This window comes from Streptomyces sp. NPDC006140 (assembly GCF_040628815.1).
Lineage (GTDB): Bacteria > Actinomycetota > Actinomycetes > Streptomycetales > Streptomycetaceae > Streptomyces.
Genome location: NZ_JBEXTS010000025.1, coordinates 1 through 94,919 on the forward strand (window position 1 = coordinate 1; position 94,919 = coordinate 94,919).

At 70.4% G+C, this 94,919-nt stretch carries 102 protein-coding genes and 7 pseudogenes; 41 read left to right on the forward strand and 68 right to left on the reverse strand.

The window, feature by feature from the left end; genetic code table 11:
* Together ABZ386_RS39165 and ABZ386_RS39170 are read left to right on the forward strand one after the other, a co-directional pair.
* Positions 1-84, forward strand: a pseudogene (locus tag ABZ386_RS39165) (IS5/IS1182 family transposase); the annotation flags it as partial.
* Positions 85-913: 829 nt separating this feature from the next.
* Entirely contained in the window at positions 914-1,801 is an 888-nt protein-coding gene (locus tag ABZ386_RS39170) for a DUF5655 domain-containing protein (protein ID WP_356505924.1), read from the forward strand.
* Positions 1,802-1,848: 47 nt separating this feature from the next.
* Here the strand turns inward: ABZ386_RS39170 and ABZ386_RS39175 are convergent, their stop codons facing one another.
* Positions 1,849-2,961, reverse strand: coding sequence for a DUF317 domain-containing protein (locus tag ABZ386_RS39175; protein WP_355727009.1), 1,113 nt, complete (start codon positions 2,959-2,961; stop codon positions 1,849-1,851).
* 288 nt (positions 2,962-3,249) lie between these two features.
* Between ABZ386_RS39175 and ABZ386_RS39180 the strand changes: the two genes are divergently transcribed.
* The 3 genes from ABZ386_RS39180 to ABZ386_RS39190 all read left to right on the forward strand — a co-directional run bounded on the left by ABZ386_RS39180 (position 3,250) and on the right by ABZ386_RS39190 (position 5,545).
* Entirely contained in the window at positions 3,250-4,452 is a 1,203-nt protein-coding gene (locus ABZ386_RS39180) for an IS110 family transposase (RefSeq protein WP_355727011.1), read from the forward strand.
* A 137-nt stretch (positions 4,453-4,589) separates the two neighbouring features.
* Positions 4,590-5,255, forward strand: coding sequence for a class I SAM-dependent methyltransferase (locus tag ABZ386_RS39185; RefSeq protein WP_355727013.1), 666 nt, complete (start codon positions 4,590-4,592; stop codon positions 5,253-5,255).
* Positions 5,252-5,545, forward strand: coding sequence for a sulfurtransferase TusA family protein (locus ABZ386_RS39190; protein WP_355727015.1), 294 nt, complete (start codon positions 5,252-5,254; stop codon positions 5,543-5,545). The genes ABZ386_RS39185 and ABZ386_RS39190 overlap by 4 nt, the downstream gene beginning before the upstream one ends.
* A gap of 86 nt (positions 5,546-5,631) precedes the next feature.
* Here ABZ386_RS39190 and ABZ386_RS39195 read toward each other — a convergent pair whose 3' ends face one another.
* The 25 genes and pseudogenes from ABZ386_RS39195 to ABZ386_RS39315 all read right to left on the reverse strand — a co-directional run bounded on the left by ABZ386_RS39195 (position 5,632) and on the right by ABZ386_RS39315 (position 25,457).
* Positions 5,632-5,817: a hypothetical protein gene (locus ABZ386_RS39195; protein WP_355727017.1), complete on the reverse strand. Its 186-nt coding sequence runs from the start codon at positions 5,815-5,817 to the stop codon at positions 5,632-5,634.
* Positions 5,818-5,883: 66 nt separating this feature from the next.
* Positions 5,884-7,002: a DnaB-like helicase N-terminal domain-containing protein gene (locus ABZ386_RS39200; protein WP_356505921.1), complete on the reverse strand. Its 1,119-nt coding sequence runs from the start codon at positions 7,000-7,002 to the stop codon at positions 5,884-5,886.
* Positions 7,002-8,273: a DNA cytosine methyltransferase gene (locus ABZ386_RS39205; RefSeq protein WP_355725417.1), complete on the reverse strand. Its 1,272-nt coding sequence runs from the start codon at positions 8,271-8,273 to the stop codon at positions 7,002-7,004. Before ABZ386_RS39205 ends, ABZ386_RS39200 begins: the two co-directional genes overlap by 1 nt.
* Positions 8,270-10,060 carry a TraM recognition domain-containing protein gene (locus tag ABZ386_RS39210; RefSeq protein WP_355725414.1) on the reverse strand — a complete coding sequence of 597 codons (1,791 nt, stop codon included), beginning with the start codon at positions 10,058-10,060 and terminating at the stop codon, positions 8,270-8,272. The genes ABZ386_RS39205 and ABZ386_RS39210 overlap by 4 nt, the downstream gene beginning before the upstream one ends.
* Positions 10,061-10,398: 338 nt before the next feature.
* Positions 10,399-10,653: pseudogene (locus tag ABZ386_RS39215) on the reverse strand (DUF317 domain-containing protein); the annotation flags it as partial.
* A gap of 1 nt (position 10,654) precedes the next feature.
* A complete protein-coding gene (locus tag ABZ386_RS39220) occupies positions 10,655-10,870 on the reverse strand; it encodes a hypothetical protein (RefSeq protein ID WP_355725411.1) in 216 nt (71 codons plus the stop codon).
* The gene (locus tag ABZ386_RS39225; RefSeq protein WP_355725408.1) at positions 10,867-11,379 is read right to left on the reverse strand and encodes a hypothetical protein; all 513 of its coding nucleotides are present in this window, start codon (positions 11,377-11,379) and stop codon (positions 10,867-10,869) included. The genes ABZ386_RS39220 and ABZ386_RS39225 overlap by 4 nt, the downstream gene beginning before the upstream one ends.
* 73 nt (positions 11,380-11,452) lie before the next feature.
* Positions 11,453-12,271 (reverse strand): DUF317 domain-containing protein, encoded by an 819-nt coding sequence (locus ABZ386_RS39230; protein ID WP_355725405.1) that lies wholly within the window; start codon positions 12,269-12,271, stop codon positions 11,453-11,455.
* A complete protein-coding gene (locus tag ABZ386_RS39235) occupies positions 12,262-12,618 on the reverse strand; it encodes a hypothetical protein (protein ID WP_355725402.1) in 357 nt (118 codons plus the stop codon). Before ABZ386_RS39235 ends, ABZ386_RS39230 begins: the two co-directional genes overlap by 10 nt.
* A gap of 28 nt (positions 12,619-12,646) precedes the next feature.
* Positions 12,647-13,450, reverse strand: coding sequence for a DUF317 domain-containing protein (locus ABZ386_RS39240; protein WP_356505918.1), 804 nt, complete (start codon positions 13,448-13,450; stop codon positions 12,647-12,649).
* Entirely contained in the window at positions 13,447-13,830 is a 384-nt protein-coding gene (locus ABZ386_RS39245; RefSeq protein WP_355725139.1) for a hypothetical protein, read from the reverse strand. The genes ABZ386_RS39240 and ABZ386_RS39245 overlap by 4 nt, the downstream gene beginning before the upstream one ends.
* A 275-nt stretch (positions 13,831-14,105) precedes the next feature.
* Positions 14,106-14,513: a hypothetical protein gene (locus ABZ386_RS39250; RefSeq protein ID WP_355725142.1), complete on the reverse strand. Its 408-nt coding sequence runs from the start codon at positions 14,511-14,513 to the stop codon at positions 14,106-14,108.
* A 14-nt stretch (positions 14,514-14,527) separates the two neighbouring features.
* Positions 14,528-15,178: a hypothetical protein gene (locus ABZ386_RS39255; protein ID WP_356505915.1), complete on the reverse strand. Its 651-nt coding sequence runs from the start codon at positions 15,176-15,178 to the stop codon at positions 14,528-14,530.
* Positions 15,175-15,933, reverse strand: coding sequence for a hypothetical protein (locus ABZ386_RS39260; protein ID WP_355725148.1), 759 nt, complete (start codon positions 15,931-15,933; stop codon positions 15,175-15,177). Before ABZ386_RS39260 ends, ABZ386_RS39255 begins: the two co-directional genes overlap by 4 nt.
* Before the next feature lie 23 nt (positions 15,934-15,956).
* Positions 15,957-16,652: a hypothetical protein gene (locus ABZ386_RS39265; RefSeq protein ID WP_355725151.1), complete on the reverse strand. Its 696-nt coding sequence runs from the start codon at positions 16,650-16,652 to the stop codon at positions 15,957-15,959.
* Positions 16,653-16,665: 13 nt separating this feature from the next.
* Positions 16,666-17,511, reverse strand: coding sequence for a relaxase/mobilization nuclease (locus tag ABZ386_RS39270; RefSeq protein ID WP_355725154.1), 846 nt, complete (start codon positions 17,509-17,511; stop codon positions 16,666-16,668).
* Positions 17,508-17,933, reverse strand: coding sequence for a hypothetical protein (locus ABZ386_RS39275; RefSeq protein WP_355725157.1), 426 nt, complete (start codon positions 17,931-17,933; stop codon positions 17,508-17,510). The genes ABZ386_RS39270 and ABZ386_RS39275 overlap by 4 nt, the downstream gene beginning before the upstream one ends.
* Before the next feature lie 99 nt (positions 17,934-18,032).
* Positions 18,033-18,530 carry a hypothetical protein gene (locus ABZ386_RS39280; protein ID WP_355725160.1) on the reverse strand — a complete coding sequence of 166 codons (498 nt, stop codon included), beginning with the start codon at positions 18,528-18,530 and terminating at the stop codon, positions 18,033-18,035.
* 45 nt (positions 18,531-18,575) lie between these two features.
* Complete coding sequence (locus ABZ386_RS39285) at positions 18,576-19,844, reverse strand: MFS transporter (protein WP_355725163.1); 1,269 nt, start codon at positions 19,842-19,844, stop codon at positions 18,576-18,578.
* An 18-nt stretch (positions 19,845-19,862) separates the two neighbouring features.
* Positions 19,863-21,042 (reverse strand): annotated as a pseudogene (locus ABZ386_RS39290) (hypothetical protein).
* Entirely contained in the window at positions 21,039-21,497 is a 459-nt protein-coding gene (locus ABZ386_RS39295) for a hypothetical protein (RefSeq protein ID WP_356505912.1), read from the reverse strand. The pseudogene ABZ386_RS39290 and the gene ABZ386_RS39295 overlap by 4 nt, the downstream one beginning before the upstream one ends.
* 304 nt (positions 21,498-21,801) lie before the next feature.
* Positions 21,802-22,545, reverse strand: a complete 744-nt coding sequence (locus tag ABZ386_RS39300) for a glycosyltransferase (RefSeq protein WP_355720479.1) — start codon at positions 22,543-22,545, stop codon at positions 21,802-21,804.
* A 48-nt stretch (positions 22,546-22,593) separates the two neighbouring features.
* The gene (locus ABZ386_RS39305) at positions 22,594-23,088 is read right to left on the reverse strand and encodes a hypothetical protein (protein ID WP_355720473.1); all 495 of its coding nucleotides are present in this window, start codon (positions 23,086-23,088) and stop codon (positions 22,594-22,596) included.
* 163 nt (positions 23,089-23,251) lie between these two features.
* A complete protein-coding gene (locus ABZ386_RS39310) occupies positions 23,252-24,319 on the reverse strand; it encodes a hypothetical protein (protein ID WP_355720470.1) in 1,068 nt (355 codons plus the stop codon).
* A 214-nt stretch (positions 24,320-24,533) separates the two neighbouring features.
* Positions 24,534-25,457: a hypothetical protein gene (locus ABZ386_RS39315; protein WP_355720467.1), complete on the reverse strand. Its 924-nt coding sequence runs from the start codon at positions 25,455-25,457 to the stop codon at positions 24,534-24,536.
* A gap of 118 nt (positions 25,458-25,575) precedes the next feature.
* On the opposite strand from ABZ386_RS39315, the gene ABZ386_RS39320 reads away from it, so the two are divergent.
* Positions 25,576-25,797 carry a hypothetical protein gene (locus ABZ386_RS39320; protein WP_355720464.1) on the forward strand — a complete coding sequence of 74 codons (222 nt, stop codon included), beginning with the start codon at positions 25,576-25,578 and terminating at the stop codon, positions 25,795-25,797.
* A gap of 442 nt (positions 25,798-26,239) precedes the next feature.
* On the opposite strand, the gene ABZ386_RS39325 is transcribed toward ABZ386_RS39320, so the two are convergent.
* The 8 genes from ABZ386_RS39325 to ABZ386_RS39360 form a co-directional block, all read right to left on the reverse strand.
* On the reverse strand, positions 26,240-27,754 hold the full coding sequence (locus tag ABZ386_RS39325) for an ATP-binding protein (protein ID WP_355720461.1): 1,515 nt from the start codon (positions 27,752-27,754) through the stop codon (positions 26,240-26,242).
* A gap of 28 nt (positions 27,755-27,782) precedes the next feature.
* Entirely contained in the window at positions 27,783-28,244 is a 462-nt protein-coding gene (locus ABZ386_RS39330) for a DUF6238 family protein (RefSeq protein ID WP_355720458.1), read from the reverse strand.
* Between the two features lie 100 nt (positions 28,245-28,344).
* Entirely contained in the window at positions 28,345-29,817 is a 1,473-nt protein-coding gene (locus ABZ386_RS39335; RefSeq protein ID WP_355720455.1) for an SCO6880 family protein, read from the reverse strand.
* An 81-nt stretch (positions 29,818-29,898) separates the two neighbouring features.
* Positions 29,899-31,278 (reverse strand): ATP-binding protein, encoded by a 1,380-nt coding sequence (locus ABZ386_RS39340; RefSeq protein ID WP_355720452.1) that lies wholly within the window; start codon positions 31,276-31,278, stop codon positions 29,899-29,901.
* Positions 31,279-31,314: 36 nt separating this feature from the next.
* Positions 31,315-32,007 (reverse strand): hypothetical protein, encoded by a 693-nt coding sequence (locus tag ABZ386_RS39345; protein WP_355720449.1) that lies wholly within the window; start codon positions 32,005-32,007, stop codon positions 31,315-31,317.
* The gene (locus tag ABZ386_RS39350; protein WP_011031268.1) at positions 32,007-32,321 is read right to left on the reverse strand and encodes a DUF6112 family protein; all 315 of its coding nucleotides are present in this window, start codon (positions 32,319-32,321) and stop codon (positions 32,007-32,009) included. Before ABZ386_RS39350 ends, ABZ386_RS39345 begins: the two co-directional genes overlap by 1 nt.
* A gap of 217 nt (positions 32,322-32,538) precedes the next feature.
* Positions 32,539-32,904 carry a hypothetical protein gene (locus ABZ386_RS39355; RefSeq protein WP_355720444.1) on the reverse strand — a complete coding sequence of 122 codons (366 nt, stop codon included), beginning with the start codon at positions 32,902-32,904 and terminating at the stop codon, positions 32,539-32,541.
* Between the two features lie 176 nt (positions 32,905-33,080).
* Entirely contained in the window at positions 33,081-34,196 is a 1,116-nt protein-coding gene (locus ABZ386_RS39360) for a C40 family peptidase (protein ID WP_355720441.1), read from the reverse strand.
* 514 nt (positions 34,197-34,710) lie between these two features.
* Between ABZ386_RS39360 and ABZ386_RS39365 the strand changes: the two genes are divergently transcribed.
* The 21 genes and pseudogenes from ABZ386_RS39365 (at position 34,711) to ABZ386_RS39465 (ending at position 52,641) form a co-directional block, all read left to right on the forward strand.
* Positions 34,711-35,466, forward strand: coding sequence for a site-specific DNA-methyltransferase (locus ABZ386_RS39365; RefSeq protein ID WP_355720438.1), 756 nt, complete (start codon positions 34,711-34,713; stop codon positions 35,464-35,466).
* 230 nt (positions 35,467-35,696) lie between these two features.
* Positions 35,697-36,239, forward strand: a complete 543-nt coding sequence (locus ABZ386_RS39370) for a DUF4913 domain-containing protein (RefSeq protein WP_355720476.1) — start codon at positions 35,697-35,699, stop codon at positions 36,237-36,239.
* A complete protein-coding gene (locus ABZ386_RS39375) occupies positions 36,236-36,721 on the forward strand; it encodes a hypothetical protein (RefSeq protein WP_356505907.1) in 486 nt (161 codons plus the stop codon). Before ABZ386_RS39370 ends, ABZ386_RS39375 begins: the two co-directional genes overlap by 4 nt.
* 739 nt (positions 36,722-37,460) lie before the next feature.
* Positions 37,461-38,204, forward strand: a complete 744-nt coding sequence (locus ABZ386_RS39380) for a hypothetical protein (RefSeq protein WP_356505905.1) — start codon at positions 37,461-37,463, stop codon at positions 38,202-38,204.
* Positions 38,205-38,352: 148 nt separating this feature from the next.
* Positions 38,353-38,697: an SH3 domain-containing protein gene (locus ABZ386_RS39385; protein ID WP_355728696.1), complete on the forward strand. Its 345-nt coding sequence runs from the start codon at positions 38,353-38,355 to the stop codon at positions 38,695-38,697.
* Positions 38,698-38,792: 95 nt separating this feature from the next.
* On the forward strand, positions 38,793-39,275 hold the full coding sequence (locus ABZ386_RS39390) for a hypothetical protein (RefSeq protein WP_355728699.1): 483 nt from the start codon (positions 38,793-38,795) through the stop codon (positions 39,273-39,275).
* On the forward strand, positions 39,272-39,715 hold the full coding sequence (locus tag ABZ386_RS39395; protein ID WP_356505926.1) for a hypothetical protein: 444 nt from the start codon (positions 39,272-39,274) through the stop codon (positions 39,713-39,715). The genes ABZ386_RS39390 and ABZ386_RS39395 overlap by 4 nt, the downstream gene beginning before the upstream one ends.
* Before the next feature lie 10 nt (positions 39,716-39,725).
* Positions 39,726-40,139 carry a hypothetical protein gene (locus ABZ386_RS39400; RefSeq protein WP_355727832.1) on the forward strand — a complete coding sequence of 138 codons (414 nt, stop codon included), beginning with the start codon at positions 39,726-39,728 and terminating at the stop codon, positions 40,137-40,139.
* 43 nt (positions 40,140-40,182) lie between these two features.
* Positions 40,183-41,025, forward strand: a complete 843-nt coding sequence (locus ABZ386_RS39405) for a helix-turn-helix domain-containing protein (protein ID WP_355727830.1) — start codon at positions 40,183-40,185, stop codon at positions 41,023-41,025.
* The gene (locus tag ABZ386_RS39410) at positions 41,022-41,501 is read left to right on the forward strand and encodes a regulator (RefSeq protein WP_355727828.1); all 480 of its coding nucleotides are present in this window, start codon (positions 41,022-41,024) and stop codon (positions 41,499-41,501) included. The genes ABZ386_RS39405 and ABZ386_RS39410 overlap by 4 nt, the downstream gene beginning before the upstream one ends.
* Positions 41,498-42,731: pseudogene (locus ABZ386_RS39415) on the forward strand (MFS transporter). Before ABZ386_RS39410 ends, ABZ386_RS39415 begins: the two are co-directional and overlap by 4 nt.
* A 32-nt stretch (positions 42,732-42,763) precedes the next feature.
* Complete coding sequence (locus ABZ386_RS39420) at positions 42,764-43,063, forward strand: hypothetical protein (protein ID WP_355721364.1); 300 nt, start codon at positions 42,764-42,766, stop codon at positions 43,061-43,063.
* 52 nt (positions 43,064-43,115) lie between these two features.
* The gene (locus ABZ386_RS39425) at positions 43,116-44,345 is read left to right on the forward strand and encodes an ATP-grasp domain-containing protein (protein ID WP_355721358.1); all 1,230 of its coding nucleotides are present in this window, start codon (positions 43,116-43,118) and stop codon (positions 44,343-44,345) included.
* Positions 44,342-45,211: a DUF317 domain-containing protein gene (locus ABZ386_RS39430; protein ID WP_355721355.1), complete on the forward strand. Its 870-nt coding sequence runs from the start codon at positions 44,342-44,344 to the stop codon at positions 45,209-45,211. Before ABZ386_RS39425 ends, ABZ386_RS39430 begins: the two co-directional genes overlap by 4 nt.
* A gap of 93 nt (positions 45,212-45,304) precedes the next feature.
* On the forward strand, positions 45,305-45,730 hold the full coding sequence (locus ABZ386_RS39435) for a hypothetical protein (protein ID WP_355721352.1): 426 nt from the start codon (positions 45,305-45,307) through the stop codon (positions 45,728-45,730).
* A 52-nt stretch (positions 45,731-45,782) separates the two neighbouring features.
* Positions 45,783-46,571, forward strand: a complete 789-nt coding sequence (locus ABZ386_RS39440; RefSeq protein ID WP_355721349.1) for a DUF317 domain-containing protein — start codon at positions 45,783-45,785, stop codon at positions 46,569-46,571.
* Positions 46,572-46,608: 37 nt separating this feature from the next.
* Positions 46,609-47,630 (forward strand): annotated as a pseudogene (locus ABZ386_RS39445) (SpaA isopeptide-forming pilin-related protein).
* A 222-nt stretch (positions 47,631-47,852) separates the two neighbouring features.
* Positions 47,853-48,533, forward strand: coding sequence for an isochorismatase family cysteine hydrolase (locus tag ABZ386_RS39450; protein ID WP_355721346.1), 681 nt, complete (start codon positions 47,853-47,855; stop codon positions 48,531-48,533).
* 541 nt (positions 48,534-49,074) lie between these two features.
* Positions 49,075-49,377 carry a hypothetical protein gene (locus ABZ386_RS39455; RefSeq protein WP_356528108.1) on the forward strand — a complete coding sequence of 101 codons (303 nt, stop codon included), beginning with the start codon at positions 49,075-49,077 and terminating at the stop codon, positions 49,375-49,377.
* Positions 49,343-50,167: a site-specific integrase gene (locus tag ABZ386_RS39460; protein WP_355721343.1), complete on the forward strand. Its 825-nt coding sequence runs from the start codon at positions 49,343-49,345 to the stop codon at positions 50,165-50,167. Before ABZ386_RS39455 ends, ABZ386_RS39460 begins: the two co-directional genes overlap by 35 nt.
* Positions 50,164-52,641, forward strand: coding sequence for a site-specific integrase (locus tag ABZ386_RS39465; RefSeq protein WP_358968317.1), 2,478 nt, complete (start codon positions 50,164-50,166; stop codon positions 52,639-52,641). The genes ABZ386_RS39460 and ABZ386_RS39465 overlap by 4 nt, the downstream gene beginning before the upstream one ends.
* A gap of 116 nt (positions 52,642-52,757) precedes the next feature.
* Here the strand turns inward: ABZ386_RS39465 and ABZ386_RS39470 are convergent, their stop codons facing one another.
* From ABZ386_RS39470 to ABZ386_RS39505, 8 genes and pseudogenes are all read right to left on the reverse strand, one after another.
* A complete protein-coding gene (locus ABZ386_RS39470) occupies positions 52,758-53,387 on the reverse strand; it encodes a class I SAM-dependent methyltransferase (RefSeq protein ID WP_355721337.1) in 630 nt (209 codons plus the stop codon).
* 436 nt (positions 53,388-53,823) lie between these two features.
* Positions 53,824-54,609, reverse strand: coding sequence for a sulfite exporter TauE/SafE family protein (locus ABZ386_RS39475; protein WP_355721334.1), 786 nt, complete (start codon positions 54,607-54,609; stop codon positions 53,824-53,826).
* A gap of 273 nt (positions 54,610-54,882) precedes the next feature.
* Entirely contained in the window at positions 54,883-55,092 is a 210-nt protein-coding gene (locus ABZ386_RS39480) for a hypothetical protein (RefSeq protein WP_355721331.1), read from the reverse strand.
* Positions 55,092-55,394: a hypothetical protein gene (locus tag ABZ386_RS39485; protein ID WP_355721328.1), complete on the reverse strand. Its 303-nt coding sequence runs from the start codon at positions 55,392-55,394 to the stop codon at positions 55,092-55,094. Before ABZ386_RS39485 ends, ABZ386_RS39480 begins: the two co-directional genes overlap by 1 nt.
* Positions 55,395-55,605: 211 nt before the next feature.
* Positions 55,606-55,788: pseudogene (locus ABZ386_RS39490) on the reverse strand (CrcB family protein); the annotation flags it as partial.
* A gap of 23 nt (positions 55,789-55,811) precedes the next feature.
* Complete coding sequence (locus ABZ386_RS39495) at positions 55,812-56,564, reverse strand: HAD-IC family P-type ATPase (RefSeq protein ID WP_356505896.1); 753 nt, start codon at positions 56,562-56,564, stop codon at positions 55,812-55,814.
* Positions 56,554-56,733, reverse strand: a pseudogene (locus tag ABZ386_RS39500) (HAD family hydrolase); the annotation flags it as partial. The gene ABZ386_RS39495 and the pseudogene ABZ386_RS39500, both read right to left, overlap by 11 nt.
* Positions 56,734-56,774: 41 nt before the next feature.
* A complete protein-coding gene (locus tag ABZ386_RS39505; protein ID WP_355718108.1) occupies positions 56,775-57,806 on the reverse strand; it encodes an HAD-IC family P-type ATPase in 1,032 nt (343 codons plus the stop codon).
* A gap of 116 nt (positions 57,807-57,922) precedes the next feature.
* Between ABZ386_RS39505 and ABZ386_RS39510 the strand changes: the two genes are divergently transcribed.
* Positions 57,923-58,396, forward strand: coding sequence for a heavy metal-responsive transcriptional regulator (locus ABZ386_RS39510; RefSeq protein WP_355718105.1), 474 nt, complete (start codon positions 57,923-57,925; stop codon positions 58,394-58,396).
* Positions 58,397-58,419: 23 nt separating this feature from the next.
* On the opposite strand, the gene ABZ386_RS39515 is transcribed toward ABZ386_RS39510, so the two are convergent.
* Positions 58,420-58,638 (reverse strand): hypothetical protein, encoded by a 219-nt coding sequence (locus ABZ386_RS39515; RefSeq protein ID WP_355718102.1) that lies wholly within the window; start codon positions 58,636-58,638, stop codon positions 58,420-58,422.
* 756 nt (positions 58,639-59,394) lie between these two features.
* Entirely contained in the window at positions 59,395-59,784 is a 390-nt protein-coding gene (locus ABZ386_RS39520; protein ID WP_355718099.1) for a hypothetical protein, read from the reverse strand.
* A 92-nt stretch (positions 59,785-59,876) separates the two neighbouring features.
* Between ABZ386_RS39520 and ABZ386_RS39525 the strand changes: the two genes are divergently transcribed.
* From ABZ386_RS39525 to ABZ386_RS39540, 4 genes are all read left to right on the forward strand, one after another.
* Positions 59,877-60,242, forward strand: coding sequence for a hypothetical protein (locus tag ABZ386_RS39525; RefSeq protein ID WP_355718096.1), 366 nt, complete (start codon positions 59,877-59,879; stop codon positions 60,240-60,242).
* A 214-nt stretch (positions 60,243-60,456) separates the two neighbouring features.
* Entirely contained in the window at positions 60,457-61,215 is a 759-nt protein-coding gene (locus tag ABZ386_RS39530; RefSeq protein ID WP_355718093.1) for a TnsA-like heteromeric transposase endonuclease subunit, read from the forward strand.
* Positions 61,212-63,104, forward strand: coding sequence for a Mu transposase C-terminal domain-containing protein (locus ABZ386_RS39535; protein WP_355718090.1), 1,893 nt, complete (start codon positions 61,212-61,214; stop codon positions 63,102-63,104). Before ABZ386_RS39530 ends, ABZ386_RS39535 begins: the two co-directional genes overlap by 4 nt.
* Positions 63,101-64,153, forward strand: coding sequence for a TniB family NTP-binding protein (locus ABZ386_RS39540; protein WP_355718087.1), 1,053 nt, complete (start codon positions 63,101-63,103; stop codon positions 64,151-64,153). The genes ABZ386_RS39535 and ABZ386_RS39540 overlap by 4 nt, the downstream gene beginning before the upstream one ends.
* Positions 64,154-65,018: 865 nt before the next feature.
* Here ABZ386_RS39540 and ABZ386_RS39545 read toward each other — a convergent pair.
* Positions 65,019-65,141: a hypothetical protein gene (locus ABZ386_RS39545; protein ID WP_355718084.1), complete on the reverse strand. Its 123-nt coding sequence runs from the start codon at positions 65,139-65,141 to the stop codon at positions 65,019-65,021.
* Between the two features lie 168 nt (positions 65,142-65,309).
* Between ABZ386_RS39545 and ABZ386_RS39550 the strand changes: the two genes are divergently transcribed.
* From ABZ386_RS39550 to ABZ386_RS39570, 5 genes are all read left to right on the forward strand, one after another.
* The gene (locus ABZ386_RS39550) at positions 65,310-67,871 is read left to right on the forward strand and encodes an AAA family ATPase (protein WP_355718081.1); all 2,562 of its coding nucleotides are present in this window, start codon (positions 65,310-65,312) and stop codon (positions 67,869-67,871) included.
* Positions 67,872-68,118: 247 nt separating this feature from the next.
* Positions 68,119-68,472, forward strand: a complete 354-nt coding sequence (locus tag ABZ386_RS39555) for a DUF317 domain-containing protein (protein ID WP_355718078.1) — start codon at positions 68,119-68,121, stop codon at positions 68,470-68,472.
* 104 nt (positions 68,473-68,576) lie between these two features.
* Complete coding sequence (locus ABZ386_RS39560) at positions 68,577-68,867, forward strand: hypothetical protein (RefSeq protein ID WP_355718076.1); 291 nt, start codon at positions 68,577-68,579, stop codon at positions 68,865-68,867.
* Positions 68,868-68,882: 15 nt separating this feature from the next.
* Positions 68,883-69,704, forward strand: a complete 822-nt coding sequence (locus tag ABZ386_RS39565) for a DUF317 domain-containing protein (protein ID WP_355718073.1) — start codon at positions 68,883-68,885, stop codon at positions 69,702-69,704.
* A gap of 146 nt (positions 69,705-69,850) precedes the next feature.
* A complete protein-coding gene (locus ABZ386_RS39570; RefSeq protein WP_355718070.1) occupies positions 69,851-69,982 on the forward strand; it encodes a hypothetical protein in 132 nt (43 codons plus the stop codon).
* Positions 69,983-70,312: 330 nt separating this feature from the next.
* Here the strand turns inward: ABZ386_RS39570 and ABZ386_RS39575 are convergent, their stop codons facing one another.
* The 10 genes from ABZ386_RS39575 to ABZ386_RS39620 all read right to left on the reverse strand — a co-directional run bounded on the left by ABZ386_RS39575 (position 70,313) and on the right by ABZ386_RS39620 (position 78,854).
* Positions 70,313-71,005 (reverse strand): hypothetical protein, encoded by a 693-nt coding sequence (locus ABZ386_RS39575; protein ID WP_355718067.1) that lies wholly within the window; start codon positions 71,003-71,005, stop codon positions 70,313-70,315.
* Positions 71,006-71,084: 79 nt separating this feature from the next.
* Positions 71,085-71,528: a hypothetical protein gene (locus ABZ386_RS39580; protein WP_355718064.1), complete on the reverse strand. Its 444-nt coding sequence runs from the start codon at positions 71,526-71,528 to the stop codon at positions 71,085-71,087.
* A gap of 441 nt (positions 71,529-71,969) precedes the next feature.
* On the reverse strand, positions 71,970-73,712 hold the full coding sequence (locus ABZ386_RS39585; RefSeq protein ID WP_355718061.1) for a relaxase/mobilization nuclease domain-containing protein: 1,743 nt from the start codon (positions 73,710-73,712) through the stop codon (positions 71,970-71,972).
* Positions 73,709-74,017, reverse strand: a complete 309-nt coding sequence (locus tag ABZ386_RS39590) for a mobilization protein (RefSeq protein ID WP_355718058.1) — start codon at positions 74,015-74,017, stop codon at positions 73,709-73,711. Before ABZ386_RS39590 ends, ABZ386_RS39585 begins: the two co-directional genes overlap by 4 nt.
* A gap of 314 nt (positions 74,018-74,331) precedes the next feature.
* A complete protein-coding gene (locus tag ABZ386_RS39595) occupies positions 74,332-74,568 on the reverse strand; it encodes a hypothetical protein (RefSeq protein WP_355718055.1) in 237 nt (78 codons plus the stop codon).
* An 85-nt stretch (positions 74,569-74,653) separates the two neighbouring features.
* Positions 74,654-74,845, reverse strand: a complete 192-nt coding sequence (locus ABZ386_RS39600; RefSeq protein WP_030422103.1) for a hypothetical protein — start codon at positions 74,843-74,845, stop codon at positions 74,654-74,656.
* Positions 74,842-76,437, reverse strand: coding sequence for a hypothetical protein (locus ABZ386_RS39605; protein ID WP_356505889.1), 1,596 nt, complete (start codon positions 76,435-76,437; stop codon positions 74,842-74,844). Before ABZ386_RS39605 ends, ABZ386_RS39600 begins: the two co-directional genes overlap by 4 nt.
* Positions 76,434-77,075, reverse strand: coding sequence for a WhiB family transcriptional regulator (locus tag ABZ386_RS39610; protein WP_355720387.1), 642 nt, complete (start codon positions 77,073-77,075; stop codon positions 76,434-76,436). Before ABZ386_RS39610 ends, ABZ386_RS39605 begins: the two co-directional genes overlap by 4 nt.
* Positions 77,076-77,280: 205 nt before the next feature.
* Complete coding sequence (locus ABZ386_RS39615; RefSeq protein WP_356505887.1) at positions 77,281-77,952, reverse strand: hypothetical protein; 672 nt, start codon at positions 77,950-77,952, stop codon at positions 77,281-77,283.
* 2 nt (positions 77,953-77,954) lie between these two features.
* On the reverse strand, positions 77,955-78,854 hold the full coding sequence (locus ABZ386_RS39620) for a helix-turn-helix domain-containing protein (protein ID WP_355720381.1): 900 nt from the start codon (positions 78,852-78,854) through the stop codon (positions 77,955-77,957).
* An 888-nt stretch (positions 78,855-79,742) separates the two neighbouring features.
* Between ABZ386_RS39620 and ABZ386_RS39625 the strand changes: the two genes are divergently transcribed.
* The 4 genes from ABZ386_RS39625 (at position 79,743) to ABZ386_RS39640 (ending at position 83,371) form a co-directional block, all read left to right on the forward strand.
* Complete coding sequence (locus tag ABZ386_RS39625) at positions 79,743-80,174, forward strand: helix-turn-helix domain-containing protein (protein WP_355720378.1); 432 nt, start codon at positions 79,743-79,745, stop codon at positions 80,172-80,174.
* Positions 80,175-80,244: 70 nt separating this feature from the next.
* Positions 80,245-80,721 carry a hypothetical protein gene (locus tag ABZ386_RS39630; RefSeq protein ID WP_355720375.1) on the forward strand — a complete coding sequence of 159 codons (477 nt, stop codon included), beginning with the start codon at positions 80,245-80,247 and terminating at the stop codon, positions 80,719-80,721.
* On the forward strand, positions 80,718-81,926 hold the full coding sequence (locus ABZ386_RS39635) for an MAB_1171c family putative transporter (RefSeq protein ID WP_355720372.1): 1,209 nt from the start codon (positions 80,718-80,720) through the stop codon (positions 81,924-81,926). The genes ABZ386_RS39630 and ABZ386_RS39635 overlap by 4 nt, the downstream gene beginning before the upstream one ends.
* A complete protein-coding gene (locus ABZ386_RS39640; RefSeq protein ID WP_355720369.1) occupies positions 81,923-83,371 on the forward strand; it encodes an amidase family protein in 1,449 nt (482 codons plus the stop codon). The genes ABZ386_RS39635 and ABZ386_RS39640 overlap by 4 nt, the downstream gene beginning before the upstream one ends.
* Here the strand turns inward: ABZ386_RS39640 and ABZ386_RS39645 are convergent.
* The 13 genes from ABZ386_RS39645 to ABZ386_RS39705 form a co-directional block, all read right to left on the reverse strand.
* Complete coding sequence (locus ABZ386_RS39645; RefSeq protein WP_355720366.1) at positions 83,349-83,864, reverse strand: ATP-binding protein; 516 nt, start codon at positions 83,862-83,864, stop codon at positions 83,349-83,351. The genes ABZ386_RS39640 and ABZ386_RS39645 overlap by 23 nt on opposite strands.
* Before the next feature lie 60 nt (positions 83,865-83,924).
* Complete coding sequence (locus ABZ386_RS39650; RefSeq protein WP_355720363.1) at positions 83,925-84,776, reverse strand: phytanoyl-CoA dioxygenase family protein; 852 nt, start codon at positions 84,774-84,776, stop codon at positions 83,925-83,927.
* Complete coding sequence (locus ABZ386_RS39655) at positions 84,773-86,890, reverse strand: phosphoketolase (protein WP_355720360.1); 2,118 nt, start codon at positions 86,888-86,890, stop codon at positions 84,773-84,775. The genes ABZ386_RS39650 and ABZ386_RS39655 overlap by 4 nt, the downstream gene beginning before the upstream one ends.
* Entirely contained in the window at positions 86,880-87,533 is a 654-nt protein-coding gene (locus ABZ386_RS39660; RefSeq protein WP_355720357.1) for a Sua5/YciO/YrdC/YwlC family protein, read from the reverse strand. Before ABZ386_RS39660 ends, ABZ386_RS39655 begins: the two co-directional genes overlap by 11 nt.
* Before the next feature lie 14 nt (positions 87,534-87,547).
* The gene (locus ABZ386_RS39665; protein ID WP_355720354.1) at positions 87,548-88,318 is read right to left on the reverse strand and encodes a phytanoyl-CoA dioxygenase family protein; all 771 of its coding nucleotides are present in this window, start codon (positions 88,316-88,318) and stop codon (positions 87,548-87,550) included.
* 76 nt (positions 88,319-88,394) lie between these two features.
* Entirely contained in the window at positions 88,395-88,757 is a 363-nt protein-coding gene (locus ABZ386_RS39670) for a hypothetical protein (RefSeq protein ID WP_355720351.1), read from the reverse strand.
* Positions 88,715-89,176, reverse strand: a complete 462-nt coding sequence (locus tag ABZ386_RS39675) for a class I SAM-dependent methyltransferase (protein WP_355720348.1) — start codon at positions 89,174-89,176, stop codon at positions 88,715-88,717. The genes ABZ386_RS39670 and ABZ386_RS39675 overlap by 43 nt, the downstream gene beginning before the upstream one ends.
* A gap of 16 nt (positions 89,177-89,192) precedes the next feature.
* Complete coding sequence (locus ABZ386_RS39680; RefSeq protein ID WP_355720345.1) at positions 89,193-89,882, reverse strand: HAD family hydrolase; 690 nt, start codon at positions 89,880-89,882, stop codon at positions 89,193-89,195.
* Positions 89,879-90,328, reverse strand: a complete 450-nt coding sequence (locus ABZ386_RS39685; protein WP_355720343.1) for a hypothetical protein — start codon at positions 90,326-90,328, stop codon at positions 89,879-89,881. Before ABZ386_RS39685 ends, ABZ386_RS39680 begins: the two co-directional genes overlap by 4 nt.
* Entirely contained in the window at positions 90,328-91,377 is a 1,050-nt protein-coding gene (locus ABZ386_RS39690; RefSeq protein ID WP_356505881.1) for an enolase C-terminal domain-like protein, read from the reverse strand. The genes ABZ386_RS39685 and ABZ386_RS39690 overlap by 1 nt, the downstream gene beginning before the upstream one ends.
* Positions 91,364-92,482: a hypothetical protein gene (locus tag ABZ386_RS39695; RefSeq protein ID WP_355727381.1), complete on the reverse strand. Its 1,119-nt coding sequence runs from the start codon at positions 92,480-92,482 to the stop codon at positions 91,364-91,366. The genes ABZ386_RS39690 and ABZ386_RS39695 overlap by 14 nt, the downstream gene beginning before the upstream one ends.
* Before the next feature lie 107 nt (positions 92,483-92,589).
* The gene (locus tag ABZ386_RS39700) at positions 92,590-93,762 is read right to left on the reverse strand and encodes a bifunctional class I SAM-dependent methyltransferase/NUDIX hydrolase (RefSeq protein ID WP_355727379.1); all 1,173 of its coding nucleotides are present in this window, start codon (positions 93,760-93,762) and stop codon (positions 92,590-92,592) included.
* A gap of 29 nt (positions 93,763-93,791) precedes the next feature.
* Entirely contained in the window at positions 93,792-94,694 is a 903-nt protein-coding gene (locus tag ABZ386_RS39705) for an NUDIX domain-containing protein (protein WP_355727377.1), read from the reverse strand.
* Positions 94,695-94,919: the final 225 nt, after the last annotated feature.

Below are 94,919 nucleotides of genomic sequence, written 5' to 3' on the forward strand. Positions count from 1 at the left end.
CGCGTCTTCCGCAGAGCCCGCTGCAGCCCCAACCGCATGACGGCCATGGCCGCCGCCGTCCTCACCCTGGAGCGTCAACGCTGAAAACGCTCACTGAGCGACTGCCAATGCACGAGCCGGAAGGGAAAGGCTGTTTCGCTTTCCTGCAGCTCTCATTAGCTCCAGTAGGTCACGAGGGGCGCCTGCCTGAGAAATCAGCCCAGGGACCCTAGCTGCGACACCAGGACCACGTGTGTCCCACAGAAAGCAATTCCGCGGGATCGGACAATTGGGATTTCTTCCGCCTGGCTCCGTAAAACCCCAGGTCAGGTCAGGGGTGCGGACAGCTGGGCTCTCACGGTCAGGCCAAAAGAGTAACCACCTGCCAGACGTTTGGCGTTTCTGCGGGCTGTCGACCACATTTGGGCAGGTCAAGTGTCGTTCTCGGGCAAGAAATGAGGCTTGCCTACAGGTCTGGGCCGGAGTCGGAATTTCGTCGCGAGTCTGGCCATCGGGCGCTGCGCGCGAAGCGTCCTTGACCTGCGGAAATGCTTCAACAGGTGGACTGGTCGCGTCGTTCGGGTTGCCACGGGGGCGAAAAAGAGTAACGGTCAAAAGGCCGTGTGGGTTTGGGCGGGTACGCAAAACTGCATACGTGTATTTCTCCAGGTCAGGAGTCTTTTCCGGAGTGCTCCCGGCAGGATTCGAAACTGCGTACACGGCTCCGGAACTTTTCGCAGGTCAGCGGGATGCGTGACGAAGCGTTAGCCGTGCTATCCCGCGCATGTCCCGCGATCTAGAAATGTCCTATTCTAGCCTGTATGCCTCGATTCTAGTGGCCCGGAGATCTCCGGGACCAGGCTGCGGAGTACCGGAAATAAATTCGGCAGCCCCTGCTGTTGAGTGTCGGCACACTGGCTGCACGGGAGGGGCGGTGCCGGACCTGAAGCTCTATAACACGAATGGCGGCGTGACTGAGGTCGCGCCGCGTCTTGCTGATGCTGAGGCCGATGTGCAGAGCATCGTCGAGGGCAGCATGGAGAAGTTGCTCGGGGTCCGGTTGCTGGCAAGCGAGTACAGCACCGGCCCGGTCCACGGTGGCCGGATCGACTCGCTGGGCCTTGACGAGAACGGGGCTCCAGTGGTCGTCGAGTACAAGCGGGGTGTGGACTCCGGCGTCATCAACCAGGGGCTGTTCTACCTCGGCTGGTTGATGGATCACCGGGCCGAGTTCCAGCACCTGGTCCGCGACCGGCTCTGGGGCACGACCGCGGCCCAGGTGCTGTGGAGTGCGCCCAGGCTGATCTGCGTCGCCGGCGACTTCACCCGATACGACGTGCACGCCGTACGCGAGCACCGGCGCAGCATTGACCTGGTCCGCTACCGATTCTTCGGCAATGACCTCCTTGGTCTTGAGACCGTGGCTTCCGTCACCGGGCGCCCGCCGGCCGCCAAGCGGGTTCGCCGGCGGGCGGCCGGGCTGCCGCCGGTGCGCGGGCACAGTCGTGCGCTGGCGGAGCTGGCGGAGGCGGTCGATGAGGTGTTGCTCGGCCTCGGGGACGGCGTCAGCCGGGTGCAGCGCAAGCAGTACCGCGCGTATCAGCGCCTGCGGAACTTCGCCTGTGTCTGCCCGCCGCAGAAGACCAAGCTCCTCGTCTACCTCAAGGCCGATCCGACGGATGTGGACCTCGTGCCCGGCTTCACCCGGGACGTGACGGGGCTCGGCCACCACGGTACGGGCGACGTGGAGGTGCAGTTGCGGTCCGAGCGGGACGTGGAGCGGGCTGTGGACCTCTTCCGCGCGAGCTACGCGGCGGGGTAGCCGCCTTGTGTAGCTGTGACGCGGCCAAGTGTTCGGGCAATGCCCCGTCAGCGGGATCGGCTGAGCTGTGCCGTGGCTGCTGTCGGAGGTGGCGCCGTGGGGGTGGTGGTGAGGTGCACGGTGGGCTTCACCTTCACGGGGGTGTGCGTCCGGATTCCGGTGCCATGGGCGAGGTTCTCGGCGAGGTCGGCCAGCAGCGCGGCGGGTGTGTAGGGGGAGGCCGTGATGGTCCAGGTGCGATGGTCGATGCTGGGGCCGGCCCAGAGGGTCCAGGTGGCGAGGGTGCTGTGGGGGTTCTGGGCGGCGAAGGCGTCGAATTGGACGCCGATGTCGCCTTGGAGGGTTTCCCAGCGGATCCAGCGTCCGTCCACGGTGTGCTTCCAGCCGGCGTCGGTGAGGGGGCGGGTGGCTGCGGTGACGGTTTTCTCGGTGGTGGAGCTGCCGATGGCGGTCTCCCAGGCGTCTTCGTCGGCGAGCCCGTTCAGAAGGGTCTTGAGGACGGGAGCTGGGGTGGCGCCGGTCATGGTGAGGTGCCACATCCGGTCGGAGACGGGTGTTTCGTAGGCGGCGACGGTCCAGGCGGTCTCGTGGGGATCGGCCTCGTGGACGCGTTCGATCCGCAGGGTTTGTGATTCGTGGATGGCGTGGGTGGTGTCGTCGGTCCAGGTCTGCCACTTCTCCCATTCGCTGTGGGAGTCGATGAACGCGTCGAGGAGCGCGTCGTGGTCACCGGCATCGGCCAGGTAGGCCGGGACGGTCTCCGGCTCCGGACGGGCCGGTTCGGCCTTGGCTGCGGTGAGGGAGAGAGGGGCGCGGGCCTCGGCAGCGGCGCGTTCGGTGTCGGTCAGGGGTGCCGGGCCGGGGCGCATCTCGGCGCCGTGGGCCTTCTCGAAGGCGAGCAGGGCCCCAGCGGGTGAGTCGAAGGTGTCGGTGACCTGGCGCAGGTGATCCTCGCCGTGGAGGTAGACGGACTTGCCGTTGCGGTGGAGGTAGGTGCCGACCGCGACGGTGGTGTGGCCGTCGGGGGCGTGGGCGTGGATGAGGAGCTGGCCGTGGCGGATGTCGTCGTGGATCTTCTGCGCCTGATTGGAGACCTCGCGGATTTCGCTGCGGGTGCACCACGGCATCGGATAGTTCGCCCAGGTCCATTCCTCGTCCATGGCCTCCTGGAGCCGAGGGGTGGTCTCAACGGTGATGCCGTCGGCGGACAGGTGCTTGGCTGCGTCCTTGGCCCAGTAGGGCTCCGTAAGTTATTGGGCGGCCCGGGAGGGCCGGATGTGGCTGAGTAGGGCCTGCCAGTAGTGGCTAGCGAGGAGTGGCCGTCCGGCTCTTCGGGGCGCCCTGGCTGCTGATTGAGATGTGCGCGCTGTGTGCGGTCGCTGATTACGGAGCGGACAGCGGGGTGTTCCTCGGGCCGGCGGAATGTCGTGCGGAACGAGGAGGGGCGAGTGAGCGAGCGGAAGGCTCAGGTCTGGGCCGGTGTCGATGCCGGTAAAGGCCATCACTGGGCGGCAGTGGTCGACGAGACCGGCGCCACGCTTTTGTCGAGGAAGATCGAGAACGACGAGTCGGCGATCCTGACCGCGCTCGGCGAGATCCTCGACCTGGCGGACCAGGTCCACTGGGCGGTGGACATCTCCGGGACATTCTCCGCGCTGCTGCTGGCCCTGCTCGCGGCGCACGGCCAGCGGGCCGTCTACGTGCCCGGTCGAACGGTCAACCGCATGTCGGGCGCCTATCGGGGTGAGGGGAAGACCGACGCCCGCGACGCCTACGTGATCGCCGAGACCGCCCGCCACCGAAGCGACTTTGCCGCGATCGACGTGCCCGCCCAGCTGGCCGCCGACCTTGCGCTGTTGACCGCCCACCGCTCCGACCTCGTGGCCGACCGAGTGCGGATGATCAACCGCATGCGTGACGTGCTGACCGGCGTCTTCCCCGCCCTGGAGCGGGCTTTTGACTACTCGTCCCAGAAGGGTGCGCTGGTCCTGCTGACCGGCTATCAGACTCCGGCCGCGATCCGCCTCCGCGGCCGGGCGAGGCTGACGGCCTGGCTGGCCAACCGCAGTGTCCGGGGTGCCGACACTGTCGCCGCGACCGCGCTGGAAGCCGCTCAGGCCCAGCAGACCGCGCTGCCCGGCGAGGACGTCGCCGCGCAGATCGTCGCCGACCTGGCCGAGCAGATCCTGGCCCTGGACGACCGGCTCAAGCGGATAGACAAGCAGATCCGCGAGACGTTCCGCGGGCACCCGCAGGCCGAGATCATCGAGTCCCTGCCCGGCATGGGCCCGATACTCGGGGCCGAGTTCGTCGTCGCGGCGGGCGACCTGTCGGCCTACGCCGACGCCGGCCACCTGGCCTCGGCAGCCGGGCTGGTGCCCGTCCCACGGGACTCCGGTCGCCGGACCGGCAACATGCACCGGCCCAAGCGTTACAGCCGCCGCCTGCGCAGGGTTTTCTACATGTCCGCGCAAACCAGCATCATCCGTGAGGGGCCAAACCGGGACTTCTACCTCAAGAAGCGCGGCGAGGGCTGCAAGCACGTCCGAGCCGTCATCGCCCTGGCTCGCCGACGAGCGAGTGTGTTGTGGGCTCTGCTGCGTGACGGACGGGTCTTCACCTCCACCCCACCGGTTAGGCAAGCGGCTTGACTGTCCTTTAACAGCGAACCTGGACTGTTTGCCAGTGAAGTCGGACCACGGTTCCACCGCGCCCGGGTGCTCCGAGACCGGGGATCTAAGCTGGTCACGGCATTGACCGGGGGATGGAAGCAGGAAGGCGCTGCGGCGTGGCGAACACTGAAGACGATCTGGCGGGCGCGCAGCGCGAGCATTGGCAGGGCACCTACGCCGCCCACCCGGGCATGTACGGCGAGCAGCCCTCCACGCCGGCGGTCCACGCCGCTGAGATGTTCAGGGCCGCTGGCGCGCGTGAAGTGCTGGAGCTCGGTGCCGGGCATGGCCGGGATGCCCTGTACTTCGCTCGCGAGGGCTTCACCGTGCAGGCGACCGACTTCAGCCCCGTCGGCCTGGAACAGCTGCGGCATGCCGCCCGCACCCAGGACGTCGCGGGGCAGGTCACCACTGCCGTCCATGACGTCCGTGAGGCGCTGCCGCTGCCGGACGACTCCGTGGACGCCGTGTTCGCGCACATGCTGCTCTGCATGGCGCTGTCCACCCAGGAGATCCGCGCCCTGGTCGGCGAGATCCGCCGCGTCCTGCGGCCCGGCGGCGTACTCGTCTACACCGTCCGGCACACGGGCGACGCCCACTACCGCGCCGGCACCGAACACGGCGACGACATCTACGAGCACGGCGGCTTCGCCGTCCACTTCTTCGACCGCGACCTGGTCGACGCCCTCGCCGACGGCTGGACCCTCGAGGAGGTCCACGCCTTCGAAGAAGGCGACCTGCCCCGCCGCCTGTGGCGTGTCACCCAGACCCTGCCCCGATGACCCCCGAGCCGATCCCGGCCCCGGACATCACCGTCGATGGCACTGGCCTGCTCTGCGTGACGCTCCTGCTCCGCCTCCGCGCCCGCATCGCCACCGCCGGACCCGGCGCGATCGTCCACGTCCTCGCCACCGATCCAGCAGCGCCCCTTGATCTCCCCTCCTGGTGCCACCTGACCGGGCACGAATACCTCGGCCGCGTCCCCGGCGCCCAGCCGGTGTACGCGCTGCGGCTCACCCCTGACGCCGCGCCCACCCGGCCTGACGCACCTTGGCATCGGGCTGACTCCTGACCGCCGCACGAGTCACCCGAACCGATGAGCTGGTCCCACTCCGCTGACAAACGGTCCAGATTCGCTGTCACCGGACATTGACTTGGTCATTGAGACTCCTCGTGGTCGATGCGGACCAGGACCAGGAGGTTGTCGGCGACGACGGTCCAGTCGGCTGCCTCCAGACTCAGGTGGGCAACGTGGGCCTGGGTGCCGGTCAGGACGGCAGTCACGGCGCTCGGATGGGTGGGGTGGGTGTCGAGGCGAACGTGGGCGTCGATGGTGGGAGTCACGTTGGGGTGTCGTCTCTTCTGCCGGTGGCCGGGCCTTCAGGTCCGGCCACCGGCTTGTGCGGGGTGCTATCGGGTTGCTTGCGCGGCGCGGCCGGTGTACGCGGCCGTCGTTGTTGGCGGGCCGGCACGGGTGGTGGGAGCCGGTCGCGGTTGCGGCCTCGGGACCGTTCCGGTGGCGTGCTGCCAGCGGGTGTGGACGGCGCCGATGTCGGCGAGGGAGCGGCGGGCGCCGACGACGAGCTGGAACGGGGTGTTCGCCGTGTCGCCGGCGTACGCCTCGATGCGCCGGCCGGTGCGATCGGCGGTGGCCAGGAGGGAGCGCTGCAGTGCGCGCTCGCTCCAGTGCTCCACGGAACCGGCCGGTTCGGCCAGCAGGTGGAGCACCTCGCCCGGTTCGCTTCCGTCGTCGAGCAGGCCGCGTTGTTGGGCCTCCCACAGGACGGTGACGGGGTCGACGGGCTCGCGGTGGCGCGCCAGGGCGGTCAGGCACTGCCACAGGCCGGCGTGCAAGGGCAGGGTGAGGTCGTCGGGTAGTAGCCACCGGACGGACTCGATGTCGGCGGGGTTGGCGGTGGCGGTCGCGAGCAGCATCTGCTCCTCCTCGACCGCCTCCGTGTAGTCGGGCGCGACGGGCGGCGATGGTGCCGCGGTGCGGGGCAGCACGCCTGCGCGCGGCGGGAAGCGGGCTGCGATGTCGTCCACGACCGCGGCGAGCGCGTCGGCCTCGGCGAGCACCGCCTGGACGGGGTGCGGGAGGGAGACATCGTGGACGGTCTGGACGAGGCGTTCGGCGGCCGTCTGTAGACGGCGGCGGGCATGTTCGGCCTCGACCATCCGCGCGTAGGCAGGCGCGTGGCGGGGCCAGGGGCAGACCTGGACGAGGGTGTGCAGGTACGAGGCGGTCAGTCCGCGCGCCTGCTCGCGTCCCGTGGCGAGTACGCGGTCGAGCCACTTGGTGTTCTTTGCGTGCTCGGCAGGGTCGGGCAGTGGCAGGGTGGTGATCGCGGCGTACAGGGCGGCGTGCGCGGCGGTGGAGAACGAGTCGGCGGTGATGCCGCTCACGTCGTCCAGGCGGTACGGGTCGAGGAGGAGGGCCCCGAGCAGGGCCTGTTCGACGTGGAACACCGGCTGGGGCGGTGCGATGGCGTCGAGGTCGTCTTCGTCGGGGTTGGGGGCGTGGGGCATCAGGCGGCGAGGGTGAAGTCGTCGGGGTCGAGGGTGACGCCGAGGTGTGGGGCGAGGAGGTGGCCGGCGAGCAACGGGGGCACGGCGTTGCCGATCTGGGAGAACTGCTGGCCCTTGTTTCCGGCCCAGGGATAGTCGGCGGGAAAGGTCTGCAGGAGGCCGGCCTCGCGGGCGGTGATCCGGATCGGCTCGGGAACCGCTGGCGCGTCGACATCCGTGGTCGGCGGTGAGGCGGGCTCGGCGATCCAAGTGCACTCGTTCGCGCGGTGCCCGAAGAACAGCGTGCCAGCCGGCTCGGACAGTGGACGGACGGTGGCGTTGGCCTGATTGTTGCTGCGCAGGGACCAGGACCAGCGGTGGGCCTCGGCGGTGAACGTCGGCGCCGGAGCGTCGGCGGCTCGGTTCTCGCGTGTGCCGTGCCGGGCCGCCCATCGGGCGCCTTCGCGGCGGGACTGCAGGACCACTCCGTCCGGCCGGGACATCCAGGTGCCGCGCTCACGGGCGTCGGACAGCGTCTTGCGGGAGCCCGATGGGAACGGTTCGGGTCCGCCGCCGGGTCCACCGCCCGCGCAGACGGTGGGGACGGGCCGGTCGGTCGCGCCCCATCCCAGGGCCTCGGCCATGCTGACCCAGCGGGCGCGGCCTGGACCGAACAGCGACTCCGGTTCGGCCAGTTGGGAGTGCGTGGGGGTAGGAGGCTGCGCCGTACGGACGCGGGAGGCCAGGAGTATCGCCCGCTTCCTGGTCTGTGGGACGCCGAAGTCGGCCGCGTAGAGGATCCCGTACCAGACGGAGAACCCCCACCCGCGCAGGACGGCCGCGTACTGCTTCCACAAGGGCAGGACGTGCGGCACTTCCTCCATGGCGACCCAGTAGGGCTCGCCGACCGTGTTCAGGGCGTACAGATAGCGCATCGGCTCGGCTGCGAGCAGGGAGCGCTCGTCACGGCATGCGGCGAGGAGGCGTTCGCGGGAGTCGCGTCCGGCGGCCAGGTCCTCGACCGCCGCGTGCACCAGCGGCTGGTCGAGCAAACCGAGGCGCTTGCCGGCCATGCTCCACGCCTGGCACGGAGGGGAAGCGATCATTCCGCGGGTGCGGCCGATGAAGGGCCAGGTCGGATACATTGCCACGTCGGTGCGGATCGTCAACTGCCCAGCCGCAGCCCGGGTCTTGCACGCCCACTCGTCCCATTCCAGCCCGATGTCGCGCACGCCGAGGACGTGCAGTGCCCTGCTCCAGCCGCCCGGCCCCGCGAAGAGGTCGAGTATCACGTGGCCAGCCCGAAGTCGGACTGTGTCGGAGCGTGCTTCGCCACGGCCCGGGCGGTGATTGCCTGCGACGCGCGGGCGGACGCCGCGGACAGCTCCTCCGCGCCGGGCTCCCGGTACCACGGCCGAAGGTCGAGCATGGCGGCGCGCATGCCGGTGGCGAAGCAGAGCGCAGTGCCCTTGGTCAGGGCGCGGATCGCGTCGGCGGGCAAGATACGCTCCTGCCGCATCGACACCGACGTGCTCTTTCCGGACTCTGAGTGCGAGGTGGACGTGGTCTCCACGTCGTGGTCACCGATCAGGCGGCTGAGCTTGTCCGCGAAGTCCGGGTCGTCAATACCGCTGCCGATCACCTTGACAGTCGAGGCGGACCACATGGCGTCCATGCCCGCGTCTCCCCAGACCTTCTGGCCCTGGCGGTAGGACTGCAGGATCGTGATCGGGATGATCCCGCGGCTGCCGAGATGGGAGTACAGGTCCGGCAAGTCGCTGATCTTGCACACGTTGGCAGCCTCGTCGAGGATCGCCAGCATGGGCGGATCCAGGCGCCCGCCAGCACGTTCAGCCTGCGCGGTCGCGGCCCGCATCACCGAGTCCGCGCACGCGGCGATCAGCGCCGAGGCTCCGCCGCCACCGTCCTTGCTGAGCAGGAACAGCGTGTCGGTCGACGTGACGAACTGCTCCGGGCGGAATTCCGGGACCTCCTTCTGCGGGGTCACCCACGCGGCGATTTCCGCGTTCAGGAGCGCGGAGGCGTACTGCCGGGCGGTCTCGTAGATGCCGTCCCTCGTTTCCGGGGGGCCCTCGACGGTGCCCTTGAGCTGAGCGGCGACGGCGGCGAAGTCGTGGTCGCGCAAGATGTCCAGCGGAGTGCGGTCGGCGGGGAAGGCGAGCCACTGCATGATGTCGGTGATGGGCCGCTCGTCGAGCGCCGCGGCCAAGAGCAGCTGGGACAAGATGTTGCTGCCGGCCTTCGACCAGAAGTCGCCCTGCTGGGAGGCGTCCACCGAGGCCGCGAGGAAGTGTCCGGCCAGCCGGTTCGCCCCGTCCAAGGTGGTCGCGCTGGCGAGAGGGTTCCACCACATCTCGCGGGCGGCATGCGCGATCTGCTGTGGATCCATGGTCCATACCGCCCCCACCCGGGCCCTTGCCTCGTAGGCGGTGGTGAAGGCGTCGCCGGCAGCCTTGTTCGACGTCAGCAGGACCGGGCCGGGTGCGCCGAGCATGGACGGGATGGCGAGCGAGGTGGTCTTGCCGGACCGGGGCGCCATGATCGCGACGGCGACGTCCTCGAAACCCATCCGTACCTCGTGGCGGCTGCCCTGCAGGTTGCCGAGAAGGATGCCGGTGTCCTTCGCATCGATGTGCTTGCTGTCCTTCAGGCTGGGACGCAGGGAACGGGCTTTGTCGGTGATCGCCTTGGCCATCATCGGCTCGATGTCCCGGGCCTTGGCCATGGCGGTGATCTTCTTCCGGCCGCCGCTTCGGTTCTTGTGCCGGGCCCACAGGACGCCAGCCCCTGCCCCGAGAGCGAGGAGCAGGAGAACCGGGACGATGCGGGCACCGAGCAGCAGGGACGTTTCTCCTGCGTCGGGCCAGACCTGCTCGGGGCTGAGCAGGGCGTTGGTCGGCTGGTAGGGGGCCCAGCTGGTGCCGGTGAGGTAGGCGGTGATGTTGCCGGACAGCCAGGCCAGGTGGGACAAGGGGACGACGACGGCGAGCACGCCGAGGAGGAGGCGCAGGACGAGGTCGTATCCGTCGGTGTTGCTGCTGGAGGAGGAAGGGGGCAAGGGCAATGTGCTTCCGGGCGGGGAGGGAGGGGGAACGGCTGCGGCCGTGCCTGGGCGGCGCTGGCCGTGAGGGGATCGAGGCCGTCGGCGCGGTGGAGTGCCGGGCAGCAAGTGAGTGAACGCGGTCTTCCAGCGCGCCGGCGACGTACACGACGAGCACGTCGGTCGTCCGGCGGATGACGACGTTCGGGTCGAGGGTCGGCAGACTGCGCCCGCTGTCGGTGCGGTGCACGGGCTTCGGATCGCCGAGCGCGGCGGCGAACGCGGCGACAAATTGGCGGAGTGTGCGCACCGAAGCGGGCCTGCCAGACCTTCTGGTGCATGCCGAGGGTGACCGTGACGAACCAGGTTTCCGGATCAGCCGGTGTTCCCAGCCGCTCGACGTACGCCGTCTTGTCGGGGGAAGCAAGGCCGTTGTCGCCGGACGGTGACCAGCCGGCCTGGTGGAGCGCTCCGTACGGGTCGCAAGGCGCGTCAGCGGCTGGGGCCGGGTCGGTGAGGGCGTCGGTGAAGGCGGCGATCAGTTCGACGGGCGTGCGCGCGCCGAAGCTGGCGTACCAGGCGGGCCGGTCCGGCTCGGCGACGTGGTGCAGGTCACCACTGGTCGTCGGGGTCGGGCTCCGCGCGCAGGAGGACCTTCTGGTCCGGGCTGGAGAGCAGGACGCGTGGCATCAGGGGGTCGTTGCCGTGGCTCCATCCGTAGGCACGGTGGAGGGGAGCGGTGATCCAGGCGGGGTCACCGCTGCCGGCGAGGTGGCGCGGGGTGATGAAGTCGACCTCGACGGTCTCGGGAGTCGGGGCCCTAGTCACTTCCGTGCCGCGGTTCGTCGCACGGGTGCGAGGGCAGGCATGGGAACCAGGGATGAGGGGGCCTTGCGGGCTGCGGTGTTGATCTCCCGGAGCGCTTTGCCGTGGGTGGCCCAGTCGTCGAGGTAGCTCCAGGATTCGGCGTGATGTTCGGCGAGGGCGTCGTCGAATTCGGCGGTGCCGGGCTTGGCGGTGGCGGGCAGGGCGTCGCGGGTGAGCAGCCATTGCTCGTGCAGTTCGTCGAGACGGTCGAGGGCCGTGTGCAGGACGCCCAGTTGGTATACCCAGCGGCTCTGCACCGTGTTCTCCGGCAGCTGGGCCAGCTGTGTCTCGGCGGTCGCCAGCAGGTGCCGGGCGCCGTAGCGGAGCGGCTCGAACGCCTCGGCGGTGTCGGCATCGCGCTGGCTCTTGCGCATGCCGTAGGCGTGGTCGTCGTAGGGCCAGCCGTCGAGGCCGGTGTGCTCGTCGGAGTAGGCGTCCCAGGCGTCGAGGATCTTCTGGCTGTCCCGCACGTAGTGGTCGAGGTGGCGCAGGAAGTCGCGGTGTGCGTGGTGGTCTCGGGAGATGGGGAGGGGTCCTGTCAGGTCAGCGGCGAGCTGCCGGGTGCGCGGTACTGGCGTGCGCCGGGATCGTCGCGGGTTTCGTCTGCTGGCGGCGGGTTGAACGTGCCTGGGCGCGCAGATGCTTGATGCGCGTGGCGTGGGCGTCGACCACCTGCTGCGGGCGCAGCGGGCTGGGCTCCTGTACGGCGCTGTAGTGGCCGGTGCGTTCGAACATGCCGCGCTGGAGCGGGCTGCGGTCGGTCAGCGCGGTGAGGAACGTGCTGACCAGGTGAGCGGGGGTGTGCTCGTCGAGGTAGGCGTGCCAGATGCACGGGCCGGAAAACTCCCCGTGGCCGGGCTCGCGGGTCTCGATGTGCCAGGACGACCGGTCGTGGAATTCGCTCGACGGCCGCAGTTCGATGTGACACATGGAGTCCGGCGAGCGCGCGCCGTCTGGCTCGTGGTGCCATCCTGCCGAGGTCACCTGCTGCCACGGGTCCGGCTGCTGTGGCGGCGGGGCGATGAGGGCGTCGGTGAAGGCGGCGAGGACCTCGGCGGGCACGAGCTCGCCGAACTCGGCGTACCAGCCGGGCTCGGTGCCGACAGGCTCCGCCCGTAGCCGCCACCACGCCGAGGTGCGGGACTGCGGGTCGAACTGGAGCCGGTGGCGAAGGTCAGGGCTTGCCAGGATGATCTCGGCGCTCAGGGGGTCGGAGACGGCGTTCCATCCGGCGGCGGCCAGGCCGTGGGTGACGTGGCGGGCGTCTCCGGGGCCGGCGAGGTGGCGGGGGCTGGTGTCGTATGGGATCTGCACGGCGTGCTTGTCGGCGAAGGCGGCGAGCTGCCGTTCACTCAGCGGCACCAGCAGCACCCCTGCTCGCTCGTCGGCGAACTGCCGTACAGGCCACGGAGATCGTCCAGCACGTAGTGGAGGGTGTGCTGGTCGGCCAGTTCCCACGCGGCCGTGCGCAGCTCGGTGATCAGCAGGTCACCCTGCGCCCTGCGCGGCGCGTCAGGGTTCTCCTGAACGGCGCGGGCGAGGGCGCGCAGCGTGTCGGCGAACTGGACGGGCAGGCCCGTGTACTCGTCGAGGAGCGGCTCGACCAGGGCGAGGGCTTCTGCGGGGTCGGGGTTCTCGCGCAGGAAGTCGGTGAGGTCCGCCAGCGTTTCGGTCAGCGTGCGGATGGTGTCCGGGGTGAGTGCGGGCATCGGGCTCCTCGGGGCGGGTCTATTTCGGTCAGCGGCGGGTGCGTGCGCCGCCGGCCGGGGTGTAGGGACGGGCGCTGGTGCGCGGCCTGGTGCTACGGGCGCCGTTGCGGGCCCAGGCGGCGGCGCGGGCGGCCGTGATGCGGGCCTGCTGCCACGCACGGAGCTGGGAGGGCTTCACGGACACCGACCAGGTACGAATCTGCGCGCTGTGCGGCACGCGTCCGCGCGGGCGCATCACGGGGACCGGGCTGGCGAGTTCGGTGGAGAAGGCTTGCACCAGGTGCATCGGGGTGTTCGGCGTGAAGTTGGCCGTCCAGCCGTTGCCCTGCTTGTCCTGCGCTCCGGTCCACCACATCACCGCCCCGTCGGGGCTTTGCCGATACTGCATCCACGCGCTGCCGTCGGGGCTCGTCGCCATGTAGTCCTGGCCCTCGAAGCGCGTGTGCCAGTTCTGCTCCTGCAGAGGGGCCCAGACGTTGGGGGCGTGGGCGGAGCGGTGGCGGGTGAGGGCGTCGGTCAGGCCGGCGACGATCTCCACCGGCGTTTGCCGGCCAAGGTGGGCAGACCACTCGCCGTTCGCTCCGTCTGCGTGGCCGTGGATGGTCCATCCGCCGGGGAGGACGTAGGGGTCGTAGGCGATGCGGACGGTGCGGTCCGGGCTCTCCATGCGCAGGGGGCCGCCCGTCTTGGACTTGTCCCTCCAGCCGGAGGCGCGCAGGAACTCCGAGACGTGCCGGACGTCGCCGCCGCCGGCCAGGGCGCGGGGCTGGACGAGGTAGTGCTGCTCGGCCTGCTCGTCGGGTCCCCAGCCCTGCCACTGCTTCTTCTTCACCGGCGGCGCCGGACGACGAGCGGTGCGGGTGCCAGGGGCTTCGCCGCCGTAGTGGCGGGCGGGGCGCCGACGCGCTGAAGAGCGTCTTTGTGTTCGTCCAGGTCGAGGGTGATGTCGCCGAGTTCGTTCGAGGCACGGCCCAGGGCGAGCCACACCTCCGCGGGGAGCGCGCCTCGCTCTGCCTGGTCCTTGGCGAACACGCTGCCGGTGGCGACGAGGTGGGTGACGCCGCCGAGGACTCCGGTGTCCGGGTCGAGCACGCGGGCGATGACCTGAGCGGCCTGGGGCGGGGGAAGCTGAGATAGGTGGTCGGCGAGCTGGCCGAGCTGGCGGGTGATCTCGTCGGCCAGTCTCACCGGGTAGGGGGCGGGGTGGGACATGCTCCTCCGGGGCGATGGACGGTCAGTGGTGGTGGCGGTGCCCGACGCGCTGTGTCTCGGCGAGGGCGGCCTCCGGGCGGGCGCCGGCCAGCGGGGAGGTGCGGTCGGGGCCGGTCGGAATACAGGCGCGCAGATAGCGGCGGAAGAGGGCCGTGGCGAGTCGGGGCTTGAGCCGGTTGCTGATCGGTGGGGGTGTGCGGGTTGCTACGGGTTTCTCCGGGTCTCGGGTGGTGAGGCGGGCGGTCCCGGCGCGGTGCCGGGACCGCCCAGGCGCCTTACGGGGTGCGGCGGGCCGGGGTTGCAGGCGAGGGGGAGCCGATCGGTGCCTGTTGCCGCACGGCAGGGCGGCCCGCTCGGGTGCGCAGGTCCTGCACGGCCTGCCGGTAGGCGGATTCATCGAAGACGTCGGGCGTGCAGTTGACCTCGTACCCGGCCAGGAGCAGGACGGGGATGGCGCGGGTTGCCAGCCGCTTCTGCTCGCTGGCGTCGAGGTGTTCGGGCACGGTGTGCCAGATGTAGAGCGGCGCGTCCGTGGGGTATGCGTGGCGTTCCAGGCCGAGGTGTTCCAGCAGGTCGTGGAGCTGGGCGGGGGCGCCCGTTGGGGTGTCGGCGTGGATGGTGGTCGTCAGAGCCTTCATGTAGATCTCGACGTCCGTGCCGTATTCGTCGGCCAGGTTGGCCATGTGGTTCTCCGGGGTCAGCGGCGGCGGGATTCCGCGGGCTGGGCGCGGCTCGGCGGTGGTGAGGTAGTGGCCGGCCGCGGCGCGGGGCGCGCGGCGTGGTTGCGGGCGTGGAGGATGACGCGTGCTGCCTCGCTCATGGAGGTGGCGGTGCTCCCGAGCCGTGCGATGGGATCGGGTTCCCCGGCGGGCGCGGCCCCTTGGAAGTCGCTGGCGGCGATCCAGGCGCGGACGACGACCTCTCTGGCGAGGGGCAGCAGCCCGTGGACGGGGGCAGCGATCTCGGTCAGGACCTCGGCCACCTCGCTGCTGGTTGTGGCGGCTGCGGCTCGCTCAGCGAGGCCCGCCAGGTAGCGCAGGGCGGCCTCACGTTCACCGTCCGGTGCGACCAGCATGTTCAGCGTGGGGTCGAGGTGGACGCTGTGACCGGCGGCGAGCAGGGCGTGCGAGGCTGCGGTCGCCTTCCGGCGCTGCTGCTCGACGGGCAGGCCGTGTGGAAGCCGGTGATAGTCCCCGCGCGGTCCGGGAGCGGAGAGGAAGCCGCCGGTTCGCTGGAGGATGTCCGCGGCCTTTTCGGTACCGCCGATGGCCACGACCAGGTCGGTTCGGGGGTCCTTGGTGATGGTGACGTACTCCAGCACCCAGAGGTCGGGCTCCGTCTGCTTCACCGAGACCGGGTGGCCGGCGTACGGGGACCGGCCGGGACGGGCGGCACGGAAGCGGCGGCGGTGGGCGCGGTCCGGCCTGCGGGATGCTGCAGAGCGGTGCCGATGCCGAGCGCGTCGAGGCGCGGGCCGATCTCGCGCAGGGCGCGGGCCTGGGCCTGGGTGTCGTCACCACTCAGGCGGTAGATGCCACTCTGCGGGTCCTGGACGAAGCCGTGGGCCATGAGGACAGCGGTGGCGCGGTCGTCGGCGGGGGCGGTGGCGATGCTGCCGTCCGGCTGCCAGGTCAGGACGACCCGGTCCGGCTGGGAGGGCTGGATGCCGCCGCCCAGGGAGTTGTGACGGACCTGGGTGAGGGCGCTGTCGTATCGGGCGAGCAGGTCGCCGGTGACCTGCTCGGCGCTCAGGAACGGGTCATCGGCCAGGGCGATGCCGTTGGGCTCGGGAACGCCGCGGAACGCTTCGTCGGGCAGGGCGTGCGGGGCGACGGCGGCGATGAGGAAGCCGTCGCGCTCGTCGTGCCGGTCCAGAAGGACGAGCTGCGCACCGTCCTGTCGGCTCAGGACGGCGGCCTGCTGCAGGGGGTGCTCGGCGAGAGAGGCGGCGACCAGGTCCAGGTCCCAGATGCGGTCGGCGAGTTCGGCGAGGTCGTCCTTGGCGTCGGCCGGCAGGTGGGAGCTGGTCCAACTGTCGGGGAGTTCGCCGGCGAGAACGTCGGCGTACGAGGCGAGGCGCTCGGAGGTGTCGGGGTCGTGCATGGTGTCCTTCGGCGAGGTGGGAGTCAGCGGCGCAGTCCGGCGGCCATCGGGGGCGGCGGGACAGGGAGGGTGCGCGGCGGTGGCGGGCAGGCGCACACGGCAGAGCGCTCTTGCTCGGTTGACGGGACTTCCCCGGTGCAGATGCTGCGGCCGGGGTGCGGGGCATGCCGGTCGGCGAGCTGGTTGCGGGTCTCGGAGAGGTCGGTACGGATGACGCGAAGGTGCTCGTCCGCGAGGTAGCGCAGCCGCCGCGCGATGTAGGGGTCGGCCGCCTGGCCGAGCCCGTCGTGGAAGTCGGCGGTGGCGGTGAGGACTTCCTCCAGCGCGGCGAGGACGCCGTCGTGGGCGGCGGTCAGATCGGTCAGCGCATCGGCCGCCTCGTCCGTAGTGGCGGCCTCGCGAAGGCGCTCGGTGACGTGGGCAATGGAGGATCCCAGCGGCAGGTAGCTGGCCGGACGCGAGTCGGCGTCGAAGTCCGCGTCGCAGTCGACGTGGTATCCGGCTGCCCGCAGGCGGGCCACGGCGTCGGTGGCCAGACGGGACTCGTCGTCCTCCGCTAGGCCGGTCGGGGCGCGGTGGTACGTCTCATGGACGCGGACGACGGCGACGAAGCCCGCGCGCTGGAGGATGCTGTGTGCCTCGGAGTCGCCGCCGCGGGCAAGGAGTTCGTCGGAGTGCGGGTCGCGGCGGATGTCCAGGAAGCGTTCGGTGCGGGGCAAGGAGACGTTTCTCCTACGGTGATCGGTGGGCGTTGTGCCGGACGGCGTCCGGGGCCGGGACGGCACGGGGCTGGACCAGGCGGGTTGCGGTGGTGTCCAGGTCCTGCTGGATGGCGTGGAGGCGGCGGGCGATCAGCTCCAGGCGGTGTGCCGTATCGGTGCCGGCTGCTCCCGGCTGGCGGGCGATCCGGTGCGAGGCGTGCTCGACGAGTCCGCGTACCGCTGCCAGAGGGCCGGCCTGTTCGTCGGCGAGCTGCGTGAGGATGGTCGCGAGCTGGGCCGACGCCGTGAGCGCCGCGCGGACGGCAGGCCGTGAAGGGGGGTCGGATCGGACAGGGATCAGGTGGAGGTCCTGTTCGATGCGACGCGCCTCCTGTGCCAGGCGCCGCAGTTTGTCTGCGGGAGGAGCGTGCCACGCGCCGTCGAGATGGATCAGGTTGGCGATCAGGTCGAGGCGCCCTGGCTGGGCTTGGACGGCGATCCACCGGCAGCCATGTTCCTTGCCGGGGATCTCGATGCCGACGGCTCGTGCGAGCCGTTGAGCGACCTCGGCCCACTCCGGTCCGGTCAGTTCCCGGTCGTCGGGGTGAAGGCGGATGTCGAGGTGGAGGATCGCCCGCCGGTCGTCGTCGGGGCTGGCGGCGAACGGGTGCTCCAGGTAGGGGTCTTCGAGGTGCTCGGCCCACTGGACGGACGTCCAGGTCTTCTGCTCGTCGTCCAGGGTGAAGTAATCCAGGCCGGGCCAGTGGGCGACGATCGTGTGTTCCGTCAGGCCCTCGTTCGGTGAGACCGGCCGCCCCAGTGCCTCTTCCAGCGGGTCGTGGGGCCGGTGGGTCCGCTCGTGCAGGCGGGGGATCAACGGCCGCTCCGGATGTCGGCGATGTGCACGAGTTGGCCCAGGGCGGTGGTGGTGTACCAGCCGCAGTCGATCAGATCGTCGCGGTCGGCGAACCGTGCGAGGAGGGTGTCCTCCATGGCCCGCAGGTAGATCAGGCAGTCAGGGCAGCGGCGTGAGAGGTGCACGAGGTAGCGGGGGTGGGCGGTGACGTAGGACTGGGCGCCGCCGGTCGCATCCCGCAGCCGCCACCCGTCCTCGTCGGTCGGGGTGTGCCAGGAAGGGGCCACGACGCGCATCGCGTTGCCCCACAGTTCTCCGCCGGCCACTCCCTTCAGGACGACGACGGTGTCACCGGCCTGGAAGTGGGCGTGGGTGATGTCCCGGTCGGGGGTGAGCGGGTCGGGCGTGGGTGCGAACGCTGAGGTGGGCGGGGGTTGGGACATGAGTTCCTTCCGCGCGATTGCTGGCGGGGTGGGAGCATCAATAGTCCGGAGGAACGCCGGTTTGGCTAACCGGCGTTTCCCGGCTATGTTGCCCCGCCCTCAGCGGAACGGGTTCTCCGTCCCGCGGTCCGCCTCACTGGCCGCGTCGAGGAGTTCGAGCAGGTCAGTGCCTTCGGCGTCGCGCTGGTCGATCCACCATCCGGCACGGGTGATGGAGCGGGCCTTCTCTTCCAGCTCCGCCCAGTCCGCCTCGTCCCACGTGCCCTCGATGACAAGCGCGGTGTGCGCGGCCGTCATCAGCTGGTGGCGGGAGCGCTCGCCCCAGGCCAGGGCCTTCTCCGGACCCTCCAGCTGCGGCATGTCGAACTGCTTGGCCCACGCGACGGCTGCCTCCTGCTCCTCGGCACGCTTGGTCGCGAGCCACTCCTCCTTGGACTCGTAGTCGGCGTCGCGCGCCGCCTTCCAGCAGTCGGTGCAGTCCTTCGACGCGAGCCAACGGGCAAAGCCCGCCCGCTTGTCGGCAGGGCGATTGGAAAGGTCATGATCCACGCTGTGGGAGCAGGCGTGCTCCACGGTCCAGTGCGTACGCACGGCCATGATTCGATCTCCTCAAAGGGGTTGCAAGGTAGGGTCGCGCCCTGATCAGGACGTCTTGTGCCGGCCTCGGAGTGGGCGGAGGTGTCGGCCGCGCGGCCGATGCTCGGCGGGGTGGAGCTGTCGGCGCGCGGCGAGAAGGACGGCGAGGGCGAAGGCCGCGCCGGCGGCGGGGAGCGCCGCGCTGGCCAGCGTCTGCTCGGCGAGGCGTCCGGCCAGGGCGGTACCGGCGGACTGTCCGACGCCGATCGAGAGGATCAGCCATGCGTACGCCTCGCTGGTCCGGCCCGCAGGGGCGAGGGCATCGGTGGTCACGTAGGCGCAGGCGACCACGACGGTCAGCAACGCACCAGGCACGGCGACCGCGGCGGTGGCCGCGAACGGCGCGGGCTGGGTTGCGAGCGGGAGCCATCCGGCGAGGAACGCGGCGCTGGCGATGATCAACCGGTCGGCGGTGGTCCGACTCCAGGTGCGGCGCCCGTAGACGAGGCCGCCCAGGAAGCTGCCGGTGGAGAACGCGGCGGGGATGATGCCCGAGAGCATGTCCTGTTCGTGGTGCTCGGCTATGGCGATCGACCACACATTCATGGCCCCGATCGCGAACCCGATGCCGGTCAGCGAGACGAACAGGAGCAGCAGGCCGGGGCTGGTCAGCTGTCCAACGTCACCGTGCAGGGTGCCGACTGACGGCGTCGATCGCCAGCGCCGCGATGGCGGAGCGAGGACGACCACGGTGGTGCCGGCCAGGCCGAGGACGGCGGTGACGGTGAGCGCGACGCTCGGGTTGTACGCGGAGGCGAGGGCGGCGACGAGCAGGGGGCCGACGATGTACAGGAGGCCCTGCGTGCCGGTGTCGAGGGCGAGCGCGGCGTGCCGAAGGCGGGCGTCGAGCAGCACGCTGGGCCACAGGGCCCGCAGCCCGGCCTCCAGGGACGGGGTGGTCAGGCCGGCGGCGACGACGAGGGCCGTGGCGAGGCCCGGTCCGCCGTACGGTCCCGTCAGCGGGAGGGTCACCAGGAGAGCCGAGTTGAGCACGGCGGCTGGAAGATGCACCGCCGTCTGGCCGTGGCGGTCCATGAGGCGTCCCTTGACGGGCTGCACCACCGAGGAGGACAGCCCGTACAGGGCGCTGAGCAGTCCGCCGAACGCGATGCTGCTGCCGCTCGTGGTGGCCCACAGGAGGATGGCGACGGGCGCCATGCCGTTGGGGAGTCGGCCGGTGAGGGTGCCGCCGAGGAGGCGGGCGACGTACGGGCTGCCCAGCACCGCGCCGTAGGTGATGCGCGGTGCCGGGGCAGGGGGTGCGGTCGGGGACAATGGGTGCTTTCTCGGGGTCTAGCGGTGGCGGGCGGTCGTGCTGGCGCGGGGTGGCGGCGTGGGCGGGGTGGTGTCCACGGCCGGGCGCGGGCGGGCGCGTACCTACGGGGGTGCGGTGCGGGGGCAGGACGGCGACGGTCGCGCCGAGGTCTTCGGCCGCCTCTTCGACTTCACGGGTGAGGAACTCGATCTGCCGGCCCAACGCTGAGAGGCGGGCGGCGATCTGGCGGCCCTGCACGGTCTCCAGGGCGCTGGCGAACTGGCTGCTCGTCTCCAGGAGTTCCTGCAGGCGGACCATCGGACCGGCGGCGTAGCCGCGCTGGACGGCTCCGAGGAGAGCGTTCGATGCGTCACCGGCGGTGTGGCCTTCGACGGTGTCGCGGATGAGTTCCTGCAGGGACACCTCCGGGGCCGGTGCCGGGCGGTTGAACCGGGAGACGTCTGCGCGCAGGATGCCGGGCGGGACCGGAGCGGGCAGGGCCTTGCCCGCCTCGTACTCGTGGGCGTAGTGCCCGATCACCTGCCAGCCCGGTACCCCCGGATCGCCGCGCAGCGCGACCACCGTCGAGTCGTTGTCCTCGACCAGGTAAGCGAGGGTGATCGGCTGCCCGTCGGCGGCATACCACGACTCGGTCAGCTCCAGCTCGCCGCGCCGCTGCGCGGCCTGGGCCCTCTCGGCCCACATCTGCTGCTCCTCGTCGGTCAGGGGAGCCTCGTGGTGCTGGTCGGCGAGGTTGCTGGCGATAGAGCTGTGGTCCGCCCAGGCGGTGAGGTGCGGCCACAAGGCCGCGTGCTGAGTGCGTTCGGCCTGGGAGCCAGGGGCGGCCGGCCGGTCGAGGGCCCGGCGGATCTCGGCGGCGGAGGCAGCCAGGCCGTCCAGGACGGCTCGCCACCCGGCCAGGTGCCGGACGGGTAGCAGCTCGTCGAGCACGAGGCGGGCGGCATCGAGGAGAGCCTCGGCGTGCGGGGCGAGGTGGGTGGCGTACGCCTCCACCGCCGCCTTGTCACGGTGGGCTCGTGCGGCTGCGGCGGCGCCCGCGTGGACGGTACGGCCGTAGCGGTCGCGTGTCATGTCGAGCGCGGCCTCGGTCTCGCTGTCGATGACCGCCATCCGCAAGCGGAAGTCGCGTGCCCCGTTGGCCAGTTCGGGAGCTGTCGGCAAGGGGCCGTCGGGGGCCGGGCTGCTCGCAAGTGTCATCGGGGCCGCCCGCCGGTCGCGGCCGTCAAATGGACGGTCGGAGCGTACGTGGGCTTCGGCGGGATCGGCCGGGCCGACGGAGGGGAGGTGGTGGGCGGTGCGGAGCGCTGCGTCGTCCGGCCGGCGGCGGCCTGGGCAAGCCGGCTGCGGCGCTCCTGGAGTCCGTTGGGCCGGACGGGGCGCGGCGGGCTGGCCGAGAGGGACGGCTCGAGGCGGATGTCGGCCTGCACGGTGTAGCCGTGGCGGCGCAGGTCGTGGACGGCTTGGCGGGTGCGGCGGACTCCGTCGCGCTCGGGTTCGCTGAGCCGGTAAAGGCCGGGTTCTCCGGGAACGGGCTCGAACTGCTCGCGCTCCAGGTACCAGTGGGCGAGGTGCGCGGGCAGGGCGGCGGTGAAGGAGGCCACGAAGCCGTGTTCCTCGTGGTCGCCGAAGGCGAAGTGGGTGCCGGGTCGCAAGGGGGCGGGGCTCTCCTCGGGGCGTGGGGCGGAAGGGTCAGGGGCCGCGGTGCGCGGGCCGGGCCGCGGTGAGGGGGCGGGCTGGCGCGGTGACGGGCAGGGCCGGGCGACGATGGGGCGCGCTGATGCGGGCCTGACGAAAGGACGTTTCGCCGCCGGTGAGCCACGTCTCGATGGCCGGCCACGCGCGTGCTCGGCGCTCCTGCTCTGGCACGGAAGGGCGGTGTGCGCCCACCAGTTCTGCTCGCCCGAGGCGATCGCGACGATCCCGGACTCCCGGCTGTGCGACAGGACGATCTGCGCCTCAGCCACGGACCAGGTTTTCGCCACCGCGCAGGACGGCGCGCAGGCTGCGGCCGTACGCCCAGGCGTGCTCCCGGGCAGCCGCCTCCAGCCGGTCGTATCCGACCTGGGCCGTCATCTGCCCGTCCCACTTGCGGTACCTGTACACGGGTACTGGCAGCAGGATCCCGGGGGCGAGAGCGGTGACGCCGAGGGCCGCGCAGTAGTCCTCGCCCTGGACGAGGCCGCCCATCGGAGCGGCGCGCACGAGGTCGGTGCGGGCGAGGATCGTGGTCGGCCCGATGGGGATGGTGTCCGCAGGCGACTTCCAGTACGTCCACACGTCACCGGCCTCATGCCGGCCGGGCGGCGTGGGGCAGCGCCACAGGGTGGTCGAGCCGTCGGGGTGCTGGTCCTCGCTCCAGCCGGCGCACCAGCCGACTCTCGTCGACTCCAGGGCGTTCAGCCGTACGGCCATCGCATCGTCGGGGAACAGGTCATCGTCGTCGGCCCAGTTGGTGTACGGGGTGCATACGTGAGCGAGGGCCAGGTTCCTGGCGCAGGCGGCGCCGACCGGACGGGGCAGCGCCAGCGTGCGAACGCGCGGGTCCCGCGCGAGCGGGGCCGGCAGACGGTCGGGCGAAGCACCGTCGAGCGCGATCACGGCCTCCCACGGCACGGACTGCCGGGTGAGGCTGGCGTGCATGGCGGCCAAGTAGTCCAGCCGGTCTTCGCGCAGGCGGCTTGCGATGACGACGGTGATCAGGGGCGTGGTGTACGGGGGCAGAGAAGGCTCCGGGAAGACGAGAGGGACCTAGCGTCGGACGGCGGGGCGCGGGGCGCCGGCCTTCGCCGGGGCTGCGGCAGGAGCGCTCTGGGGCTGCCTGCCGCGCGATGCCCGCATGGCTGACGGGGAGTCGAGGGAGGACCAGGCCGCCGGGTGGTCGTTGAAGGCGGTGCGCGGGTCGGTGGACCAGCTCACGATTGGGCCGATGTCCTCGTGCAGGAGGCTGATCACCTCGACGCCCTCCTTGTGCAGGACGTACCCCCACTGCATGTCCTGCTCGTCGGCGGTCGTGTCGGTGACCGACATGCGTTCCGGGGGTGAGCCGTCCGGGGTGATCAGGTGGTCGAGGGTTCGGCTGGGCCAGTGCTCGCTGCCGGTCAGCGCGGTCACGAGTGCGGGTGGGACGTCGTCGAGGAGATCGGTGCCGAGTTCGTCCCAGCCGACGGCGACGTCGTCGATGAGGTGCCGGGACATGGCCTCGATGTTGCGTCCGAACTTGTACTGGTAGGCGGCCAGGAGCAAGGGGAGGTGGTGGCTGGGTACGCCGTCGAGCTGGACGTGGATGCCCGTGTATCCCGTACCGCGGGTGGGGCGGGCGATGAAGGAGCGTGTGGACAGGGGATTCTCCGGAGCGAGCGGGGTGCGGGGGCGGTTCGGCGGCCGTCACGGTGGCGCGCGGGTGCGTCTACGCGCGGTCGGACCAGGACGGGACCGGAGGGCCGGAGGCGTCGGTACGCGCGCAGGTGTAGCCGATCAGGCGGGAGGGCTCGGCCCGCGCGGGGACGGTGGCGGCGTCGTTGCACACGAACGTGTAGCGGACGGAGGTGCGGGGCACGTCGTGGAGCCAGGCCCGGTCGTCCTTGCCGGGATTGATCTGCAGGCCGGAGTGCGCCACGGCGTCGGTCTGGGTGTGCGTGTGGGAGAAGAGGATCAGCGCGCCGCCGTCGGTGGTCTTGAGGGCGTAGGCGTCCCTGTAGCGGTTGGCGGCGCCGGTGAAGACGGTGGTGCCCTGGGCCCCGAAGCGGGTGCCGGTCTTGTCGTGGACTTCGATCTGCCGCTTGCTCGCCTTGGTCGGTGCGAAGACCTTCGTCCCCGTGTTCGTGCCTCCGGTGGCGAAGTTGTCGAGGATCGCGGTGCGCAGCAGCTTGGCGTCAGCAGCGAGGTGCTTGTTGCCGTCGGCGGTGACGGCCGTTGCGTATCCGTCGTGGTCGAGGGCGATGTCCGGCAGGTCCGGGCTGTCGAGGTCGACGACGGAGACCATCTCCCAGCGCTTGTGCTGGGGGCGTTCGGCGAACACGGCCAACCGCGAGGGGGCCTTGCCCTTCTGGTCCGAGAGCGCGGCGGCGAACCAGCGGTTCTGTCCGGCTCCCAGGCGCGGGATGTACAGCTTGGCGTCCGCGGAGTCGTAGGACCACGGCTTGTACGGCTTGCGGTCTGCCGCGGGGAGCCCTTCGGTCTCGGTGTAGTCCGAGACGGACATCGCGTACAGCGGGCCGTCCTCGACCGTGTCGATCAGGCGACGGTCGCGGTCGGTGTTGGCCTCGTTGTTGATCTCCGAATAGCGGGTGATGACGTCGCGGGCCTGGGCGGCGCTGAGAGCGGGCACGGGCTTCGGGGCGGTGCTGGCGTGGGGCGTCTGCCGGGCATGGGCGGGGCCGTCTTCGCCGGCGCAGCCGGTGAGGGCCAGGGCGAGGCAGGCGGCGCCGACGAACAGCGGCAGGGTACGGCGAGCGGTGCGGATAGGGGGCTCCAAGGGTCTGCTGGGCGGATGGGGATCAGCGAGCACGACTGGTCGTGGGTGCTGTCTTCGGCGATGTCGGCGGAAGGGCCGCGCTGGCGGCGGGCCGAGTGGCGGAGGTTCACACCGATGCCCTTGGCCGTGAGCTGCTGGACCACGCCGTGGACGCGAAGTGCGCGACCGCTGTCCCCGTAGGCGGCGGGAAGGGGAGGGAGGCGGCGGTGCGGCGTCAGCGCATGTGCCGCGGCGGAGCTGATGGGAGGGCTCGCGGTGGAAGGGACGGTGCACGAGCCGGGGTGGAGGGCAGCCGCGGTGCGGGCGCGAGCGGGGTGAGGGCCCGCATCCGGTCCTCGGCCACATGCAGGACCTCTCCGAGGCTGCGGATCTCGGCAGCGGCGTCGGCGAGGTCGTAGGACAGGTCGAAGCCGTCGTCCTCCTCGGCTTCCTTGGCTTTCTCGCCGGCTGCTTCGAAGAACTCGCCGAGCTGTGCCAGCAGGCCGTCGGTGGGTTCCAGGATCTGATGCAAAAGGGCAGCGGCATCCGCGTGCGACTCGGCTGCGTTGAGCCGGTCGGTCAGATCGCGCAGCGCGTCGCCGTAGACGTAGGCGGGGTCGCGGTCTGGTTTGCCGGGGATGTCCCGGGACGGGGGCGTGGGCGTCGGTTGGGCCGGGTGCACGTGGGGGCTTTCGTGGGGCAGAGCGGGGTGCGGTAGCAGTCCGAGCTGGGCGAGGCGGAGGTCTATCGCCTCGATCAGGGGTTGGGCGCTGCCGCCGTGGCGGGCTTCGGGCCGCCGGTGAGCGCCGGGGTTGTCGGAGGGGGCGGAGTCGTAGAGGACCTCGAATAGCGTCTGGTCGTCGGGGTGCTCGCGGGTCGCGATCCAGCCCTCGGGGTCTCCGGGCGGGTGGTCGGAGGACGGTTCCTGCGGCGGACTGATGATCAGGTAACTGTCGTCGGGGAGCGAGACTCGCACGATGTAGGCGCTGAGGCCGAACTCGATGTCGCATGGCAGTCCGCGCGCTCGCAGCGGCGTGGTGATGTGCGCGTGGCGACGCCACAGCTCCTGCCACCACGGCATGTTCACGTCGCGGTGGTCGGGAAGTGGCGCGATCGGAGCCGCGCGGGCGTCCGTAGCGTTCGCCTCGTCAGCGGCCACGGATTCTCCTGCGAGACGCCGGTCGGTGTGACGGAGGCGTTCGGCGAGCGAGGTCGACTTCTGGCTTCGGAACCGGACTGGAGTCGAGTTCGTACTCGTCGTCGGCGGCGATCAGGTCGTGTTCCAGCTGGGCTTCACGATCGGCGACTTGCGCCATGAGGTCGTCGTGCTCGGCCTGGCACTGCTGGTATTCGGCCCGGTCGGCGTCGCTGAAATGAGCGGGGCGGTTCAGAGCATTCCTTGGGATGTGGGTGGATCAGGCTTCGGGGCAGGCGCGGTCAGCGGTGGCGACCGCCCGGCCTGGGTGGCGGAGGCGCCGGCGTGCCTTCCTGACGGGTGAGCGTCGCGAGGAAGCGTTGGAAGTCGAGGTGGTCGTCGAGTTCCTTGGCCGCGTCACGAAGGGATTCCGAGGTGCGCCGCAGGAAGGCGCGCGCTGAGGTGCTCGGTGAAGTGCGGGGCTGCGTGGCTCGACGTGGTCGCCGCCGTGCCGAGATGCTTCAGAACGGTGCTGCCGGCGCGGGTGGTGTGGTGTGGGCTCCGGGCGAAGTCAGTCGTGAGCCGGAAGACATCGCGGGAGAGGTCCTGTGCGTCGGTGGCGTGCTGGAGCAGCGCGGTGTAGGAAGGCGTGGCCGGTACGTGTCCGTTCTCGTCCAGCAGCTCTCACTGCTGGGCAGCGTTGAGTAGTTTGTCCTTCATCGCGTTGAGCGCGCCGATTAGCTGGAGCACCTCGTCGCTCGGTATCAAGGCGCGTTGGAATTGGGGCTTCACGGGCCTCTTGGTCCTCAGTGCATACGGGCGTCGGTGTCGAAGAGCGCCAGTTCGTGGCTGTGCAGGAGGTGCTGAACAATGAAGCTCCGACCTGCGACTTTCCACAGGCCACGCCCTCGGTTGAGGTGCGCGATGGCGTCCATCTCGACGGAGGTCAGGCCGAGCAGGGAGGCCGCGGCGTGGAGCTGGTCGGTCTCCTGGCGGTAGATGATCCGGGTGCTGCAGTCGGCGAGGAGTCCCTCGGCTAGGGCCCGGCCTTGTGATCCGGCGTCGCCGGCGGTGAGCAGGTCGGACAGCCGGTGGATCACCATGAGGTTGGCGATGCCGAGGCCGCGGCTGAGCTTCCACTGGGCCTGCATCCGCTGGAGCAGGCCGACGTGCCGCATCAGGCGCCATGCCTCGTCGTACACGATCCAGCGCCGGCCGCCGTTGGGATCGGAGAGGGCGGATTCCATCCAGGCGCTCGCGCAGGTCATTGCCAGGACGAGGGCGGTGTCGTCCCCGGAGCCGCCGAGGCGGGACAGGTCGATGGTGAGCATCGGCGCGTTCGGATCGAAGGCGACGGTGGAGGGGGCGTCGAACATGCTGGCCAGGTCGCCGTGGACCAGGCGCCGCATGGCGTGGGCCAGGTCTCGCGCTGTGTCGCCGAGTTGGCCCGACATCATCCCGGCGGCCTCGTCGAGCGCGCTTGGGTTGTTGAGGGTGGCGGCGACGTCGCCGAGGAGCGGGGTGCGGTGCGTGTCGGCGGCGCGGGTGACGACGGCGTCGAGGGCGACGTCCAGGGCGGTGTGCTCCATGGGCATCAGGTCCCGACCCAGGACGGTGCGGGCAAGGGAGCCGAGCAGGAGCAGGCGTCGTTTGCGGATCTCGCCGACCCAGTCGGCCTCGGACACGCTCTCCGGGCGCGGGGCCGCGTCCAAGGGGTTCAGGCGACCCGGCAGTCCGGGCCCGAGGGCGACGGACCGGCCGCCGAGGGCTTCTGCCACCGGAGTCCACTCGCCCTTCGGGTCGCACGGTACGTAGACGCGGTATCCGAAGGCGGCCGATCGCAGCGCGAAGGACTTGGCGAGGGCGCTCTTGCCCTGGCCGATCACGCCGGCGAGCAAAAGGTTGGGGTTGGTGAATCCCTCGACTTTGCCGTACAGAGCGAACGGGTCGAAGACGAATGATGCTTCGGCGTGGACGTCGCGGCCGATGTAGATGCCCTCGGCGCCGAGTCCGCCTTCGGCGAGGAAGGGATAGGCGCCGGCCGCGACCGCTGTGGTCATGCGGTGGGCGGGCAGCTTCAGCCGGTTTCCGCGAGAGGAGGCGGGCCCCGGGCGTCCGTTCGGTGGGTAGAGCGGGGCGGGCATCTGGTGCTCGGCGGGCGTGCTTTCGCTCTGGTGGGCGCTGGCTTCGGCGCGGGCTTTGGCGGTGGCCTCGGCGAGCTGGCGGCGGGCGGCCTTGCGGCTGGCGCGGTCGGTGCCGTGGGGGGTGAACAGCGGGCTGGCGGAGGCGCGACGGGCGCGACGGGCGGGCCGGTGGCTCATCGGGGGCCCTCGATTCTGCGGGTGGTGCTCATCGCACGCAGGCCGTGGTGCGCGGGCGGAGGTCGGTGGGGGTGGTTTTGCGGCGGACTACGTGTCCGGCGGCGAGGTGGCGTTGGCAGATGGTCAGCAGGGGTGGACCCTCGGGAAGCCGCTCTGGATGACAGGAGCTCGTCCCGGCGTTGGCCTCGGTTGTGCCAGGTAGCAGGTGGAAGGCGGCGTGGACTTCGGTGGTGGCCTGCCAGAGCCTGGTGTGGGCGGTGGCCAGGTGACGTCCGGCGGCCGGGTGAGGGGGCCGGGTGCTGTCGGCGAGCCGGTCCAGAAGCTGGAGCAGAGCGGTGAGGTGGGCGTGCAGCACGTCAAGGTGCAGCCGGTCCACGGCCCTGGGTGGGTCCGCGTCCGACGGCGCTAGGGTCCGTGCGTGGTGGCGGATGCCGGCGCTCGCGGCGCGGAGGTAGGGGTGCGCGTCGTCGGGGCGCGTAGGAGAGGTCAAAGGTGGTGTTCCTTCCTGCCGGTAGGCAGGGTGGCGACGGGCGTCCCGTCGCGGGTGATCCGGAGTGCAGTGGGCCAGGGCGCGGACTGGCGAGGTTGGTTCACAAGGCGGTGCGGGCGAGCGGAAGCGCGGAGAGGGCGAAGGCGTCGGGCTGCTGGTAGTTGAGCCGTCGGAGGTCGACGCCAGAGGTGACGGCGTGGGTCTCAATCTGTGCGCAGGCGGCGTCCAGGAGGGCGTCGGTCTCGGCGGTGACGGTGACCAGGCCGGTCAGTGCTACATCCGCGTGCCCGGCGATGAGCTGGCGTTCGCGGGTCTTGACGTCGGAGTACTCGACGGAGTCCTCTTCGGAATCGACCTGTCCGCGGCGTGCGCGCTCGTTGGCGTCGGCGATGATCGCGGCCTTCTTGCGCTGGACGTCCCGCAGCGCGGACTCGAGCCCCTGCGGCACGTATATAAGGGAGAGGCTGCGGCGCACGCCGGCCGTGAACATCAGCCCGTGCAGAAACCCGGCCCCCATCTCGGTCCTCGGCCAGTTCTCCACCCAGTACGTCGCGTGCCGTGCGCTGTCGGTGGCGAGGCGGTCGTACTCCTCGAACTGCACGACGGGACCGGCGGCTGCGGGGTCGGCTTCGGCGCGGCCGGTCTCGGACCACTGCTGGAGCGCGGCGAGGGCCTTCGGGTCGTAGGCGGTGCGAATGACGGCGGCGATTTCCCGCGCGCTCAGCCAGCCGGTGACCTGGAGACCTGCGTTGCGGGCGGCCTGCGCGATGGACGCGGTGGTCTGCTCCATGACGGTGAACGCCCCGGGCAGCCCTCCGCCGGCCTGGTTGATCAGGCGCCGGGCGGCCTTGAGGTCGAGGGAGATGGCGAGGTAGGTCTCGTGCGGGGCGGCGGCAGGGCCGGCAGAGGAGACCAGCTCGGAGTAGATCTGTCCGGCGACGGGGGTCTGGGGCTGCCCGTTGTGGGTCCAGTGGCGGGTGAGGGTGTCGCCCGAGTCGGGGACGGTGCGTTCAAGCACCTGCACGGTGGCGACGTGCCCGGTGCGGGCGATGCCCGCGAGCGCGCGTCCCCAACTGCTCACGTTGTGGTTCTGGGTGGCGGGGTCGAGGAGGGCGAAGGCGCGGCTGGTGACGCGGGCGATGGCGGTCAGGGTCTGCTGGTGCGGGTCGTGGACGGCTGCGGCGCCGTTGGCGGAGTCGCCGGGGGTGACCACCTTGAGGGAAGCGGCGGTGCCGGGCAGATGGAGGACGCCGTCCTGCCGGGGACGGGTGACGGGCCGAGCGAGCCAGAGGGTCTGGCCGGTGCGGCGACGGTGCGCATACCGGGTGACAATCGGCGCCCAGTCGATCAGGGAGCGGCCGTGCCGGCGGATCGCGACGAGTGCCCCGGATGCCGCCCACAGCGGTGCCAGGGCGACGGCGCCGAGCAGCCCGGTGGAGATCACCGTCATCAGCAGCAGGGCCAGCATGCAGGAGACTAGTACGAGTTGGGGCAGGGAGAGGCCGAGGAGGATGCCGCGGCGGCTCCGGTGCGGGAACTTCACCGTGACCGGGGCGACGGAAAGATCAGTCAAGGGGCGGGTCCTGGAGGCGCGGGTGGAACCCGGGGGCGGGAGGGCGCGTGCACATCCCGCCCCCGGGAGTCGGTCAGGGAATCAGAGGCCGGTCGGAGGCGACGGGTGCCCGCTCGCCCCGCTGGACGGGGTGTTCTGCGTGCCGGAGGACGGCGGTGCCCCCTGCGGCGGAGGGGTTGTGGTCGGCGGAGTGGACTGCCATCCGCTGCTCTGCCCAGACGCGGCACTCGCACCGGATCCGCCAGGCTCCGGGCTGCCGCCCACCTGGCCGCTGGTGTCTTCGGACACGCTCGTCGGCGCGGGCTGGACGGCCTTCTCCAATCCGGACTTGACCGCGTCGCCGCCGGGCGAGGCACCCGTTCCGCCGCTCTGCGATCCCTCCTTGCCCTCGCCGCCTCCGCCGGTCGGGTTGGCGGCGATGTCGCCAGGGAAACCGCCTCCGGCAGCAGCCTCACTGCCCAGCGCTGCGGCGCCTGCTCCGGCGGCAGCGCCACCGGTTCCGGCGGTAGCCGCAGCGGCGGCGGTCTTACGGGCGGCCTTCTCGGCGTGAGCCTTGGCCATCTGGGCCCCAGCGCCACCGGCCCGGTGGATGGACTCGCCGTCGGTGCCGTCGGCTGCCCAGTGCACGAACTTGAAGACGGCGTACGGGCACAGCAACACCAGAATCATGATCACGATGCCGGACATAACGTCGGCCAGAGCGGCGATACCATCGCCGGCCTCGGTCTTGCCCATGGCGGCGATACCGAGCACGAAGATCACGGTCATCAGCAGCTTGGAGACGACGAGGGTGGCGGTGGCTTCGATCCAGCCCCTGCGCCAGCGGCGCGCGACCTCCCAGCCACCGCCGGCGGAGGCGAAGACGGCCAGGGTGACCATGACGAGGATGCCGACCTTGCGGACCATCATCACGCACCAGTAGAGGAACGCGCCGATGGCGGCGCCGAGACCGGCGACTGCCGCCACGAGCCAGCCCAGTGCGGACAGGCCCGGGATCTGGCCGACCTTCACGATGCGGCGCACAGCCGACTCGATGTTCAGGTTCGCTGTCTTGAACAGGCCGGCGGACAGGGCGTCGACCACTTCGACGGCGACCGTAGTCAGGGCGATGGCGCAGAAGGCGAACAGAACGCCCGACATGGTGCCGGTGAACGCTTGTGTCAGGGCTTGTCCGTCGCGCCTGACGGCGGCTCGGACCAGCTGCGCGCAGAACGTCGCGACCAGCAGAACCAGGCCCAGCGGCAGCAACATTTCGTAGTTGTCCCGGAACCACCCGGCGTTCAGGTCGACCTTGGTGGTGGTGTTGACTGCCTCGGCCGCCAGGTCGGCTGCGGCGGCTGCCAGTTCACCGGCGGACTTCGCCATCCAGTCGCCCATGGCCTTGGCGGGGTCCGAGGCGAAGTCGACCGCGTCACCGACGGCGCACAGCTTGTCTGCCAGGGGGAAATCACAGAAACCCACGGGGAGTTACTCCTCCATTCTTGTGTCAGGCGCGGGTCACTGCGTGACGCTCGGTGCGATGGCGGCCAGGGTGCAGTCGTGGTTCGGGCGGCACTGGACGGCGAGGGTCACGGCCCGTTCCTCGGCCCCTCCGCCGCCCTTCTTCCAGCTGAGCGTCTGTTTGCCGTTGACGGTGACGACGTAGATGTACGCCTCGGTGATCGCGGACGGGTCCTCGGCCAGGGCCGCCTTGAAGGCGGACGGGTAGTGGCCCTCGGTGACGCTGGCGGTGGCGTGCTGGTCCTGGTCGGCCATCCGCGACCACAGCACTGGATCGGGAACCTGGCCGGAGACCGAGGCCCAGTCGGCGTACTTGGTCTCCGTGGTCATCCAGGCGCGCATGCCGGCGAGCTGCTGGTCGCGGCTGGTGTCGCGGGTGTCGTACGACCACAACATCCGGGCCGCCGCCTTGGCGTAGGCGACAGGCTCGGCAATCTGCGGAGGCTTGGGCACCGAACTGGATCCGGAGGAAGGCTTCGGGGCGGCCTCGGAGGAGGACGGGCTGTCAGCCGGGGCAGGCTGGGCCTCGTCCGGGGCCTGGTGGCTGTTCCCAGCGCCGGTCAGCAGGGCGACGATCCGGGCGATGGCGAGCAGGACGGCGACTACGCAGGTGACGATCGCGATGCGCCGGTTGGCCGACCAGCCCGAGCCGTACGAGGACAGCGAAAAGGAGGGGGATCGTTTCCGCATCAATGGACCTGAGACCCCAGACCGGAGAAGAAGGCCACGATTCCGTTCGCGGCACCCAACCCGAGGGCAGCACCGGCGGCCACGACCGCGCCCTTCTTACCGTTGGCCTCGGCCTGGTGACCACCGGTGTGGTGACCCCAGGCCCATACGCCGAGCGAGACGGCGAGGGCCCCGACGACGGCGATGATCCCGAACATGTTGATCGAGTTGACGACGTTCTTCAGCACACTCAGCCCGGGCAATCCGCCGCCCTTGGGTGAGATGCCTGGGTCGTAGGCAAGCTGGATGACGCGGTCTGCGAGAGGGACGGACATAAGTGTGGCAGGGCTCCTTGCATACGCGGGCCAGGCGAGGGCCGGCGGGAAAGGGGGAAAGCGGAGGGGGAGGTGCGCTCGGAGCGCGGAAGTGGCCGCGGCGGCGCCCCGCCCGGACCGACCTCGGGCAGGGGCGGGGAGAGGCCACTCCTTGGGCCAGGGCGCGGCTTCGAAGCCGCTTTTTCGGCTCGGGGCCAGCGAGGGCTGCCGGGGCGTTCTACTTCGGGATCGACGGCTTCGGCGCCGGGTTCGACTCGTACGGGTTGGCGCAGTCGTAGATCATGTATCCGCGGATCTTCTTGCCGTCGGACTTCCGGGTCACCGTGCCGTGGGTGTACCAGGTCTTCTCTGCGCGCTTGTACGCGAACTGGTTATAGGTGACCTTGTCGTGCCGGTAGGCGATGCCCACGACGGTGGACTTCTTCGAAGGGTCCTTGCGGATATTGACTGCCTTGCACGAGATCGTCGTGTGGCCGGTGTCGTACGCCTGGGCTGTGGAGGCGCTGGCTAGGCCGCCGGCCGCAACTGCGAGGCCGATCGAGCTGGCCGCGAGGGCGCGCCGGACGCGGGAGTGGATTGTCACGTGGATGCTCCGGGGTGTTGGGGGATAGGGAGTGGGCCGTCGGCTCGTCCTGCTGGGCGGCCGTCGGCGAAGCGGTCGAGAGTGATGGGGGGAGTCGGCCACCGAGCCCAGCTATCGGGCAGACCGCCGGTGAGGTCCTGGTGACGGCGGCTCGCGGGCCTGCGGGCTGATCGGGATCAGGTGACGCGGCGGGCGGCGAGGATCGTCCAGTCCTTGATCGGGGTGATCCGGACCGGCTTGGTGGTGCGCGGCGCCTCGATCACGAGGCCCTCGCCCATGTACATGCCGACATGCTCGGGCCGTGCGGCGGTGCCCCGGCTGAAGATCAGGTCCCCGGGCTCAAGTTGGGAGGGCGAGACCGCCTTGCCCTCGTTGATCTGCGTGTACGTGGTGCGGGTGAGCGTGACGCCGGCATGCGCGTACGCCTGCTGCATCAGGCTGGAGCAGTCGCAGCGGCCCATGGGGTCGGGGCCGTGCGAGTTCGTGCAGGAGCCGCCCCACTGGTAGAGGGTGCCGAGCTGCTGCATCGCCCACGTGATGGCCTTACGGGCCCTCGGATGGGCGTCCTTGGGGATCGAGTAGCCCTTCGGGACGCTCCCTTCGGGGATGCGGCCGAACCCGGAACCGTCCTGGCCCGGCGCGCAGCCGGTCGTACTCGTCGCCGGCTCCTTGCCCTGGTCCGGGTCCTCGCCGCCGGGGAAGGTCTTGGCGATGGCGGCCTGCAGCGCGGTGGCGAGCTCTTCCCACTGCGCGTACGCGTCTGGCAGGCCGGATTTCTGTACGGCTTGGGCGGCCTGGGTGACGGTCATCTGCTGCCACCCGCTCACTTTGAGCAAGTGCTTGTAGAACTGCTCGCTCGCGTAGGTGGGGTCGCGGATCTGCTGGGCGCTGCCCCAGTCCTGGGAAGGGCGCTGCTGGAAGAGGCCGAGGGAGTCGCGGTCGCCGTAGGCGAGGTTGCGCAGTCGGCTCTCCTGCATCGCCGTGGCGAGCGCGATGATCTGTCCCTTCTTGGGGACGTCGAGGGAGAGGCCGGCGGCCACGATCGTCTGGGCGTTGGGGACCTGCTCGGCGGGCAGGTCCAGGCCCTCGACGTGCACGTCCTTGCCGGAGGCGCCGTCGAGGATCTTGGTGACCTGTTCGGCGACCTTGTCGCTGTCGATGTCGCTCAGGCAGCTGCTGAAGGAGCCGCTGCTATGCACGGCGTCGGCCGAGGAGGCCAGCATCATGCCGGTGCCGGCGATCAGGATCGGGGACAGGAAGACGACGCCGATGCCGGCGGCGAGCCCCTTCAATCCGAGCGGACCGCTCGCCGGTCAGCGGTTTCGGGCATGGGTGGGTAGCGAGACATCATGAGCGTGTCCTTGGGGGTGCGGTGTCCGGCGTACCGCGTGCGCGAGGCGTCTCGGAAGGGCGCGGCAGCCGGGGTGGGCGATCGGGACGGGCAGGTGCGGGGCGAGTTGCCGCTCGCTCCGCGTGGCCGGGCCGTGAGCTAGGTGTGCCGGGGCAAGGGGTACCTCCGTGAGGTGTGGCAGGGGAGTGGCCAGCGGCGGTGTGCGCCGGGCGGTTCAAAAACAGTAGGCGCGGATCGGCGGTTGACCAAAAAGTCGGCGTGAGGTGCCGGAAACCGATACCTCGACAGGGCACTTCTTGGTCGTCGGCGGTTTCGCCTCTACAGTTTTTGGACTCCCCCTCGCCCTCCTCGGTCTGCGGCCCTGGGCTTCTGCATGCCCACTTCCGGCCCGCGAGGATTCCTGCGCGAGGCGACTATTTCCCTCCGCCTTTCCGTACCCGAATCGGGGTTCCCCTTTGCCTTTTTCCCTTCACCAGGGCGACGCTCTGGCCGTTCTCTCCGGCCTTCCGGACGGCTGCGTCGACTCCGTCATCACCGACCCGCCGTACAACAGCGGAGGGCGGACCGCGAAGGAGCGCACCACGCGCTCCGCGAAGCAGAAGTACACCTCCGCCGACGCCAAGAACGACCTCGCCGACTTCACCGGCGAGAACATGGACCAGAGGTCCTACTCGTTCTGGCTGACGCAGATCATGACCGAGGCTCACCGCCTCACCAAGACCGGCGGGACGGCCCTGCTGTTCACCGACTGGCGCCAGCTCCCGACGACGACGGACGCGATCCAGGCGGCCGGATGGCTGTGGCGCGGTGTCCTGGCCTGGCACAAGCCGCAGGCCAGGCCCCAGAAGGGCCGGTTCACCCAGAACTGCGAGTTCATCGTCTGGGCCAGCAGGGGGCCGATCGACGGCTCCCGCAACCCCGTCTATCTGCCTGGCATGTACTCGGCTTCGCAGCCCTCTGGCGCGAAGCGCCAGCACATCACGCAGAAGCCGGTCGAGGTGATGCGCGAGCTGGTCAAGATCAGCCCCGAGGGCGGCACGGTCCTCGACTTCTGCGCCGGCTCCGGCTCCACGGGCGTGGCCGCCCTGCTGGAAGGCCGGGACTTCATCGGCGTGGAGAAGACCGAGCACTACGCGTCGATCGCGGCCGACCGGCTCACCGAGACGATCCGCGCAACCCTCACGCAGGACGACCTGGTTCTCACAGCCTGAGCCGCGTCCTCGCCAAGGCGACCAGCTCCCAGGCGTAGCCGCCGGAGGAACGTGCAATCCGCCGACGGCGCCGCGCGAGTGCGCCCCCGCACTTCCCTCATTCCGCGTCTCGTAGGAGGCCGAACTTCTCAATGCCCGAATCCGCAAAACCTGCCGACGATGGAGAGACGGAGCCGATTCGTATTCCGGATCCGCAGCTGGAGGGAATCGAGGCGAGCGTGCGGCGGCTCATGGAGCAGTCGGCGCAACAGGCTCAGCAGCTCGACCACCTCGCGTCCGCCCCGTCGCCGAGTGGATCACCGTTCGCCGCGTTCGGCATGCCGGGACTCGACGGCCCGCCGGCCGCCGCTCCACCGGAGCCCCGCCCGATCCTGGAACTGGACGGAGAGGAACGCGAGGACGAACTCGACGCCCTGTCCGACTGGGTCGACGACTTCTTCCTCCCGGTCTACGGGGCCGAGGTCACCACCGCGGCGCCCTGGTGCCTGCAGTGGCAGGAGCACGACGACGTCGTGGCCTGGCTCCATGCCTTGTGGCTCGCCTACCAGCAGCACAAGGATCCCGAAGCCGGGCTCTCCGGCCTGTTCGTGTGGCACCGAGACTTCCTCACCCACGCCGTCGCGGCGATCCGCGCACCGGGCGGCCCGCTGTCGGCCTGCATGACCTCTCCCGACCGGCCCGCACACCGTCTCCTGCCCGGTCCGCCGCCGTCCGTACGGACGGAGACGGAGGCCACGGCGGAAGCCGCTGACCAGGACGAGCCGGCGTCATGACCGCGGGACAGGGACAGCCCGCCTTCGGACTGAGCTTCGATCCGCGCGCGCTGACCGATCTCCTCCAGGCCCCCAGCGACATACGTGACCTCACCCTTGCCTACCTGCAGGAAGTCGTGAACGCGCAGCGCTTCGGGCTGCGCCTCGACGGTGACCTGGAGGGCTGTCGAAAGCTGTTCGTGGACTCCCGCAAGGACTGGCGCGTCGTCTACGCCGTCCGGCCGACGCCCGCGGAGTCCGCCCACCACAAGGAGATCCACGTCGTCGCGATCCGGCCGCGCGCGGGCAACGACGTCTACGACGAGGTCGGCCGCCGTTTGGGCATGACTCGCCGGCCGCTGAGCGCCCGCACCCACGCGGCACGCTCCCGTTCCCCGCAACTGGCCGCCCGCGCGCCCGTGCCCCGGCCCGGTCCGCCGCCCACTGCGCCACCGGGTCTGCCCCGTCCCGCACCGAACCCCGCGCACCATCCCACCCGCTGAACGCACGGAGCGTCGCCTATGCCCCCTGAACCCGCGCCGCCGGCACCCTCCCGGCGTGCGGTCTCCCCGCTCGACCATCGCCTCGAAGCCGCCACCGGGCACGACATCGACACCCTGTGGGCCTACCGCGACCGAGGCGTCCTCGACGAACAGCACGCCCAACTGGTGGACCGGCACCGGAAGCTGGCCAAGACCCAGACTGGCGTCATCTTCCACCTGCGCCTCCTCAACCGCCTGTCCAACGGCGAGTTCGAAGTCGACGGCGCTTTGTTCACGCGTATCGACCGCACCGTGGACCAGTTGGAAGAGGCTGCCGACGCGCGGGACACCGCTGCCCGGGATGTGCTCGCCGCCCTGGAACCCATCGAAGTCGCAGCAGCGTCCGTCGCGCCCGACGCGCAGCAGCTCTCGACTGACGACCAGGCGGCGCTGCTCGCCATTGCCGGCGGCACCAAGCTCTACGAACACCTTCTGACCGGTCGGATGTCCGTCCCAGCCACCTCCGGCACCCGCATCTCCCACGCCAAGCTACGGCGGCTGGAGGACGCCGGCCTGGTCGCGCGGGACACCGGTCACCCCCGTACACGCCGGCCAGCCGGTCGCGCCCGCCGACGCCGGACGAGCCGCGCTTTTCGCCGCCCGCCGGGCCCCCACGACGCAGACGCCGAAGGGCCCAGCTTGCCCCCGCACATCGCCGTCAACTCCGGCGCAGCGGCGCTGAACTCCACCGAAAGGCCCCTTGTTGTCTCCCACCGAACCGGCGCCGGTCCGGAAGTCCATCCCCCAAGTCGACTTCGATCTGGACGACCTCGACGCCGACGAGGAGAGGTACCTCGACTTCTACCGCAAGGTCGGCGTCCACGAGGACATGCTCGTCCCCCTCGCCGAACATCACGACGGTCCGCACAGCTACTACGTCCTGTTCGACCGCACCGCGACCTGGGGACACCCCGGCATGCCCCAGGTGCTCGCCGTGCATCTGCAACGGGACCACGAGAAGCGAACGTTCAACTTCGAGAAGGCCCCGCTGCCGCTGCCCGCGATGGCGCAGTCCTGGCTCATCCACCGCGGCTGCCCGCACGATGCCATCGGCCTCGACCCCGAGCTGGGCCCGCCGCCGGCTGACGAGGTCACGCGAGCACTGGAGCGACGCCTCGCCGGCGACGGCGACCACTACGCCATGGGCTACTCCTACACCAGCGACGACCCGGACGACATGGTCGTCGTCGTGGCCCTGCGCGTCCTGGACGAACGCGCCCCGTCGCCGTTCCGCGTTGTGGTCGAAGAGGTCGACACCGACACCTGGACGCACACCCTGCGCGAGGGCGGCTTCGACACGGTCGACGAGGCCCTGCAGTGGTGCGACGACCGGCTCACCAGCGAGGCCGGCCCTCTCCCGCCGGTCCGCCCGGCAGCCGCTGCCAGCCGCCCGGCCGGTGTGGCGAAGGCCCCTGCCCCGCGCCCGCCAGGCCGTTCGCGCTGAGCGCTCAGCCCGACGCGGGCGGCGCAACATAGCCGACGATCGCCGGTTAGCCAAACCGGCGATTCTCCGGACTCTTATACAGCCGCCGGGACAACCCCCGCGGCGCCCTTCCACACATTCCCCACGCCTTCACGGAGGCTTCTTCCGCATGCGCTCCACCCGAATTGCCATATCCGCGGCGATGCTCGGCGCACTCGCGCTGCCGGTGCTGTCCGCCACCACCGCCAGCGCCGCGACCGTACCCACCGCAGCAACCGCCGCCAGCTGCCACAACCTGCCGCCGCTCCCGTACACGGTGCACGCCAAGGCCGTGACCATCCGGTCCAAGGCCAGCTCGAAGTCCACGGCGCTCGGCGTGCTCTACAAGAGCCACAAGTTCACCGCTCACAAGAAGAGCGGCAACTGGGTCTACATCACGGACAAGACGACCGGCGTCAGGGGCTGGGTCTCTGGCACGTACGTCTACCGCGACGTCCACATGTGCCTGGACTAAACGCACTTCAGCACGTCCCGGCAGGCGGCTCATCGCCGAGCACGGGACCCCTCATATTCCCTACGCATCGGCCTATCCAGAACAGGAGGTCCCCATTGTCCGACGGCATGTCCGAGGATTCTGCGGATGCCGTGGGCGTGCTCACCGAACGGATCGAAGCGCGCTTCGGCATGGGCATGGACCAGTTGAAGGCCGCGGTCGCCGCCGCGCCCACCGCGAATCCCAACGCCACCGACGTCGTCAAGTGGCACAACCTTCTCGTCGAGGCTCAGTCCGTGCTGGAGCGCGCGGAGGACGACCTCCTCGCCGCACTGCAGACCCAGCCCAGCGAGGTCGACGACCCGACGATGGGCCTCGCCCACAGGGTGAACGCGGCCGTCACTGCCCGCGACGGCCGGGCCATGGTGGTGCGATGGCTCCTCGACCCGAACGCCCCGGGGAAGAAGGACCTCGCCGCAGAGCGCCTCGCCCGCCTTCGGCCCCGCACCGGGCCTGCGGTGCAGACCAGCGCCCCCAACCGGCCCGCGGGTTCAACCGCACCGGCGACGGCGTGGCGGTCGGCAAGGGCCGCCCGATAAGCCGGGACAAGGCCACCACCATGGACGCAGACCTGCAGAAGGTCTTCGGCAAGCCGGTCCTCGAGCTGTACGAGGCGGCTGCCGACCACGATGCCTCGCCCGCGCTCGCCCGGGCCCTGGAACTGCGGTCCTTCCTGGCGCTCACCGAGGAGCAGGCCGCCCGCGTCCGCGACCGCGTCCACGCCGACATGGATCCGGACCGCAACCTGGGCGAACTGTCGGCGGACAAGCTCCGCTTCGACGCGCAGTGGCTGGACGCGGCACTGGAGGCCCGCGCCGCCTACCGCGCCGCCCTCGGCGAGCTGCTGCGCACCATGCCCCCGCCCGCACAGCAGGCCCGGCCCGTACGAACGGCTCAGCTCAGGGCCACCGCAACCCTGCCCCCGTCTGCCGCCCCGGCACCCCAGCGTGCCGGGGCGGCCCGGGCCCGCCGACCGTGAAAGCCCCCGATTGCCCCACCCCACGTCCACCGACATAGCTGGACGGATCGAGGACCTGTACGGCGCACCGTTCGCCGACCTCGAAGCCCACGCCCAGGACCAGCCGCGCGGCATGCTCTGCGCCCTGCTCGGCATGCACGACGACCTTGCCCTCGCCGAGCGCAGCATCGACTTCCACCGCGACCACCTCGCCCGGCTCATCCACCCCGAACGGCAGATCGGCCCGCACGAGGTCTCCCACCTTCTCGACGGCACCCGCCGGCTCGTCGAAGCCGTCGCCGTCCGCGAGGTCCAGGCCAAATCGGTCGCCGCCGTCCTGCAGAGCCTGGCCCGCGTCCCGGCTCCGACGCCTGTCCCGCCGGCTCCCTCGCCGCCTGCTCCGGTTCCGCCTCTTGCGGCGCCGAGTCCGGCGCACGGCCGTTGACCCGCAGGCGATCCCCCCTTTCATTCACCCAGGAGTTCCTCCCTTGGCCATCACCGCTCTGCCCACTGACACCGACGCCGACATCGCCCGGGTCACCGAGGCCCTCGCCATGATCACCCCGCGCTGGAGCGTGAGGATCCTCTTGGCCCTCTCCGGCCCGCCGCTGCGCTACAGCGAGCTGGCGGCCAAGGTGTCCTGGCTGCAGAACGGCCAGCTCCACCCCAAACTCAAGGCGCTGTGCGACGCCGGACTCGTCGAACGCACCGAACACACCGCACGGCACGTGACCTACGGCCACACCGAACGTGGCGTTGCCCTGCTGCCGGTCCTGCCGATGATTGTTACCTGGGCCGAGGAACACCTGGAGAAGGCGGACCGCCCGCTGGCCGCGATCGAGCAGATCGAGGACAGCCTCACCCTGCTCACCCGGCGCCATGCTGCCGCCATCCTGTGGGTGCTGAAGTCCCGTGAGGAAGTCAGCGGCCGGGCTTTGGCCCGAATCGTGATGCCCAGCAGCGACTGGACCAATATCTATCCGCCTCTGCGGCAGCTCGTCTTCGACGGCCTGGTTGACACCGACGGCATGGGCCGGCCCTACCGGCTGTCCGCGGCCGGCGATGGCCTGGGCCCCGTGCTCAGCACCCTGTCTGCGTGGGCCGCCGGGCAGTCCCTCGACCAGGCGGCCCAGCACCCGGTTTGGGGGCACCCGCAGGCGAAGCCCGCGCCGAGGCCGTGGATCAGCAGCCAGTCTCGGCCTGCCCCCACGGCGCTCCCACCCGCTCGGACACCCCAGTTCCCTCCGGCCTGGCACAACGGGGATCTCTTCTCGCACGCTGCGACCGCCCGCCCGAAGGCAGCCGTCCCGGCGGGAGGCCCGCGCCGATGAGCACCCCCTTTACCTCTGCCGAAGCGCAGCGCGCTGTCGAACTGCTCGCCTCGCGGTCCTTGGTCCGCCTGGTCACCGAGATCGACGACAACGGCGCCATACCGCCGCGACGGCTGGCCGGCACCCTGCCCGACCTCTCAACGCACCAACGGCGCAGCGCATCCGACACGGCCCGCGCCCACGGTCTCATCCGGATCGCGCCCGGCACCGGTTTGGAACTGACCGAGGCTGGGATGGAGTTGGCCGGCCTGTACGACGCGATGGCCCGCTGGGCCCGGCGTCACGCCGTCCCGGCCCCCGTCTGCGAGTTCAGCAGCCGCATTCGGCACGTCCTTGCCCTGTTGGCACCATCGCTCATCACCGAGCGCGCCGACGGAGCGGAGGCGGGCCTGGCCCGTCTCCGCACGCTCCTGATCCAGTGGCTGGCCGACAACCTTCAGATGGCCAGGGTGTCCGAACCTGAGCCGGTCGCGTGAGCGAAGCGGTCACACCCCGGCACGCACGCCACACCGGCGGGCTGATGCGCAGCATCTACCTGCCGCGCACGGCGGACGCGTTGGCGTTCGCGATGTCCACCTACGGCATCCCGCTGCTCGTCCTGGCCACGACGCGCTCCGCCGCGCTGACGGGTGCAGCCTTCGCCCTGGAGTGGATCCCGCGGCTGGCTGCGTTCGGGTGGGCCGGATCGGTTGTCGACCGGCGCGGTGCTGCGGTGGTCTTCCACTTGGCCTCCCTGGGCCGGGCGCTGGCCCTTGCCGCCGGCGCGGTCCTGCTCCTCCTCCACCCGTCCGGCACCGTGGCGAGCGCGACCGTGATGGTGCTGGCGGCGACGACCGGCGTGCTCACCGAGTTCAGCTATATCGCGGCCGAGACCGCGGGCGCTGCCGCCGGCCGCCGAGCAGGACGGCGGGCCCACCGTGTCCAGGCCGTCCTGCTCGGCATCGACCAGACGGCGACCCTGGCCGGTCCGGCGCTCGCCGGGGTGCTCCTGCTTGCCGGTCCGCCGTTGATGCTCGCGGTGATCACCGTGCTCTCGTTGCTTGCCGCGCTGCTTGCCCTGCGCACTCCGCACTCGCCCGTGGCACCGGCCCGTGCGCCGAAGGGGAGGTCCGGGGCCGGACTGCTCACCGGGTGGCGCACCATCCGCTCGCTTCCCGCGCTCGGCTGGCTCGTGACCGGGCTGACCCTGTCCAACCTGGCCACCGGCCTTCTGCAAGCGGCAGGTCCCGTGATCGTCGTCAAGCACTTCGGGCAGTCCACCACCGCAGTCGGCCTCGTCTGGTCTGCCGCTGCCGCAGCGACGCTCCTCAGCGTCACGCTCTGCCGGTTCGCGCTCGACCGCCTTGGCCTGTGGCCGGTCGGCGCCGCCTGCGCCGCCCTCGCCTCGCTCGGCTGTCTCGCCGCTGCCCAGGCTCCCGACTACCGGTCCTACCTGGTCCTGGTCGCGGTCCTCATGGCGGGCGAAGGCGGCATGACGGTCGTCCTGCGCACCCTGCGCTCCCTTGATCCCTCCGGAGAAGTTCGGCAGCACCCTGTCGGCGACCATCCTCATCCTCCTGCTGCCCTTCCCCCTCGCCGGCGTGCTCACCGCGCTCACTCCGCCCGACGCGCTGGGCCACGTCATCACCGTCTGTGCCGCGCTGCAGGCCCTCGGTCTGTTCTGCGCCTTCGCCCGCCTGCGAACCGATCCCGCCCTGCGCACCTGACCATGCTGCACCACCAGCCTGTGGAGAACTTCATGTCCATTGCCGCCCTTGGATCGCACCGCGCGACTGGTCGCACCATCACCGAGCAGTTCCACGCCTTCGACGCCCACAACCGGCACGTCCACCGGCCCCTGGAACGCATGGCCGCTCGCCGCCTGGCCGCCGGCGCAACCCGGGTCAGCTTGAAGGACCTGTTCGAGGACCTGCGCCGCCAGCTCCCTCATGGGGTCGCCGGGCTGAACAACAACTACACCGCCCTCTGCGCCCGCCGCCTGATCAGCGAACACCCTCACTGGGCTGCGGCGTTCGAGCTCCGCCGCCGCGCCGCCTGAGACACCCCTCTCCTCCCTCGTCCCGCCGTCCACCGATACGGAGAACCCCTTCTTGTCCGCTCGTCCTCTGGTGCTCGTCGTTTCTCCCGGCGACGAGACCTACCGCGGCTACTGCCTGGAGCAGGTGGCCGCCGCGTACGACGTCGTCCTGCTCACCGGCACAGAGCCGTCGTGGGAGAAGCCGTTCATCGTCGACCACACCGTGGTCGATCTGAGCGACCCCGCAGCGCTGCTCGCCGGCGGCCGGGCGCTGGCCGAGCACCATGACCTTGCCGGCGTGGTCACCTGGGACGAGTGGCACATCGTCCCCACCGCCCGTCTCGCCCGCGCGCTCGGTCTGTCCTCGACGTCCGTCGAGGTGATGCGGGCCTGTCGCAACAAGGCCACCGCCCGGGCTCTGTTCGCCCGCCATGGCGTGCCCTCGGCCGCCTCGATAAGGGTGCGGACTCTGCTGGAGGCCAGCCTGGCGACGATGACCCTCGGCCTGCCGGCGGTCATCAAGCCCGCGGCCTTCGCGGGCAGCATCGGCGTGATCCGCGTCGATCGGCCCGAAGATCTGCCCGCCGCGTTCGCGTTCGCCTCGGCCGGTGCGAGCCGCAGTCGCGAGGACACCGGCGTCCTGGTCGAGGAGTACCTCGACGGGCCGGAATTCTCGGTCGAATGCGTCACTCACCGCGGAGCGACGACGGCGGTCGCCGTGACCCGCAAGCACCTGGGCCCCGCGCCGTACTTCGACGAGGCCGGGCACACGGTCGATGCCGCCGACCCGCTTCTGGCCCGGGTCGCCCCGGCCGCCGCTGCTGCGGTCAAGGCCCTGGGGATCACCGACGGTGTGCAGCACGTCGAGCTGCGTCTGGTGGACGGTCGGCCGCGGTTGATCGAGGTCAATGCCAGGATCGGCGGCGACATGATCGGCCACCTTGTCCGTCTGGCCACCGGCATCGACCTGCCCCGGGCCGCCGCCGACCTCGCTTGCGGCCGAGCGCCGGACCTCACCCCGACCCGCAGCGGGGCCGCGGGCATCCGCATGCTCTACCCGGATACCTCCGGCACCCTGACCGCCCGGCACATCAACCAGCCCTTCGCCGCCCACACCCCCTGGCTGCGCCAAGTGCAGTGGATCCGCGAGATCGGCGACGAGCTCGTCCTGTCGCCCGACGGCGACCTGTTCACCGCTCGGGCCGGGTTCTACATCGTCACCGGCCGCACCACCGCCGAGGTCACCGAACGCCTCGACACCGCCGCCGACGAGATCACCGTCACCACGAGGGCAGACCGATGAACCCACAGCCCGATTCGCACCACGAGATCGACGGCGACGTCTACGTCTCCCCGCGCCACCTCGCCTCCACCACCGGAACCGGCGACCCCGCCCTCGCCCCGTTGCTCGACCTCGGCTGGGACCTGCGGTACGACGAGGACTCCAACGTGTACGTGAGCGCTCCCGACCGGCGCGTGCGCCTGGGCTACCTGCCCGAAGGCGAGGACGACGGGCTCTGGCGCATCAACGCCTACAAGGACTCCTTCGGACCGCCGGCGTGGGGCGTCTGCTTCAACGACCGCGTCCCCACCGAGTTTGTCCAGGCGTTCACCACCATCCTGGCCACGGCGTACGAGCAGGGGCCGGATGCATACCTTGCCCGGCCGGTCTCCGGCATCGACGAGCACGATCCCTTCCTCGCGGTCGTGCCGCTTCTGAAGCAGGGCTGGGAGATCGACCGTCCGCGCTGGGGCGTCTTCGCGGTCCAGGCCCCGGACGGGCTCGCCGGCATGGAGTTCACCACCGGCGACCTCGATCCGGAAACCGAACTGACCACGCGCGACGCGCGCTGGCAGCTGTGGGCGGGCAAGTCCATCGACCGGCCCGTCTGGTACGCCACGGCCAGCACCGACACCCCGGTCGCCCTGCTCACCGCCGTCACCGAGTGCGTCGCCGATCCGGCTCCCCTGCCCCGGTGGCGCGAGGTGACCTCCAGCTACATCAAGGGGATGGCCCAGCTCACCCCGATCCTCCCGCCGGGCCCGCCGGCTCCTACTCCGCTCGACGTGCAGCGGGCCGTCTCCTCCCGCCGTCCGGCTGCGCTGCCCGTGGCCAGCGTCCCGCGCTGGAGCACCACCAGCCGACCGGCCCTGCCCGGCCGCCGGTAGCACGCTCCTGACCCGACCGGAGATCCTCCTTGTCCCTGCAAGCCCCTGAGTTCTTCGCCGAAACTCCGCCTCCCCTTTCACGACAGCACCGTCGTGGGTAACACCTACCTCGCCGTGCCGACTCCAGGCACGCACCTTCGGTTCCGAATCGACTTCACCCGCACCATCTACGCGGACACTTACGGCGGTCTACGCCTTGCGGTCGTCCACCCGGACCGCGGCGAGATCGATGCGGTCAGCCTCAGCTTCCTGGACCACGGCACCTTCCACCGCCGCGACGTGGCAAGCAACAGGCCCCTGAACAATTCCACTCACGGCACCTTCAACAAGTACCACCGCGCCGGTCAACCACCGTGGGAGGGAGCTGAGTTCACCGGGCTTCGCGACGCCATCGAGCAATACACCGCTGTCTGGTTCCCGGGGGCATGGGCGGCGTCCGGGCCGAACCGCGCCGCCAGCTGGAGCACGCACACGGCTCCCGCCCCGCCGACCGAGCGCGGCGGTGCTCGCACTCGCTGAGCCGCGCCCTTCCAACCCGGCAGTCCGTACTTTCTCCGCAGGAGCCCTGCCCGTGCTCACCCACCCCCTTGGGAACCTCGACCCGGCCCAGAGCGTGCAGGTCCTGCCTCGTCACCTCGCTGGCCCCGGCGCCGTTGACCCTCGCGCCGCGTGGGCCTTCCCCTTCGAGGAGGGCTGGCCGTTCGCCCAGACCGAAGCAGGCACGGCCGCCGCGTTCAGCCCGTGCCTACGCCTGCAGACCACCTTCGACCCACAGCCCGACAAGCCCGGCAAGGGCACGTGGACCATCAACGCACACCGGGCCCCGTTCACCTCGCCGGCCTGGCGGATCACCTTCGACGCCACCACCCCCGCCGAAATGCTGCACGACGTCCACAGCGAGCTGCTCGACCTCTATCTCGGAGACAGGCACAGCGACCAGGACCGGCTGTTCCAGGACGAGACGGCACCGTACGAGGCGTACGCGCCGCTACTCACCCGCGGCTGGAGCCACGCCGTCGAGACCGACGGCACCCAGACCTTCCTCACCCCGGAGGGACTCGGCGGTGTACGCCACGGCTACGCCATCGGCGGTTCCAGAGAGCTGGCCTGGCGGGCTTGGGGTGGGTACCCCAGCGAGCCGCACTGGACGGCGCGCTTCTCGTTCGGTACGCCCACCACGCTCGTCGCGGCCTTCACCGCCTCGCTCATCTCCACCGAATTGCTGCAGCGCACCGTCCAAGACGTCCCCGTCCAGACCCGCCGCGCCCTCTACGTCGCCACCCCGACAGGCAAGCAACAGCACGGCAGCACACTCGTCCCCCCGACACCTCCCGCCCCGGTCTCTGGCCGCAGCCGATGACCTTCCCCGTCCCCTGTCCCAAGGAGTCCTCTTCCTCGTGCATGCACGTTTGGTCCGATCCGCTGCTGCTGTCGCCGTCATGGCGGCCGGCGCCCTGACCTGGGCGCCGGCCGCGAGCGCCGAGCCCTCCGAACCGACCCCCTCGGCCTCGGCCGCCTCTGCCGAGACACCGGCCCCGGACGCGGGCAGCGTCGAGATGACTGCGAAGGATGCGGCCGGAGATCCGCTGCCCGGCGCCGTGCTCCTACTGCTCGACTCCACCGGCCAGGAAAACGGACGCGGGAGACCGATGCCCAAGGAAAGCTGACCTTCCCCGACCTCGCGCCGGGCGTCTATCGGCTCAAGCAGACGGCCTCCGGCAGCCCGCTACACGAGGTCGTCGCCGACCAGGACTTCATCGTCACTCCCGGCACCGCCACCCGGCTGACGATCAACGACCCGTTCAAGGCCGCCAAGGTCCTCCTGCAGGCCAAAGACGACAAGACCGGCAAGCTCCTGCCCGGCGCGACCGTGAACATCGGCACCGGCACCTCGACGCTGCTCACCCTGACCACGGGCGCCAAGGGCACGGCCTCCGGAGAACTGCCCGTGTCGAGCCGCAGGACTCAGTTCTGGGTCAAGGAAATCAAGGCCCCCGCTGGCTACGACCTCTACAAGACGACGAAGACGTTCACTGCGGGCCCCGGCGCCCCGGTGACCGTGACCGTCACCAACGCCAAGACAGCCACCGACCCGAAGCCCGGCCCCTCAGACAAGCCGACGCACAAGCCCACCGGCTCCCCGTCCAGGCCGGGCAAGCCGAGCAGCGGTACCGGAGGGGCCACGCCCTCCGCCTCGGGCAGCGACACACCGGATCGCGACTCCTCGCCTGTGGCCGCGACCCCGGTCGGGGACTCCGCGCCGAAGTCGCCGACGGGCTCCCTCGCCCACACCGGAGCCGACGCCACACCGTGGCTGATCGGCGGCGCGGCCGTGCTAATCGCAGCGGGCGGAGGCGTTCTCCTCCTGGCACGCCGCAGCCGCACGGACAGTCCCACCGACGACTCCACCGAGAGCTGACCCGCCCTCCACACCTCTCCACGACTACGAGCCCCGGATTCCACAGCCTGGAATCCGAGGGCTCTGTCGTCCACGAGCGCGCGCGGGCCTCGTTACGCTGCCTCAGTGATCGACCCATCTTCGCTCCCCGGCATGACACGTGGCGGAGAGGCGGAGTCGGCGCGCTGATCGGTCACGGAGGGCATGCTCGTCCCAGTCACGGGCCAGCCGACCGAGGGATGTATGCAGACCGACTCCAAGATCCACGCCTGGCGGATCGAACCCCGGGAGTACGCGCGGCAGGAGGAGAGGCGCGGCAGGCGGCACGCGTACGAGAGCCTCGACCCGGTGCGCACTGCGCTGATCGTGATCGACATGGTGGCCTTCTTCGTCGAGGCGAATCCGTACGTCCGCGGCGTCGTGCCCAACATCAACCGCATAGCTGATGCACTGCGCACAGTTGGCGGCCCGGTCGCCGGGGTGCTGCCAGCGAACGAGGCACCACTCGGGAGCGTTAGCAGTGAGTTCTACGGACCGACAGTCAGCCAGACGTTCGCGGCGACAGGAGGCGAAGGCTCACTGCGCTCGCGCCTGTGGCACGCCCTCGACGCCCGGCAAGGCGACCTCGTGGTGGAGAAGATCGCCTACAGCGCCTTCTTCCCCGGACGCTCGCCGCTACCAGGACTGCTGGCGGAGCGCGGTATCAACACCGTCCTCATCACGGGCACACTCACGAACGTCTGCTGCGAATCCTCGGCCCGGGACGCGGCCACCACGGGCCTGCGCGTGGTGATGGTCGCCGACGCCAATGCGGCCCGGCGCGACCAGGACCACAACGCCGCGCTGCACACGATCTACCGGTCATTCGGCGACGTACGGACTACGGACGAGGTGCTGACCTTGATCGGACCTCACCCGAACTGACTACGCTGGACCGGAGGGGTGCCGTGATTCGCGTCGCCTCCATCTCAGCCGCTGCGCGGGCCGGGAAACGGCTGGAATGCCGCTACTGGTGGAGCGGGTCGGGGGGCGAGAGTTACGGTCATCCAAGGCGCGGCTGACTCGCGGAAGCTGTGCCCGACAGGCTCCAGGCCGCTCTGCTCATTGAGGCTGAACGTTGTCACCATGATCATGACTGAATCGTCGGCGGCGGAGACGAGGTGCGTCCCGCAGCGCGGGCAAAAGCCACAGTGGAGGGTCGGGCCTGTTAACCGAACTAACTCAGCTGTCTTCGCAGGTCAGACCGGGTATCTGCTAGCTTCCCGGGGTGTTTGATGAGCAGCGGTCCGGAAGGGACCTGAGGAACTTTGTCCTGCCTGAGTTAGGCCAGTTGCTGAAGACGGGAGATCCCTGGGAGCCGTACAGGGTGCTGGATGGACGCGGGAGGCCGGTCGAGCCCGCTGCGCTCTACCTCAAGGAGCTGATGGCGAGGAACAGCTCGCCGTTGACGCCACGTTCGTACGGCATGGATCTGCTGCGCTGGTTCCGGTTCTTATGGGCGCTCGGGATCGAGTGGGACCGTGCGACCCGGGAAGAAGCCCGGGACTTCATGTTGTGGATGAAGGTGGCGGACAAGCCGAAACGTGTCCATTGGCGCCATCGCGGCAGGGCTCTCTCCAAGGTCCCGCCGCCTCGCAGTGACAGGCCGGCACCGGGGACGCCGAATCCGGTGACGGGTAAACCCACGGTCGGGACCAAGTACTCACCGGCAACCCCGGGCTCATTGCGAGACGGTGCTGCGGGAGTTCTACAACTTCCATCTGGATGAAAACACCGGTTCGTTGCTGGTGAACCCCTTCCCGTTGGTCCGTGGGCGTCGCTTGTCCCAGCTCGGGACACAGCGTGATGGTGGGAAGAAGCACCGGAACCGACGCACGGGCCTGTACCGGCCGACCGTTCCGCAGCGGGTCCCACGGCGGATTCCCGACGAGATGTACACCAAGGTCTTCGCCGGGCTCCGTTCTCATCGTGACCGTGCCTTGCTGGCCTTCTGGGTCGCCACTGGCGCCCGCGCCGAGGAGCTGCTCACGGTCAAGCAGGGCGGCGCGGTTGTTGGCGAGCAGACCGTCAGTGTGATCCGCAAGGGCACCCGCGACTATCAGGACCTGGCCGCAACCCCGGATGCGTTCGTCTGGCTGCGGCTCTACCAAGAGTCCGCCTGGAAGAAGGGCGTCCCCCGGGGCCGCCATCATCCGCTGTGGTGGACGCTGCGGCGCCCATGGCGGCCGCTGGAGTACGACGCGGCGCGCATGATGTTCAACCGTGCCAACGATCTCCTGGGCGCCAACTGGACCCTTCACGATCTGCGGCACACGGCGACGTTCCTCATGCTCGATGACCCGAACATGCCGCCGGTTTACGTGCAGAAGATCCTCGGCCACAAGTACCTGTCGACCCTGGACATCTACAACCGTCCGACCAGGGACGACGTCATCAGAGCCGGCCTTGCCCACCACGCCCGTCAGGAGAAGCGACGCGAGGAGACTCCTGTGCCTGTTGACGAGCCGTCTTACAACCCCGACTCCTTGTCCATCCTCTTCGGCCGGGACGCGTCATGACGAGTAGTGCGACGCACGTCGGCTCGAGCTTCGTTCCGCGGGTCACCAGCATGGTGGGCGCCGAAGAGCTCAAGCTGATGAACCGATTCCCGCATCGGGAAAGACCAAGCACGTGGGAAGCGACCTCGATCACTCGTGAAGAGGTCCTTGAGCGGCTGGCTCGCCCACCGCTACGAGCTGTGGAGCCCAGCGCCCAGGCGAATCGGATGTTCGGGGCACGTCTCCTGCTCGACTGGCTGATGACCTTTCCTGGAGAAACCTGGCAGCAGCGGTGGCAGAGGAGCCCTGCCCACGGCCAGCACATTGCGTCGCAGGGGTGGAGGGATGCCTTCGCAGCCTGGGCTCGCCCGGAAGGGCGAGTGTCTCGCCGTGAAACGCTCCTCGTCGGGCTGCTGGCGCTGCTCTGCGCGGATGCCGTCAGACCCGACCCGGAGTTCCTCATCGGGTCAAGATCGCGGCATCTTCGGCCGGCTCTGGAGACCACACGCGACCCCGAGGGGTTCGCCCGCTTGAGGGCTTCACTGCCGACCAACATCTCGGCTGCGAATATCTCGTCCGGGCTGAAGACCATTGCGGAGATCATGGCTTGCCATGGCGGCACTATCGAGGACATCGTCGTCGGCGACCTGCTGCTCTGGCAAAGCAAGAATCCGCGCAACAGCAATGGACGGATCCAGCTCGCCTATACCTGGCTACGCGACTTGGGTCTCTTTCCAGCAGACGCACCGCACACGCTGTTCCGGATCTCGAACCGTACCGGGCAACTCACCCCGGCGGACCTTGTCGACCGCTACGAACTGCAATGCCGTCCGATCCGCGATCTCTTGGTCGCCTACCTCTCCCATCGCTCCGTAGGGCTCGACTTCACGACGCTGCAGGCACTCACGATCTCGCTGGCGCTTCGCTTCTGGGGCGACCTGGAGCGGCATCATCCGGGCATCGACTCTCTTCGGCTGCCTGCCGAGGTGATCACTGCCTGGAAGGTCCGCCTGGCTACGAAGACCGTCCGCAAGCGTCTGCCCGACGGATCATTTCGTGAGTTCGCAGAGCCACGCCGAGGTGCGATCGGGATCAAAACCCAGGTCAGAGCCTTCTACCTGGACCTGGCGGAGTGGGCAGTGGAGGACCCCGGCCAGTGGGCTGCCTGGGTGGCGCCCTGCCCGATCAGCGAAGCCGAGTGCTCGGGAAGAAAGGCTGAGAAGCAGCTCAAGGCCCGCATGGACCAACGTACTCGCGAGCGCCTGCCGGCGCTGCCCACGCTGGTGAAGACGGCTCACCGCCTGTTGAAAGAGGCCACGATGCGTCTCGATGCACTCAACGCTGCCCCGCTCGGTTCGGATTTCAGCGTGCTTGGTGAGACGTTCAGGGTTCCGCGCTTCAGCAAGTGCGCTGACGGGCGCCCGATTCATGCTTGGGATGCGAAGGGCACCCGGCGCTCATTCGCGGGTGAGGAGCGCAGCGCATTCTGGGCGTGGGCTGCCATCGAGATCTTGCGGCACACCGGCATCCGTATCGAGGAACTCCTCGAGCTGGGGCATCACAGCATCGTCAGCTACAAGCTGCCCACCACTGGTCAGGCCGTTCCGCTCTTGCAGATCGCCCCGTCGAAGACGGACCAAGAGCGACTTGTCTTGGTCACGCCGGAGCTGGCGGACGTGTTGAATACGGTCGTCTCTCGAGTCCGAGGATCGGACGGGAGAGTTCCCGTTGTTCGTAGTTATGACCACTACGAACGGGTCTGGAACCCGCCGATGCCTCTCCTGTTCCAGGATCGCTCCAGTGGGTACCTGCGTCCGCTGTCGCCAGCGTCGATCCGTCGGGGACTCGACGTCACCTTGTTGGCCTCAGGTCTGACGGACAGCGCGGGTGACCCCCTCATCTTTCAGCCCCACGACTTCCGCCGGATCTTCATCACGGACTCCATCCTCAACGGCCTGCCACCTCACATCGCCCAGGTCATCGCTGGTCACGACCACATCGGAACGACGATGGGATACGCCGCGATCTACCCCAGTGATGCCATCGAGGCACATCGAGCGTTCATCGCCCGGCGCCGGGCTCTGCGACCTGCCGATGAGTACCGCACCGTCACTCCTGAGGAATGGGGAGAGTTTCTCGGGCACTTTGAGCGCCGCAAGCTCGCCCTGGGCGACTGCGGCCGCGCATACGGAACTGACTGTGCTCACGAACACGCTTGTGTCAGATGCCCCGTCCTGATCGTCCACGCGACAGAGCGTCCCCGGCTTGTCGAAATCCGCGACAACCTCCTCACGCGCATCTTGGAAGCCGAAAGGGAAGGCTGGCTCGGCGAGATCGAGGGGCTGCAGAGCAGCCTGACCCACGCCGAGGAGAAACTTGCCCAACTCGACGCCCAGATCTCCCGGAAGCAGGAGTCTGTCGACCTGGGAATTCCTACCTTCCGGGAGATCGTTGCTCGCACCACTGCGGCGGCCAACCCGCCGGGGCCTGCGTGACTGAACGGCTGTCACTCCGGCGTGCTCAGCGGACACCGCCACAGAACGCGGCACTTGGACGAGCTTCATCCACGTGGATGATCTACACCACCCCGACCTCGGCCACGGGCCACGTTCTACGGGCGGCGGGCCAGCAGGTGGGTGTCGAGGAAGCCCCGCTCAGACGCCGGGTCGTGGAGCAACCGAGCCACCGTGACGAGTCCGGCCCCGGCCAGCAACTCGGCAAACTGCTCCGCCGGCCAGCTATAGGCAGGCGCCACCTTGTGGTCGAAGCGGACAGGCTCCGGCCCTTCGGTTCCGAAGAAGGACGCCAGGAGCAGGCCCCCTGGTGCCAGGACACGCACCTGCTCAGCGAGTAGCGCGGGCAATTCTCCAGGTGGGGTATGGATCATCGAGTAGTGGGCCAGCACTCCGCCGAGCGCGCCGTCCTCGACCGGCAGGGCCTCCATTCGCGCTTCGTCGAACCGCAGCGCCGGATGGGCCCGCCGGGCGTGGGCGACCATAGCGGGGGAGAGGTCGAGCCCGAAGGCGTCCAGCCCCAAGTCGTGCAACATGGCCGTCAAATGGCCGGGTCCGCACCCGACGTCGGCTGCCCGCAAGTTCCCCGTCCCACGCACGAGCTCGGCGAAGGTGCCGATCATGTTCCGTGCGAACGGCTGCGTCTCCAACCGATTAGCGAACATCGACGCATAAAGGTCGACGACCCCGTCGTAGGCCGCCCTGGTCTCGTCCTGGTGTCTTAACACGGGAAGGAAGCTAACACCCGCGCCGTTCACAGCGGTTCTCCGGCCCCAGACCGGCCCCTTCCCCGCAGGACCACCTGACCACGGGACGCCCCGGTAGTTCGGAGAAGCCAGGTCGAATACCAGGTCGGTTCCCCTCTGGAGCCGGTCCAGGTCAATTTCTCCCGGCGGAATCCGACCCGCGCCACCGCCGGCCGCCGGCGATGAGCGTGCAGTGCTTGCAAGAACAGAGTTCCCTGTCAAGTCCTTGTGTTCAGCTCTGCGGGCTGGCTGAGTGTCTGCCTGGCCCTGCGGTCAGGGCGTCGGCAAGGGCGGTCTGAGTACAGCGACCTCTCGACCACCCAACGGCGGGGCAACGCGACGAAGCGGTATTTCCGCGTGGGTTCGTGGGACTGACGGGCTTCTCGCGTACACCTACCAACAGCACTTGACCCGGGGCTCAGCTCAGGGTCTGGGCGGCGTATAAGGTGCCGAGGGCTGCGGCGAGGGTGCCGAGCAGGAGCCGTAGGGCTCGTTCGGGCAGGCGGGGTTGAAGGCGGGCGCCGAGGTATCCGCCGATCAGTCCGCCGGTGCCGCAGGCGAGCCCGAGCCACCAGTCGGGGGCGACGTCTCCGGAGCTGACGAGCGACAACAGTGCGTAGGCGGCGGCGCCGACGACGGAGGTGGCGAAGGTGGCGGCGAGCGCGGCCGGGGCTACGCGTGTGACGGGCAGGCCGCGTCCGACGAGGATCGGGCCGAGGATGGAGCCGCCGCCGATGCCGTAGATGCCGCCGACCACTCCGACCGCCAGGGCGAGGCCCGTTAGCGTGAGAGGGGGCAACTCGCCTGCGGGTGGCGGCCGGTGGTGTGCCGGGGTGAGGGCGCGCAGGCACAGCCACAGGCCGAGCGGCAGCAGCAGGGTCGCGATCAGGAGCCGGAAGACGTCCGGGCCGGGGAGGGCGAAGATGCGGATGGCGGCACCGAGGACGACGCCGGGCAGCGTGCCCAGTACCAGGCGTCGAGCAAGGTCGCCGCGCAGGGCGCCGTCGTGGCGGTAGCGCCACAGGGCGACGGGTCCGGCGACGACGTTGAACAGCAGGTTGGTCGGCGTGACCGCCGGGTTGGGCACGCCGAAGACGCTCAGCTGGATGGGGAGGAGGAACACCGCGCCGGACACGCCGACCGGGGCGGTCACGGTCGCGATAAGCAGGCCAGCGGCCAGCCCGCCCGGCACTGTCCAGTCCACTCTTGCCCCCGCTTCCACTGGACTTTCGATCGCCCGGTCAGTATCAGCGCCCCGGAGGGCGGTAGAGGTGGCCTGCAACAAGATGTTCATGGAAGGGCGAGCGGGCCGGTGGGTATCGCACTTGCTTACAGCCCCGCCCGAGATCCGCTGGATCCGGCCGAGCAGGGCGGCGCGGGTTTCGATGACCGCGCCGGCCACGGCCTCGGTACGGTGATCGTCGTTGTTCTCGCCCCGTTCGGCACTCGAGCAAGGCGGCCCAGCTGGGGAGGGGGCCTATCCGCCACTGACGAGAAGGAGGAGCCCGGAGGCGACCAGGCCCGCTTCGACCAGGGTGACGAAGACGGGGACGGGGAGCCGGTCGACGATCTTTTTGCCTATCCAGGCGCCGGCGGTGGAGGCCGGGGCGAGTGTCAGTCCGGTGGCGAGGCTGGTGGTGGTCAGGACGGCGGCGGCGCCGAAGACGGCGAGTTTGACCAGGTGCATCACCACCGCGGCGCGGGCTTGGTGCCGATGTAGGCGCCGCGGACCAGGCCGCGGGCGAGGAAGAACGGGGCGACCATCGGCCCGACCGAGCCGACGAGGGCGGAGCCGAACCCGGAGGCGGCGCCGACGGCGGCGAAGGCGCGGTCGTCCAGGCGGGCGGCCTGTGGCTTCCATCTGCGCCAGGCGACCATGGCCAGCAGGAACACCCCGATGACGCGGGTCAGGGCGGGCAGGGGCGCGGTGGCGAACACCAGCGCGCCGGCTGCGGCGGCCGGGACGGCACGGAGGGCGAAGATGCCCACCAGGCGCTGGTCGATCTGGGTGCGGTTGAACCAGACGCGGCTGCCGTTGCCGGCCAGCTGGACACGGTCAGGATCGCCACCGCATCCCGCGGGCCGAAGACGGACACGAACATCGGCAGCAGCAGTACCCCGCTGCCGAACCCGGCCACGGCGGACAGCGCGGCGGTGCCGAACGCGGCCACGATCACCAGCGAGATCGTGGCTATCTCGCTCAGCCCCACACCGCCTCCGCTATCGCCGCGCCGACGAACACCGCACCCAGGCCGGCCACCACGCTGGCGACGACGTTGGCCGCGGCGAAGAACCGCGCCCCCGTTTCCGCCAGGCGCAGCGTCTCGTGGGAGAACGTCGAGTAGGTGGTCAGGGCCCCGCACAGTCCGGTGCCCAGCAGCACCGGCCGCCCTTGCCGGGCAGGTTTCAGGTCCTGCGGCTGCGCAGCAGACGTGCGGAGTTGGCGAGGATGCCCAGGTCGGGCAGGGACTGGGCGGCGGCTGCGAGCATCATCGGCAGGATGCCGAAGGCGGCGGCGGACAGGCCGATGGCGTTGTAGCCGGCGGTGAAGCCGATGTTGATGCGGATGGCGCGGGCGGTGCGGCGGGCGATCCGCACGGCATGGGGGACGAGGGTCCAGTCGTCGCGCATCAGGGCGATGTGGGCGGCTTCGATGGCGATGTCGCTGCCGGCGGCGCCCATGGCGATGCCGACGTCGGCCTGGGCCAAGGCGGGGGCGTCGTTGACGCCGTCGCCGACCATGACCACCCGGTGGCCCGCGCTCTGATACTCCCGCACGGCTGTGATCTTGTCCTCGGGCAGCAGGCCCGCGCGGAATGGGATGCCGAGTTCGCCGGCGAGTGCGGCGGCGGTGGCCTGGTGGTCGCCAGTGAGCAGCTCGACGCGGGCCAGGCCCAGCCACTTCAATTCGGCGAGGGCGGTGGGGATTTCCGGGCGCAGGGTGTCGGCGGCGGCGAGCACGCCGATGAGCTTGTCGTCGGCGGTGACGGCCAGCAGAGTCTTGCCCTGCTCGGTGAGTGCCAGGACCTGGGGGTGGGGGGGCGGCGTGGGGGACCCGGCCCAGGCCGCCCACGGCGATCCGGGTGCCGTCCACCGTGGCCTGTACGCCGCGGCCGGGGAGGGCCTCGAAGTCTTCCGGCTCGGCGAGGTCCAGGCCACGCCCGGTGGCGGCGGTGCGGACGGCCTGGGCAAGGGGGTGCTCGGAGTAGCGTTCCGTGCTCGCCGCCAGGTGCAGCAGCTCGTCCTCGGTGCGGCCGTCCAGGGAGACGGTGTCGGTGATCTGGGGGCGGCCCAGGGTGAGGGTGCCGGTCTTGTCGATCAGCAGCACGTCAGCCGTGGCGAGGGCTTCGAGGTAGCGGCCTCCCTTGATCAGCGGCCCTGGCCGGCGGCGGCGCCGACCGAGGCGAGCACGGCGACGGGGGTGGCCATGGCGAAGGAGCAGGAGCAGGCCACCACCAGCACCGCGGCGGTGGCCAGGGTGTCCCCGCTGAACGCGAAAGTCAGCGCGGCGACCGCGACGACGACCGGCAGATACCAGGCGGAGAAGCGGTCGGCGATCCGCTGGACGGGGGCGCGGTGGATCTCGGCCTGCTCCACCAGGGCGATCACCCGGCCGAAGGTGGTGTCCGCACCGGCCCCCGTCACCTGCACGCGCAGCGATCCCAGGCGGGCGAAGGAGGCGGCGTACACGGAAGTGCCGGGTCCGGCCTCCACCGGCATCGACTCGCCGGTGATGGCGGCCTGGTCCACCGTGGCCGCCCCGGCGGCCACGGTGCCGTCGACCGGGATCTGCTCGCCGGGACGGACGATGACGGTCTCCCCGATGCGCACCTGCTCGACGGGGATCTCGGTCTCGGTGCCGTCGCGCTCGACGCGGGCGGTGGTCGGGGCCAGAGCAGCCAGTTCCCGCACGGCCCTGCGGGCGCGTTCGGTGGTGAAGCGTTCGGCGTAGTTCGCGGTGTGCATGAACAGCACCACCACCGCCGCCACCGGCCACTCGCCCACCACCAGCGCCGCCGTGACGCCGACGGTCATCAGGGTCTGCGAGGTGACCTTGCGCCGCCACGCGGTCAGCGCCACGCCTTGGAAGATAGGGAACCCGCCGGCCAGCACCAGGATCAGGCCGAGCACGAACGGCACCCGGTCGGTGAGCTCCTCGAAGACGCCGAGCCACTCGCCGACCACGACCACGAGCAGCACCAGCCCGACGACCAGGCCGAACAGGGTCAGCACCGGCCGGGCGAAGCCGAACCGGCCCACCGGCGCGGAGGCGGCCGGGGCGGCGCACGCGTCGTCGCAGCCGCACGTGTCAGCAACCGGCACGTCGGCCGCGAGCGGCAGAAGCTGCTGGTTGCGGTCCGGCGGTGCGGCCGCCGTGTTCGGTGCGGTCGAGCGGTCCATGGCACATCTCCCCAGTGCGCGGGGCGCGGGCAGGCCCGCCCGCTGTCCTCCACCCGTACGCTAGAATTTGGAGCCGACTCCAGAATCAAGCCCGAACGCGGACGAAGGGCAGTGACGTGACGCACACCAGCAGCCAACCGCCGACCACCGCCCCGACGGGCCCGGTGTGGACGATCACCCAGCTGGCCCGGCAGGTCGGCCTGACCCCCGACACCCTGCGCTACTACGAGCGCATCGACCTGCTGCCCGCCCCGGCCCGCACCAGCGGATCCCACCGCCGCTACGGCCCCGACGCCCTGGACCGACTGCACTTCATCCAGGGCTCCCAGCGGCTCGGGCTGAAGCTGGACGAGATCCGCGACCTGCTGGCCGTCCGCGACACCGGCGCCTGCCCGTGCGAGCCCGCCGCGGGACTGCTGCGCCGCCACATCGCCGAGGTCGACGCCGAGATGACGCGGCTGGCGAAACTGCGCGCCGAACTCGTCGCGATGGCCGACGCCCTGCCCGCCGAAGACTGCCCCGATCCCGCGCCCGGCACGTGGCGCCCCGCCGAGCCGGCCACCGACCTCACGTTCTGCGAGCGGACCTGACCGGCCTTACCACCGCTGCCGGCCTAGCGGCGCGCGAGGGCCAGCAGGCCGCCCAGCGCCAGGACCATCCAGGCCGTCAGGTAGGCGAAGGCGGCGGTCGGTGACACCACCGTCCACAGAACGCCGGCAATGATCGAGGCTGCGAGGTTGCCCAGGGACGGGTCTTCGACTTCGCTGCGATGGCCGTACCCGGGCCGATGCGCCGCTTTGCCATCCAACCCAGTCGTCGCGGTATGCGCCAATGAAGACCCGTAACACGGTTGATCCCTCGGTGTCCCTGCAAGGACACCGAGGCCATGCCGACGCGCGTGAGCTGCGCACTCTCAGATGGGAGAGTTGTTCACATGAAAGAGGTGCGCTGCGAGCGATGCGACAACATCATCGGCCTGGGGTGCCCCTGCCCTCCTGATGGCAGCGTGCCCAAGGCGTACCCGGAGACAGGACGTGTTCGGCAGGAGTGGCGGCGGTTCCCCGGCAACGCCATCTTGATCAAACAGAGTGGTAAGGCGCACGTTCCGGGCGCCTGCGATCACATGACAGAAGACGAGGTGCGGCCCCCGAAGTGGGGTTGGATTCTCGATCCGTCCCCCGGAGATTGGGACCGTATCAGCGAAGGCAGTCCAGCCGTTGCCACTGGGGGGAACGCGCAGCTGCGGGCGACGAGCCGGTGCATGACGTGCATGGGGACTCTCGGCAGCTGATGATCTGCGGGGCTTGCTGTGCTGTGGGGTAGCTGCCCAGAGGGCCGATGGCTTGCCGTCGGCCCTCCTTCGTTTCGTGGTTCTGGGCACGCCGGATGCGGCGCGACTCGGTTCGACAGCAAAACGACTGGGTTCGTGTAGGATCTCGCAGCTCGCGTGATGCAGCGCATCGTGCCCTGCGGTTTCGCCCGAGTCTCGCGCCGTGTCCCGGCCCGCCAGTCTCAGGATCGTGTCGGAATCCTCGGACCGGCGCTCGCCTGAGCGACGATCTATCCGCGCCCTGACCGGCGGCCAGGCTCAAGTGCTGCCGTCGAGATGCGAGCGAGCCGCTTGAACGAAGTCTGTTCGCACTTCGTGGAAACGCTGCCACCGCCCGTGGGGGGAGCGCTCCACAGCCTCGCTTAGCGACAGCTGGTGTGCGTAAGTGAAAACGAGGGCCGTGGTGTCAGAGGCAGATAGCAAGTCCAAGGCGAGGATCTGGAGGCCGAGGCGCTGTCCGTACTCCGTGCTGCCCGGGTCGTCGGATTCCATTCCCCGCAGCTCGCGTAGAGAACTGAGAACCGCCGCGATCGGCCGATGCTGATCGGAGTAAACTTCGCGCTGCTCACGCTGCCCGGCTTCTTCGAGTACTCTCATCGCTCGTGCGGCGGTGAGTGCCTGCTCCAGCTCGAAGATCGTCTGGACCATGGCGCCCTGCAAGGCGTAGCCCTTAGAGACGATCTGCTCAGGTCCTTCGAGCTCGATCTTGCGATATGCGTCGGTTGCGCCACAGGCCGAGAATGAGCCGCTTTGAGTCCCAGCTCGGCCTCCGGCAAATCTTCGTCAGCGAGATGTCCTGCTACCTCTCCGGCAGCCAGCCTGAACTCATCCACGGCGCCGAGATATTCGACCCAGACGTCGCGCCTTACGGTCCGACGCCACTGTGCATTTTGGTCTCGTCCCTGAGTCTTGACCGCTTCGATGGCTGCGTTCGCCTGCTCCTGCATGCCGCGTGCCTGCCAGCGGGCCCCAAACAGGCCAAGCGCCACGCCTGCCACCGCGATCAGCGCCGCGAGTACGGCAGCTGCCCCCTCATCCATCCCGGCATTGTTTCACGCCGAAGATCACGCCAAGGGGAACCCGGCCGCGCCGACTGGCGGCTGTGAATGCGACGGGGTAGCCGGCCAGTCGCAGCCAACTGGCCACTGAGCGGCCACGGTTCGTGAAATTCGGCCACGGGGCCTGAGATCCCACAGTTCGATGTCAACGGACAGTTCGTGTCCTTTGTCATCCAATCGAGGCGTTTGACAACGAACTCAGTCGTTTCGGCTTTTCTGACAGTGAATCTAGTCGGAGGGGTGATCACGCTGGGGGTGTCGAATGTCGGTATCGACAGGGGCAGAGAGCACTGCCCCGTACGTCGAGGTGTCGTGTCGTGTGGGCGACAAGCGCGGGAATAAGCGGCGTCGTCCGTTGCTGGACTGCGCGACGGCCAGGTTCGAAGACGCGGTGCCTGTCCGGCCGCTTCGGTGGTCGTGGGGTGGACGCAATTTCCCCGGGTGGTACTGGGCGGCGACTACAGGGCAGCACGTCGGTTTCGAGTCGTGGTTGGAGCGGGACCGGCTGGTGCTCATGGACTTCGATCCAACTGTGGTGGGGATGGCGTCCCAGCCGTTCTGGCTGCACTGGCACGACGGGGAACGTGAGCGTCGGCATGCCCCGGACTTCTTCGTGCGTCGGGCCGATGGCTCGGCGGTGGTCGTCGATGTCCGTGCCGACGACTGGATCGCTCCGCGGGATGCCGAAGCGTTCGAATTGACGCGCAGGGCCTGCGCGGAAGTTGGGTGGTGGTTCGAGCGGGTGGGGACGCCGGAGGCAGTGCTACTGGCGAATGCCCGGTGGCTGTCGCGCTACCGGCACCCCCGCTGCCGACGGGAGCCGGTCGCAGCTCGGCTGCTGGAGGTCTTCTCGCAGCCGGGGCCGCTGATGGCCGGGGCTGATGCGGCTGGCGACCGGCTCGAGACGCTGCCTGTGTTGTTCCACCTCTTGTGGAAGCACGAGTTGTCGGCCGAGCAGATGGACATCGAACTGCTCGGTCCGCGCACGGTCGTGCACCGGGCCGGCGGGAGTACCGGATGACGAGCGAGGAGCGTCGGGTCCCGCCGACTGCGCGGATCGCGGAGTTCCCTAAGAAAGCTGCTGAACAGGCCCGTTGGTGGGAAGGACACATCCTGGAGGTGCTGCACGGATTGCCGCCGGATGCTCCCCACGGGGCAGTGCCGCGACCGGAGTTCGACCCTCGGCAGCGTTGCCTGGCCGAGCGGGAGCGGGCCAAGGCCGCCGAGCTGACAGCGGCGGGCCATCGGATGACGGCCAGTGGAATCAAGCAGCGGCGCCAGCGTTATCAGCGCGACGGGCTGGTGGGGCTGGCGGATGGTCGGTCGGCCAAGAAACTGCCGGACTTCGGCCAGATTTCCCCGTTGGTGGTCGAGGCAATGAGGCAGGCGATCGCCGAGACGACCGATGCCTCATCGAGGACGGTCCGTTTCACCATCTGGCGGACGAAGGAGATCCTGGAGTCCCGCGAGGACGCTGAGAGCATCGAACTGCCTACGGAGCGCACGCTTTATCGGCTGTTCGACAAGTTGGCGGTCGGCACACACGCGACCGGTTCGGCGAGGACACGCCGCTCGTTGCAGGCGCGTCCGGCCGGTCCGTTCGGGGAGGTCCCGGCTGTCGCGCCGGGCGAGCTGATGCAGATCGACTCAACTCCGTTGGACGTTTTGGTACGGCTGGATGACGGCATCGCGGAGAAGGTCGAGTTGACCGCGCTGGTCGACATCGCGTCCAGGTCGATCACGGCGGCAGTGCTGCGTCCGACGACGAAGGCGGCCGACGCCTCCGCCCTCCTGGCCCGCAGCATCACACCGGAGACGATGCGGCCGGGCTGGCCACAGGCGCTGTGGATGTCCCGGTCGGTCCTGCCGCACCGGCGGCTGCTGGCCCTGGACGAGCGGCTGGAGCAGGCGGCGGCGCGACCGGTGATCGTTCCGGAGACGATCGTCTGCGATCACGGCAAGGTGTTCATCTCACACAACTTCCGTGCCTCCTGCCGCTTCTTGGGCGTCTCGCTGCAGCCGACGCACAAGGCGTCGCCCTTTGAGAAGGGCGTGATCGAGAAGACGCTGGGATCGGTGGCGACGCTGTTCGCGCAGTTCGTCGCGGGGTACACCGGCCGCTCGGTGGAGCGCCGTGGCCGGCATGTGGAAGACGGGCCGTTGTGGTCCTTGCCCGAACTGCAGGATCTGCTGGACGAGTGGATTGTCACGGTCTGGCAGAACCGGCCGCACGACGCGCTGCGCGATCCCAGCACGCCGAAGCGGGCGTTCTCGCCGAACGAGAAGTACGCGATGCTGCTGGAGTCGTGCGGCTACGTTCCGGCCCCGTTGAGCGGTGAGGACTATGTCGAGTTGCTGCCGGAGCGGTGGCACGCGATCAACGCCTACGGCATCCGGATCAAACACCGCACCTACGACAGTCCGGAGTTGAGCCCACTGCGTCGTCAGCACTCCGGGGTCGCGGAGAGGAAGGGCTTATGGGAGGTCCACTACGACCCCTACGACGTCTCCCGGATCTGGGTACGCGACCGCCGCGGCGAGAGAGACCGGTGGATCACCGTCTTCTGGCGGCACCTACACCGCGTCGGCGTCCCGTTCGGCGAGATGGCCTGGGACCACGCCCGCCAGCAGGTTCCGAACGACAGCGAAATCCAGATCGCTGAAGCGACAGCAGCCCTGCTCAAGCGCGCCCACAACGGCCCTGCCGACGAGGACCGCCCTCCGACCAAACGATCAAGGAAGGATCGCCGGGTCGCAGCCCGCACCCGAGCGACCGCCCCGAGCCGGGAGGTCCCTGACCCACCGGCCGAGAGCGAGCCCATGGACAAGGACACGGCGGACTCCGCGCTTGCAGAGGTCATCCCGCTGGGTCTGTTTGACCCGCTGGCCGATCCTTGGAGGCGCACGTGACCATCTCCAAACCGGCGGCCCGACACACCGTGCTGCACGAGACCGACACCGAGGCCGACCGGCAGCTGAACACGTTGACTGGATGGCGCAGGTTCATCGACGGCCCACCCACTCCCCCGGTCTTGGCGTCGCGCAGTGCCTGGCAGCAGATGAACCCAGCCAAGCGGGATCTCTATGACGAGTCCCGCCTTGACCATCACGCTCGGATGCTCACCGTCGCCACCTCGTTCGTCGAGCGCACGGCGATCTGCGGCCGTCGTCTGGTGCTGCTGAACCGGCACGCGATCAGCGCCCGCCGCGGGCTGATCGTTTCCGGCCCGGCGGGAACCGGAAAGACCATCGCCATCACGCAGTTGGGGCGCTCCCATGAACTCCTGGACCGGGCCCGGCACCCCCATGCCACAGACCGGATTCCGGTCATCTATGTCACCATCCCGCCCGCCGCGACCGCCCGCATGATCGCGTCCGAGTTCGCACGCTTCCTCGGCCTGCCGGTGCGGGCCCGCTCGAACATGACGGACATCATCGAGGCTGCCGTCGGTGTCTGCACCGACACCCGCACCGCTCTGGTGCTGGTCGACGAACTCCACAACATCTCACTCACCAGCCGCCACGGCGCCGAAGTCGCCGACACCCTCAAGTACTTCTCCGAACGCCTGCCCGCCACCTTCGTCTATGCCGGCATCGACATCGACGAATCCGGGCTGCTGTCCGGGACACGCGGCGCCCAGATCGCCGGCCGCTTCACCCTGATCCCCTCCCGCCCCTTCCCCTACAACAGCGAATGGAAGGGCCTGGTCGCCACCATGGAAGACACCCTGCGGCTGCACGAACACCGCTCCGGCACGCTCACCGACCTGGACCGCTTCCTGCACAACCACACCGGCGGCATGATCGGATCTCTCTCCCACGCCATCCGCGGAGCCGCCCTCGACGCCATCCTCACCGGCACCGAGAAGATCACCAAGAAGAGCCTCCAGGCCATTCCGCTCGACCACACCGCCCACACCACGGCGTCCATGGCCACGAAGACCGCTACGTCCCGATGAACAGCGAACTGCCGCCCCGGTTCGCGCCGCTGCCGGTCCGACTCCGCCCCTGCCTCGGAGAATCCACCAACTCCTACATCCGGCGCCTGGCCCGCGCCAACCACCTCCAGCCCAGCTTCCTGCACTGCTATCTCTGCGGCCCACCGCAGTGGTTCGGCAGGCCCCTCCTCGAACACCTCGCCACCACCGCCGGCCACTCGCCCGAAGTACTCGAACGGGCTCTCGCCGACGCCAACTCCCTGGGCGGCACAAACAGACCACGCCGACGCCTCCCCAGCAGGAATCCCTTCGCCGGACGCCAGGACCTTGCCCACCGCATCGCCCAAGAGGCCCTCAAGGGGACGCAGATCCGCACGCTCGCAAAGCGCCACAACCTCCGCTGCTGGGACGTCCGCTTTGCCCTGGAGGTCCCACGCCTGACCACCGCAGAGACGAGTCCGCTGACCGACCCCATCACCGGGGAACTCGCCGACCTGGTCGAGGGCATGATCGGCAGAGAGCTCAACGGAAGGCAGATCTGGACAGAACTCATGGACCACCACGACTACTTGGTCACATACGACAGCATCCGTCACTACATTCGATACACACGATCCCGAACAGCGTCAGCACGAGCAGAATCGGTGACATCCAAGTTAGTCGTCCCAGGTCAGGGGCTGCACACGACTAACTTCGATTGTAGGGTCTCAGCGGCTGCTGCACATGGCGCTGATCTGAGCTGGGCAGTCTCACGGCGACACGTTTATGTCGGCCGGGGTGAGTCTCAGACGGGCTGCATTTCCGCATCGCTCAATCCTCTCGGCACCCGAACGCCTCGGGGGAGGGGATTTCCGTGGCGCTTGAGGATGCAGTTCGGGCCGCCGGGTTATGAGGACAGTTGGTCCAGGATCCAGGCGGTGAGGGCGCGGGCCGTCCCGGAGAGGACGCTACCGAGGACGGTGCAGATGATGGCCAGTCGTTCGCGGCGGGTGAGGCTGCGGGTGGGCATGCGGTGCCTCCACGGATGCGTGGGGTGGGTAGTGGACAGCCGGCCGGCTTGGCTTTCCACTCTCACGGCCTCGCCGAAGATCATGCTGAGTTGCGACAGTCCTCAACCTGCCCATGGGCTCATCCTGTTCAGATCACTTGCTGACCCAAGTGAGGTGATGATGGTGCGATGAGTGGCGACAAGGGGGGCGGTGTCCGGCGGCCGCGGCCGCTGGCGCGGGCCGTGGTGGGGCCGGGCCCGCTGCGGGAGCTGAAGGACCTGCTGTACGAGGTCTACACCGCGGCCGGTGCCCCGAGCCTGAACCAGATCGCCGCAGACATCGGCGAAGACGACACCCTGGCCGGGGCACCAGAACGGGACTCAATCCGACGCTGCATCAGCGACTCGGGCGTGCCCGCGCAACAGGCCGACGTCGTCGCAGTCGCGATGGTGCTGGCCCGCCGGGCAAGGTGGAACGCCGACGACCTTGCCTCCCGAGTGACCGACCTGTGGGTCAAGGCACGCCTCGTGGCTCCGCCGGGAAAGCCGCTGACGGAGGTGACCGACCCCTTCGCTCTCGAAGTGCATCAGGCGATCACCCTCGACCTGCCCGGCAGCGCCCGGGACCTGCCGGTCCTGCCGGTGTACGTGAAGAGAGGCCACGACGCACGGCTGCGTACGCTAGCCGAGGAGGTCGCCGATGGGGCGAGCCGGCTGGTCGTACTGACCGGCGGGTCGTCCACAGGCAAGACCCGCGCCTGCTGGGAAGTTCTGCACCACCTGCCCAACGGGTGGCGGCTGTGGCACCCGTACGACCCCACCCGCCCCGAGGCCGCCCTCGCAGTCATCGAGCAGCTCGCGCCGCGCACCGTGGTCTGGCTCAACGAAGCCCAGCACTACCTGCTCACCGCCTCTGACCTAGGGGAGCGCCTTGCGGCCAAGCTCCGCAGCCTGCTGACCGACACGGGCCGGGCCCCAGTTCTAGTGCTGGCAACTATGTGGCCCGAATACTGGAACACCCTCACCACCGCGCCGGACCCCGGCTCCGTGGATCCGCACGCCCAGGCCCGCGCCCAGCTGACCGACCACGATCTGCCCATCCCACCAGTCTTCTCTGACACTGACCTGCGCTCCCTGGCCGAACACGCGAAAGGCGACCCGCGTCTGGCATACGCCGCGCACCACGCCGACGCTGGCGCCATCACCCAGTACCTCGCTGGCGCCCCCGCCCTTCTGCAGCGCTACCACACCGCAAGCCCCGGCGCGCGTGCCCTAATCGAGGCCGCCATGGATGTCCGCCGCCTCGGCCACAACCCCTCCCTAACCCTGGCCCTGCTTGAAGCTGCCGCGTCGGGCTACCACAGCGATGACCAGTGGGATCTCCTGGGCGAGGACTGGCTCGAACAAGCCCTGGCCTACACCGCGAAGCCCATACGCGGTGCCCGCGGACCCATCACCCGCATCCGCCCCCGCCCCGGACAACCCGCTCCCGCCCAACCCCACTACCGTCTCGCCGACTACCTCGAACAACACGGACGGCGCCGCACCACCCGCACGACTAAAGCCCTGTGGGACGCCCTGATCGACCACGCCCCCGCCACCGACCGCCTCACCCTCGCCCAAGCCGCGCAAAGCCGCGGCCTCTACCGCATCGCCATTGATTTATGCGCCGATGCCGGCGATGCCGCTCTTTTGATGTGGGCTGCAGACCAGCTGGCGGACGCTGATCGGTTGGACGAGGCGCTGTCCTGGTATGAGCGTGCGGCTGACGCCGGCGACACCACCTGTCTGCGGCAGGCAGCCAAGCGGCTGGCGGCCGCCGGCCGGTTGGACGAAGCACTGCCTTGGTACGAGCGTGCCGGAGACACCACCGCCCTACGGTCGGCGGCGCATCAGTTGGCGGTCGCTGACCGGTGGGAGGAGGCGCTGGGCTGGTGGCAGCGTGCCGCCGACGCCGGCGATACCGAAGCCCTGCAGCTAGCCGCCGAGCTAATGGCTGCCTCTGGTCGGTTGGACAAGGCACTGTCTTGGTATGAGCGTGCCGCCGAAGCCGGCCACACCGAAGCCCCGGGGTGGGCTGCGGACCGGCTGGCGGCCGCAGACCGGTTGGACGAAGCACTGACCTGGTACGAGCGTGCCGCCGAAGCCGGCCACACCACCTGCCTGCGGCGGGCGGCCGAGCGGCTGACGGAGGCGGACCGGTTGGACGAAGCACTGACCTGGTACGAGCATGCGGTCGAGGCAGGCCACACGGACGCCCCGGGGTGGGCCGCGGTCCGACTGACGGAGGCCGGGCGGCGGGACGAGGCACAGCACTGGTGGCAGCGTGCGGTCGAGGCGGGCCTCACCGAAGCCGCGGGGTGGGCCGCTGAGCGGCTGGCGGAGGCGGACCGGTTGGACGAAGCACTGACCTGGTACGAGCGTGCCGGAGACTCCATCGCCTTACAGTCGGCGGCGCATTGGTTGGCGGACGCCGCGCGACTGGACGAGGCGCTGCCCTGGTGGCAGCGTGCCGCCGACGCCGGCGACATCGATGCCCTACAGCGGGCGGCGGAATGGTTGGTGGCCGTCGGGCGGTTTGACGAAGCGCTCGCCTGGTACGACCGTGCCGCCGACGCCGGCTGCGCCACTGCCCTGCAGGCAGCAGCCGACCAGTTGGCGGAGAGCGGACAGTCCGCCGCGGCGAAGAACCTCCGGCGATACGGACGGGAGCCGAATCAGCTGATCGCGGCCCCCTGGAACGCGGGCTGACACCCGCCTTGAGCCAACAGACCGGGTGAGCGCGCTGAGCTGTGGGTCTCACGAACGCTGCATAAGTGCAGTCCATATGCAGATGGTGCTGAGACTGTGCAGCGGAAGGTGAGACCCTACATCGATGTCAAAGGACAGTTCGCCGGGGGCAGACAGGAAAGATCGCGGAAAGACTGGCCAACGGGCGCGAGGGCATGTCAACGTAGACGACCTTGCAAGAAACCCCAGGTCAGAGAGGTGATTGCCCGTGACCGTAGCTCCTGCGGGCCCCGGTTTCTCCACCACCGTCGAAGCCCTGCGACCGCGGGAGTGGCAGCTCGGCCCCGGTCAGCCGACCCTGGTCATGGACCAGTTTTCCGCCGAGGACTTCCACCTGATCGTCGATGATCGCGCGGACGTGCACGTCAGCTCCAAGGACGGCCGGTTCTACCTCGGCTGGTTTCCGCTCGGCCGCCCCGGCACGGATAGCGAGGGATGGAAGATCGCTGTCACCGGAACCGCCAAAGTCCGCGGCTACCAACTGTCGTTCGACACCGAGACGCCGGCCGAAATCGTCGCCGCCACCGTAGCGAGTGTGCTGGAGACCTCACGCCGCCTTTGACAGCGCGGACACCGACACGTGGTGACCGCCCTGTGAGCGCTGGCCGTACCGAAGGCCGGCCCGTTCCACTGCCCCCGTTTCCCCCGAACCCCAGGAGGCTATCTGTGACGTCCCCGGAGATGACCGTCGGTGGTCTCATCGATCTGCTGTCCGCCTGCGACCGGAGTGCTCCGGTCCGTCAGGCCATGAATCCCTTCGCCCCGATGGCGCACCGCTTGGCGCAGGTCCTGCAGTCGGTCGACGAGACCGGCCAGACCGTCGTCTACCTCGCCGAAGGACCGGACCCGGACGCACAGCTCGGTCACCTTCCGCCGGAGGTCGCCATCGAGCTGACGTGGCAGGGCCCCGTCCAGGCGCCCCCGCGCCGCCCCCGCCGCCGCGCCGGCGGCAACTAGACCCGCACCGAGCCCTTGGAGGCGTCCCTGTACCCCGACTTCCCGCCCGACTCGTCCGCCCCGCGTGGCGGACAGCCCGCGTTTTGGGTCGGCCCCCGGCACCTGGCCGGTGACGATGGGCGCCTCTACGACGTCGTCGCCGACGCGCTTGCCGGCCTGGGTTGGACGAGCCTGACGATCGTCCGCGGACGGCACGAGCCGGACGAGGCGCCGGAGGACCGCCAGGTCCTGCGCAGCACCGCCCTGCACATCAGCCCCGATGCCTTGCGCTGGGCCCAGTGGGGCCTGGCGGACGAGCCGTTCCACCTGGGCGAGCTGCCGATCGCCTGGCAGATTTCCGCCCGAGCCGAGGCGAGCAGCCCGCTCGCTCAGTGGTCGGCCTACTTCACCCGTGACGTCCCCGGCGAGGCGGTGGTCGACTTCCTCATCGCGCTCGACGCTAGCGACCAGCCTGCCGTGCCGCTCGCCGGATCCGAGCTGGTCCTTGACGCTGTCGCCGCCCACGGATGGTTCCGCGACATCGACCAACCCGAGGCGGCGGCGACGGACCCGACGTTCACCTCGCACATCAGCCTCGGCGAGGTCCCGCCCCTCATCCAGGACGCCGACCCGCGGGCCCTGTTCGCCGAGGACGACGAGACGGGACCGGCCGGATGGCAGGCGTGGGCCGAGCCCGCGCTCGGCGCACCGTGTCTGTGGGCGGCATCGTTCGCCGCCAGTGTCCCGCACGATCTCGTCGCCGCCTTCGCCGCCTCCCTCAGCTCGACCGCACCGGTCCTGCGGCGGGTACTGCCCGAGGCCACCCAGGAGCGCCTCCTGCGCGCGCCGGCCATCTAACGTCCCGCGCACAACTCTCGACGATCGCAGTCCGGCATCCTCCCAGTTGGGGGGGGCCGGACTTTCTTGCTTCTCGGGTGAAGTGGCCCGGTCTTCGATGCCAGGAAGAATTGCCGCCCGTTGATGGAACGACGTAGGAGGCGGCGATGCACCCCAGCCCCGGCGCCTGCATGGTCATCGCTCTCATCGTCGCCGTGACGATCGCGTTGACGGCCCGTCCACGCCGCAAGCGCACGGCTGCCCTCGCGGCGCAGTGGCAGGCATTTCAGCAGCATTGAAGCTCCGGGCAGGGGCAACTCCTCCAGGTGACGCGGGTCTACCAGCACGGCCGCCGTGGCTCCAAAGCTGTCGTGACCTGGTGCGACACCGGGCGGCAGCAAGACGCCTGGTTCTGGAACTGGCAAGTGCCGCCGGCGCGTACCTGCTCGTGAACGCCTCCAGCGGCTACGGGCCGCACAGTCACCACCCGATGTGCTCTGCGTCCAGCCCGGCCAGGTCCGAGCCTGGGTTCAGGCCAAGCCGCTCGCGCCGCTCAACGCGTCAGCCAGTAACGCACTGCTGCCCCCGACCTGCGGTGGTCGGAGGCAGCAGCGTGACGTGCACGCAGGTCAGCTCGTTGCCGTGGCCTTGTCGAGGGCCTTGTCGAGGTGGCGGTCGACGAGGGCCGGGGAGCCGGAGAAGACCAGCAGCAGGTTGCCGTCGCGGATCGCGGTCTGCTTGACCACGGTGCTCCGTCCCCCGGCGATGAACGTCAGGAGCTGGCTCCACTGCTCGTCACCGCTGGCGTGGGGTGCGGGCAGCTTCTGCGAGGTCACGTCGACCGGGGTGCCGCCCGCGACGACCTGATAGGTCGGGCAGCCGGTCATGGCGTCGAAGATCCGGTGGATGCCGTCGGAGAGCTTCTTCACGCTATCGCTGTACAGCTCCTCGGAGATCTCCGAGGAGCTGCCGCCGTAGGTGAAGTCCGCCTTCGCCTTGTGCGGGAAGGCGAGCGTGCCGCCAGTCGCCGCATCGCCGCCCAGCTCGCTCAGGGCGGGGCAGTCGATGACGGTGACGTCGTCGTGCTGGGCCGGACGCTCCGGCTTGGGAAGGTAGCCGCTGCCGAGGTCGTGCGGGTCGAGCAGGCGGGACTCGAGCGCGGCCGAGGAGAGCGCGGCCGGCTTCTGGACGGCGTCGGCCGGCTTTCCGGTGCGGGAGGAGGGGGTCTGGTGCTTGGATCCGGTGGTGTCGGTGGAGCAGGCGGGCACGGCGAGGAGGGCGGCGGTGATGCCGAGTACGGTGGTGGCGACGCGAACGCGCATGACGGAACTGACCCCTTGGTGCTAGGCGACGGGTGGTCAGTGCGGGCCCGCGGGCCCGGTGGGGTCGTAGGAGTGGTGGTCAGTGCCCGAGGTGGCGCAGGCAGTCCTCGAACGTGGCGTGCGTCGCGTCCGCTGGCCCGGAGTGCCGGTTGTACCAGGCGGTATCGATGCGGGACTCCTGCTGCTGGTGTCCGGCCCTGCAGCGCAGCCAGATCTCACCGCGGGTGGAGAGGATGAGCCAGTCCCGGTATGCGCCGCACTCGGTGCAGGCGGCCATCTCGCCGTCGAGGACGAGGGGCTGCTTCCACGGCATCATCTTGCCTTCGACCTGGTCGTGGCTCGGCACCCGCAGTTCCGGCGGGAGGAAGTCGTCCACGATGGCGGCTGGCTCGGCGGACTCCGGCTCAGGCGCCGGCACTCCGAAGCCGGGCGGGACTTGGCCCTGCAGCTGCACGTACAACTCGGCGAACTGCCTCTGAGCTTCGCTCGGCTCCTTGGCCCTGCGGCGTATCCGGTGAAACACCTTGGCGTCCTCCTCTACCTCAGCACCTCGTCCTGCGCGTTTCATGATCGTGCCCCACGCCCCCGGCGGTTTCAATTCACAAAGTCCACAGTCACCTCCGGCCAGGTCAGCAGAGGTCTTCGGCTTCTCGGCTGCCCAGATGACGAGTTGGCCACGATGCGTGTCTCCATGCGCCGGGGTGGCCATGCCAGGGTGTGCCCGATCACACGCCATCGTCTCCCTCGACCGCTCAACTTCGCGACGTCTACTGGCTCGACTCGCACCACCTGCGCCACGCCCGTCCGTCCTGCGGGTGCACGGATGCCGACAGCCCCCACATCGGACCTGGTCGCCACCGAGGTTCGATGTGGCGCACGACCATGCTCTGGATTGCGGGCGAAGCGGTGGCACTGCCCCTTTTCTCGCTGATGCACTGAGTCCGAGTGCAGGCAACCGGCGGGCTCACCGGGTCTTACGTGATGTGTCCTCTCCGCTGAGCTGCCTGCCGGGCGCGGAGGGCCTGGTGGTCGTCCCGCGCGTTGCGGACTGGCGCCCTGCGGTGCTGGTCTCGGACTGGTGGGAGGCGTCGGCGGGTAGATCGGCGGTCCGCCGCATTCGCCACACGAGCACGTCGCTGACGGAGTCCGCGGTGCCGAGTTCGCGGCGGCCGGCAACGTCGGACAGAAGGACGGCCGCGTCGTGGCCGGCGGCTTCGGCTTCCGCGATGGTCGCCGCCAGGGCGTACCAGCCGGGTTCGGCGAGGATCTGCTCGGCCAGCTCCGGCAGCGCCTCGCGCAGCAGCGCGGTCTGCCGCTGGAGCATCGGTCGGCTCAGGCGTCGGCCGCGCTGATAGAGCACGCCTCGGGGCTGGGCGGCAGCGGCCTGGTAGGCGGTGCGCAGGTGCGCGGCGGCCCGGGTAGCGGCCTCGGCCTGCTGGGCGTGCCCCTTCCTGGCGTGCCAATGCGCGGCGGCGGTGATGAGGAAGAACAGCATGTCGATGGCCATGGCCGTGGTGGCTCCGTCCTCGCCGCGGCCGAGGGCCGGGCCGCCTTGGACGAGGTCGCGGGCGGCCTGCTGCAGGGCTCGATCGTGCCCGCGCACGGCGCGGACGTGAGAGCGCGAGGCCCGTTCGAAAGCCGTTGCAGCGTCGCGCAGTTCGCGGCGAGTGTGGGCGGCGGAGGTCTTCGCGAGGGCATCCAGGACCTCGCCAGCCGCTGCGATGTGGGCGGCGACGACCGCGTCCTCGCCGTGCTCGACGACGAGCACGGCCTGCCACACGGCCGAGGCCGTCCCGCGGCGTGCGGCGGCCGGACTGCCCGGCCCCGTACGGATCACACCCTCCCGCCGGGCAGCCGGAACGTCCTGCGCGTCACCGGCCCAGCGCTCGCGGATGCGGGGCAGCGACAGGTCGGGGGCCAGACGTGCGCCGGGGTAGAACACCGGCTCGCCGTCCTTGTTCAGGTCATCGGGCAGGGCGACCTTGTATCCGAGGAGGTCGCCAGAGGGAGCGGCGCGCTTGCGGATCAGGAGGCCGGCGGCGATGAGCCGGCCGAAGAACTCCTCGTCGCTCCTCGCTCCGGCCACCGCCCGTCGTACGGTTTCGCGCAGTTCCTCGCGGGCGGTGCGCTCGCGACCCTGCCGCTCGGCTTTGTGGCGTTCGGCGCTGGTGGGCCGTTGGGCTGCGGTGCCGTCGCCGGGTGCGACCTGGTGGAGGCCGAGTTCCTTCTCGATGAGCCGGGCTTCTGCCTGGGCGCGGGCGCCGGAGCGGAAGTCGTCGGGGCGGTGGCCGTCCTCGGTGACGAGGGTGGCGACGATGTGGATGTGGTCATCGGCGTGGCGTACGGCTGCCCAGCGGCAGCCGGGCTGTCCGTCGCCGGGGTCGATGCCGGTGGCGGCGACGATGCGGCGGGCGATGTCGGCCCACTCCTCGTCGGACAGAATCCGGTCGCCGGGGTCGGCGCGTACGGAGGTGTGCCACACGTGCTTGGCCGGGCGGGCGTGCTTGGCGAGGGCCATCACGGGCTGGTCCAGGAGCTGCTGGAGGTCTGTGAGGGTGGCGCTCGGGTCGCGGCCGGGGTCGGGGGACATGCCGTCGAAGGAGGCGACGAGATGGGGGTCGGTGTGATCCTCGTACTTGCCGGTCTCGTAGAGGTAGTAGAGGAGACCTCTGGTGTCCGACCCGGACGGGTTGACGCTGGGGATCACGAGCCGTGGTGCTCGATCAGCCGTGTGGCGGCTTCGTGGGCGGTGTCGGCGGCACGCCGTACGGCGGCGACGGCCGCTTCGAGCTGAGGAACGTCTGCACCGGAGTTGAGCACCTTGACTGCCTGGTTGAGATTGCTGCCGGCCCAGCCCAGCCGACGTCGGCTGTCGAACAGGGCTGTGATGACTTCGCGTTCGTCGGCGATCTCGGCACTGGTGCGGTTGAGGTCGCGGGCGGCGGCGAGCGCGGAGCGGGCGAGGAACCCGGCGACGGACAGATTGCACTGGGCGGCGGCGGACTTGACCACGGCGAACTCATCATCATTGAAACGTGTGTTGGGCTGGTGGAGGCGCTTCTTCTCGGGCGACTGGCGCGGGCGCTGGCGGGCGCGAGGAGCGCGCTGTCGGCGTACACGCGGTTCAGTCTGCTTCTCCTCCTGCCCTGGCTTTGATCCGCCCCCGGTCGAAGCCTCAAGGACCTGCGCCCCCCGGTGCAGGTCCTCTCCCGCCCCCGAGGGGGCGGGTTCGGCGGAAGCTACGCTTCCGCCCCAACTTGCTCGCCGCGAGACCGAGTTGGAGTCGGGATCAGGTTCTGGGGTGGTGCCGTTCTTGCGTGCGTTCGTCATCGGGATTCGGGCCTCGTAGAGCGGGTGCGATGCTGGATGGTTGCGGCCAGCGCGAGGACACCGGCTGGGCTGGCAAGGACGCGGACCGGCCCGTCGGGGCGGTCCTGGACGAGCCACTGCCCGGTCGGCGTGAGGACGACGGCGTGTAGGAGTTGCTGGCGGACCAGGACGTCCGCCCAGGCATCGGCCTCGGCGACGGTGGGCTCGGAAGAACGAGGGGGACGCGGAATCACGGCGTACCTCCTAAGCGGGGCGGTGGCCCGGCACGGAGCCGGGCCACGTTTGCGGGTACGGGCTTTGAACTGGGGTTTTGCCGGTTCAGCCGCACTCGGGGCAGCGTCCGACGTGGCTGTTGAGCGCGCGAGCCATCCGCTGTTTCGCCGAGGCGGCTTGCTTCGCGCTGGACTTCGCCGCCGGCCTGCCCGCGTGCCGCTCGGAGTGAGCGAGCATGAACCCGATCTCTCGCTCGTACTCCGCGCGGACGGTGTTGAACTGGTGGCAGGTCTTCATCGGGCGGCGCTCCTCGTCGTCGTGATGTCCTCGTTCCGCAGCTCCTGGAGGACGAGGCCGAGTCGGTCGTTACCGACACCCGTCAGGCCCTGGCGGCGGATGATTTCGCGCAGCTGCACCCGGGTGATCGCTCCGTTGCCGTCCCGTTCGAGCAGGGCGGGAACATGGGGGCGCACTTCGTGGACAAGCTGGCGCTCGGACTCGTCCAGCTCGCGTGCCGGGCGCTCCGTCTGCGGAGAGCGGGACCGGGAACGCTTGTCCTTGTTCTTCGTCCGGGACTTCCTGGCCGGCTTCCGGCGGAGTGGGACCTTGTGTCCTCGGTCCTGGGTGGTCTCGGTCCCGGACTCGGTGGCGGTCGGTCCTCGGTCCTCGGTGCTCTCGGTCCCCGACTTCGCGAGGCTCGGTCCCAGATGAGAATCTGGGTCCTGAGCTGCCACTTCTCGCGTGTTGCGGTCGGTCCTCGTGGCCGCTGTGTCCCGCGCTGCGGCTTCTGGATCGGCGGGTTCGGTCCCCGGGACCGCGCCGTCTTCCGGGGGCTTGGTTCCCGCGGTCGTTCCCGTTTCGTCGCCCTCGGCCCCCGCGCCGACCTTGGCTTCCGGGTCCGCCTCCTCGGGGACCGGTCCCCGAGGAGTCCTCGGTCCTCGGTCCGGGACCGGCTCGTCGGAGCCGTCGGGACCGGGGACGGGGACCGGCACATTCGATGTCGGCTGTGCGGGGACCGTGGTCGCCGATGCGCTGCTGTGCGCAGGGGACCAGGGAGAAGGGAGCGGGACCGTGGCGAGCGCGAGCGCGTGTCGCCGGGCGGCGAGCTGGTCGAGCAGCTGTGCCCGCTGGAGGGGGTCGGTGCCGACCGAGGCCCTGCCGACCGCCTTCGACAGGCGTCGCGTCAGCCGCTGGCCTCGACGGTTCCGCTGCTGCTCGGGTGTGCGCTCGGCGAGGCGGGCGGCGAGGGTGACCGCACGGGCGGTGGCTCGGTCCCGGGTGATCTGCGCAGCGTCGCGGTCTCGCGCGGCGATGCCCAGGCGGGACAGCAGCCGCTCGCGTGCCTCCCGGCCCAGGACGGCGATCAGTCCGTTCGAGGCGGCGCCGGGTGTGCGCAGGCGCAGTTCGATGCCCATGGCCAGGTGCCACAGCATCGCCGCCATGACGGGTCCGACGAAGGCGCGGACCGTGCCGCCGATGGGGCCGCTCTCTGCGTAGGCGGGGATCACCTGCACCGTGGTGATCACCCAGACCAGCGTGCCCGGCAGGCCGGGGGCGCCCTGGACGGCGAGGTTCTGCCGTGCCATCAGCGCGGTGGCGAACAGTGCGAGTTCGGCGGCGGCGAACATGCCGGCGCGCTCGGCGGTGCCGGCCATGTCGAGGTAGTCGGCCGCGAACCGCCACGAGGTGTCGGCGCTGTAGGCGGTGCAGCCCAGGGCAGCGACGGCGGCGACCTTGACCGCCGGGCCGCCGGGCCGTTTCTGCGCGCGGGTTCCCCGGCGCCGGATAGTCCAGGCGGTTAGCACGAGCGCGAGGGCGGCGGGCACGACGGCGGCGAGGAGGAGAGGGAGGTCCGAAGTAGCACCGAAGGCGAAGACAGGGTGGGTCATGCTGCCTTTCCGAGAGGGGCGTGCGCCGGGGTCGACGTTGCCGGGCGGCCTGCCGGCTGCTGAGTGCCGGGAGCTGCGGGCCCGGGGGTGCCCTTGGCCTTGGAGGGCTTCTTCCGCTTCTTCTTGGAGCGGGGCACGCCGTAATTGCGGTCGCGGTCGAGGACCTTGTTGGCCGCTTGCCGGAGCAGGTCGCGGGCGTGCTTGTGGCTGATCTGCAGGGCGGCGGCAAGCCGGTCGGGCCGCCAGCCCCGGACGTAGGCGTGGTCGATGACAACCTGCCGCTCGGCCTCGGTCAGGTGCACGTCGCGTCCCTGGAAGAAGGCCGTCACGCGCCGGTAGTCCAGGCGCCGGTGCAGTCCGTCGTGCAGCGGGCGCCGCTCGGCTTCGGTGAGCCCGCCCCAGACGCCCTCCTTGAGGACGTTCTCCAGAGCGAAGTCCAGGCACTCGCGGCGTACGGGGCACCAACCGCACAGCTCCTTCGCCTCCGCGATCTCCTCGTGGTCCCGGGGCCCGGGGAAGAACACGGCGTCGGCGTCCTCGACGTCCATGCCGTGGCACGCTCCGCGGACGTGCCAGCTGGCGTCTCCGATGCCGCGCAGGCCGGTGGCCGGCGCGTCGTGGGTAGTGATGTGGCGCAAGGCGAGTCTCCGATGTGCTGCCGCGCCGGCCGGCTAGGGCGGTGCTTGGCGGGTGCGGCGTTGGGTGCCAGCTGCGGCGCAGGGCGTGCGACGCAGCCGGTGCGGGACGGTGATGTTGCGGCGGTGCAGCGGACGGAATGCACGCGCCGGAGGCGCCGGATCAGGCCAAGGCGGGCTGCTGGGCCTGCTCGGTGCGCTGTGCCTGCTATGCGGCGGCGAGGTCGAGACGGCCGGGGTGCGGAGTGGCGCGCGGGGCGGTTCCGCGGGCTCCGCCATCGGGGCCGATCCTCCGGCGGCGGCACGGCTCGCCGGGCTGGGCCAGGCACCACGCGCACCGCACGCGCAGGGCATCGGGCAGCCCCTGCGCGACAGCGGCCTCACGGACTGCGCGGGCGGGCCGGTAGGGCGCGAGGGCTGCTCGGGCGGCGGGCGGTATGCAGGAGCCGATCTCCCGCAACCGCGCCTCCAGCTTCGGGTCGACTCCGTCGCGACCGCTGGTGATCGCCCGGGCCTGCGCGGGCTGCGCGGTACCGGCGGCGACGGCGCGGCGGGTGCCGACCAGCTCGGCGGTCCAGGCGGCCTGGTCGTCCGGGTCGACGGACGGTGTCGGGTCGGAGTGCCTCGCCAGGCGGTCGCGCCGGTAGCTCTCCCAGGGACGGGCCAGGTCCGCGGGCAGGATCTGGTACGGCGAGGTGCGGATGTGCTGGCGGGCGGCGACGCGGACGTCCCAGCCGTGCGGGGTGGCCATCGGCACGTCGCCGAGCAGCTCGTGCCACTGGGCGAGCTGGTCGCGGGCCTCGCCTTGGTCGGTGCGGATGGTGCGGGGGTCGAGTCGGCCGATGTAGGCCAGCAGGGCTGCGATTTCGCGGCGGTCCACGGTCAGCCCTCCGTTCCGGTCGGCTCGTCGAGGGCGGCAAGCAGGGCGGCGGTGTGTGCCTCCGTCCGTGTCATGCCCCCCGGTACGGCGGTGCTCTTGCCGGGCCGGGCGTAGAGATTCGGTCGGCTGGGAGCGTGCTCCCGGGCGACCCAGGAGCGCCAGTCGGCAGCCCAGGCTTCCGCCGCCCTCGGAGCATGGACCGCCCGGTGTGCACGCCACTTCGCGTCGGCGGCCCGCAGGCCCTGCTCGCCGAGGCGATCGAGGTGTCCCTGCTGGCGGGCCCAGGTGTGGGTGGCGGAGTCGACCTGCCACTCGGCAGCCGGGAGGACGGCAGCACCACTACTGCTGTACCTCCGGTTCAAATCAGGTTCACTACGGTTCTGTGTGCCGGTAGCCGGTACGTCGCTGTGCCGGTGGCCGGTACGTCGCTGTGCCGGTTTCCGCCTCGACCTGCCGGTTTCCGGTACTGCCGGATTCCGGACCCTCGCGGGGGATTCCGGCACCTCACGCGGGCGGATTCCGTACCGCCGCAGAGCCGAGAGCCGAAGCTTCGCGGGGCCCGCGGGCTCGTCTGCTGCTGCTGTGTCGCTGTCTTCCTGCTCCTGCTGCTCGCGCTGGGCCAGGGCGACCACTTCGGCGGCGAGAGGCATGCGGTAGACCGTGCTGCGCTGCGGGCCTACGAGGTCATCGAGCTGTTCCAGCTCGCCGGCCAGGAGCAGGCGCTCGACGGCTTCGCGCACCGTGGAAACCGAGGCGCGGGTGCGCTTGGCCAGGCTGGACAGCGAGGCCCAGGAGATGCACTGCTCGTCGGCCACCCGGTCGGCGATCGAAAGCAGGACCAGGCGCGCGGCCCCTCGGCTGGAGCTGTGCTCCCACACCCACTCGCGGGCTTCGCTGCTCATCGGCCGCTCCAGACGAGCGGGCGGGTCCGGCTGCTCGCCGGGGCCACGGTGGTGCGGTCCGGCTCGGGGCACTGAGGCGCCGAGGCGGTGGTGGCTGCCACGCAGGCCAGGCGGAAGGGCCTTTTGCGCAGGGCAGGAGGCATGCGATACTCCCCTTTGCAGTGTTGCCACGCTGACGCGCCCCTCGGAAGGACTCAGCGTGGTGATGGTGGGCAATCTCCGCCCTTGCCGGGGCGGGTATGCCGCTTAGCGTTCGGCGTCCGTGAGTTACCGCTCTCGGGCGCCGTCGCTGTTTGCGGACCTTCGCGGTCCGGTCGGTGCTCGCGGTCTCCTCACGTTCGTCGCCGCAGGCGGGCTGCCCGGGGACGACGAACATACGCACGGACCGGTGTCAAGATCCAGACTTGGTTCTTAAACTCTGTACTGGTTGCAGAGAGTCGCCGAACGGTCGTGTGCCGCAGCCGTCCGCACAGGGCCTGGCGGGGTCCGTCCTCGCGTCGAAGCGCACCGTTGCCGCGGTTGCCCCGTATGCCGAGAGCGTTCCATTGTGTCCGAATTGGAGCGAGAGTCTGGTATTCCCCGCAGCGGAAATGCGATGTGGATGAGGTGTTTCCACGGTCGCCTCCGCGCTTTCCGATCGAAGATCAAATACGGCCTGCCAGACGTGACTTATGTCGCTGGCGAATGTGGCTTGCGCCACGTCGCCCGGCGTACTCCTGTCGGCAGAAACGGACAGGTCGACCTGAAACAGGCGGTACGCGCCACACGGAAACGTGCTGGTGGGGAAGAACTTTCCATACGTGTGACCGGCGCGTCAAACTGGTGTTTATGGCGGGGTAGGGTGGCTGAAGTTGCGAGGAAGCCCGCCCTGGAAAGGATCATGGAAGAGTGACCGAAGGTCAGGTGAGCCCCAGGGGGCTCATGGATCGCCTAAACCGCCTGTTCGACACTGTGCACCCGCCCGATCGCGGCCCTTACAGCAACGCTGAAGTGGCCGAACTGATGGAGAAGCGAGGGCTGGGCAAGCTGTCGGGGCAGTACCTGTGGCTCTTGCGGACCGGGCGGCGCGATAACCCGACGAAGCGTCATCTCGAAGCGCTCGCAGGGTTCTTCGGTGTGGATCCCGCCTATTGGTTCGACGATGCTGTCGCCGAAAAGACCGTGCAGGAACTTGAGTTGCTCGCGCTGCTTCGCGACGCGAAGATCAAGAACGTTCTTCTTCGCCTGTCCGACGTCTCTGCAGACGGAAAGGATGCCGTCCTGGGGATCGTTGAGAGCGTACGAAAATCCGAGGGGTTGCCGCCCTCAACTGGCGCGTAAACGGCCGCAGTTCAGTAAATGATCAAGGAAAGCAATGTGGTCTGCACGTAGGCTGCGCCGGCCTGACCTCTTGGCCGAGCTGAAGCTCCCGCACGTCACCAATATCCGCGACCTCAGCGACGAGGTCTCTCGCCGCACGGGACGGACGGTGGTCCTAGAGCCCCGGGAGCAGGCGCCCTCGGTGTGCGGGGCATGTGCCGTTACAGAGAGTGCCGTCCACGTTTTCTACGACCCGTGGACCAGCGTCCTGCACCAGGACCACATCATCGCCCACGAGTTCAGCCACCTATTGCTCGGCCACCACGAGAACCGACCGGTCTCCGCGCTGGCTCCGGCCTTCATCACCAGCGTGGACCCGGCCACCGTGCAGATGATGTTGGGGCGCACCAAGTACGACGAGGACGAGGAGCGAGACACCGAACTCCTGGCATCGCTACTCCAGCGCCGGATCATCGACCGGTGGTTGCGCAGCGACGAGTCCTCCGGGGACGAAGTGCAGGATCGGGTCACGCACACGCTGCTGCGCCGACGGGAGACCCGGCCGTGAAGGACCTGCTCCACCCGATCAGCCTCGTCGTCGCGACGCTCGGCTTCCTCTGCCTCCTGCGGGACGTGCCCACGCGGCGCCGCGACCCCGCCTCCGCCGCGCTGGCCGCTGTCTTCCTGCTGTCAGGGCTCTCGTTCCTGTTCTCCATCACGCCGATGTGGAACTACCTCGACCGCGTGCTCGGCACCGTCAACATCTCCGTGCCCCTCGCGCAGGGCTGCGTGGTCGCGCTCCTGGCCTGCCAACAGGTGGTCCTCACCTACTGGGGATCCCCGCCCGAGGTAGCCCGCCGGCGCAGTCGCCGCTGGCTCTGGGCCGGCTTCGCGGTGATCGCCGGGCTGCTGGTGCTGTTCGCCCTGCTGACGCCCAACGCGCCGCACCCGATCGACTTCACGCTCTACTACGCGCACGACGACTGGTACGCCGCGTACCTCACCCTGTACGTCACGGCCTACACCATCGGCGAAGTCTTCCTCGCCCGCGCCTGCTGGCGCCTGGCCCGCCGCAGCACTCGCGGGTCCGTCCGCGTCGGCCTGCGCATCGTCGCCCTCGGCGCGACCGTCACCCTCGGATACAGCGCCGTCCGCATCGGCAACGTGATCGCCGGCGCCTTCGACACCTCCCTCGCGGAATGGGAGGGCTTGGCCTGGACCTGCGGCGATGTCGGCGCCATGCTCACGCTGATCGGCTGGCTCGTGCCCACCATCAGCGACCAGGCCCAGAGCGTCCGGTACCGGATCAAGCAGTACCGCAGCTACTACGGCCTGCGCACCCTATGGCTGGCCTTCTACAGCGAGGCACCCGAGATCGAGCTGCCGATCGACAGGGTCGACCCGGCCCAGCGGCGCCGCTTCCGTCGCATCTCGATCCGGCTCTACCGCCGAGCCGTCGAGATCCGGGACGGCCGCTTCGTGATCCGCCAGTACCTCGACGCCGCCGTCCGAGAGGCCAGCGAAGCCCGTCACCGGGCCCGAGGGCTTCACGGAAAGGAGCTGTCCGCGGCCGTCACGGCGGACCAGATCCTCGCCGGAATCGCCGCCAGGGCCGTCGGCGCCCGCCCGGAACCCGGCCAGCTCACCGAGTTCGCCGACTTCGAACGCCAGACCACCAGTCCCATGGATGACATCGACGCTCTCCTCGACGTCGCGCGCCACCTGCCCCGCCAGCCCGCACGAGCCCCCCACCTTGAGCGAGTCTCCGCATGACGAACGACCTCACCCACCAGCCCGCCCACGTCCAGCTCCGGGCCCTGGACCGCGGCGAGATCTCCAGCCGCGAACTGCTCGACCTGCACCTCGCCCAGATAGACGCCAGCCAGATCAACGCCGTCGTCACGCGCGACGACAGCACGGCCCGAGCCGCCGCGCACGCAGCCGACGAACGCCGCGCCCGCAGCGAGAGCACCGGCGTCCTCAACGGCCTACCCCTCACGATCAAGGACAGCTTCGAGACGGCCGGCCTGCGCACCACCAGCGGCGCCGAAGACCTCGCCGAGCACGTCCCCACACGCGACGCCGACGCGGTCGCCCGGCTCCGCCACCAAGGTGCCGTCATCATGGGCAAGACCAACACTCCGGCGTACTGCCAGGACCTGCACACCGACAACGCCCTGTTCGGCCCCACGCTCAACCCGCACGACCCCAAGCACACCACCGGCGGCTCCTCCGGAGGCCCCGCCGCAGCAGTCGCCGCACACCTGACCCCCGCCGACCTCGGCAGCGACCTCGCCGGCTCCCTGCGGCTCCCCGCCCACTACTGCGGCGTCTACGGCCTGCGCCCCACCCACGGACTCATCCCAGCCCGCGGCCACATCCCCCGCCCGCCGGGATGGATCACCAGCAGCGACATGGTCACCCCCGGCCCCCTGGCCCGCCACCCCCGCGACCTCGACATGCTCCTCGCCGCACTGACGACACCGTCACCCGACGAGAACACCCCCTGGAGCGTCACGCTGCCCACGGCGCAGCGCCCGATCGGCCAGCTCCGCGTGGCGGTGTGGGCCGACGACGCGAGCTGCCCCGTCGACCGCAACATCGCCGATGCTGTCGCCGCCCTCGAAGGGACACTCGCCTCCGCCGGCGCCAGTGTCCACCGCACTGCGGGGCCGGTCCGCTTCGCCGAATCCCTCCGCCTCTTCGAGCAGCTCCTCCACGCCACCACGACGGCCGCCACCGACGATGCCGCCGGCGCGGCCGAACTCGCCGCCGCCCGTGACCTGCACACGGACGACGCGAGCCCACGGGCCGCCATCCTCCGCCACCGCACGCAGACACACCGCGCCTGGCTCCGCGCCAACGAGGAGCGCCTCCGGCTCCGGCAGACGTGGCACCGGTTCTTCGCCGACGGTCAGTACGACGTCCTCATTACGCCCGCCGCTCCCACCGCGGCGATCCCAGCCGGGAGCCGTTCTCTCACGGTCGACGGCGTCGAACGGAGCTTCTTCGACCAGACCGGCTGGGCCAACCTCACCAGCCACGTCGGTCTGCCCAGCCTGGTCATGCCTATTGCGCATGGCGCCGACGGCCTCCCGATCGGTGTGCAGCTCGTGGGACCGGCCTATTCGGACCGGACCCTGCTCGTGATGGCCGAGCACCTGGCGCCCCTGCTCGGAGGGACGGCCGAGGGCGTCATCGCACCACGGAGCGGATGACCTCTACGTCACCGTTGTAAGTGACTGCGTCTTCATCGGCGGTAGGCGGTTCGAACCGAGCGAAGAAGTCGTCCAAGGCTTCGGGAGTGACGGTCAAGGCATTGGCGTCTCGACGCTGGTTGCGTGCGGCGAGGCGCCGCAGGAGGACCTCCTTGGACGCTGGCAGGTAGACGAGCAGTGGGCGTCCTCCCACGGCCCGGACGGTCTTCTTCCACTCGTCGCGATCGGAACGACGCCAGAGGCCGTGGTCGAGGACGATGGACCGGCCGGCGCGCAGCAGCTCCATAAGCTGCGCCCGTACGGTCTCGACCGCGGGTGCCTCGCGCTCGAAATACTCGTGCTCGGGGTAGTCGACGCCGTACCGGCCGTGGAGGCGGTGAACCTCCTCGTCAACGCTGAGACGGACAATGCCCCTCGCGGAGAGGGCCTGTGCAAGGTGCGTCTTGCCGGAGCCGGTGATCCCGATGAGCAGGACGGCGGTCGACTCGCTCACGATGTCGTGCTCCCTCGTGGTGCTCGTACCGGTGGGTTCGTTGGGGGCTTACCCCTGGCTCTAGCGGCAGTGTGCAACAGACGGGCCGGACTGCCACCACGAGCGCATAGGGGCGGCTCCGCTGCCCTTGGCGAGGGATCCGTCCGGGTGGCGGTCGGGCAGGCCCAAGAGCTGCTGTTCTATGGAGGTGAGAGCGGGGTCCGCTTGAAGTTCCGTGGCCGGGTCGTCGACGGGGTGGAGCCAGCGATACCCGTACTGGAGCATCAGGGCGATGCGGGGCCGGCCGGAGAGGTTGATGCCTCCGGTGTGCCAGGTCCGGTTCTCGAAGAGAACTGCGTCGGTTCCGGTGATGTCGGGGGTGACGGCGCCGAGTGGGTCGATGGCGCCGGCGGGGACGACGGGCTCGTCGGTAAGGCGGTGGCTGCCGGGGAAGAACATGGTCAGCCCGCAGTCGGGGGTGACGGGGGTGAGGTAGTGGGCGGCTTTGATCGCCATGCGGGGGGTGTGGGGGAAGCCGAGGTCGGCGGTGACGCCGTACATGTCGCGGTGCCAGCCGTGGCGTCCGGGGATGCGGATGGTGCGGGGCGGGCCGCTGGGCAGGGCGATGAGGTGGGCCGACAGCAGGTGGATGTTCGGGCTGAGGAGGTGGACGACGGTGGGCAGGACGGCCGGGTTGGCGAGGAGCGGGAGGAAGGCAGGGTCGAGGTTGAGGCATCCGCGGAAGCCGTCCTTGCCGTCGCCTCCTCGGTCGCGGCCCTGGGTGATGTCGCTGGCCAGCAGCTTCTCGGCGGCGGTCAGGAGCCGGTCGCGCAGGTCCGGGGTGATCGCGTCGCGGACGACCGCGTACCCGTCGCGTTCGAAGGTGTCGATGGTGCCGGCGTCGGGGGCGACGGGTGGGAGCGGGGTGCTCATGCCGGTACTTCCTTCGGGGTGTTGGTGAGGGTGGTCGCGAGCTGCCACAGGCCGGGGTCGTCGAGGCCGCAGTGCTGGCGGAGGTGGGCCTGGGAGACGGGGCGGCCGGGGTCGCAGTAGCCGAGGACGGTGAGCCGGGGCCCGGGGTGGCGGCGTCCGAGGAGGGCGTGGATGTCGGCCGGGTGCCCGCTGGTGGCCAGGACGATCGGCGCCCGGGTGCCGAAGTGGCGGGCGAACGCGTCCGGGGCGAGGGCGAGGGGGCGGGTGCCGTCCTCGGCGAGGGCCGTGAGGTCGTGGACGTGGACGTACCGCAGGCGCAGGTCCGGGCGTTCGGCGCGCAGCCGCCGGGCGAGGGTGGTCAGGGCCTCGGCGGGCAGGTCGCCGGCGGAGGCGAGGATCAGGTCGGGCTCGCCGGGGCCGGGGTGGGCCAGGTGGGGCCAGATCGCGATGCCGTGCCGCAGTTCCTCGTCAAGGGTCTCCAGTGGATGGTGGACGGTCGTGTGCTTGCCGGCGACGACGATCGTGCACCGGCCGAGCTTGCGCAGGGCGAAGGTGAGTGCGGCGGCGGTGCGCGCGGGGTCGGCGGGGGTGAGGACGTGGAGCGTGGGGTCGCCGCCGGCCAGAAGTGCCGAGGTGAGGCTGGGGTTTTGGTGGGTGAGGGTGTTGTGCCAGCCCAGGCTGGTCAGGAGGTAGACCAGGCTGGGCAGCGGGGCGAGCCCCGCGTGCCGACGCACGGACCGGTGCTTGAGCTGCTGCTGGATGAGGCTGAGGGTGATCGGCGCGAACGCCTCGTAGGTGGCGACGAGGGCGTGCCGGCCGGTCTCCGTGTAGCCCTGGGCCCAGGCGTGGCACAGTTCCTCGCTGAGCACTTCCACCGTCCACGGCACCGGGCGCCCGTCATCGTCGGTGAGGTCGAGGCGGTTGGAGGGCAGCTCGTCGGGGCTGAACACGCGGAACGGGCCCTGCTCGGCGCGGGCCCGCAGGACCTCGGGGACCACCTCCGTGAACGGGCGGCCGGCGGCGCGGTCGGCGACCTGGGCGGAGGCGGCGACACAGCCGCGCGGCGCCGCGAGGCCGTCGGGCTCGGGCCGGGACAGAGGGAGCGCGGGCAGCAGGTGCGGTTGGGGTCGGCCGCTGGAGGTGAGGAGCTGGTTGGGCTGGTAGGAGGCCAGCCAGTCGGCGAGCGCGTCGAACTCGGCGGGCACACCGGCCGGGTCGCGCAGCGGCGTCTTGTGGACCGCCGGGGTGCCGGCGAGGTGTGCGGGGGCGCCGTAGCCCTTGTCCAGGGTGAGGACCAGGACGCTCGACGGTCCCGGAATGCCCAAGGGCGCGGCGGCGCCGAGCGCTTCGGCCACCGCCTGGCGGAGCTGGCCGACGTCGAGCCCGTCGCTGTAGACGGGCCGGTGGCCAAGTCCGGCGAAATAGGCGGTGAGTTCGGCGCGGCTCAGGGTGGACAGCAGGCTCTTGCCGCCCATGCGCAGCCCGTTAAGCAGGACGACGGGAAGGACGGTGCCGTGGTCGCCCGTACCGTGCAGTGCGCGGGTGGCGAGCCAGGAGGCGGCGGTCGTTCCGGTCTCGCACTCGCCGTCGCCGATCAGGACCACGGCCAGCCGATGGGGCGCGTCGAGGACGGTGCCCTGCCCGATCGCGAGGGCGGGGCAGAGCTGGCCTCCGGTGTGCAGGTGGCCGGGGATCATCGGGGTGATCTCCCCGCCGATGCCGGCCCGGGGGAAGCCGGCGACGAGTGCGTGCAGTCCGGCCTCGTCCTGGCGCAAGCCCGGGTGGGCGTGGCCGAGTCGGCCGGTGAGGTAGGCGTGGGCGAGGGCGGAGGGGCCGGCGTGCCCGGCGCCGTGCAGGACGTGCAGCTCGTAGCCGTCGGGGACGGTCGCCTGGAGCGGGCCCAGGGCGGCGAGCATCCGGTTGACGGGCGGGCACACTCCCCAGTGGCCGGCCGGTCGCGTCTTGACGTCGGCCGGGGTCAGGGGTCGGGCCAGGCGCGGGTTGTCGCGCAAATAGAGCTGGGCGAGACAGAGGTAGTCGAGCGCGTCGGCGACGGCGGCCACCGACGCGTCGGGCACCAGGCGGTTCGTCCGACGGGCGAGGTCAGCCCACATGCGGTCCTCCTGCCGGGGCGAGAGCGGCTTCGACGGCGCGGACGTGGACGGTGCCCTCCCGCTCCAGGCGCGCTGCGGCGCCCGCGGGGCAGTCGACGATGGTCATGTGCCGGCCGTGCGGGCAGATCCCGCCGTCGACGACCGCGGCGATCCCGGCCCCCATGGTCCGCTCGAAGACGGCGACCTGGCCGGCGGTGAGCGCCGGGTAATCCTTTTCGCCGGCGGCGGGGGTGGAGATGCTGCACACGGCGGCGGCCAGCGGTTCGCCGGCCAGGGCGACGAGCTGGCCCAGTATTCCGTCGGGGCATTCGACGAGCGCCGGGGAGCCGACCGCCGCGACAGGCTCCACCTCGGGCTTCCACGGAAGACGCAGCGCGAGGTCCCCCGGCCACAGGCCGCCTGTCAGCAGGCGGGCGCCGGCGCTCAGGTCGAACAGGGTCTCGGCCGTGGCCGGGGAGTCGAGCAGGAGCACCAGCGGCTTGGCGGTGGGACGCTGCTTGGCGCTGAAGACCGCGTTCGTGGCGGCGGGGTCGGCGGCGCGGGCACACAGCATGTACCAGCGGGGGGTGGGCACGGCGACCATCTGTCCGGCGGTCAGGAGTCGGGCCCCGTGGGGGAGCTGGGCGGGGGTGAGGACGTCCACGGCGCTCTCCCCTCTCACACGGTGCCGGGACGGGCGAGGGCGGCGAGCGCCGGGTACTCCAGCCACGGGTCCGACAGAGCGCGCCGGGCGAGGTCGGGGTGCTGGGCGTGGCCGACGCGGAAGTACGCCATCACCCTCGGGGTGCTGCTCGCGTTGATGCCGACCCGGTGCGGGACTAAGTGGTGCATCACGACCACGTCGCCGGGCTCGGCGGTGAGAGCGGTGCCGTCCTGGGCGTCGATGTCGTCGGGAGTCTGGGCCGGCTGCCCCAGGACCCAGTCCGTGGCGAAGTAGTCGGCCATCCGGTAGTGCCCGCCGGGCACGTAGTGCAGAGCGCCGGCGTCCGCGGTGGAGCTGCCGTCCAGGACGACGCCGGCGATGAAGGTGAACGTGCGTAGGTCTCGCGGTTCCAGGTGGGGGCAGGAGACACCGTCGACGTGCATCCGCTTCACGGGCTGCTGCGCGCCGTGCGGAAGCCGGATCTGGATCTGCGCCCGGGTGACCGGGGCGGGCCTCGCGGGCCGCAGCAGGTCTCCGGCCAACTCCGCCAGGCCGCTTCGCCGGTACAGGGCGAGGAGGTCGGGGTGCTCCTCCAGCTCGGGGGCGAAGCTGCGTTCGGTGTAAGCGGTGAGCCGCGCGGGGTCGTACGCCTCGGCCAGCCAGCCGCCGACGAGGGCGCGCGCCTTGGACAGGACGGCGCCGTGGACCAGGCCACGGCGTATGACGACGCCGTCGTCGACGAACCGGCGCCGCTCGTCGTCGCTCCACGTCACAGGACTGGGCATGGTGGATCTCCTTCCGGAGGGAGACGGGGCCGGGGCGGGAAGGGGGGCCGCCCCGGCGCGAAGGGGGAGGAGCGGGTCAGCCGCGCCGGCCGAGGACGATCTGGAAGGAGGCAGGCTCGATCAGGCCGCCGCCGGCGGCGGCGTGCTCGTCGAGCAGAGCCCGGGCGCGGCGCTCGAAGTCGTCGACCCGCTCGCCGAACAGCGGCCGGGCGGCGAAGGAGGTCGAGTACAGGTAGCCGATCACCCTCTCGGTGCTCCACTCCCGCTCGACGGCGACGGTGTGCTCCTCGACCTGGCCGAACGCGGACTCGGCGAGGATCTCGCGGTAGGGCCGGTTGTGCGCCGCGTACTTCTTGCCCACCCCGGCCCGCCGCTCCTTGCCCAGGTACTCCTGAATCAGGGCGCGCAGGGCGTCGGTCCAGCGGAGCGCGCGGTCCACAGGCTGCCGTCGCCCATGACCGCGACGGTCGCGTCCGGCGCGGTCATGTCCTCCAGACGCGACAGCACCACGTCCTGGTCCATCCAGTGGAAGGCGCGGCAGACCGTGACAAGGTCGGCCCGGTAAGAGGCGAGTGGGGTGAACGCCTCGGCCGGAGCGTTGTGCAGGCGGACAGTGAGCGGCAGCCCGGCGAGCGCCTTGTCGGCCTCGGCGAGCATGCCCGCGTCCTGCTCGACGACGTCGATCTCCGTCATCGCCCCGGCCAGGGCCAGGGGGACTTGCCCGGTACCGGACCCGAGGTCGAGCAGGGCCCGGTGCTCCTTGCCGGCCACCCGCTGAGCGAGCAGCTTGACGGCTTCCTTCGGGATCCCGGGCCGGTAGGCGGCGTAGTACGGGGCGGTGGTGTCGAACTGGCTCACGGGGTAGAACTCCTGATCATCTGGATTGACGGAAGGGCGGAAGGACGGTCTGCTCGATGTGGTCGACCGCACGGGTGAGGTCCGGTACGACCGTGACCCGGCCGGGGTACTCGGCCAGCAGCCGGAGTGCCTCGGACGACGGCGGGCGCGAGGTGATCCACAGGGCGTGGGCTCCGGCGGCGAGGGCCCCGCGTACGTCGTAGTCGAGGCTGTCGCCGACGTGCAGCACCTCCGCGGGGTCGCGGCCGTGCAGTCGAGCGACAGTCGCCACGGCGCGCGGGTCCGGCTTGGCGAACCCGAGTTGCCACGACGGGTGATGGGCCCGGAGGTGGGGGGCGAGGAGGGCTGCGACGTCGGTCTCCTGCTCGTCCCAGTGGCTCACGTTCGACAGGGTGACCACCGGCACGACCCGGGCGATCCGTGCCACCGCCTCCACCGCGCCGGGCCACAGGGCGAAGCCGGGCGGACAGTGGTCCTGGGGGAAGGCGGACGGCGCGATCCTCAGAGCGGCACACACCGTCTGCGGCGCTGTCGCATCGCTGCGCGGGTCCAGGGCGTGCAAAATCTGCTGAGCGACCTTCTTCGCCTGCCGGGCCGGGAGCGGGGACAGCTCCACGAGGCGCTGCGTCAGCGTCGTCCCGGACGGCTCGCCCAGGGTGTATCCGACGTCGAGGCTCACCAGCCGCACCGGGGCCGCCGTGCTCACGAACGACCCGCCAGAGCCGCGATGATCATGTCGATCCGTTCTGTGCGCACGAGGCCAGGGCCAGCCTCGCCGAGGAAGGTCAGCAGATGCCGGGCTTCGGCCGGCGACCAACTGCTGGTGTCGACACCGGCCTCGGCAGCGGCCCGGGCGAGGTCGTCGGGGATCGTCGGCGGACGCGCGCCGTGCGGTAACAGCAGCGTGCCGCTCCACCCCTCTCCGGCCTGCCCCTGCGGCAGGGCAGGGTCGAGGGGCGCAAGGACGGTGACGTCGTCGAAGGTGAGGATCCGGACCGGGAGTTCAGGCAGGTACACCGGCCGGTCGAGGCGAAGGGTCGTGGACAGGAAGGTGTCGTGTCCGCTAAGCCGCTCGTCCACGACGAACAGGACCTTCTCCTCGCGCTGCTCCAGGCGGCCGTGGACCGCCAGCTCGCCCGTGTGCCTGGGCATTACCGGCGCACCTCCATCCCGAGACCGGGCCGGTCCGGGATAGCGACGTGCCCGCCGTCCGGCCGGAGCGTGCCGCACAGTGCCCGCTGGCGGCGCGGCTCCCACACCACCTGGTACTCCACCGCGCCCGACACGTGCGGAAACGCGGCGGCCAAGTGCACGGCGGGCAGGAACGCCCGGCCGTGCAGGTGGACGGGCACCTTCGCGTCGTGTGCGGCGCCGAGCCAGCCCTGCGCCTCGGTGATCCCGCCGCACCACACCGCGTCGAACGTGAACGCCTCCGGCCGGCAGTGCTCCAGCAGGACCCTGGCGTCCTCCGGATGGGACAGCCGCTCGCCGAATGCGACCCTCAGCCCCTCCGTCTGTCGGTGCAGCTGTCGGTACGCGGCCTGCTCGGTTCGCGGGAGCGGGTCCTCCACCCAGCGCACCGTCTCCGGAGTGAGGAGCGGTGCGACCTCCATGGTCCGCAGATGCCCCCATGCGCCCAGGGCGTCCACTGCCACACTGTCCCCCGCCCACTTCGCCGCCCGCTCGGCCAGCAGCGCCATCTCGGCGGCTTCAGCGCCGCGCAGGGCCCACTTGGTGAAGGCGAACCCCCCATCGGCGGTGGCCTTGACGGACGCGGGGGCCGACGTGGAGGTCAGGTCCAAGGAGAGCCAGGAGGCGTAGACCGGCACTCGCGGCGCGGGCCGGTCGCTGAGCAGGGCCGCGACCGGGAGGTCGACGAGTCGGCCGTGCAGGTCCCACACCGCGCAGTCCAGCGCCCCGACCGCCCAGCGCCCGAGCCCCGCCGCGTGCGGGCCGAGGCCGGCCAAGAGCCTGCGCAGCAGACCCGTGTGGTCGGCCACGGGGTGCCCCAGAGCGCTCTGCCCAAGCCGGGTGGCGACGAGCGCGGCGGGCAGCTCGTCGACCGGGGCGAATACCCCGGTCACTCCGCCGGCCTCGACCACGATCGCGAACCGGCTGTCGCCAGCCTTCCACGGACCCGCCCCGCTCTCGTCGAGGCGCTCGACCCGCACCCGGTCGATGACCGCGTCAGCGGGGTCCATCGACGAGGTCCTCTCCCGCGTAGGTGAAGTACCACAGCGGCCGGTAGCACTCCCAGCCCACCGGCCGTAGCCCGGTCGGTGCCATGGCCCGCTCGATCGCCGTACGCGCCTGCAGGTAGTACTCCAGGCTCTCCGCGCCCGGCGTCCCCATCCCCTGCATCATCACCGTGTGCGCCTGGAAGACCTGGAAGTTCGGGAACGCGGTGACCTCGCCCGCCAGTGCGTTCACCCCGCCCACGAGGTCCTCCATCGGGTCCAGCCCGACGATGTACGTGTATGAGGTATCCAGCCCCGCCGCCCGCGCCCGCATCAGCAGGTCCGGCATCTGCTCCGGCCGAAGGTCGGCCTTGGTCGCCTTCATCAGTGCCTCCCGCCGGGTGAAGTGCTCGGCTGTCAGCCTGAGCACGAACGGTGACACCTGCGACGCGATGGTCTCGAACGCCTCGTCGCTGCGCAGCACGGAGGTGAGGAAGCCGATCCGAGCCTTGACGCCGGCCCGCTCCAGAGCGGGCCGCAGGGCGGTTAGGTGCGCGACGGCCGCCTCCTCCCGCTCGAAACAGCCGGTGGAGACGGTGACCTCGGTCAGCTCGGCCAGGCTGCGGCGGGGATGCTGCTCGCCGAGGGCGTGCAGCAGGGCGTCGAGCCCCTGGTCTTCCTGCATCCTCGGATCGGCGGAGGCCTCCAGGGTGTTCGGGCACCAGCCGCACCCGACGCACCGGCTGCGGGCGTTGGGGTTGAGGGTCGCGGCGCGGCCGTCGTTGCGGAAGTACCCTCCGACCGCCTCGTCGGCATCGATGCGCCCGACGTGCGCGACCACCTCGCCGTTCAGCGACAGCTCGTCGCCCCGGAGCCGGAAGGGGCTGGCCGGCTGGTTCAGCGGGACGATGATCTGCCAGAGGGCATCGGGGCGGCACACGAGGCGAAGGTTGACCCGGGCCCGGTGACGGTCCTGGTCGGAGGTGATCCCGTACAGGTTGACGGCGATCAGCAGCACGTCCTCGACGGGGACTCCGTGGCGCAAGGCAGCCTGCTCCAGATGACGCAGGCGGTCGGTGCCGGCGGCGCCGTCCGAGGATATGGACCGGCGCATGGAGAGATGCGGCATGGGGGACTCCAACTTGAGCTCGGCGGTGGGGTGTTGCAACCGGGGGTGCCGCACCCGCGTCGTGTCGCGGGAAGGCATCGGTGTCGGCTGTTGTGCCAATGCGCCGCCTACTTGGCTGGGGCGAAGGCAGTGAAGTGCGCCGGCGGGTGGTCGATGGCCAGGTCGGGTCGCCAGGCGGTGAGGATCTGGGCGCTGCATACGAACAGGCCGTCGGGGAGCTGATCGAGCGGAGACCACGCCCCGTCGCCGACGCTCTCGTCCGGCTGCGTGGCCGGCTGCCCGTGCCAGGCGTGGACGAGCGCGCCGACGGTGACCCGCAGGACACCAGCGACGTGATCGATGAGCGTACCCAGGAGCCCCACGTCCTCGGAGCGAGCGACCAGACCGGTCTCCTCGGCGAGTTCGCGGATCACCGTGTCCTCGAAGTATTCCCCGGCCTCCACGATGCCGCCAGGCAGTTCGAGGGTGCCGCGGCGGTGCAGGCCCAACAGGATGCCCTGTTCGCTGAGCAGGATCGCCCCGACGCCGACGGCCGCGTGTGCCGCTGGCGCTCGGGTGCTGCGGGGTCGGCTGGAGACTCGCGCCGGCCGTGCGGGCAGGCGCCGGGCGCGGATGAGCTGCTGGATGACCGTGGCGCTGTTGTCGGGGTGCGGTAGCAGGTCGATGGCCTCGACGCGGAAGCCGTACTCGGTGAGCAGCTCCTCCCACAGCTGCGGTGCCAGGACCCACATCTGTGTCGGCAGGGGTGGGTCGTCGCGCAGCAGGATCATCTGCTCGCGCGGCGCCACTTCCGTGGACGGACCGCGGCCGTGCAGGTCGGTGTGCAGGAGCGAGAGGATCAAGGGGGCGCCCGGACGCAGGCCGTCGCGCAGTGCCGGCAGCGAGCGGTGCGGGTCGATGAAGACGAGCGTCCCGATCGCGTACGCGGCGTCGAACGGCTCGGCTCCGGCCAGGTACTCGGTCACATCTGCTTGGACGAACTCCACGCCGTCAACGTCGGCGTGGGCGGAGACGGCGCGTTCATGCTGGGTCGGGAACAGCTCGATGCCGGTGACGCGGGCTCCGTGAGCCTGGACGAGGTGGACGGCGTGGTGGCCGGCTCCGGACCCGATGTCCAGGACCCGGCGGCCGGCGATGTCACCGAGGACTTCTGCACCCGGTCCGATCCCTTCCCAGGGCGTCCAGCCGAGCTGGTCGGGGATGGGCGGCGTGTAGGCGCGTGCCAGTTGTCTCTGGCCGTAGATCTGCCAGGCGCGGGTGTTGGTGTCCTCGGCGGGCACGGTTGCCTCCTGGGTGGAAATGTTGGGGGTCAGGTGTGCGTGATCAGGTAGGCGGGGCCCTCGCCGCGCCGGGCTCGTTCGATGGCGTCGAGACGGGCGAAGGCGCGCGGAGCCATCAGTTCCTGCCAGGTCGCGAGGTCGTGGACGGCCCACATGTCGTGCTCGGCGGGATCGAGGCGGATCCGGCCGAGCTGGCCGGCGGTCAGCTGCCCTCCGTCGAAGATGAGCCCCACCTTGTTCAGCGGCAGCCGGGGCCCGGCGTGCAGGAAGTGCGTCAGGAGCAGCTTCGGCGTGTCCAGGCCGAGTTCGAGGCCCGTCTCCTCGACCGCCTCGCGCCGGGCGGTCTGCAGCGGGTCCTCGCCTGGGGCGTCCAGGTTGCCACCCGGGAACTGCCAGAGTCTCGAGCCGTAGACCGAGCGCAGTTGGACCGGCCGGTCGTTCTCGTCGCGGATGTACAGGCAGCCGTACACCGTGTGGTGGGGGACGGTCTGCGCGTACTGCGTGGGCGTCATCGGCATGGGGCGGCCGGGCCGGGCCGGGCGGTGGTCGAACGCGAGGGCGAGAACGCCGAGGGCTTCCTTGGCCGGCGAGTAGATGCTGCGGAGGTTGGCGAGCAGCTCTCCGGGCGGCCCGTCCGGGTCGATGCGCACGGTGTCCTCCGAGCTGAGCAGATCCTCGAAGGAGTGGTACGGGGTGATCCGCTTAACGATGACGTCGAGTTCCCGCCCGGTGTCCCGGTCGTGGAAGACGACCGTGTCACCGACTGCGACGGCGCGCTTCTGCGGGGTGGCCACCCTCACTTCGATCGTCTTGCGGCCTGCTTCCACTTGGCGGTAGTACCGCCCGAGCAGGTGCATGTGGTGCTCTTGTGGTTCACCTCCGGTCGCCGGACTCGGGACGGCTGGGATCGCCTGCTGGGTCTCGTCAGGCACGCGTGCCTCCGTTCGATGCGGTCCGTCCGTTGCGGCCTTGGGATCGCAGGCGCGCCAGGGTGCGGTGGCCGCGCTCCTGTGGTTCCGGATCGGCGTGGGTGGCGAGAAAGTGGACGAGGATGCCGGCTTGCTAGGAGTTGTCGTCAAATGTCACGCCCACATCAGCAGCGATGCGAGGGTGACGGCGGCTTGGTAGGACTCGGCGGTCTTGTCGTAGCGGGTGGC

Excerpts from the sequence above, each read along its gene's own strand:
- ABZ386_RS39505 (WP_355718108.1), bottom strand. The coding sequence starts at position 57,806 with ATGGACCGCTCGACCGCACCGAACACGGCGGCCGCACCGCCGGACCGC.
- ABZ386_RS39375 (WP_356505907.1), top strand. The coding sequence starts at position 36,236 with ATGACCGCGGGACAGGGACAGCCCGCCTTCGGACTGAGCTTCGATCCG.
- ABZ386_RS39685 (WP_355720343.1), bottom strand. The coding sequence starts at position 90,328 with ATGCCCAGGCACACGGGCGAGCTGGCGGTCCACGGCCGCCTGGAGCAG.
- ABZ386_RS39530 (WP_355718093.1), top strand. The coding sequence starts at position 60,457 with ATGTCGGTATCGACAGGGGCAGAGAGCACTGCCCCGTACGTCGAGGTG.
- ABZ386_RS39370 (WP_355720476.1), top strand. The coding sequence starts at position 35,697 with ATGGAGCAGTCGGCGCAACAGGCTCAGCAGCTCGACCACCTCGCGTCC.
- ABZ386_RS39450 (WP_355721346.1), top strand. The coding sequence starts at position 47,853 with ATGCAGACCGACTCCAAGATCCACGCCTGGCGGATCGAACCCCGGGAG.
- ABZ386_RS39520 (WP_355718099.1), bottom strand. The coding sequence starts at position 59,784 with ATGGTCCAGACGATCTTCGAGCTGGAGCAGGCACTCACCGCCGCACGA.
- ABZ386_RS39275 (WP_355725157.1), bottom strand. The coding sequence starts at position 17,933 with ATGTCCCAACCCCCGCCCACCTCAGCGTTCGCACCCACGCCCGACCCG.
- ABZ386_RS39260 (WP_355725148.1), bottom strand. The coding sequence starts at position 15,933 with ATGCACGACCCCGACACCTCCGAGCGCCTCGCCTCGTACGCCGACGTT.
- ABZ386_RS39280 (WP_355725160.1), bottom strand. The coding sequence starts at position 18,530 with ATGGCCGTGCGTACGCACTGGACCGTGGAGCACGCCTGCTCCCACAGC.
- ABZ386_RS39385 (WP_355728696.1), top strand. The coding sequence starts at position 38,353 with ATGCGCTCCACCCGAATTGCCATATCCGCGGCGATGCTCGGCGCACTC.
- ABZ386_RS39535 (WP_355718090.1), top strand. The coding sequence starts at position 61,212 with ATGACGAGCGAGGAGCGTCGGGTCCCGCCGACTGCGCGGATCGCGGAG.
- ABZ386_RS39600 (WP_030422103.1), bottom strand. The coding sequence starts at position 74,845 with ATGAAGACCTGCCACCAGTTCAACACCGTCCGCGCGGAGTACGAGCGA.
- ABZ386_RS39525 (WP_355718096.1), top strand. The coding sequence starts at position 59,877 with ATGAGCCGCTTTGAGTCCCAGCTCGGCCTCCGGCAAATCTTCGTCAGC.
- ABZ386_RS39190 (WP_355727015.1), top strand. The coding sequence starts at position 5,252 with ATGACCCCCGAGCCGATCCCGGCCCCGGACATCACCGTCGATGGCACT.
- ABZ386_RS39650 (WP_355720363.1), bottom strand. The coding sequence starts at position 84,776 with ATGAGCACCCCGCTCCCACCCGTCGCCCCCGACGCCGGCACCATCGAC.
- ABZ386_RS39695 (WP_355727381.1), bottom strand. The coding sequence starts at position 92,482 with ATGCCGCATCTCTCCATGCGCCGGTCCATATCCTCGGACGGCGCCGCC.
- ABZ386_RS39455 (WP_356528108.1), top strand. The coding sequence starts at position 49,075 with ATGGATCTGCTGCGCTGGTTCCGGTTCTTATGGGCGCTCGGGATCGAG.
- ABZ386_RS39480 (WP_355721331.1), bottom strand. The coding sequence starts at position 55,092 with ATGCACCTGGTCAAACTCGCCGTCTTCGGCGCCGCCGCCGTCCTGACC.
- ABZ386_RS39545 (WP_355718084.1), bottom strand. The coding sequence starts at position 65,141 with ATGCCCACCCGCAGCCTCACCCGCCGCGAACGACTGGCCATCATCTGC.
- ABZ386_RS39465 (WP_358968317.1), top strand. The coding sequence starts at position 50,164 with ATGACGAGTAGTGCGACGCACGTCGGCTCGAGCTTCGTTCCGCGGGTC.
- ABZ386_RS39575 (WP_355718067.1), bottom strand. The coding sequence starts at position 71,005 with ATGCGCGTTCGCGTCGCCACCACCGTACTCGGCATCACCGCCGCCCTC.
- ABZ386_RS39235 (WP_355725402.1), bottom strand. The coding sequence starts at position 12,618 with ATGCCCGCACTCACCCCGGACACCATCCGCACGCTGACCGAAACGCTG.
- ABZ386_RS39620 (WP_355720381.1), bottom strand. The coding sequence starts at position 78,854 with ATGAGCAGCGAAGCCCGCGAGTGGGTGTGGGAGCACAGCTCCAGCCGA.
- ABZ386_RS39250 (WP_355725142.1), bottom strand. The coding sequence starts at position 14,513 with ATGGCCAACCTGGCCGACGAATACGGCACGGACGTCGAGATCTACATG.
- ABZ386_RS39665 (WP_355720354.1), bottom strand. The coding sequence starts at position 88,318 with ATGCCCAGTCCTGTGACGTGGAGCGACGACGAGCGGCGCCGGTTCGTC.
- ABZ386_RS39430 (WP_355721355.1), top strand. The coding sequence starts at position 44,342 with ATGAACCCACAGCCCGATTCGCACCACGAGATCGACGGCGACGTCTAC.
- ABZ386_RS39420 (WP_355721364.1), top strand. The coding sequence starts at position 42,764 with ATGTCCATTGCCGCCCTTGGATCGCACCGCGCGACTGGTCGCACCATC.
- ABZ386_RS39325 (WP_355720461.1), bottom strand. The coding sequence starts at position 27,754 with ATGAGCCACCGGCCCGCCCGTCGCGCCCGTCGCGCCTCCGCCAGCCCG.
- ABZ386_RS39345 (WP_355720449.1), bottom strand. The coding sequence starts at position 32,007 with ATGCGGAAACGATCCCCCTCCTTTTCGCTGTCCTCGTACGGCTCGGGC.
- ABZ386_RS39350 (WP_011031268.1), bottom strand. The coding sequence starts at position 32,321 with ATGTCCGTCCCTCTCGCAGACCGCGTCATCCAGCTTGCCTACGACCCA.
- ABZ386_RS39655 (WP_355720360.1), bottom strand. The coding sequence starts at position 86,890 with ATGTGGGCTGACCTCGCCCGTCGGACGAACCGCCTGGTGCCCGACGCG.
- ABZ386_RS39605 (WP_356505889.1), bottom strand. The coding sequence starts at position 76,437 with ATGACCCACCCTGTCTTCGCCTTCGGTGCTACTTCGGACCTCCCTCTC.
- ABZ386_RS39410 (WP_355727828.1), top strand. The coding sequence starts at position 41,022 with ATGAGCACCCCCTTTACCTCTGCCGAAGCGCAGCGCGCTGTCGAACTG.
- ABZ386_RS39570 (WP_355718070.1), top strand. The coding sequence starts at position 69,851 with ATGCACCCCAGCCCCGGCGCCTGCATGGTCATCGCTCTCATCGTCGCC.
- ABZ386_RS39200 (WP_356505921.1), bottom strand. The coding sequence starts at position 7,002 with ATGCCCCACGCCCCCAACCCCGACGAAGACGACCTCGACGCCATCGCA.
- ABZ386_RS39690 (WP_356505881.1), bottom strand. The coding sequence starts at position 91,377 with ATGGACCCCGCTGACGCGGTCATCGACCGGGTGCGGGTCGAGCGCCTC.
- ABZ386_RS39550 (WP_355718081.1), top strand. The coding sequence starts at position 65,310 with ATGAGTGGCGACAAGGGGGGCGGTGTCCGGCGGCCGCGGCCGCTGGCG.
- ABZ386_RS39175 (WP_355727009.1), bottom strand. The coding sequence starts at position 2,961 with ATGGACGAGGAATGGACCTGGGCGAACTATCCGATGCCGTGGTGCACC.
- ABZ386_RS39640 (WP_355720369.1), top strand. The coding sequence starts at position 81,923 with ATGACGAACGACCTCACCCACCAGCCCGCCCACGTCCAGCTCCGGGCC.
- ABZ386_RS39245 (WP_355725139.1), bottom strand. The coding sequence starts at position 13,830 with ATGTCCCACCCCGCCCCCTACCCGGTGAGACTGGCCGACGAGATCACC.